The 115,343-nt window shown below is 57.7% G+C and carries 100 protein-coding genes (2 of these 100 only partly in view); 50 read left to right on the top strand and 50 right to left on the bottom strand.

The window, feature by feature from the left end; genetic code table 11:
• Positions 1-96: the final stretch of a hypothetical protein gene (locus tag DSM3645_RS02630; RefSeq protein WP_002650459.1), read on the top strand. 219 nt of this gene lie to the left of the window's left edge; the window shows 96 of its 315 coding nt (coding positions 220-315); the start codon falls outside the window, past its left edge; it ends in the stop codon at positions 94-96.
• A 15-nt stretch (positions 97-111) separates the two neighbouring features.
• Here the strand turns inward: DSM3645_RS02630 and DSM3645_RS02625 are convergent, their stop codons facing one another.
• Positions 112-519, bottom strand: a complete 408-nt coding sequence (locus DSM3645_RS02625) for a hypothetical protein (RefSeq protein ID WP_040351554.1) — start codon at positions 517-519, stop codon at positions 112-114.
• A 90-nt stretch (positions 520-609) separates the two neighbouring features.
• Positions 610-996: a hypothetical protein gene (locus tag DSM3645_RS02620; RefSeq protein WP_002650457.1), complete on the bottom strand. Its 387-nt coding sequence runs from the start codon at positions 994-996 to the stop codon at positions 610-612.
• Between the two features lie 337 nt (positions 997-1,333).
• Here DSM3645_RS02620 and DSM3645_RS29185 point away from each other — a divergent pair, with 337 nt between their 5' ends.
• Entirely contained in the window at positions 1,334-1,792 is a 459-nt protein-coding gene (locus DSM3645_RS29185) for a zinc-ribbon domain containing protein (protein WP_002650456.1), read from the top strand.
• A gap of 101 nt (positions 1,793-1,893) precedes the next feature.
• Here the strand turns inward: DSM3645_RS29185 and DSM3645_RS02610 are convergent, their stop codons facing one another.
• Entirely contained in the window at positions 1,894-2,289 is a 396-nt protein-coding gene (locus DSM3645_RS02610) for a hypothetical protein (protein WP_002650455.1), read from the bottom strand.
• A 43-nt stretch (positions 2,290-2,332) separates the two neighbouring features.
• Positions 2,333-3,418, bottom strand: coding sequence for a DUF1559 family PulG-like putative transporter (locus DSM3645_RS27585; RefSeq protein ID WP_002650454.1), 1,086 nt, complete (start codon positions 3,416-3,418; stop codon positions 2,333-2,335).
• Positions 3,419-4,101: 683 nt separating this feature from the next.
• Between DSM3645_RS27585 and argH the strand changes: the two genes are divergently transcribed.
• From argH to DSM3645_RS27580, 4 genes are all read left to right on the top strand, one after another.
• Positions 4,102-5,490 (top strand): argininosuccinate lyase, encoded by a 1,389-nt coding sequence (gene argH, locus DSM3645_RS02600; protein WP_002650453.1) that lies wholly within the window; start codon positions 4,102-4,104, stop codon positions 5,488-5,490.
• An 80-nt stretch (positions 5,491-5,570) separates the two neighbouring features.
• Positions 5,571-7,790 (top strand): HEAT repeat domain-containing protein, encoded by a 2,220-nt coding sequence (locus tag DSM3645_RS02595; protein WP_002650452.1) that lies wholly within the window; start codon positions 5,571-5,573, stop codon positions 7,788-7,790.
• 93 nt (positions 7,791-7,883) lie between these two features.
• The gene (locus DSM3645_RS02590) at positions 7,884-8,870 is read left to right on the top strand and encodes a sigma-54 interaction domain-containing protein (protein ID WP_040352026.1); all 987 of its coding nucleotides are present in this window, start codon (positions 7,884-7,886) and stop codon (positions 8,868-8,870) included.
• 83 nt (positions 8,871-8,953) lie between these two features.
• Positions 8,954-9,856 carry a GGDEF domain-containing protein gene (locus DSM3645_RS27580; protein ID WP_002650450.1) on the top strand — a complete coding sequence of 301 codons (903 nt, stop codon included), beginning with the start codon at positions 8,954-8,956 and terminating at the stop codon, positions 9,854-9,856.
• Positions 9,857-9,883: 27 nt separating this feature from the next.
• Here DSM3645_RS27580 and DSM3645_RS02580 read toward each other — a convergent pair whose 3' ends face one another.
• The 4 genes from DSM3645_RS02580 to DSM3645_RS02565 form a co-directional block, all read right to left on the bottom strand.
• Positions 9,884-10,300 carry a hypothetical protein gene (locus DSM3645_RS02580; protein ID WP_002650449.1) on the bottom strand — a complete coding sequence of 139 codons (417 nt, stop codon included), beginning with the start codon at positions 10,298-10,300 and terminating at the stop codon, positions 9,884-9,886.
• Between the two features lie 65 nt (positions 10,301-10,365).
• Positions 10,366-11,379 carry a DUF1559 domain-containing protein gene (locus tag DSM3645_RS02575; RefSeq protein ID WP_002650448.1) on the bottom strand — a complete coding sequence of 338 codons (1,014 nt, stop codon included), beginning with the start codon at positions 11,377-11,379 and terminating at the stop codon, positions 10,366-10,368.
• A 150-nt stretch (positions 11,380-11,529) separates the two neighbouring features.
• On the bottom strand, positions 11,530-14,613 hold the full coding sequence (locus DSM3645_RS02570; RefSeq protein WP_002650447.1) for a PVC-type heme-binding CxxCH protein: 3,084 nt from the start codon (positions 14,611-14,613) through the stop codon (positions 11,530-11,532).
• Between the two features lie 139 nt (positions 14,614-14,752).
• Positions 14,753-15,151, bottom strand: a complete 399-nt coding sequence (locus DSM3645_RS02565; RefSeq protein WP_131282149.1) for a hypothetical protein — start codon at positions 15,149-15,151, stop codon at positions 14,753-14,755.
• Positions 15,152-15,508: 357 nt separating this feature from the next.
• On the opposite strand from DSM3645_RS02565, the gene DSM3645_RS02560 reads away from it, so the two are divergent.
• Together DSM3645_RS02560 and DSM3645_RS02555 are read left to right on the top strand one after the other, a co-directional pair.
• Positions 15,509-15,820 carry a hypothetical protein gene (locus DSM3645_RS02560; protein WP_002650445.1) on the top strand — a complete coding sequence of 104 codons (312 nt, stop codon included), beginning with the start codon at positions 15,509-15,511 and terminating at the stop codon, positions 15,818-15,820.
• An 11-nt stretch (positions 15,821-15,831) separates the two neighbouring features.
• Entirely contained in the window at positions 15,832-16,197 is a 366-nt protein-coding gene (locus tag DSM3645_RS02555) for a hypothetical protein (protein ID WP_002650444.1), read from the top strand.
• Positions 16,198-16,207: 10 nt separating this feature from the next.
• On the opposite strand, the gene DSM3645_RS02550 is transcribed toward DSM3645_RS02555, so the two are convergent.
• Together DSM3645_RS02550 and DSM3645_RS02545 are read right to left on the bottom strand one after the other, a co-directional pair.
• Positions 16,208-17,167, bottom strand: a complete 960-nt coding sequence (locus DSM3645_RS02550; RefSeq protein WP_040351553.1) for a cation diffusion facilitator family transporter — start codon at positions 17,165-17,167, stop codon at positions 16,208-16,210.
• A 1-nt stretch (position 17,168) separates the two neighbouring features.
• Positions 17,169-17,654 carry a transporter substrate-binding domain-containing protein gene (locus DSM3645_RS02545; protein ID WP_081444692.1) on the bottom strand — a complete coding sequence of 162 codons (486 nt, stop codon included), beginning with the start codon at positions 17,652-17,654 and terminating at the stop codon, positions 17,169-17,171.
• 173 nt (positions 17,655-17,827) lie between these two features.
• Here DSM3645_RS02545 and DSM3645_RS27575 point away from each other — a divergent pair, with 173 nt between their 5' ends.
• Positions 17,828-20,521: a site-2 protease family protein gene (locus DSM3645_RS27575; protein WP_002650441.1), complete on the top strand. Its 2,694-nt coding sequence runs from the start codon at positions 17,828-17,830 to the stop codon at positions 20,519-20,521.
• An 84-nt stretch (positions 20,522-20,605) separates the two neighbouring features.
• Positions 20,606-21,175: a pyridoxamine 5'-phosphate oxidase family protein gene (locus tag DSM3645_RS02535; protein ID WP_040351552.1), complete on the top strand. Its 570-nt coding sequence runs from the start codon at positions 20,606-20,608 to the stop codon at positions 21,173-21,175.
• A gap of 12 nt (positions 21,176-21,187) precedes the next feature.
• Here DSM3645_RS02535 and DSM3645_RS02530 read toward each other — a convergent pair whose 3' ends face one another.
• From DSM3645_RS02530 to DSM3645_RS02520, 3 genes are read right to left on the bottom strand one after another with little or no spacing between them, the layout of a single operon-like run.
• Entirely contained in the window at positions 21,188-22,576 is a 1,389-nt protein-coding gene (locus DSM3645_RS02530; RefSeq protein ID WP_002650439.1) for a DUF2254 domain-containing protein, read from the bottom strand.
• A 9-nt stretch (positions 22,577-22,585) separates the two neighbouring features.
• Complete coding sequence (locus DSM3645_RS02525) at positions 22,586-23,656, bottom strand: extracellular solute-binding protein (RefSeq protein ID WP_202594916.1); 1,071 nt, start codon at positions 23,654-23,656, stop codon at positions 22,586-22,588.
• Between the two features lie 4 nt (positions 23,657-23,660).
• The gene (locus DSM3645_RS02520) at positions 23,661-24,113 is read right to left on the bottom strand and encodes a hypothetical protein (RefSeq protein WP_002650437.1); all 453 of its coding nucleotides are present in this window, start codon (positions 24,111-24,113) and stop codon (positions 23,661-23,663) included.
• Positions 24,114-24,235: 122 nt separating this feature from the next.
• Here DSM3645_RS02520 and DSM3645_RS02515 point away from each other — a divergent pair, with 122 nt between their 5' ends.
• Together DSM3645_RS02515 and DSM3645_RS02510 are read left to right on the top strand one after the other, a co-directional pair.
• On the top strand, positions 24,236-25,744 hold the full coding sequence (locus DSM3645_RS02515) for a hypothetical protein (RefSeq protein ID WP_040351550.1): 1,509 nt from the start codon (positions 24,236-24,238) through the stop codon (positions 25,742-25,744).
• A 54-nt stretch (positions 25,745-25,798) separates the two neighbouring features.
• Positions 25,799-26,272: a hypothetical protein gene (locus DSM3645_RS02510; RefSeq protein WP_002650435.1), complete on the top strand. Its 474-nt coding sequence runs from the start codon at positions 25,799-25,801 to the stop codon at positions 26,270-26,272.
• A gap of 74 nt (positions 26,273-26,346) precedes the next feature.
• Here DSM3645_RS02510 and DSM3645_RS02505 read toward each other — a convergent pair whose 3' ends face one another.
• The 3 genes from DSM3645_RS02505 to DSM3645_RS02495 form a co-directional block, all read right to left on the bottom strand.
• Entirely contained in the window at positions 26,347-26,781 is a 435-nt protein-coding gene (locus DSM3645_RS02505; protein ID WP_002650434.1) for a carboxypeptidase-like regulatory domain-containing protein, read from the bottom strand.
• A 52-nt stretch (positions 26,782-26,833) separates the two neighbouring features.
• On the bottom strand, positions 26,834-27,772 hold the full coding sequence (locus DSM3645_RS02500) for a DUF1559 domain-containing protein (protein WP_002650433.1): 939 nt from the start codon (positions 27,770-27,772) through the stop codon (positions 26,834-26,836).
• Positions 27,773-28,245: 473 nt separating this feature from the next.
• On the bottom strand, positions 28,246-29,580 hold the full coding sequence (locus DSM3645_RS02495; RefSeq protein ID WP_002650432.1) for a dihydroorotase: 1,335 nt from the start codon (positions 29,578-29,580) through the stop codon (positions 28,246-28,248).
• A 693-nt stretch (positions 29,581-30,273) separates the two neighbouring features.
• Here DSM3645_RS02495 and DSM3645_RS02490 point away from each other — a divergent pair.
• Positions 30,274-31,212: a hypothetical protein gene (locus DSM3645_RS02490; RefSeq protein ID WP_002650431.1), complete on the top strand. Its 939-nt coding sequence runs from the start codon at positions 30,274-30,276 to the stop codon at positions 31,210-31,212.
• Here DSM3645_RS02490 and DSM3645_RS02485 read toward each other — a convergent pair.
• The 3 genes from DSM3645_RS02485 to DSM3645_RS02475 form a co-directional block, all read right to left on the bottom strand.
• Entirely contained in the window at positions 31,186-32,370 is a 1,185-nt protein-coding gene (locus tag DSM3645_RS02485; protein ID WP_002650430.1) for an iron-containing alcohol dehydrogenase, read from the bottom strand. The genes DSM3645_RS02490 and DSM3645_RS02485 overlap by 27 nt on opposite strands.
• Positions 32,371-32,378: 8 nt before the next feature.
• On the bottom strand, positions 32,379-32,645 hold the full coding sequence (locus DSM3645_RS02480; RefSeq protein ID WP_002650429.1) for a hypothetical protein: 267 nt from the start codon (positions 32,643-32,645) through the stop codon (positions 32,379-32,381).
• A gap of 92 nt (positions 32,646-32,737) precedes the next feature.
• A complete protein-coding gene (locus DSM3645_RS02475; RefSeq protein ID WP_131282146.1) occupies positions 32,738-33,598 on the bottom strand; it encodes a hypothetical protein in 861 nt (286 codons plus the stop codon).
• Between the two features lie 125 nt (positions 33,599-33,723).
• Between DSM3645_RS02475 and DSM3645_RS02470 the strand changes: the two genes are divergently transcribed.
• The 3 genes from DSM3645_RS02470 (at position 33,724) to DSM3645_RS30590 (ending at position 35,867) form a co-directional block, all read left to right on the top strand.
• Positions 33,724-34,488, top strand: coding sequence for a hypothetical protein (locus DSM3645_RS02470; RefSeq protein WP_002650427.1), 765 nt, complete (start codon positions 33,724-33,726; stop codon positions 34,486-34,488).
• A gap of 105 nt (positions 34,489-34,593) precedes the next feature.
• Entirely contained in the window at positions 34,594-35,187 is a 594-nt protein-coding gene (locus DSM3645_RS02465) for a hypothetical protein (RefSeq protein ID WP_131282143.1), read from the top strand.
• Between the two features lie 260 nt (positions 35,188-35,447).
• A complete protein-coding gene (locus DSM3645_RS30590) occupies positions 35,448-35,867 on the top strand; it encodes a response regulator (RefSeq protein WP_002650425.1) in 420 nt (139 codons plus the stop codon).
• A gap of 231 nt (positions 35,868-36,098) precedes the next feature.
• Here DSM3645_RS30590 and DSM3645_RS02455 read toward each other — a convergent pair whose 3' ends face one another.
• The 3 genes from DSM3645_RS02455 to tkt form a co-directional block, all read right to left on the bottom strand.
• Positions 36,099-38,459, bottom strand: coding sequence for a hypothetical protein (locus DSM3645_RS02455; protein ID WP_002650424.1), 2,361 nt, complete (start codon positions 38,457-38,459; stop codon positions 36,099-36,101).
• A 252-nt stretch (positions 38,460-38,711) separates the two neighbouring features.
• A complete protein-coding gene (locus DSM3645_RS02450) occupies positions 38,712-39,293 on the bottom strand; it encodes an HdeD family acid-resistance protein (RefSeq protein WP_002650422.1) in 582 nt (193 codons plus the stop codon).
• A 178-nt stretch (positions 39,294-39,471) separates the two neighbouring features.
• The gene (gene tkt / locus DSM3645_RS02445) at positions 39,472-41,514 is read right to left on the bottom strand and encodes a transketolase (protein WP_002650421.1); all 2,043 of its coding nucleotides are present in this window, start codon (positions 41,512-41,514) and stop codon (positions 39,472-39,474) included.
• A 306-nt stretch (positions 41,515-41,820) separates the two neighbouring features.
• On the opposite strand from tkt, the gene DSM3645_RS02440 reads away from it, so the two are divergent.
• Positions 41,821-42,027: a SlyX family protein gene (locus DSM3645_RS02440; protein ID WP_002650420.1), complete on the top strand. Its 207-nt coding sequence runs from the start codon at positions 41,821-41,823 to the stop codon at positions 42,025-42,027.
• Positions 42,028-42,056: 29 nt separating this feature from the next.
• Here DSM3645_RS02440 and DSM3645_RS27570 read toward each other — a convergent pair whose 3' ends face one another.
• From DSM3645_RS27570 to DSM3645_RS02420, 4 genes are all read right to left on the bottom strand, one after another.
• Positions 42,057-43,697, bottom strand: coding sequence for a GAF domain-containing sensor histidine kinase (locus DSM3645_RS27570; RefSeq protein WP_002650419.1), 1,641 nt, complete (start codon positions 43,695-43,697; stop codon positions 42,057-42,059).
• A gap of 176 nt (positions 43,698-43,873) precedes the next feature.
• On the bottom strand, positions 43,874-45,298 hold the full coding sequence (locus DSM3645_RS02430; RefSeq protein WP_002650418.1) for a dockerin type I domain-containing protein: 1,425 nt from the start codon (positions 45,296-45,298) through the stop codon (positions 43,874-43,876).
• A gap of 288 nt (positions 45,299-45,586) precedes the next feature.
• The gene (locus DSM3645_RS02425; protein ID WP_002650417.1) at positions 45,587-46,135 is read right to left on the bottom strand and encodes a cysteine hydrolase family protein; all 549 of its coding nucleotides are present in this window, start codon (positions 46,133-46,135) and stop codon (positions 45,587-45,589) included.
• A gap of 125 nt (positions 46,136-46,260) precedes the next feature.
• Positions 46,261-46,818: a DNA-3-methyladenine glycosylase I gene (locus DSM3645_RS02420; RefSeq protein ID WP_040352017.1), complete on the bottom strand. Its 558-nt coding sequence runs from the start codon at positions 46,816-46,818 to the stop codon at positions 46,261-46,263.
• Between the two features lie 297 nt (positions 46,819-47,115).
• On the opposite strand from DSM3645_RS02420, the gene carB reads away from it, so the two are divergent.
• The 3 genes from carB to DSM3645_RS02405 all read left to right on the top strand — a co-directional run bounded on the left by carB (position 47,116) and on the right by DSM3645_RS02405 (position 54,142).
• The gene (gene carB, locus DSM3645_RS02415; RefSeq protein WP_002650415.1) at positions 47,116-50,382 is read left to right on the top strand and encodes a carbamoyl-phosphate synthase large subunit; all 3,267 of its coding nucleotides are present in this window, start codon (positions 47,116-47,118) and stop codon (positions 50,380-50,382) included.
• 96 nt (positions 50,383-50,478) lie between these two features.
• On the top strand, positions 50,479-52,209 hold the full coding sequence (locus DSM3645_RS02410) for a hypothetical protein (RefSeq protein WP_002650413.1): 1,731 nt from the start codon (positions 50,479-50,481) through the stop codon (positions 52,207-52,209).
• A 154-nt stretch (positions 52,210-52,363) separates the two neighbouring features.
• Positions 52,364-54,142 (top strand): hypothetical protein, encoded by a 1,779-nt coding sequence (locus tag DSM3645_RS02405; protein ID WP_002650412.1) that lies wholly within the window; start codon positions 52,364-52,366, stop codon positions 54,140-54,142.
• A gap of 93 nt (positions 54,143-54,235) precedes the next feature.
• Here the strand turns inward: DSM3645_RS02405 and DSM3645_RS02400 are convergent, their stop codons facing one another.
• The gene (locus DSM3645_RS02400; protein ID WP_131282140.1) at positions 54,236-55,108 is read right to left on the bottom strand and encodes a hypothetical protein; all 873 of its coding nucleotides are present in this window, start codon (positions 55,106-55,108) and stop codon (positions 54,236-54,238) included.
• A 362-nt stretch (positions 55,109-55,470) separates the two neighbouring features.
• Between DSM3645_RS02400 and DSM3645_RS30135 the strand changes: the two genes are divergently transcribed.
• Together DSM3645_RS30135 and DSM3645_RS02390 are read left to right on the top strand one after the other, a co-directional pair.
• Positions 55,471-55,713, top strand: coding sequence for a hypothetical protein (locus tag DSM3645_RS30135; RefSeq protein ID WP_131282137.1), 243 nt, complete (start codon positions 55,471-55,473; stop codon positions 55,711-55,713).
• Positions 55,714-55,938: 225 nt separating this feature from the next.
• Positions 55,939-56,160, top strand: a complete 222-nt coding sequence (locus DSM3645_RS02390) for a hypothetical protein (protein ID WP_040351548.1) — start codon at positions 55,939-55,941, stop codon at positions 56,158-56,160.
• Positions 56,161-56,291: 131 nt separating this feature from the next.
• Here the strand turns inward: DSM3645_RS02390 and DSM3645_RS02385 are convergent, their stop codons facing one another.
• Positions 56,292-57,884 (bottom strand): outer membrane protein assembly factor BamB family protein, encoded by a 1,593-nt coding sequence (locus DSM3645_RS02385; RefSeq protein WP_002650407.1) that lies wholly within the window; start codon positions 57,882-57,884, stop codon positions 56,292-56,294.
• A gap of 378 nt (positions 57,885-58,262) precedes the next feature.
• Between DSM3645_RS02385 and DSM3645_RS02380 the strand changes: the two genes are divergently transcribed.
• Positions 58,263-62,273 (top strand): hypothetical protein, encoded by a 4,011-nt coding sequence (locus DSM3645_RS02380; RefSeq protein ID WP_002650406.1) that lies wholly within the window; start codon positions 58,263-58,265, stop codon positions 62,271-62,273.
• A gap of 93 nt (positions 62,274-62,366) precedes the next feature.
• Here DSM3645_RS02380 and DSM3645_RS02375 read toward each other — a convergent pair whose 3' ends face one another.
• From DSM3645_RS02375 to DSM3645_RS02365, 3 genes are all read right to left on the bottom strand, one after another.
• A complete protein-coding gene (locus tag DSM3645_RS02375) occupies positions 62,367-63,617 on the bottom strand; it encodes a hypothetical protein (protein WP_002650405.1) in 1,251 nt (416 codons plus the stop codon).
• A gap of 309 nt (positions 63,618-63,926) precedes the next feature.
• A complete protein-coding gene (locus DSM3645_RS02370; RefSeq protein ID WP_002650403.1) occupies positions 63,927-65,594 on the bottom strand; it encodes a beta-lactam sensor/signal transducer in 1,668 nt (555 codons plus the stop codon).
• The gene (locus tag DSM3645_RS02365) at positions 65,594-65,998 is read right to left on the bottom strand and encodes a BlaI/MecI/CopY family transcriptional regulator (RefSeq protein ID WP_002650402.1); all 405 of its coding nucleotides are present in this window, start codon (positions 65,996-65,998) and stop codon (positions 65,594-65,596) included. The genes DSM3645_RS02370 and DSM3645_RS02365 overlap by 1 nt, the downstream gene beginning before the upstream one ends.
• Positions 65,999-66,192: 194 nt before the next feature.
• On the opposite strand from DSM3645_RS02365, the gene DSM3645_RS02360 reads away from it, so the two are divergent.
• Positions 66,193-67,485: a lamin tail domain-containing protein gene (locus DSM3645_RS02360; protein ID WP_002650401.1), complete on the top strand. Its 1,293-nt coding sequence runs from the start codon at positions 66,193-66,195 to the stop codon at positions 67,483-67,485.
• An 89-nt stretch (positions 67,486-67,574) separates the two neighbouring features.
• Here the strand turns inward: DSM3645_RS02360 and DSM3645_RS02355 are convergent, their stop codons facing one another.
• On the bottom strand, positions 67,575-69,581 hold the full coding sequence (locus DSM3645_RS02355) for an ATP-dependent DNA helicase (RefSeq protein ID WP_040351547.1): 2,007 nt from the start codon (positions 69,579-69,581) through the stop codon (positions 67,575-67,577).
• Positions 69,582-69,846: 265 nt separating this feature from the next.
• On the opposite strand from DSM3645_RS02355, the gene DSM3645_RS02350 reads away from it, so the two are divergent.
• The 15 genes from DSM3645_RS02350 to DSM3645_RS02280 all read left to right on the top strand — a co-directional run bounded on the left by DSM3645_RS02350 (position 69,847) and on the right by DSM3645_RS02280 (position 87,646).
• Positions 69,847-70,413 (top strand): hypothetical protein, encoded by a 567-nt coding sequence (locus tag DSM3645_RS02350; RefSeq protein ID WP_002650399.1) that lies wholly within the window; start codon positions 69,847-69,849, stop codon positions 70,411-70,413.
• 105 nt (positions 70,414-70,518) lie between these two features.
• Positions 70,519-71,202 carry a hypothetical protein gene (locus tag DSM3645_RS02345; RefSeq protein WP_002650398.1) on the top strand — a complete coding sequence of 228 codons (684 nt, stop codon included), beginning with the start codon at positions 70,519-70,521 and terminating at the stop codon, positions 71,200-71,202.
• A 125-nt stretch (positions 71,203-71,327) separates the two neighbouring features.
• Positions 71,328-71,972 carry a hypothetical protein gene (locus DSM3645_RS02340; protein WP_002650397.1) on the top strand — a complete coding sequence of 215 codons (645 nt, stop codon included), beginning with the start codon at positions 71,328-71,330 and terminating at the stop codon, positions 71,970-71,972.
• 213 nt (positions 71,973-72,185) lie between these two features.
• The gene (locus DSM3645_RS02335) at positions 72,186-72,935 is read left to right on the top strand and encodes a hypothetical protein (protein WP_131282132.1); all 750 of its coding nucleotides are present in this window, start codon (positions 72,186-72,188) and stop codon (positions 72,933-72,935) included.
• Between the two features lie 724 nt (positions 72,936-73,659).
• On the top strand, positions 73,660-74,025 hold the full coding sequence (locus DSM3645_RS02330) for a cupin domain-containing protein (RefSeq protein WP_040351546.1): 366 nt from the start codon (positions 73,660-73,662) through the stop codon (positions 74,023-74,025).
• A gap of 258 nt (positions 74,026-74,283) precedes the next feature.
• Positions 74,284-76,857, top strand: coding sequence for an outer membrane protein assembly factor BamB family protein (locus tag DSM3645_RS02325; protein WP_002650394.1), 2,574 nt, complete (start codon positions 74,284-74,286; stop codon positions 76,855-76,857).
• A 68-nt stretch (positions 76,858-76,925) separates the two neighbouring features.
• Positions 76,926-78,659: an outer membrane protein assembly factor BamB family protein gene (locus DSM3645_RS02320; RefSeq protein ID WP_002650393.1), complete on the top strand. Its 1,734-nt coding sequence runs from the start codon at positions 76,926-76,928 to the stop codon at positions 78,657-78,659.
• A 119-nt stretch (positions 78,660-78,778) separates the two neighbouring features.
• A complete protein-coding gene (locus tag DSM3645_RS02315; protein WP_002650392.1) occupies positions 78,779-79,150 on the top strand; it encodes a response regulator in 372 nt (123 codons plus the stop codon).
• A 190-nt stretch (positions 79,151-79,340) separates the two neighbouring features.
• A complete protein-coding gene (locus tag DSM3645_RS27565; RefSeq protein WP_002650391.1) occupies positions 79,341-80,204 on the top strand; it encodes a YceI family protein in 864 nt (287 codons plus the stop codon).
• Between the two features lie 17 nt (positions 80,205-80,221).
• On the top strand, positions 80,222-81,082 hold the full coding sequence (locus DSM3645_RS02305; protein WP_002650390.1) for a hypothetical protein: 861 nt from the start codon (positions 80,222-80,224) through the stop codon (positions 81,080-81,082).
• 82 nt (positions 81,083-81,164) lie between these two features.
• Positions 81,165-82,172, top strand: coding sequence for a hypothetical protein (locus DSM3645_RS02300; protein WP_040351545.1), 1,008 nt, complete (start codon positions 81,165-81,167; stop codon positions 82,170-82,172).
• A 64-nt stretch (positions 82,173-82,236) separates the two neighbouring features.
• Complete coding sequence (locus tag DSM3645_RS02295) at positions 82,237-83,049, top strand: Nif3-like dinuclear metal center hexameric protein (protein ID WP_002650388.1); 813 nt, start codon at positions 82,237-82,239, stop codon at positions 83,047-83,049.
• 827 nt (positions 83,050-83,876) lie between these two features.
• Positions 83,877-84,614: a glycosyltransferase family 2 protein gene (locus tag DSM3645_RS02290; RefSeq protein ID WP_002650387.1), complete on the top strand. Its 738-nt coding sequence runs from the start codon at positions 83,877-83,879 to the stop codon at positions 84,612-84,614.
• Positions 84,615-84,647: 33 nt separating this feature from the next.
• Entirely contained in the window at positions 84,648-86,234 is a 1,587-nt protein-coding gene (locus DSM3645_RS02285; RefSeq protein WP_002650386.1) for a hypothetical protein, read from the top strand.
• 59 nt (positions 86,235-86,293) lie between these two features.
• On the top strand, positions 86,294-87,646 hold the full coding sequence (locus DSM3645_RS02280) for a GNAT family N-acetyltransferase (RefSeq protein ID WP_002650385.1): 1,353 nt from the start codon (positions 86,294-86,296) through the stop codon (positions 87,644-87,646).
• Between the two features lie 169 nt (positions 87,647-87,815).
• On the opposite strand, the gene DSM3645_RS02275 is transcribed toward DSM3645_RS02280, so the two are convergent.
• The gene (locus DSM3645_RS02275; RefSeq protein ID WP_040352013.1) at positions 87,816-88,373 is read right to left on the bottom strand and encodes an SRPBCC family protein; all 558 of its coding nucleotides are present in this window, start codon (positions 88,371-88,373) and stop codon (positions 87,816-87,818) included.
• Between DSM3645_RS02275 and DSM3645_RS31105 the strand changes: the two genes are divergently transcribed.
• From DSM3645_RS31105 to DSM3645_RS02265, 3 genes are read left to right on the top strand one after another with little or no spacing between them, the layout of a single operon-like run.
• A complete protein-coding gene (locus DSM3645_RS31105; protein ID WP_237564741.1) occupies positions 88,372-88,551 on the top strand; it encodes a hypothetical protein in 180 nt (59 codons plus the stop codon). The genes DSM3645_RS02275 and DSM3645_RS31105 overlap by 2 nt on opposite strands.
• A gap of 14 nt (positions 88,552-88,565) precedes the next feature.
• On the top strand, positions 88,566-89,063 hold the full coding sequence (locus DSM3645_RS02270) for a DinB family protein (RefSeq protein ID WP_002650383.1): 498 nt from the start codon (positions 88,566-88,568) through the stop codon (positions 89,061-89,063).
• A gap of 28 nt (positions 89,064-89,091) precedes the next feature.
• On the top strand, positions 89,092-89,421 hold the full coding sequence (locus DSM3645_RS02265) for a TfoX/Sxy family protein (protein WP_002650382.1): 330 nt from the start codon (positions 89,092-89,094) through the stop codon (positions 89,419-89,421).
• Between the two features lie 490 nt (positions 89,422-89,911).
• Here the strand turns inward: DSM3645_RS02265 and DSM3645_RS30130 are convergent, their stop codons facing one another.
• The gene (locus tag DSM3645_RS30130) at positions 89,912-90,565 is read right to left on the bottom strand and encodes a hypothetical protein (RefSeq protein WP_131282129.1); all 654 of its coding nucleotides are present in this window, start codon (positions 90,563-90,565) and stop codon (positions 89,912-89,914) included.
• A 29-nt stretch (positions 90,566-90,594) separates the two neighbouring features.
• Positions 90,595-90,759, bottom strand: coding sequence for a hypothetical protein (locus tag DSM3645_RS30795; protein ID WP_202594991.1), 165 nt, complete (start codon positions 90,757-90,759; stop codon positions 90,595-90,597).
• On the opposite strand from DSM3645_RS30795, the gene DSM3645_RS02260 reads away from it, so the two are divergent.
• Positions 90,758-91,888 carry an ISAs1-like element ISBlma8 family transposase gene (locus DSM3645_RS02260; protein ID WP_002652115.1) on the top strand — a complete coding sequence of 377 codons (1,131 nt, stop codon included), beginning with the start codon at positions 90,758-90,760 and terminating at the stop codon, positions 91,886-91,888. The two genes, DSM3645_RS30795 and DSM3645_RS02260, sit on opposite strands and share 2 nt — an antisense overlap.
• 69 nt (positions 91,889-91,957) lie before the next feature.
• Here the strand turns inward: DSM3645_RS02260 and DSM3645_RS02255 are convergent, their stop codons facing one another.
• The 3 genes from DSM3645_RS02255 to DSM3645_RS02245 form a co-directional block, all read right to left on the bottom strand.
• The gene (locus DSM3645_RS02255; RefSeq protein WP_002650380.1) at positions 91,958-93,205 is read right to left on the bottom strand and encodes an aminotransferase class V-fold PLP-dependent enzyme; all 1,248 of its coding nucleotides are present in this window, start codon (positions 93,203-93,205) and stop codon (positions 91,958-91,960) included.
• Between the two features lie 255 nt (positions 93,206-93,460).
• A complete protein-coding gene (locus tag DSM3645_RS02250) occupies positions 93,461-93,832 on the bottom strand; it encodes an STAS domain-containing protein (protein ID WP_002650379.1) in 372 nt (123 codons plus the stop codon).
• Between the two features lie 11 nt (positions 93,833-93,843).
• Positions 93,844-95,151, bottom strand: a complete 1,308-nt coding sequence (locus DSM3645_RS02245) for an outer membrane protein assembly factor BamB family protein (protein WP_002650378.1) — start codon at positions 95,149-95,151, stop codon at positions 93,844-93,846.
• A 227-nt stretch (positions 95,152-95,378) separates the two neighbouring features.
• On the opposite strand from DSM3645_RS02245, the gene DSM3645_RS02240 reads away from it, so the two are divergent.
• Entirely contained in the window at positions 95,379-95,576 is a 198-nt protein-coding gene (locus DSM3645_RS02240) for a hypothetical protein (protein ID WP_002650377.1), read from the top strand.
• A gap of 216 nt (positions 95,577-95,792) precedes the next feature.
• Here DSM3645_RS02240 and DSM3645_RS02235 read toward each other — a convergent pair whose 3' ends face one another.
• On the bottom strand, positions 95,793-96,935 hold the full coding sequence (locus DSM3645_RS02235; protein ID WP_002650376.1) for a hypothetical protein: 1,143 nt from the start codon (positions 96,933-96,935) through the stop codon (positions 95,793-95,795).
• A gap of 1 nt (position 96,936) precedes the next feature.
• A complete protein-coding gene (locus DSM3645_RS02230; protein WP_002650375.1) occupies positions 96,937-97,491 on the bottom strand; it encodes a sigma-70 family RNA polymerase sigma factor in 555 nt (184 codons plus the stop codon).
• Between the two features lie 223 nt (positions 97,492-97,714).
• Between DSM3645_RS02230 and DSM3645_RS02225 the strand changes: the two genes are divergently transcribed.
• From DSM3645_RS02225 to DSM3645_RS02215, 3 genes are all read left to right on the top strand, one after another.
• The gene (locus tag DSM3645_RS02225; protein WP_002650374.1) at positions 97,715-98,707 is read left to right on the top strand and encodes a DUF1559 domain-containing protein; all 993 of its coding nucleotides are present in this window, start codon (positions 97,715-97,717) and stop codon (positions 98,705-98,707) included.
• 43 nt (positions 98,708-98,750) lie between these two features.
• On the top strand, positions 98,751-99,179 hold the full coding sequence (locus DSM3645_RS29175; RefSeq protein ID WP_237564739.1) for a hypothetical protein: 429 nt from the start codon (positions 98,751-98,753) through the stop codon (positions 99,177-99,179).
• Positions 99,180-99,365: 186 nt separating this feature from the next.
• The gene (locus DSM3645_RS02215; protein WP_040351542.1) at positions 99,366-101,057 is read left to right on the top strand and encodes an FAD-dependent oxidoreductase; all 1,692 of its coding nucleotides are present in this window, start codon (positions 99,366-99,368) and stop codon (positions 101,055-101,057) included.
• 270 nt (positions 101,058-101,327) lie between these two features.
• On the opposite strand, the gene DSM3645_RS02210 is transcribed toward DSM3645_RS02215, so the two are convergent.
• The 3 genes from DSM3645_RS02210 to DSM3645_RS30370 all read right to left on the bottom strand — a co-directional run bounded on the left by DSM3645_RS02210 (position 101,328) and on the right by DSM3645_RS30370 (position 103,573).
• The gene (locus tag DSM3645_RS02210; protein ID WP_002650370.1) at positions 101,328-103,142 is read right to left on the bottom strand and encodes an AAA family ATPase; all 1,815 of its coding nucleotides are present in this window, start codon (positions 103,140-103,142) and stop codon (positions 101,328-101,330) included.
• A 118-nt stretch (positions 103,143-103,260) separates the two neighbouring features.
• Entirely contained in the window at positions 103,261-103,437 is a 177-nt protein-coding gene (locus DSM3645_RS30375) for a hypothetical protein (protein WP_002650369.1), read from the bottom strand.
• Complete coding sequence (locus DSM3645_RS30370; RefSeq protein ID WP_002650368.1) at positions 103,427-103,573, bottom strand: hypothetical protein; 147 nt, start codon at positions 103,571-103,573, stop codon at positions 103,427-103,429. Before DSM3645_RS30370 ends, DSM3645_RS30375 begins: the two co-directional genes overlap by 11 nt.
• Before the next feature lie 220 nt (positions 103,574-103,793).
• Here DSM3645_RS30370 and DSM3645_RS02205 point away from each other — a divergent pair, with 220 nt between their 5' ends.
• On the top strand, positions 103,794-104,717 hold the full coding sequence (locus DSM3645_RS02205) for a DUF1559 domain-containing protein (RefSeq protein WP_002650367.1): 924 nt from the start codon (positions 103,794-103,796) through the stop codon (positions 104,715-104,717).
• A 79-nt stretch (positions 104,718-104,796) separates the two neighbouring features.
• Positions 104,797-105,207, top strand: coding sequence for a hypothetical protein (locus DSM3645_RS02200; protein WP_002650366.1), 411 nt, complete (start codon positions 104,797-104,799; stop codon positions 105,205-105,207).
• 21 nt (positions 105,208-105,228) lie between these two features.
• Here DSM3645_RS02200 and DSM3645_RS27560 read toward each other — a convergent pair whose 3' ends face one another.
• The 5 genes from DSM3645_RS27560 to DSM3645_RS02175 form a co-directional block, all read right to left on the bottom strand.
• The gene (locus DSM3645_RS27560; protein WP_002650365.1) at positions 105,229-108,498 is read right to left on the bottom strand and encodes a serine/threonine protein kinase; all 3,270 of its coding nucleotides are present in this window, start codon (positions 108,496-108,498) and stop codon (positions 105,229-105,231) included.
• A 241-nt stretch (positions 108,499-108,739) separates the two neighbouring features.
• On the bottom strand, positions 108,740-109,093 hold the full coding sequence (locus DSM3645_RS02190; RefSeq protein ID WP_002650364.1) for a P-II family nitrogen regulator: 354 nt from the start codon (positions 109,091-109,093) through the stop codon (positions 108,740-108,742).
• Between the two features lie 17 nt (positions 109,094-109,110).
• Entirely contained in the window at positions 109,111-109,518 is a 408-nt protein-coding gene (locus DSM3645_RS02185) for a 2Fe-2S iron-sulfur cluster-binding protein (RefSeq protein ID WP_002650363.1), read from the bottom strand.
• 141 nt (positions 109,519-109,659) lie between these two features.
• Entirely contained in the window at positions 109,660-110,442 is a 783-nt protein-coding gene (locus tag DSM3645_RS02180; RefSeq protein ID WP_040351540.1) for a MerR family transcriptional regulator, read from the bottom strand.
• 119 nt (positions 110,443-110,561) lie between these two features.
• The gene (locus DSM3645_RS02175; RefSeq protein WP_131282127.1) at positions 110,562-112,967 is read right to left on the bottom strand and encodes a right-handed parallel beta-helix repeat-containing protein; all 2,406 of its coding nucleotides are present in this window, start codon (positions 112,965-112,967) and stop codon (positions 110,562-110,564) included.
• A 416-nt stretch (positions 112,968-113,383) separates the two neighbouring features.
• On the opposite strand from DSM3645_RS02175, the gene DSM3645_RS02170 reads away from it, so the two are divergent.
• Positions 113,384-114,025 carry a hypothetical protein gene (locus tag DSM3645_RS02170; RefSeq protein WP_002650359.1) on the top strand — a complete coding sequence of 214 codons (642 nt, stop codon included), beginning with the start codon at positions 113,384-113,386 and terminating at the stop codon, positions 114,023-114,025.
• A gap of 22 nt (positions 114,026-114,047) precedes the next feature.
• Here the strand turns inward: DSM3645_RS02170 and DSM3645_RS02165 are convergent, their stop codons facing one another.
• Together DSM3645_RS02165 and DSM3645_RS02160 are read right to left on the bottom strand one after the other, a co-directional pair.
• Positions 114,048-115,136 (bottom strand): PIN/TRAM domain-containing protein, encoded by a 1,089-nt coding sequence (locus DSM3645_RS02165; RefSeq protein ID WP_081444690.1) that lies wholly within the window; start codon positions 115,134-115,136, stop codon positions 114,048-114,050.
• 131 nt (positions 115,137-115,267) lie between these two features.
• Positions 115,268-115,343 carry the 3' end of an HD domain-containing protein gene (locus DSM3645_RS02160; RefSeq protein ID WP_002650357.1) on the bottom strand. The gene runs 1,103 nt beyond the window's last position, so the window shows 76 of its 1,179 coding nt (coding positions 1,104-1,179); the start codon falls outside the window, past its right edge — the gene reads right to left on this strand; the stop codon is at positions 115,268-115,270.

Below are 115,343 nucleotides of genomic sequence, written 5' to 3'. Positions count from 1 at the left end.
GAGCTGCTGGGGCATCTCCCGTCCGAAAAAACCCCGACGGCCGAACAGATCGCGCTCGCTAAACTGCGGCTTGCGGACGAAACCGAAAGCGCCTGATCGGGGCGAACTTGGCTACCAATCGCACAGTGCGAAGTAGTTGCTAGGGAGCGAGACGAGCCAATCACGCGCGGCGTCTTCCTCCAGACACACCTGGCCCCGCAGCCCCCGGTTCTTGGCGACTGCTTCCACAAAATCAAGCCGCTGCCGCAATTGCGGGTTCATCGGGTAGCAGGGAACGTAAGCGATCGCGACTCCGCGAAACGTCTCGGCCGCCGCTTCGCCGGAGACATGCGACTCCAATACCGAGAGGGGACGCCCTGCGGTATTGTCCAACCATAAGACCCGTTCTCGTTGATGACGCCGCGCCACTTCGCTGATCGCATTGCACATCGCGATGCTCTCTTGGTGCGATCGCCAGGGGCCGGTGGTCATCGCCACCAAAAGCTGATCTTCCAGCTCAAAGTTAAAATGAATATCCATCTTCCTGCCTGAAACAATGAGCAAGTTTTTCATCGGAACTACGACCTGCGAAAGAGAGCAGAGCCGCAACTACAATCCGCCAACGCTCCGTTACCCTGCACGTTGTCGCGACAACCAACCGCGAGCCGCGGTCTGGTCGGCGAACTGCCGGCTGAGCAACCCTCGGTTTTGGGCCACTTGCGTGATGAACCGAACGGACTCTTCCAGCTTGGCTTCACGCTCCGCCACCGGAACGTAGCCCAAAACCAATGGTCCCAAAATCGCCGCGGCTCGCTCCCCAAGGAAATGAGCTTCCAGCGTCGAAGGAGCGCTCCCAGTCACTTCGCTGAGATAGAGCACTTGATGCAGATCCTCGGCTTCGGCCTTTTCCAAGATTTGCTGCAGCGTCGCGAGCGAATCGGCCGGCTTCCGCCAAACGCCTGACACTTTCGCGACCAAAATATCATCCTCAATCGTAAAATCGACTTGCGACACCATCGTTCTCACCTCCGCTTTCTAACTGAACAATATCATCCTTTTCTCCAGGGGGTCGAATTTTGCGGAGGGGCCGCACTCCGGTCGAGCGGCTGGCGAAAAGGGGGCGTTTTTCGCTTGAATTCACCACCGCCGGGACGAGGCGGCGAAGCGGCGAATATCAAGCGGAACGGGCCCGGCGAAGGGATCGCAACTGTGGATGCGATCCAACGACCGCGGCTTCCCGTAGCTGTGACCAAGCGCAAGCCGCGAACATTCTCCCGCCTAGCGCTGTCCCCCAACCCCCAGTCGAAATGACGGCGAGAGTTGGACTGACGATGGAGAATTGAGCGTATTGGCGATGAAGAGCAACAAGCAAAAACGAGAACAGTTAAAGGCCAAGCGTGCTCGCAAAGCGCGGCGGGCCCGTTATGCGGCGCTCTTGCAGGATGACGCGACTCCTTCATTCGCCAGCACGGCGATCGCGCGGTTCGATCCCTCGCGCGTTCGTTGCGATCCCGCGCAACTCCGGCCTTTCAGCACATATGGCGCTCCGCCCGCGTTCATCGCCGAGGGCTACCAAGATCATCCCATTTGTTGCATTGAATGCGGCGCCGAAGAGATCTGGACGGCGAGCCAACAGAAGTGGTGGTACGAAGTGATGAAAGGATCGATCTACAGTCGTGCCGTGCGCTGCCGCGCCTGCCGTCGCCGGCGCCGGGCAATCCGGTCCGCAGCGAATGAACGCCGCTTGGCGGGGATGGAGAAGAAACGGCAAGCCAAACGGTTGGCTCCGTCATCGCAGCGACGAAAGCTCTAGCGGTAGTAGCTGAGGATGAATCGAGAAGAAGCAATGAAAAAGCCGGCGGCGATGGGAGAATGCGCGCCGGCTTTTCGTTTCTTAGGTGAAAGCGCGAATCGTCACGGCTTCCAATTCTTGCCGAGATCAACGGCGTACTCAGTCTGTCCTTCCACAATCTCAAAGGTCTGAGGAAGCGAATGCCTTATCGGTTGCCCTCCTCTTTTGTTGCCGTCTTTGCCGATAGGCGCGTACTCCAACACTCCTGAGTATTTTCCGATCGGCATCCAGCCGATGTCAAACTTTCCATCGGGTTGGATCGGCACGCCAAAGGACTCGCCGTTGCCGTGGAACTTCAATTGCAACGTTACTTGTTGTCCCGGTTCAAACGAGACCGGTTTTCCTGCAGCGAGAAGCTGACCATCAAAGTTTTCGACGGTCGGACCTTCAAAATGGTAAGACGATTGACAACCGCAGCTAAGCACGACTGCAGTCAATAGCATACTGGCGCTTCGCATCGTATTCTCGATGAATAGGCGTGAATAAGGCAGGCCGAACGTCCTAGAGCGACGGATTGATTTCTCCACCGTTGGGAGTCAGCAATGGGCAGAGCAACAAGTAATTCGTACCGTTTGAAATGCTACTGACGCTGCCATCCGCCATACAAAACGGCGTCGCCGGATAGGGACTTCCCCACCGATTGGTCGTATCGAGCCCCGGCTTATCTGCGACGACTTCCATCGTGAAATGGAACCAACCGTTAGCGCCGCTATTGAGGAAGTAATTTTGACCCGGGAAATAATAGACGTACTGCGTCGAACCGCTTGAGGAGGTTTGTCCCGCCCACCACAAGACAGCCGGATCGAGAGCTCGCATATTGCCATAGTCGCTTGGTCCGGCGCTAGCGATTGAGAAATCATTTTTGGCGCGGAGCGTACCATTGCTCATTGTGAACTCGCCGCCTCCTCGCGAATCGTAGGTCTCGGTCGCGAGCGCCTTCGTGCCAACTAGGATCGTATTGGATGTACCATCCTTGATATCGGTCAGCTTTCTCCGATAGGTCTTCCAGGACGAGGATGGCCCTGCATTCCAATTGGGACTCACTGTCAAGTTGCCGCTGCCGTCGTCCACGGCGTTCATCCCGCTGCCGATGACCATCGCGTTGGCGGCATAGTCCGACACGGGGCCCATTTTCGCAATGTTTTCCGCCCACTCATCCCCAGCGTCGGAAACGTAGACGTGCTCGGCAATTCCGGTCCCACCACGGCCGGGATCCATGTAGGCGGTTATCGCTACTTCATTGGTCCAATTTTCGTAAAGAGCAGTCTGCTCTAAGAACGGCAGGATTTTGTAGGCCCATGAACAACCGTCGGAAATTTCTGGCCGAGGACTAGCACCGCCATAAGGCGGCCCCCATACCCAGCAGGAGAACGCCCAAGTTCCATTGTCCGGCAACTTACCAAACGTGTCGTGAAAGTTGTGCGTCGCCAGACCGATCTGCTTTAGATTGTTGGTCGATTGCATCCTCCGAGCCGCTTGCCGAGCTTGCTGAACCGCCGGCAGCAACAGGCCGATCAAGACGCCGATAATCGCGATTACGACCAGAAGTTCGACCAGAGTAAAGCCGCGAATGGGTTTCGATCTCATAATGCACCTTGAAATGTTTTTTTATTGAATAAACAAGGTTTTCCTGAGAACAAAAATAACAGTCTCCAATTTGCCTGTAAACCATTTTTAGGAAAATAGAATCACCCTAAAGACCATTGAACCCCTTTCCGGAGATATTTGACGTGGCCATTTGGGGGACCTGCGTTGGCGAGATCAAATAGGCTCAGCATTAGCAGACGTTATGCCGCCGGTGCTCGCGTGTAGCCGCGGGGCTCGAGCGGCGCGAAACGCTCGCCTTGTCAGCTTTGAAGAGAGGGCGGAGGACAAAGGAAGTCGCCGTTCGCATGGCTCTGAGGCCAGAGAAACGTTGTCGCTCTCCCGTGACTCCCCCTCTTTCCTTACGATTTAGCCGGCTCTTTTTTACTCGCTCGACGCAGCCCCTAGGAAGAAGCACACGAACCAGCGGCTGCCTGCGGATTAAGCGTGAATGGAGACTAAGTACGCAGCAATCCCCGATTAGGGCCCAGAAAGAAGGGGCGTTCCGCCGAGAAATGGCGCCGCTTAAACCGACAAATCTCGCAATACCGATGATGGGGGCCGCGTCTGCCCAAAAGATATGCAACCCGGGCGCCCGACTCGTTGACACCTTCTCCTAAGCCGTTTAATATTCGAATGTTGTCGATTTTTCTAGCTATTCTCTGCTGCGCAATTCCGAGGCACATTTGGCACGCGTCAGTCCTTCACAGAGCGGGGTCTTTCAAACCGAATCGGACCTACGCGTCGAGCGTTTCACCGAAAGCGTCAGCTTCGACCGCCGTCTCTATGCGGTGGACATTTCGGGCTCCATCGCGCATGCCCAGATGCTAGCGGATGTCGGCGTCCTAACGCCGGACGAAGCGAGTCAAATCGAGACGACTTTGCTGGCGATTAAAGCCGAAATCGACGCCGGCGAGTTCGAGTTCCAACAGGCGCTCGAAGACGTCCATATGAATATCGAGAAGCAGTTGGTCGACCGACTGGGTGATGTTGGGCGCAAATTGCACACCGGGCGAAGCCGAAATGATCAGATCGCGACCGATACGCGACTTTGGGTGCGTGATGCGATTGACGCGATCGACGCTCGCCTGAAAAACTTGCAGTGCGCCTTTGTCGGCCGCTGCGACGCCGACGCCGAGACGGTGCTGCCGGCTTACACGCATCTGCAGCGCGCCCAGCCGGTGCTCGCGCCCCATTACTGGTTGGCCTATGTCGAGAAGTTGGAGCGAGACCGGGCTCGCCTGGCCGATTGCCGCCGCCGCGTCAATGTATGTAGCTTGGGAACCGCCGCTTTGGCGGGCACTACCCTGCCGATCGATCGGCACAACGTCGCCCTGAAACTGGGCTTTGCCGATGTCGCTCGCAATAGTCTGGACGTTTCGAGCGATCGGGACTATTTGCTGGAGTTTGCGTTTTGCTTGACGCTAATCGCCGAGCATCTGAGCACATGGGCGGACGAATGGGTCTTGTGGTCGACGGTCGAGTTCAACTTTATCAAGCTGCCGCAGCAATTTTGCACCGGCTCTTCCATCATGCCGCAGAAGATCAATCCTGACGTCTGCGAATTGGTTCGCGGTAAGACGGCCCGGGTGATCGGCAATCTGCAGTCGCTTTTGGTGTTGGTAAAGGGCTTGCCGCTGGCCTACAACCGCGATCTGCAAGAAGACAAAGAGCCGCTCTTCGACTCGTTCGATACGGTCTCGGCCTGCTTAGAACTTGCGGCGCCGATTGTCGCCGGCGCCGAGTTGAAGGTCGACTCGATCCGCTCGCGTCTCGATCGCGGCTTCCTCGACGCGACAACGCTGATGGAGCATCTGATCAAACTGGGAACGCCGCAGCGCACCGCTCACCACCAGATCGGCGCGCTGGTCAAACAGGCGATGGAACAAAACTGTCGGCTAGCCGACCTGCCGCTAGAAACGTTTCAAGCGTTAAATCCATCACTAGACGAGAGCGTTTACGAGGTGCTGGGCGTCGATAAGGCGATCGCCGCTTTTCAAAGTTATGGATCAACCGCTCCTGGCGAAGTAAAGAAACAGGTCAGTTATTGGAAAGAGCAATTAAACTTGGACTAGTCTCCCTGCACGGAAGCGCGACGTAGGTAACTCCAAATGCTGGAAAGCGGTTATTCCTTTAGCCCCGCCGCGTGTTCATAATGCGATCACTGTTTACTACTTGTTGGATCTTGCTGGCCGCCGCCGGTACCGTCGCTGCTCAAGCGCCCGGTGAAGCTGCTGCTCCGGTCGACTCTCCGGCCGTCGCGGCGATCCGCGAAGCGAATCCGACAACTCCGCTCGAACTGGCCGAGACCGCCGGTCTGATGGTCGATCTAGGCCGCGTCGATCTGGCGATCGAATATCTGAACAAATTGCTGAGCGACAAGCCAAGCGACGACGACCTGGTGAAGATGCAAGCCAAGCTCGGCAGCGGGCCGCTGATCCGTTTGCAAACGTTGCCCGAGCTGCAACCTGCCGGCACGGAAGTCGCGAAGCTGGTCTTCGCCGCGGTCGAAAAACTGACGCGCAACCCGGCCTTCCTGCAAGCGCAAGTCGACGCGCTCGCGTCGAGCGATGACGTGGCCGTTCGTCGCGCCAGCATTGCCCTGCGCGGCGCCGGAGCCGCCGCGATCGAGCCGCTGTTGTTGGCGTACGCGGGCAGCGACAATCCAGCGACGCGCGACGCCGCTCTCAAAATCATCTTGCAGCTGGGTCAAGACGCCGAAGCGCCGTTGTGGGGCGCGTTGGACAGCACGGATCCGTCCATCAAAGCCGCCGCTCTGTCAGCGCTAGGCGCGCTCCGTTCGACGCGCTCGCTCGACGTGCTTGTCGGCCCTGCGGTCGCCGCTGACGAAGCGCCGGAAGTTCGCCGAGCCGCATCCAAAGCGGTGGTTGATATTGTCGGCGAGCCGGCGTCGACCAGCGATGTTGAGAAGTTTTTGACCAAGCGAATCGAACGGTATCTCGCCGGAGAACCGGTCTTTGCCGGCGGCCCCTTTGCCGAGCTTGACGTTTGGACTTGGAGCGACGCCGCGCCGCATCTGACCAAAAAAACCTTGAGCATGGCCGACGCTTCGACCGTCTGGACGGCTCACTTGGCTCGTGACCTGGCGGCGATCGATCCGCAAAACCCCCAGAACGCTCGCCTACGAATGGTGACGGCGCTGCAAAGCGTGATCGCCCTGGACGGCCCCAATGCCGAAATCAAGGGAACGCCGGCCGACGCCGCAGCGCAACAGCTCGGAGCGGCCAGTGTCGCCGAGGCGCTCGACTATGCGCTGACGCATCCGCGCATGACGATGGCCGCGATCGCCGCATGCCGTTGGTTAGGAGAACAAGGGGATCTGGCGGCGCTCGCTCCGCGTAACGGCCAGCCAAGCGCGTTGGCGGCCGCGCTGTCGCATGGCGCCTATCGCGTGAAAGCCGCCGCCGCGGACGCCGTGCTGGCCCTGAATCCAACATCCCCCTACCCCGGTTCCAGCGCCCTGATCGAAGCGCTGTTGTCCTTCGCCAAAACGTCCGGCGAACGAATCGCCGTGATCGCCGACCCCGATTCGACACGCGCCCAAGAATTGGCGGGCCGCTTGACCGAGTTGGGCTATACCGTTCTCACGCGGCGCGGTCGCCGCGAATTATTTGACGCCGCCTACTCGACTCCGGATGTGGAGTTGATCTTTATCAGCGACGCCGTCGATCGCCCCGGCGCCTTCGAGATGGTGCAAATCCTGCATCACGATAAACGGACGGCCAACACGCCGGTCGGCGTCATTCCATGGATCGAAGATTACAGCCGTTGGCAAGTTCGCCTGACGGACGACCCCTACGCGCTCGCGCTGATTCGGGCGCACGACGCCGAAGGACTAACCGGCCAGATTCAACAGATGTACGCGCAGCAAGGACGACTGCTGGTCGACGCAAACGAACGCGAAGCCCGCGGCGATCGGGCGCTCGATTCGCTCGCCGCGTTGGCTGCGGAACCGAAGTACAAGTTCTACGACTTGCTTTTGTACGAAGCGGAAATTGCCGATTTGATTCGCGACCCCGCTTCGATGGAAGCAGCCGCGGCGCTGCTGAGCAATCTGGCGACGCCGGTCGCCCAGTCGGCTTTGGTCGAAACGGCGAGCGAAGTGGTTCGTCCGCTGGTGGAACGTCAAATGTGCGCGAAAGCGTTTGCCGACGCCGTCCAGCGCAAAGGGTTGCAACTGACTCGGGAGCAGATTCTGCGACAGTACGACCGCTACAACGCGAGCGAAATCTATGATCGCGAGACGCAACAAGTTCTAGCGAGCTTGCTCGATACGATGGAAGCTTCCGCCAAGGGAGTTCGCCTGGATCAACCCGGCCTCGTGCAGCCCGTAATGGAAGAGGTCGAAAAGTAGGTTATGTACAGCGATTGGTCAGACGCACCGCGCTCGCTGGCGACTTTAGGCTACGAGTCCCCGATACCCGGATTGATTGGTTCCAGCCAAGCGATGATGGAGGTCTATAACCTCACGCGTCGCGTCGCGGGCAGCAATGCCTCGGTGCTGTTGCTGGGTGAGACCGGCGTCGGCAAAGAGATGATCGCATCGGCGGTCCATCGACTCAGTCAGCGCGCGGCGGGCCCCTTTGTAAAGGTCAATTGCGGCGCTTTGAGCGAAAGCCTGCTCGAAAGCGAATTGTTCGGACACATGCGCGGAGCGTTTACCGGCGCGGTCAGCAACCGCACGGGACGTTTTGAAGCGGCGCACGGCGGTTCGATCTTCCTGGACGAAATCAACTCGACTTCGCTGCACCTGCAGGTGAAGCTTTTGCGCGTGCTGCAGGAACGAGAGTTTGAGCGGGTCGGCGATACGCAGACGATTCGCGTCGACACGCGTGTTGTCGCGGCGTCCAACCGCGACTTGATGGACGAAGTCGAAGCGGAACGTTTTCGTGAAGACTTGTATTGGCGCTTGAACGTAGTGCCGATCCGCATTCCCCCGCTCCGCGAACGTCGCGAAGACATCCCAGAGCTGGTCGCTCACTTTCTGAACGTCTATAGCGAAGCGAACGAACGGCATGTCGTGCATATCCAACGTGATGCGATGGACGCGATGCAAGACCATGACTGGCCCGGCAACGTCCGCGAACTGCAAAACTATGTCGAACGCGCCGTCGTGCTGGCCGAATCGGATGAGTTGACGGTCGACCTGTTGCCGCCCGAAATGCGGAGCGGGTCGAAACGACCGTCGCTTGGCATGTCTGCCCAAACGCTCGATCTAGAAACATTGACGCAAGAAGTCGTGCAGCAGGGTTTGAGCGAAGCCGATCCCAACGCCGAGGATTTGCATAGTCGCGTCGTCAACCGCGTCGAGAAAGAACTGATCGCGCAGGTAATGCAATCCTGCAGCGGGGTGCAGACCAAAGCGGCGACCCGCTTGGGGATTAATCGGAATACCCTGCATAAAAAGCTGAAAGAATACGATCTCGACTCTTAATCACTGGCTTGAGTCCAATCGTACTTCGCACAAGTGACCTAGGATTCCTTGTCGATCGTACTCCCCTGACTTGGCTTTTGTGAATGATGCCTCCCCTTGATCTTGACAACGGACCGCTGCAATCGCTGCGACCGCTGCAAATGGAACGCTGGCTCGACGCCTGTACGGCGAATCGTCAACTAACGATTCTGGTCGCGAGTTGTTTTTGTATCGTCATCGGCGGCTTGGACCTGTTTCTCGGCAACGAAGTTCCTATTTCTGGGCTTTGTCTGCCGTTTGTCGTGGCCGTCTGTTGGGTCGCTAGTCTGCAAACGGCGATGGTCTTGTCGTTGTTTTGCGCGATGGCTTGGATCATCGATGACACGTTCTTCCTGCATTCGACTTCGCCTGGCGTCACGCTCACCGAAGTTTGGTTGACGACGGTGCATGCCTGTTTCTTTCTGGCGATCGTTTCCGTGATTTGGCGACTTCGCTGCGCTTATGAACGCGAACGGGTTTTTGCCCGCATCGATTCTCTGACAGGCCTGCTGAATATCACCGCGTTCAACGATACGGCGGAGCGCGAAGCGGCTCGCTGTCGTCGCTCTGGTTCGCCGCTGACGGTCGCGTTTATCGACTGCGATAACTTCAAGCAGGTCAACGATACGTTGGGACACCGCACCGGCGACCGCTTGCTCAAACAGATCGCCAGGACGCTCTGCCAAAGCGTTCGCGAAATGGACGCGGTGGCGCGACTAGGCGGGGACGAGTTTGCGTTGCTCTTGCCCAATGCGAACAGAGATCAGGCGGAGATCGTCATCAAGCGTGTGCGGGCGCGTCTTAGCGACGCGATGTCGACCGAGAACTGGCCCGTCACCTTTAGCATCGGCGTCGCCGTCTATCACAATCCAGACGCCGACGCCGACGCGCTGCTGCATGGCGCCGATCAATTGATGTACGACGTCAAACACAACGCCAAAGATGGCGTTGCGTTTCAGGTTAGCTAGAGTCGCGATACCGCTCGTGCTGCTGGTTTAGAGCGCGATGTCGTACTGCGTCTCTCCTCCATGATCGATCGTGACGCTCAATCCGCTGGTGGTCCGCTCGCTGTATTTGGGCGGAATTTTAACCGTCATCGGCGGCGGCGGATTCACGGCCAAAGCGTGCGCATCGGTTTCTTCGACAACGGTCTTTCCGATTGCTACTTGGTACGCGTGACCAAGATCGACGAACGGAAATTCGACGGAGTAATTGCCTTCCGGTCCTATATTCGCGTAGGCGGACTCGCCTGTTTGGGGAGATGTAAAATGAACGCTCCCTTGCCCAAGCGGTTGTCCGCCGAGAGTCACCACTCCTTGGATGACGGCGCTTGGCCGTTCTTTTTCGCCGCCACATCCCCCAAGCAGGCCGGCGGAAATCACAACGATCCAGACGGTTGAAACACGATGCATAGCTATAAGTCCTGATAAGTACCCGGGATGAATCTCCGCATGCCGAACGGCGCAGCAGGAAGAGCCTAAAACTCGTTGAGCACTTGACCATCATCTCGCACGCTCAACTGCTGGATCGCGCTAAGATTGATGGTGTTCGGCACGAACCGGACCGAACCGTCGACCAGCACCACTTGCACGCCGCCGGGATGAAAAGATGTGAGCGGAGTATTGAAATCCCACTCGGCGTTCGCTTCGGCGCCGACCGATGTTGGATTTGGACTGTGGTAGACAGCCGTCAGTCCATTCCCATATTTGTGCAAACCAGCCGTCCCAGCTCGCCAATCGGCGACGCTGCCGGTTTGCGCACAACCGCCCCACCCGGTGTGATAATTGGCCATTTTTCGCGTGCTTGCGTTCGCATTGTTGTTGCCCGATTGCTCCGACACCAGAATCGTGTTTGAGGTTCCGTCGACGACATCCTGCAGGCCGCTGGTTTTGCCGATCAGCAAAGTTCCGTTGTCAGTAGCGTACGCATCGTACTGCGTCTTGTAAGAAGTTGTCGTGCGCCCCGCCGGATCGGGATAGGCGCCCATGATGCCGACATAATGATGCCCTTGCGTTACGGCCCCGATCGATCCCAGCTGAGTATTGTAGGCGTACAGCGGGTCGATGGCGCTCGAGGGACAAACATAGCCGTCAATCACCAGCCCGAACAACTGCCGCGTATCGCTGCTGTAGGCGGTAATATCGGTCTGCGTACCTCCGCCGACATACGTATTCAAGTCGTAGTTAGAAGCTCGATCGAGATCATAAAGGGCCGTTTGCTCCAGAAACGGCAACAGCGCCCAGCGCCAGCTGGTCCCGGCTTTGGTGATGTAGTAGCGTGCGCCGAACGGCAACGAACGATGCGTATCGTGATAGTTATGCGTCGCCAGGCCAAGCTGTTTTAAGTTGTTGCTGCAGCTCATCCGCCGCGCCGCTTCGCGCGCCTGTTGCACCGCCGGCAACAGCAAAGCGATCAGTACGCCGATAATCGCAATGACTACCAGCAGCTCAACCAGGGTAAAACCGCGACGTCGGTCGCAGCGCAGAGACATCGGTACATGCATTGGAATCAACCCTTACGAAAGATGAAAATAACGCCATCGATACTTTCCGGATGAAAATTCCGCCTTTGCCTGTCTCGTTCCCTCGCCGCTAGCCTATTCTCGAATCGAAGTTGCTGCTCCCTGTCTCTCAAGCGTCGGTTACGGCGCCGCGTCGCTTTGCAGATAAGCGAACAAATCGCGAATCTGCGTCGCCGTCATTTCCCCCAACAAGCGGTCCGGCATCAGCGATTTGTCGACCGCCAAGGGGCCGGCGTCGATCTCGTCACGCGGGATCACCAGCTTAGGGTTCTCGGCGTTTTGCAAAGTGATCGTGTTGTCGTCCTGCTCACGTACAAAGCCCGACAGGACGCGGCCATCGACCAGCAGGACGCGAAAGTTGGTGTATTCTTCGCGAATCGCGGCGCTCGGATCGACGATCGAGAGCAACATGTAATCGAGGTTTTTCCGTTCGTAGCCGGTCAGATCGGGGCCGATTGCGGCTCCATCGCCGTGCAGTTTGTGACAGGTCGCGCACTGCTTTTTGAAGAGCGCGGCCCCGTGTGCGGCATCTCCCTGACCGGTTCGCAAGATCGTCGCCGTCTGTTCCATCTGCTGGGCCAATTCATCCGGAGTCGCGCGCGTCGCGCCCCAGAGCTTGGCGATCCGCTCGTTGAGCGACTCGTCGCCGTGCAATTTCAGGTTTTCGACCAGATCGACCGCGACCGCCGAGCGGGGAATCTGCTCCTGCTCGATTGCGTCGATCAAATGGTGGGCTGATGCGGCCCGACCGGCGGCCAAATCGATGATCGCCGCACGCACAAGCTCTTTCTCTTTCGAGTAACGGCCCACGAGCGCCGCGGCGATTTCCGGCGAATCGAACTGTCGCAGTCCCCCGATCGCCGCCATGCGAACCTGGGCCGACGCGGCGGTCATCGACAATCGCAACAATGCGTCACGCGCCTCGTTCGAGCCAACCTGGCCCAACAGCTGGGCTAACTTGATTCGCTGGTCGAGCTTCGCGGTTTCGTCTTCGATCAGCGCGATCGCGGCCGCTTCCGCTTCTTTCTGTCCGGCTCGCACCAACAGCGCCATCTGCTGCGGCGAGTCGCCGCTGGCCGACGCGACGATTGCGTCACGCAGTTGCGGCGGCATCCCTTCGATCTTGCGACCGGCGAAGGCGGTGTCGATCGCGGTCAGCATGCGGCCGCGCAGCTGCGGCACGTCGGTTTCGTTTAACAGTTCGGCCAGTTCCAGCAGATGCGGCTCGGTCGGTTCGGCGGCCAAACGCTGCGCCAAACGAGGCAGCACAATGTCGCCGCCGATCTTGGTCGCCTGCAATTTTTTGACGATTTTCCCCGCGGCTAGCGAGGAGTCATTCGCGTGCGCCTCGATCGCCCACCAGGTGAGCAGCGGAATGTGCGGGTCGTCGGCCAGATCATCGCGCGTCGCAAGTCGCGCCGCCGTTTCGTAGCCGATCACGCCGGGGATTCGTTTCGCCGTCGAGGCCAGTTGGCTGCAAACTTCGACATTCGTTTCCTGCTCGGCCAATCGATAGAGGTCGTCGGCGAAGGTTTCGGCCAACTCGGGAGTCAACAGCCGCACGCCCCAGACGCGCACATAAGGATCCGCATGCCGCAGCGCGATCGCCGCCGCTTGCTGGTCGTACTGCTTCAAGCCATGAATCGCCCAGAGATATTCGAGCGCCAATTGCCCTGTGGTCTGCGGCAGCTTTTCGATCAGGCTCGCCGCCTGGTCGGCGTCTCCATGTTCATAAATCATCCGCTGCGTCAGTTGACGAAGCAGCTTATTGGGACTTTTCAACGTTTCGATCAACTCGGCGGTCGAAAATTTTCGCAAGTCAAAGGGCTGTTGCTGAGGATACGCGTTGGGCTGCAAACGCCAAATCCGACCCCGCGCTCGATTCCAAGTATCGCGGGGATCGACATGGGTGAGCCGCGTGTCGCACCAGTCGGCGATATAGACGCAGCCGTCGGGTCCCACTTTGATATCGACCGGCCGGAACCAGACGTCGTCGGTTTCGATCGCTTTCAGTTCATCTTCGGTTTTCCAGGTCGAACCGTCAGGCGACATTTTGGAAACCGCGACATAGTTGTGCAGCGGCACCGGTGCGATCAAGCGACCGGAGTAGCGCGGCGGCAACGCGTCGCTTTCGTACTTCACCAGCGTATGGCTGAAACGTTCCGCCGCGGCGTGTCCCATTTGGCTGAAGTAGCCGTAAGCGTGCGGATTGGTCAGCGCGCCATGCTTGCCCCAGGACTTCGAGTAGTAGCCGCCCTGGACGTAATGAAAGCCTCGCGTGTTGCCGCCGTTGTGACCCGAGTAAACGCGGCCTTGGGCGTCAAATTCCACGGCGAAGGTGTTGCCGCCCCCTTCAGCGAAAACCTCAAACTGATTCTTCTCGGGATGATAGCGCCAAATCGCTTGTCCCTTGAAATGGACCGGCGGCTGCGGCGCGATCCGCGGCAATGTCACGCTGGCCCAACAAGTGCTCCCTTGGGCGCCATACAGCCAGCCGTCGGGGCCCCAGGTCAAACTGTTGGCGACGGCGTGGGTGTCGGCCATCCCGAACCCGGCTAGGTGAACCTCGGGATCGCCGTCCGGCACGTCATCTTGATCGGCATCCGGATAGAAGAGGAGATATGGCGGGTTCATCACCCAAACGCCGCCGCGGCCCGGCAACGCGCTGGTGACGATATTCAAACCGTCGACAAACGTCTTCTGCTTATCAAACGTGCCGTCGCCGTTGGTGTCTTCATGAATCGTAATCTTATCAGCGCCGCGATCATGATTCGGGGGCGCTGGGGGAACCTTGTCAAAGACGGCGCGCAGATGTTCGTCATACTTGACCACCTTCAAGCCGGCCGGAAAAGGATATTGCAGGTACTGCACGACCCACATGCGGCCGCGCTCGTCAAAGTTGACGCAAACCGGCTGGCGAACTTCCGGCTCAGAAAGGACCACTTTGACCGTCACATCATCCGGCGTGACAAACTTCTTTTCGGCCTCGGCAGGCTCCAGCGCCGGAATCGAGAAATCGCCGGTCGCCCCGCGGCCGGCGAAGTTGCGGATATGTTCGCGGACCGCCTCGTTCTCGGCCGCTTGTAGCGAGCGTTGTTTCTGCTCGATGTCGGCTGGCGGTTCTTCAGCGACGACACTAGAAGTCAAACCGCCCCACAAGGCGACAAACAGCAGAAAGAAGCAGCAGGCGGGAAATTTGGGCATGACGATCACAAGGCAAGATTGAGAACACGTGACAGTTTTCGCTTCTCCGCAGTATACGGGAGCGAAAATTAGATGTCACGAGAAATCTTTCCTGCTGCACCGGCCCGTTGCGGCGCAAGAGCCCGACGAAAACCGATGATTACGGCGCAAGTTCCAGGCGGAATTGCGCGCCCTGCTCGACCGCCGCTTCCAGGCAAGTCTTCATCTCGGTCAGTTCTTCCACCACATGCTCGCAGTCATCCAACTGATCAGCGAAGTCCGGCTCTTCGGCAATCGCATCGAGCAGCGCGACCATCGTCTTCAATCCTTCGACCGGCGAGTACCACTCGTCCCAAGGTCCCAGCGCCGCTTCTAGATCTTCTTCGTCGCCGTCAAAGTCTTCCGGAATCGGGCGATCGTCGCCAAACGAACTAAAGCGAGCGACTTCGATCGTTTCGGCGATCGCGTCCAAGGTTTCAAACTGGTCGAACAACAGCTTCCCTTCGGCCTCAAACTTGACGCCGGTCAATTTTGGATTGAATACGGGAAAAACCGACATGCCCATCGCACGATCCTTATCGCAAACGTGACGACCATCGCATCGGCCCAGCCGCGCCAGGCAACTTTGAAGAGAAACTTGTGGTCGCACGTCCCCTTAATATAGTTGGAAAACGGCGATTTGGTTAGGGAACGTAGGAAACTACGGCTTCACGCCGCCGTACCAATGGTTTCTCGCCTTAACCACCAAGTTGTTCGCAATCTTTCCATGTAATTCCCTGCATCCGATATTCGCCTATTCAAGCAGACTATTTTCAGAAATCGCCAATGAAACGTTTCCCCTGTTTCGAAGCGATGCCATAGAATAGGACTAGCAGTCCAGCCTTTCCGCTACTTCGGCCCCACTTGGATTCTGGCGATGAGCGACAAACCACAAGCGAGGCTCTCGACCGCCGGAGCCGCCGTTAGCTTCCTGATGCTGCTGGCGTTCGTTTACGTCGGTTCGTTCGTCTATCTCTCGTGCTACGGCTATGACGAGCCGTTTGTGTGGTCTCGCCAAGGCTATTATTTCGCCGAACCAATCACCACCGCCGGCGGAGAGCGGCATCTGCTGCTAGGCCGTATTTATTGGCCGCTGGTCGAGTTGGATGCAAATTGGATTACGGGGCGCCGTCCTGGTCTCACGCTGACTCAACTTTGTTCGTGTCCAGAGTCGGACACTTCGCGTTAGGCGATTGTGTGATGACCAACACTCGGCCGATTCGATCCTACCTGCGTGACGGACTGATCATCATCTTGTTGGGTCTGCTCATCGCTTATTTGGGCTCCTTCCTCTATCTCTCCCGCGTCGGCATGCAAAAAGCGGAAGAGTTTGACATGGACAGTTACTATTTCACCGAGCCGGCCTGGACGCAGGAGCGACAGCAGATGGGGGAAACGCTCTGCATGCTTTACTGGCCATTGATCGAGATCGACGCACGGTATGTCTCTGGCATGCGTCCAGGGATTGTCCACCCGGTTCGTTTGATCAATGACACCCAATTCACGCCGCCTGGCAATTACCCTCGACTCGAGAGATCCGCATTTCCGTCGAATAGCCGCGACTAGCGATGATTGCTTACGCTTCTTCCGGCAACTGCGGAACCGGCGCGATCACCAAGTCATGAATTCGCCAATCATAGCGGGTCGCTTCGTCGGTCAGTTCGCTCAGGCTTTGCGGCAAATCACCGACAAAGTTGGGAGCGACGACGATCAACGCTTCGCCAAAATAGACATGTCCTTGCTCCCGCATCCGTACGCTGGCGGCGACGATCCAGTCGCGTGACAGGAGGAGCGATTCTAATTGCTGCGGCAACGGATCCGTGTTGTCCTCACCGACTTTTTTCGGCGCCTCATCCATCAGATTCGTGATCACCTCCCGCAGGTTGCGATATCCGTCATAGAGCACGCTGAAAGAAATCAAGCCGGCCGCGGCGGCGTCCGCCCACCAAAATCCAAATCCAACTCCGACAATTCCGGCGATGGCCGCCAGCGCCGTTTGCCAGTCGGCCCGGTTCATCGCAGCGTCGGCAAATAATACTTTGTCATGCATGGTTTTCGCCAACGGCAACTTGGCGCGTCCCAACCACATCGACGGCAACGAACTGTAAAGCAGCGCCGGGATCATCAACCAGCCCAACCAGATCGTTCGTCCAAATATCTGCACTCCGCCGATCGTCGGGTGCTCGGCGACGATGAGCTTGTAAACCGCATCCACAAGCAGCCAAGCGCCCATCGTGAACAGCGCCAGCGAGGCGCACAAAAATGCGATCGAAATCACGCGATGATAGCCATACGGAAATCGCTTATTGGGGGGCCAGATCGCGATTCGTGTGGCGATAAGAAAGACGAGGGGAGGAATAAACCCGAGCATGTCTTCCATCCAGGCCGTCTTCATCGCTTGGGACGCGCCCATCGAGAAAAACATCACCACAACGACCGAAGCGAGATACGCGATTGTCAACCGCTCAAGCCGGCGCGCCTTGCGGAGCGCTTGGTCTTGTTGCGGCGGGAACTCCAGTGCTGGCGACAAAGGCATGCTAGACCCCCTTCCGATCGTTCCATTGCCGTATTTCTTCGGCATGTGCGGCTAACCAGCGATCCAAAAGCAAAAGCCAACGGTTTTCACCTGGGGGAACGAGGAAAACATGCTCGAGGCCGGCCGCGTCTCCCCAGGAGCGGGTCAGAGCGACGCGCCCTTCCCAAGGAGTCGGTCGCACAAAGCCGCCGATCGCCAGATCCAGCTCTCCCCGCTCTAATCGCTTTACCAGCTCGCTCTCATTTCCGGCTTGCCAAACAATCTTGGCTTGTTGTTCCGCCGCTAGTTTTTGGACAAGCTCTACTTCGAATCCGCTCCGCTCGCCGTTCTGTTCCACGGCCCACGGAGCCTGCTGCGTCATGCCGACGCGCAGCACATGACCGCGAACGCGATCGGCCGTACCGTGGGGATCGCGAGGAAATTCGCAGCCCCAACAGAGGATCAATCCAGCCGAGATACCAAGTGCGAAATAATGGGAAAATCTCATACGATGGACGCTGCCCTCGCTGATGTTAAGAATTGACGCGCCCCGTCGAATCTCTCAATCTTGAATTATCGCATCGATTACGTCTGGGGAAAGTTGACTCGCCCCCCCGGTCATGGAATACTTCGGGCCTGTTCTTTCTCTCTTCTAGCTGGCGGCTTGGCGAGGAATTCGCGATGGCGAACGTCTATCAACTTAACAGTCCCCGTGCTTCGCTGCGGGAATTCGCCTTTGAACTTTCCTGGCCGCTGATGCCGATCGCGTGGATCATTAAGATCTTCGGCATTCGAACCGCCGGTTCGACTGACGATCCGGCGGTGGATCGAATCGACGAATTTGTCACCGAACGCGAGTGGCCCGCTAATATCGAAACCAAGCTCGCGCCGGAACTCGCGATGCTCGCGGGGCTGGGCTTTCGGCAAGCGGTGCGCCATGAAGTGACGCTCCCCTCACACAACACGACCATCTATCGGGTGACGATGCTGCACGAAACGAGCAAGTGCGTCGCCCGCGTGCAGTACCGCATCTGGCGGCAACCAGCGCTGACGACCGACAAATTGACGCGTCAAATCGAGACGCCGCTGCAGGATGGATCGTATCTGATCACGTTTGGCGGGCAGCCCGACTTGCTCGCGCCTGATAACTTTTTGGTCGAGCGCTGCGGCAAGAAGAAGACGTTTGGGCAACTTTGGCAACGACATCAAGAGCGGCTGGCCGAATCGATACGCCCTGCGCGAGAGCTCTATACTCGCGAAGACCTGCTCGATTACATCCACGAGCAGCATGAAGAGCTGATCGCGTTTCATGTAAAGCGCGGCCTCTTCGATCGCCCCGAGCCGCTGGATCCCGCCTATACGTCATCGACCGCTTCGTCGGAACTGGGCGAGAGCGATCCCGGTACAGAACCGATCGTCGCCGCCGTCACCAGCGATGATCCCCAGTATCGCGATGTCTTCGCCGAACTTGACAAGCTTGAGAAAAATCAATCGAGCTGGGGAGCGATGATCACGATGCTGGTGATCTCGTTTTTGCTGTTCGCCGCGGCGATCGGCTGGCAGCAAGATTTTACGGCGCTGTTGCTACTAGCGCCGATCCTGCTGTTTCATGAAGCAGGGCACTTTCTCGCGATGAAGCTGTTCGGCTATCGCGATACGAAAATGTTCTTCATCCCGTTCTTTGGCGCCGCCGTAAGCGGGCGCCATCTGAATGTCGCCGGCTGGAAAAAAGGGCTCGTCTCGATGGCTGGACCGGTCCCGGGAATCTTTGTCGGCGGCGCGATCGGGATTTGGGCCCTCTTTCAACCGGCGGACTGGAAGTTTCAGTTGGCTTTGGCGACGCTGCTGATCAATGGGCTAAACATGCTGCCGATCTTGCCGCTCGACGGAGGCGCCTTTTGGCAGGCGATCTTGTTTTGTCGGCACCGCTTTCTAGATGTCGCGTTTCGCGGCGCCGCGATTGCGGGGCTCGGTTTGATTGCGTTGGCCACCGGATCTTATCTCTTCGGATTTATCGGCATCACGATGGCGCTCGCGCTGCCGACAGCCTATCGCATCGCTTCTGCAGTCGAACGACTGCGAGCGCAAGGTTTTGCGGCGATTTCCAATGACGGCAAATCGATTCCGCGCGACGAAGCGATCACCCTGATCGACGATATACACGCCCACTTTCCTGAGCCGCATCATCCCAAGATCATCGCCCAGCATGTCTACGCTGTCTTTGAATCGCTGAACGCTAAAGCCCCCGGCGTGCTGGCTACGCTGGCGCTAGGGATGCTTTACTGCGGTTCGTTCTTGGCCTGTTTGATCTTGTTGGCGGTGATCTTTGTCGGACGTGACTCCAGTCTGCAGGACCTGTTGGACCTAGGTCTATCGCAGCCGGAGACATTTTACGACGCCGACTCGCAGCGCTCGACCGAAGTCGGTCCGCTCGCCGGCAAGACCATCACCTACACGTCGCAGTTCGCCGACAAAACGGCCGCCGCCGCCGAGTACGATCGACTCGCGAAATCGGAGGGTCCGCTTCGCCTGCTACAGATCGGACCGACGCTGTTTGTCACCGCGCCGGCAGAAGGCGAAGCGACCGATGCGTTGTTTGATCAACTTGAAGCAGTCGGCGGCGAGCCGTTCGCTTCGACGCAGGGAGCGCTGCTGCGAACGATGACGATCGCGCTGACAGCCAGCGACTCGTCCGAGATGTTGAATGATGCTGAAACGTTTCAGACGATTCCATTTTTCGTTCAGGCGATTGCTCCTTGGAGTCCCTCTTGGGACGCCGCCGCAGCCGAGCAACGTGAAAGTTGGCGCAAGTCTCGAAAAGCGTTTGCAGAGTTGCGGCAGGCTGACTACGCCTTGGACGCCCCAGAATTGAAAAATCTCGAAAGCGAAATGGACGCAGCGCTGCGGCGCGGGGATGAAAAACGCTTGTCCGAAATACAGGAGCAACACCAAAAATTGCTTCAGCAGAAGCACCGAGAAGCGAAAGACGCGAAAATAGCGACGCTGGAAGATCCGGCGATGAAAGAGCTGCTGGCGGCCTACTACGCCTATGAAACAGCGTTCGAAGAGCGGCCGAGCGATTTCTTTGCTGCTGAAGAAGGAGTTCAAGTCCCCCGGCAAAAGCAGCCGGAGCATCAAAGACTGATCGAAGCGGCGGCGATCCTCGGGCAATTGCCCGAGCGACAAGAGATCGATTGGAACGACCCCCCGCGCTACTTTGTGTATGGAGAAACAGCCGGCCCGATTCTCATGCTGAAGGCCGATACGACTCATCCAGAACAACTGCTGCCGGAGTGGGGCGCTTGGTATGAGCGTCGCAAATGCGCGGACACGAAATACGACGTTCTCGCAGGTGGAATTTGGGAAGATTTCTAATCCTCTGTTTCGCGAACCTTGTCCCCCGCTTTGGCGTCCAATCGGTTACGTCGCACTTCGCTCTCCACCAATACAGGAATGTCGATGGGTAAGATCTACGAATCGATCGATGATCGTGTCGCACAATTCATTCGCCACCAAAAGCTGTTCTTTGTCGCTACGGCGCCGCTAGCGGCCGACGGGTTGATCAATCTTTCTCCCAAGGGGCTCGATTCGTTTCGAATCTTGGATGAGAAAACGGTCGCCTATCTCGACTTAACCGGCAGCGGCGTCGAGACCATCGCTCACGCCAAAGAGAATGGCCGCATCACCATCATGTTTTGCGCCTTTGACGGGCCGCCGAATATCTTGCGGCTGTATGGTCAGGCCGAAGTGCTGGAACCCGATCACGCCGACTTCGCTTCGTTGCGTGAACTCTTCCCGCATATGCCTGGCACGCGTTCGATCATCCGCGTGCATGTGCAGCGGATCGCCGACACCTGCGGTTATGCGGTGCCGAAGTATGAATTTGTGGAAGATCGTACGCAGCTGATCGACTACAGCGTCGCGAAAGGTCCTGACGGGTTGGTCGAGTATCGCCGCGAAAAGAACGCGACCAGTCTCGAAGGCTTGCCGGGTCTAGACAACTTTAACGGCGAAGCGACGATCACCTAGCGCCGTAGAGCACTAACCGTTGGCGCCGCCGGTTGGCACATCGTCAGCTTGCTCCTCTTCGGTTTCTCGATCGTCCTGGGCATCTTCTCGCCGAGCGATCATTCGCTCGCGCGTCCGTTCGATCAGCTTGAGGATTGTCGCCTGAGCCGTCTCGTCGGCAAAGTTCTCTCGCGACGCTCGATCGATCATTTTCAGCTGATCCTCGATCGCCTCCTTATCCTCTTCACGACGAACGCGCGCGGCGATCGTTGACAGCGCTTCCATCAGACGCAATGTCGCCGCTTCGCTGTCAGCGCCGCTTTGCCGAATCTGATTGAATGCGGCGCCCAACACTTCGGCAAATGAGCAGGGCCGCGCGATCACGCGCAACTTGTCGTCGTCATCATAACGATAGGAGGAAGGAATCTCGCTCAGCGCTAAGCGGCACAGCGCGGCGCCCAGCCGATCAATGCTGTTCATCGCGGTAAAGGAGTCATTGATCCCCGGCGACAAAGCGCGGATGGCGACCTGCACTAGTTCATGCACGGCGCAGTTTACATCTTGCCGCGGCGTTCGATTCGTTCCCACGATCAACGTTTCTCGAATCGCACGCAACAAGTCGTCGTCAACCTTGTCCGGCGGCCCCACATCCGCAATCGCGTCGCCGGTCGTGATAAAATCACCGGGTCGCTTCCGCAATTCTATCGTCACGTCATTCGACTTGGCGGCATGCAGCAGCGCTGAAACGTCGATCCCCTGCAGGTATCCTTCGGCCGTCGTATCGACCGCGACGCAGTCTTGATGAAATTGCTCCATTTCGTCATCGCTCGGCTCTCCCTCCGCCGGGCGAGCTTGGCCGATTCGTTCGGGATAGAGTCGTTCGATCGAAGCGTTCAAGTCATAGCCGAGCGCCTCGACGATTCGCGGCGCCTGGATCTCGCTGGCGACTTCATGCACGAAGTAAATCAAAATCATCAAACAGGCGATCGCCATAATGATCGCGGCGTTGACCGAAAGAACCGGCACATAGTCATCGCGATCCTGCAGCGTCCGCAAGACGAGAAAACAATAGACGCTGGTCGCCAACAACGACCCCATCGCGATTTGGGCGGTATTGTCTTCCATACGACTGCGCAGTACGCGTGAGCCATACTGACCCGACGCGATCGACAGCGTCACCATATTGAGCGAAAAGACGACGCCGGCGACGGTGACCATCGAACCGGCGATCGTCGATAAGACCGAACGTGACCCGGCGGTGGTCGTCTGCAGCCAGATCGATTCGTATTTCGAAAAGTCAACGGTCAGATCCAGCATCGGCAATGTGAAGCCGAACATGATCCCGACCGCCAAAAACAAGCTCGGCACAAACCAAAAGCTGGCCCGCGATTGATCCCATAGCGATGTTAGTCGCGTTTCCATAAAGTGATCTTATTGGCTCAGGAAAAGTGGGGTCAGAAAATCAGCGGCCGCATCCCATTTGTCGGCCGCCGCACGAAAATCGACTTGCATCGCTCGCTTGGTCTGCGGCGTCTCGACTTGCGCCGGCGCGGTGACTTTCGTATTCAGCGGGATTTGGGCGCTTGGCCCGGCCGCCAACGCCGTTTCGATCTCTGGTTGTAACAGATAGTCGACCAACTGCTCCGCTTTTTGGAGATGGGGGCAATCTCTGAGGATCGCCAACGTGTTCGGTATGTAGAGCGTTCCCAACTCCCCTTCCCCTTGATCGGGATAGACGATCGCCACCGGCGAACCGCTCCGCAGCTCTCCCATCGCATCGTCGGTATCGGTTAGACCAAACGCAATTTGTCCATTCCCAACGGCGACGGCGACCTGCTTGTTGCCGGGAAACATCCGCGCGTTTGCTTTTAGCTGGGTGAAAAAGGCTTTCGCGTCGTCGTCGCCCCATGCCGAAAAAAGGACCGCCGCGTGCGTCGCGGTCGTTCCGAACAGCGGCTTGGCGAAACCGCACTTCCCCTCCCATTTTCGATCGACCAGGTCACGAATCGAATCGGGACGCGCTTCCTCGCTGACCAGATCGGTATTCACTAACAGCACCCGCGCTCGACTGGCGAAGCCGTGCCAGGCGCCGTCGGGCGAACGAAACTCGGCCGGAAAATCAGCGGCGTTCGCCGGCACATACGCATGCAGCAAACCTGCTTTCTCCAGCCGTATCGTGTTCAGAACTTCATTGTTCCAGAAAACGTCACAGCGCGGCCGCGCTTGCTCGGCCAGCAGCGCCGCGGTTAGGCCAACCGTCTTGTTCGCTTCGGTATCATACTTGGCGGCGATATGAACGCCGGTCGCTTTCTCGAAAGCGAGAAAATGGGGCTCCGAGAATTCACGGTCCATCGCAACATAAACGACCGCTTCGTTATCCGATCCAAAACGACAACCGATGAGCAGTATTACCAGCGACGCCCAACCGACAACGCCCATCACGCTACCGGCCGACGCCTTCGTCCACTTTCCACGCTCCGCTGTCTGTTTTTCCCAGCTCATCTCGCTACCCATTCGCATCCACCGCCGCAAACGATCTCCGACGCATTCCCCACACCCACAGCGATACGACGCTGCTGGCCGACAGGGCTGATAAAATCTCGGTCTGGTCGGCCATCAGCAAAATCGAATTGCGGCCCAATAAAACCAGCGCGCCGATCATCACGAGCACGATGGCTTGCACCACGATCCACAGACTCGCGTTCCGCCGCTCGTACTGCGGGGGCGCCTGCAAAGCTTGCCAGTCGAGAATCGCAACCCGCAAGTGTCCTGCCGAAACGACCAGCTGAAAAATAACGGCCACCCCCCACGCAAAGACTCCGGCCGCCGATAAATGCTGCAGATTTTGCGGAAAGTCGGGCCAGTCGAGTCCGCAGATGACGGCGCCAACAAGCGATACCCCCCCGGCGACCGCATGCGACCAGGGACGACGAACGACAGAATCGGAGAGAGAGGACATCGTCTCTGGCATTATTCCTGCGGGCAAAAGAGTTTCGGTCTAGAATAGCAAGTATGAATGACAATTTCTGCCGGGCCCATTGCGCCGGGCCCTGGATACTCCGATCGCCCAAGGATTACGCGATGCGATGGTTGCTGTTTGGCATGCTGCTACTGATGATCGGCTGCGGATCAAGCGAGCAACCGGCGCCCACGGCGAAAGTCGCGCCGACGCCGTCGCCCAGCGCCGATCCGCCTGCCGCGGAACAGCCTGTCGAACCGGCGAAGCCAACGGAGCCGGTCAGACGAGCGACGATGGAGCCGGTGAAAAAAGATGACGACGGTTCGGTCGCGGTGTTGAACCAGTTTATGAATAACGACGGCGCGGCCGAGCGCTTTCGCGCGGCGCCGACCGATCCGTATGTCGAGTTCACGATTGATCCGGCAAAGCTGGCCGCCAACGATCTACGACAGTTGCAAGGGAAGCATCTGACGCTGATAACCGATTTGCCCTCGTCGCCGGAAGTGGACGAATTGCCCGAGGTGTTTGACGCGGCGTTTCCTCTCTGGTGCGACTACTTCCAAATCGATCCCGAGAAGTACGCTGATTGGCGCGTGAAGGCTTGCCTGATGTCACGCGAAGCGCCGTTTATCGGGGCCGAACTCTTCCCGGCTGATTTGCCGAATTTTTTGCACGGCTATTCGCGCGGCGACGCGTTCTGGCTCCGCGATCAGCCGAGCGCCCAATATCGACGACATCTGCTGCTCCACGAAGGAACGCACGCGCTGATGGAACGAATGTTCGGCGGCGGCGGACCTCCCTGGTACTCGGAAGGAATTGCGGAATACTTCGGCACCCACTATTGGCGCGACGGCAAGCTGACGGTCGGCGTCATTCCGGTCTCCAAAGAAGAGATGCCGATGTGGGGGCGGATCAAAATCATCCGCGATGACTTTGCAGCGAGCAAGGGGAAAACGTTGGACGACGTGATGAACTATGCGGCCGACGCGCATTTGCAAAACAATCCCTACGGCTGGTGCTGGGGCGCCGTCAACTATCTAGAAAATGATCCGCGTACGCATGATCAATTCCGCAAGCTGCAGGAATATGTCCGGCTCGGCTATGACATGAACCGCCGCTTCAAAGAATCGCTCGGCGACCAATGGCCGCAGATCGACGAAGGTTGGCAGATGTTTGTCGCTAACGCCGACTATGGCTATGACTTTCCCCGCAACCAAATCGTCTACACGCCTGGCAAGCCCTTGTCTGGCGACACAGCGACGGCGTTCATTCAGTCCAATCGAGGCTGGCAATCGACCGGCATTCTGCTGGAAGTTGGCAAAACCTACGAGATCGTCGCCAAAGGGCGTTACCTGTTGAAACAAGACCCCGAGTGGCCCAGCGAACCGAACGGGATCACGCTCCACTATTTCAACGGCCGGCCGCTGGGAGAACTGCTGTGCGGGCTCCGTCCTGACGACTGGAACGGCCCCGCCGCTTCGCCGCTGACGATGTACGAAACCGTCGGCAATCACCGCACGCTGACTCCGCCGCTGACGGCGACGTTGTACATGAAAGTGAACGATAATCCGGGCCAATTAGCGGATAACATCGGAGAGGTTGAAATCCACGTACGCGAGCAACCGCAGTAACGTTGAATTTGCCTTCGCCGCTAGTTTCCCTATGCTTTGAGTAGGGAGAACGTGATGAAACATGGGATCGCACTGATCGGTTTGCTGCTGTTCGCCTGGCCGACGATTGCGCAAGAGTCGCCTCGCGACACGGCGCCTTCGGCTCCGGCGCTGCGGCGGTTTTCATCGCGTGAGCGGTACTTGTACGGCTCGCTCTATAGCGGCGTAACGCGGCGCCCTGCGATCGATCAATACCTGCTCGACCAAGGACTCGACTCGGCCGGCAAGCTGCCGATCTTGCCTTATCGCCGCAGTGCTGACGCAACGTTCCCCAACGGATTTCCGTTGCCTGCCCAGACGCGGCGCGGATACGCGCAGCCCAAGATCGGACTCGAGCGTTACTATCGCTCGACGCGTCCGCTGCCGCGCTTAACGGCGACCGAGCGAGCCGAAGCGCCCCTCTATCGCGGCCCCTCGCGTCCCGGCATGATCGCTCCGAAGGCCGAAGCCAATCGGTCGACGCCGAGTTGGCAGCGCGACGGGAAGTAATCCTGCCGCTGAATCAAGAATAGCAAAACGCCTCGACGAGCGAGGCGTTCTGCTTTTTGAACAACAAGCTTGGCTCAACCACCGCCGCCGCCTGATTTTTTCAGGTCGAAATTAGCGTTCTCGTTGGAGCCTGATTTCACCTCGTAGGTCAATTCCGAATCGCTGTTGTACATGATCGGAATCGTTTCCTTCCTCGGCTTAACACCTTCTCCTGAGACCGTGGCGAGCGTAATGCGAACCACATTTTCGCCGATGAGCGCCCCTTTTCGATCAGCGGTAAACTCTAGCTCGTAGTGTCCGCTTGCGTCGGTCGTACCGTGCGAAGGTCGATCTTCACCGTGATAAAACGACACGAGCGCGTCGGGTAATGGCTGACCGTTTAGCGTCACCGTTCCGGAAACAGTCGCCAAGCGCGGTCCGCTACCGCCGCCGCAACCGAGTACCATACTGACAGATATCACGACGATACCCATCAACTGCTGCGGGAATGAAATCTGAGTCACGTTCATAGGATGCGCCAACTTTTTAAGAATCTGAGAAACAAGATGCGGATCACTGCGGTCAGTAAGGGCCGATCACCTCGTCGCCGTCCATCGTGCCGAGGGCGGCTTGCACCCGCAACGGAATCGTTTCCGGCAGAAAGACGACGCTGGCGTCGCCGCGCAGGAACTGGGCTCCACCCGCATGCAAACTGCTGGGGTTGTAGGTCGTCGAACCGTTAATGACATAGTCGGTGTCATTCGACGAACGTTCCATCCGCAACCGAACCTGAAACTGCGAGATGCCGCCGGAAATGCTGCCGCCAAAGTCGTTGTGATAGCCGATCCAGAGCGATGCTGTCGGTCCCCCTTTGGAACAACGCTCTGCGACGATGATCGTATTGCTGAGCCCATCGGTGATGTCACGGAATCGGGTTTCTGAGTTATCCGTAAACACCGCTGGTCGATCGGACCCGCCGCTACCGTTGGTCGCGGTCGCATCGGTCGAGTTGTAGTAGGCCGAGAAAATGCCGACGTAATTTGACTTGGCGAAGTAGATGCCGTCGGTTCCCCCCAGTTTTTTGTTGAGGTCGCCGCCGGGATCCGACGGACAGAGATAGGCGGTCAGCGGCGTTTGCGCCAACGGCGGACGTCCGCCGACGCCGGTTGTGGTGACCTCGGTGATATCTTCCCAAGGTTCATCGAACGCGCCGGCCGTGGAGAGCGCGTCGAACAAGTTGGATTGCTCGATAAAGGGAAGCAGCATCGTGCCCCAAGCCAACTGATTGCTGGTCACGATTCCCGGGGGGAGTCGTAGATAAGTGTCATGGTAATTATGGAGAGAGAGCCCAATCTGTTTCAGATTGTTGCTGCAACTCATTCGCCGAGCCGCTTCCCGCGCCTGTTGCACCGCAGGGAGCAAAAGCGCGATCAACACGCCGATAATGGCAATCACCACCAACAGCTCGACGAGCGTAAAGCCCCGTCGGTGGCGATAGGCCGGAGAGAAGGATACGTTCATTTGATGTCTCGCCTGAAAAGAGATGAAAGAAGAGTGAGAATCACCGCAATTGCGGATAGTTAAATTTGGTGGGTTTTAAGAATAATTCGCGCCACTAAGACAATACTAACGGGCTTTTACGCGCCAATACACCTCAGATTTCCGTTTTTTTAATTTTCCGCGGCGCCACAATTGCGTTCGGGAGGATCGCTTGAAGTCATCTGAACTATATATTTTGAGTATCTTTGCGATTTCTCGAGTCAGCTACGATCGAGGGGGTTTTCGCGCGCTAGCAGACCTTAGCTTGCCAAGGAAGCCGCCAGGGAGAAACAAACGGCCCCTGTGCAAAGATGATCATGCGTCTGCGGTGCTGGGCGGCGGAATCGCGCAGGACGCGATGGGGCGTTTTTTCGAGACCTTGGATCGCCCGCAAACAAGAAATAAAAAACGCCGGCACAATGGCCGGCGTTCAAAAATCATCGGATCGCGGATGCTTAGCCGTCGATGCCGGCCCAATAACCGCCGCGCGAATGCTCGAACATCACTTCGATGCCGGGGCGCGAGACGTCGAACTCACCTTCGCGATAGACTTCTTTACCGCAAACCCAGGTACGCACCGGCCAGCCGGTTACTTCGCGTCCTTCAAACGGGGTCCAGCGGCACTTGGTCTGCATGTGCGGTCCGCGAATCGCCATCGTCTTGTTCATGTCGACCAGGACCAGGTCGGCGTCATAGCCCACTTCGATGCGGCCTTTTTCCATGATGTCCCAGACCAGCGCCGGGCCTTCGCACATCCAATGAACCACATCCTCCAGCGTGCATTTTTCTTTTGCGACCAGGTCCAGCATCAGCGGCAACGACGTTTCGACGCCGGGCACGCCGGACGGGCTGTCTGGATAGCGTTGGCACTTGTCCTCGTAGCGATGCGGCGCGTGGTCAGTCGCGACAATCTGAATTTGATCGTCCAGCAGCGCTTGCAGCAGAGCCGCGTTATCCGCCGCCGATTTGAGGGCCGGATTCATCTGGGCCAGCGTCCCCAGATTCATATAGTCCGACTCGTTCAGCAACAGGTGATGCGGCGTCACTTCGGCCGTGATTAGGTCGGCGTGATCTTCAAACTCGGCCAACGCCAATGCCGACGACATGTGGCAAAGGTGGAGCCGGTGCTTGTATTCTTTCGCCAGCGCAACCGCTTTGCGAACTGCTGACGCTTCGGCCTCCGGCGTGCGAATCCGCGAGTGATCGACCACGTTGCGGGTCAGCCCGAACTCTTCAAAGTTCTTCGTGATGATGTTTTCGTCTTCGGCATGGACGGCGATCGGCAGCTTCGTCTCAGCGAAGATCGCTTCCAGCATCGCCGGATCTTTCAAAAAGAGATCCCCGGTGGTGCTCCCCATATAGATCTTGATGCCGGGGGTCCGCTTCGCCTTTTTCAACTCGCCGATATTGTCGATCGTCGCGCCCATAAAAAAGCCGTAATTGACGATGCTCTTGACCGAAGCCAGCGTCAACTTTTCTTCGAGCAATTTTTGCGAAACGGTCGCCGGACTGGTGTTGGGCATGTCCAGAATCGTGGTCACGCCCCCCTTGGCCGCCGCCATGCTGCCGGTGCGGAGGTCTTCTTTGTCGGTGCCGCCGGGATCGCGCATGTGAACGTGGGCGTCGATTACGCCTGGCAGCAGATGCATGCCGTAGGCGTAAACGGTTTCATCCGCTTCGACCGTTTCGGCCGGATCGATTTCAACGATGGTCGCCCCATCCAACAAAACCGACGTTTTTGACGGACCGTCGGGAAGCATCACAGTGGCGTTCTTAATCAGCGTTTTCATGCTATTTCCTTAGGCCGCAAAGGACCGCGGGCGTTCCAATCACTTCGGCGACGACAAGACAGTCGCGGCGCCAGAGACGGAGAAAGATTCGAGATAACAGGCCGCACTCAAGCGGCTGACCGAGCCCCAAGGCGGCTCGCGATGACCTGTCGGGCAACCCCGAAGGCCGGGATCGCCGCCAAGATACAGGCGACGTCGGTCTAGCGTAAGTCGTTAATGTACCGCGAATTCGGAATGGTTAAAAGCGGGCGGACGGACAGCGAAATTAGTTGTCGTAGGTGAACGATTCGGATACTATCGGAGCCAGCTGCATCAGGCCACGCCACCACCACCCACAATGACTACTCCGTCCCGCCCAGTCCGCAACTTCGTTTACTGCCGATTTCTGCGGCGCAATCTCGTATCGACCGTCCAATCGCACGCTTGAACGAGCACCTCGTGGCCACTTCTCAGGAAAAATAACTCCCTACGTCGTTTCCGATCCAAGAGCCGCATCGCGCACCTTGCGTCTGAACAACTTGAAGTGCGCGCCATGCTGGCAGGCGATACTTCGTCGCATGCCGAGCTGGGGCGGCGTCACCAATAATTCCTTGGAGTTAAAATGATCTTCCCCAAGCCGAAGCCTATTTCACTATCAGCGACGCCGCAGCAGTTGTTGACGCCCAGGGTGAAATCGTCAGCCTACCGAGCGACTTGGATTTGATCAACGAATGGGAGACGTTCAGGGTCAATGTCTGGGTCCGTCGGTCTGACGAGATCTCTGGCGACTTGACGGACGTTTCGCTGAATCTCGATTACAACAACCAGTGGTTTCAGTTGGCCAGCCTTGCGCCTAGCAGCGGCGTCGGTTCGTTGAACGTCCAGAACACCGGCGAGGTATTGGAAATTACCGCGAGCCAGTTTGCCGCGACCGACGCCGCGATTGATGAATTCCTCTTGCTCGGCAGCTTTCGCTTTCGACCGGTGACCGGTGGAGCTCTGGCGAATGATGTCGAAGACAATTATCCCACGACCGTCGCCGACCTACAGTTTTCGCTCACCAACATCGAACTAACGACAACCGAGTTCGTCAATCATCCTGGCCAACAGGTCGGCGCTCCGGCGACGCAGTTGCAAGCTGTCCCGTACGATGTCGATGATGAGGGCGTGGTTGGGTTGATCGATTTGACCTACTTGATTCGCAACATCGGGAAAAATGCCGATCGCGGCGGCCAGATCCAGTTCCCTCATTACTATCAGCCCCCGGCGCCGCTTGAAACGGAATCGCTCGTCGCCATGTCAACCAGCAACTTGCTCGAAGCCGAAGAGATCCCTCCCAGCGAACCGCTCAGCCCGCCGCTCAGCGACGAAGAGGCGAACCGCGATGCTGCGTTTGGCACGCTTGACTCCCTGGTCGATTGTTGGGAATCGTCCATGGACGACAATGCGGTACAAGAGAACTTCGAGCAAGCGATCTCGTTCGCCCACACCCAATGGCGACCAAACTATGTGCCTGATTGGGTGCTGCAAGAATCGGCGGTCGCCGATTGCCTCGTCGAGCATGTGGTGGAATTGCTCGACGAATTGGAAGAAGAGTTTCCGCGGCTCGAGCGATTTTTCGACCGGTTAAAGAGCCGATTTGAGGATCGCTAACAGGTCTTGCTCGCTCGGGCGACGCGGGTTGGTTCGCATCAAGCGCGTGATCGTGATGCTCTTGGCGGCGAAGCCGGGGAGCATCTCCGGCGTGACGCCATACTCGCGCAGGCGTGCGGGGATGCCGATCGCCTGTTTGAGTTGTTCGACTTGGGTGATCGCCGCCGCGGCGGTTGGTTCGCCGCCAAGTAGTTGCGCCACGCGGGCAAACTTTTCGGTTCGCGTTTCCAAATTGAATTGCATCACGTAGGGCAACAGCAGGCCATTTCCACCGCCGTGACTGCAATGGACTGCGCCGCCGATCGGGTATTCCAACGCATGCACAACGGCGACTCCGGCGTTGGAAAAAGCGAGCCCGGCCAACGTCGCCGCCAAGGCCATGCCTGTGCGGGCCTCGATATCGTCTCCCTGCCGTACGGCTTGCACCAAGTGTTGACCGACCAGCGCGATCGCTTTTTCGGCGAGCGCGTCGACCAACGGATGCGAACCGCTATAAGGCGCCGGCGCGTCGCTGTCGTGTTCCAGCATATCGAACGTCGTGGACGTGTAGGCTTCGACCGCGTGCGTCAATGCGTCGATGCCGCTGTCGGCCGTTACTTGCGGCGGACAGGTCGCCGAGAGGAGCGGATCGACAATCGCCAACGTTGGCCGCAAATATTGGCTGAGCGTGCTGACCTTCATCGCGTTTTCGATATCGGTCAACACCGCCGATTGCGAAACCTCACTGCCGGTCCCGGCGGTCGTGGGCAGTGCGATGATCGGCGTCACCGCGCCGGGGACCTGATCCCAGCTAAAATAGTCGGCCGCTTCGCCGCCGTGAGCATGCAAGATGGCGACAATCTTGGCCAGGTCGATGTTGCTGCCGCCGCCGAGACCGCAGATCGCGTGGGGGCCAAACTTTTGAGCCGCCGCCTGCGCCGCGACGGCGACGCTAAGATCGGGTTCGGCGCAGCTGCCGTCAAAGATTTCGACCGTGATGCCGGCGTCGATCAAAGCCTGTCGAACCTTGTCGACCAGCCCTAGTCGCACCAGCGTCGCGTCGGTAACGATCAGCACGCGCGACCAGCTGCGCCGCGTCGCCAACAAGCCGACGCGCTGACTAGCGCCAGCGCCAAAGGTCAGCTCGCCGGCCGAGTAAAAGCTCCAGTCGTTGGCCATTGCGGCGTCTAATCCTGCTTGGCGAGCAGCGTTTCGAGAAACTTCGCAACCAGCGTCGCGTCATCCTTCGAGACGAAATGATCGATTTGCGCCTGGGGAACTTTCAGCTTTTCGAGATGGCCGATCACGCGTTTCCAGACGGTCGCTCGCTTTTTCCCTTCGGCGAGATAAAGCTCGGTGATGTTCTCTTGCAACTTCTGAATCGCGATCGAATCCCGATTGTCGTAGTAGTTGCGGATGATGTTCTGTTGGTGTTTCGAGAAGTTTTGAGACATGGTCGGTCTCTCCCGGGAAACAATGCGTCTGGAAAACGAACTAAGCAATCGTGGCAAAGCCAATAGCCGCTGTAAAGGGTGACTAGCACGCGTCATGCTAGCGGATCCGGCTCGGCGATGGGGGCTTTGTCGGCAATGGTGGAAAAGTCTCGCACCAAACGGTATCCGTCGCCGCGCAGCGACAGCAAAACTCCGCTCCATAAAATGGCCGGAATACCAACCAACATGATCGGGAATGCACTGTGTTGCGGGTAATAGACCCACAGGATTAAACACCCGAAAGACAAGCAACCGAGCCCGGTAAAGATCATGGCCACCGGAGAGAATCCGCGTCCCCCCGGCGAAAGCCCGCAGCGCATGTATCCGGCTAGCATGATCACCACCACAATCCCCATCGGCAGCGACTCGGCCAGCGGGCCGATCGCCCATTTTTGGAATAGGCCCATGGCGACAAGAATCGCCGTCAAGTAAACGCAGTCGAGCGTGGTGATCGGTAGGGAAATCCGCTTTGGTGATGTAGGTTCTTCGTCGATGATGCGCTGAATCCGCCAACAGCGACGCCGATTCCAATAGGCGATCGCGGCGGACAACAATGCGGTCGCCGACCAGAAGACGAGACCATGGCGCAAAAACAGCATGTTGGCCATTTCCGGATTGTCCCGCCAGAATGACCAGTAGGCGATCGCTACAACAATTGCGTGAGAACCTCCCAAGATGAAAAACGTCAGTGCAAATCGTGACGGCGAGATTGCCAGAAGATAGAAACCAATCGCCAACGAAGCGGCCAAGCAAGGTATGCATGTCTGCCAGACAAGACCTAAATGCGTCAGCGTCAACTGCGCCATCACGGCGATCATCGCTACGCCATAACAGCAGGCGAACGCTGGGGTACGCCAGGGGACGGCGTCGCGCACGGCAGGCGTTGATTCGGCGTCGTAAGTGATTTGACTCATCAGGCGATCCCGGTCCATTGGTCCCATTCAATATACGCAACTCGGCGGCAAATCGCTCGCTTTGGTCGCGCCGCGGCCAGGAATTTGTGATACAAACAAATGGTTCCGATCGATGAGGGGCTAGAATGAACGACGAACCGCAATTCGCCCTGCTGCGTGATCCTGCCGCCCAGTTCTCGGTGAGAGACGCCGCGGTGATTCTCGCACCGTTCAGCGGCGAGATCCCGGCCGAGTTTCTCCAAACGCTCCATCGTCGCCCCGGCGTATTGCTCCGGAATCTTTCTGAAAAAGAGGCGCTCGAAGCGGCCGCAGCCCTGGGCCGCGCCGACATCGCCGTGCGTGTGGTCGCCGAAAAAGAACTGGTCGAAGTCCCGGCGCCGCCGCGCTATCCACTGAAAAGCGCGATCCTCGAACCCGACGCATTTGTGGTCGACGTCCCGCGCTGGACCGGTCGCATCCCCTGGGACAAGTTCTTTCTACTCGATATTGTGCCCGAGTTCGTCCGCAAGAGCGGCACGCTGGAACTCGATCCGCATGACTCGCAACTCTACGCCGAGACAAACTCCAACACCGCGTCCCTCTCTTCGCGCCCGCGAACGTCCATTACCATTTATCTCGAAATCCTGTGTCGCGATCCGTTGATTCGGATGCGGATCGATCGCAACGCGTTCGCCTATCGCAAAGCAGGCATCCCGGTCGTTCCCAGCCGCGAGACGAATTTTCGCACCCTGGCGGAGTTCATTCAGGCGCGCTGCGTCAACGCCGTCATCGGTCCCGGCTTTTCGCAGCTGAACAAAGGGATGAATTCGACCAAAGAGTCGAACTATGACCGGGCCCGCTTCGAGAACCTCTCGACCTGGTTGCTAACGATCCAAGAGGTCGCCGGCTAGAAGGTCGCAACTTTTGCGGGAGGAAACAGTTGAATTTTGCGCGAAGCTGCCGTTATCCTTAAGATCTGGAAGCAAACAATTCTTACTCAGCCGCCAGGAACGACGATGGCCAGCGACGAAACGATCATCGTGCCAGAGATGAATCCCTTTGCGTCTCCGATGGCTGACGTGAGCGTCTCGGTCGCCGAAACAGGCTATCGCGTGCGAGGAAACAAGCTGGAAGCCCGTACGCCGATCCAACTTCCCCACGTCTGCATCCACTGCGGAGACGACGCAGGTGAAGGCCGGCGCTTCGATCGGAAGATCTATTGGACGCCCCCTTGGATCTTCTTACTGCTTTTGGCGGGGCCCATTTTTGTCGTGATCGGATCGATGCTGGTCCGCAAGCCGCTGCAGATCGACTATGCGCTTTGCCCAAACTGTAACGGTCGCCGCAAAACAAAGATCGCGATCGTTTCGTTGATTTGGCTAGCGCTGCTGGGCTGTACGATTTCGGCGATCGCGTGGGAAAGCGCCGTATTGGCTGGCGTCTGCTTACTGCTGTTTCTCGCCGGAATTGTCGGGCTGATCATTTGCGGCGAGCACTTCAAAGCGACGAGCCACACCGCTGGCGTCTTTCAAATCGCTGGCGCAAAGGCTCCTTTTTTGGAGCATCCCATCGTTCAGCGCCAATCGCTGGATAGCAGCGATTCGTTCTAAGTCAATCGTTGGCGTCGCGCTTCCGTTATCAACTACCCAAAAGAGGAAGCGCCGCCGCGCATGCGGCTCAATGGCAAAGTGAGCGGGAGAAAAACGGCCGTTGCGGTATACCCGCAATACCCCCCCTCTTCACGGTTCTCCGCAAATCCCTGATTTTGCAGGCCTGCGCCAAGCAAAACATTCTAGGTTTGCGGTACACAAGCACGATACATCGTGTATCGTTGCGGAGGTTCCAAACTCCCTTCAGCAGGGAAGATCCTTTGGACAGACGCGTTTTACTTATCGAAGATAATCCGCTCGATCAACTCCTCGCTGCGACGATCTTGCGCAAGAACGGCTATGTCGTAAAAATTGTCGACGATGGTCGGGATGCGTTAGAGCGAGTCGCTGGCGGAGAAGTGTTTGACATTATCCTTGTCGATTACGAACTTCCGACGCTTAACGGCATTGAAGTCACGTACGAGTTGCGATTGCTCGGTTTCCGCCGATCCATCGTAGCCGTCAGCGCCGGATCCGAAGCCGAATTGATCAGCGATTGGCGAGACGCCGGATGTTGCGACTTTTTGGCAAAGCCTTATTTACCAAGACAACTTCGTGAGCTTGTCAATCAAACGCTGATTCGACGCTCGGCGAGACGGCCGATGGCCCTCGCCTGGCAACTCACGGACCTGCGTACATAATCGCCACAGGGGCAGACTGGGCGATTATAATGACGTAGGCGGCAGGGGCGCCGCCTGCGTTTTTTTCGTTTCTTGGTCGTTCAACTAGCCGAACACTCGCCCCACAATGTCGCTGGTCTTTGTGCGCTTCAACTGCCGGCCCGCTCGACCGAGTAGAGGGAGAGGACGAATCTCGGAACGCACTTGGAGCGGAAGCAGGCGATATCGCCGATCTCCTTCCACGGCGCTGTCCTAACTGTCGCCGTCTTTTAGACCTAAGCGTGAGAGCCAGTTGCCGCGAGTCGGCTTGTCGTCACCCTTGTTGCCGGTCGAGGGACTCAGCTTGCTGAGTTTGTCCCGCTCATTTTCCAGACGCTGCAATTTGTCTTCTAGCTCGGCTCGTTCGCGCGCGATTTTCGCTCGCTCGACCGAGATGTCGACTTCCGCTTTTCGCAGCTTGTCTTTCCATTGCGCTTGCAGATTTTTCAGGTTCTCGCGTTCCTGCTTCACCAGGTCGTCTTGATCGAGCATCTCGGCGATCGCATTGGCGCCCATCGCGAGACCGTTGGCGGCGGCTGCGTTGCCTTGTTGCGATTCGTCCAATTTATGGCGCAGTTCCGCCAGCTCTTCTTCTTTGACTCTGATCGCTCGATCGGTGCTGGCGATCGCATCTTGGATCTTCATCTTTTCGCGACGCTCTTCTTCGTCCAAGTCCTCGTCGTAGTCGGCTTCCAGCTGCGCCAACATGCGTCGTTTGGTCGCTTCCCAATCCATGCCGTCGTCATTGGCGGCGGTTGGAGGTCCAGCCGATCCCGCTTTCTTCAGTTTCGCTTCCAGCTCGGCATTGGCCGCTTTGGTTTGTTTCAAATCATCGAGCGACATTTGCAGACGCCGCCGCAGCGTTTCGATCTCTTCGGCGTCGGCCTCGGCTTCGCCGGATCCCCCCTCCTGCAATTGTCTCTGCAGGTCGCTGATTTTTTCGAGCAGGTCATTTTTGTCGCGGCGAAGTTCGGCCGAAAGTTCGTCGCTTGATTCTCCGGAACCAGATTCGGCCGCGATTCGCTCGTTTTCTTGCTCCAGCGCCGCCGACTTTTCTTGCTCCGCTTCCAATTGTCGACGCAGGGAGCCGACTTGTTCGCGAATCTGCTCTGAATCGCCGCGTGCTTGGAAGAGGGCCACTTGCGACGCATCGAGCTGGCTTTTCAGTTCGCCTTGGATTTCATCGAGCTGTCGACGCAGATCTTCGTTTTCGATCCGCAGTTTGTCCGACTCGTCGTTCAAACCAGATCGTTCGCTTTCACGGCTTTGCAACTGTTGCCGCAGCTCTTCTCGTTCTGATTCTGCGCACAGCAGCTTCGCCGTCAATTCTTCGCGACTCGAAGCATCGGCCTGGGCGGTCGCTAGTTCGTCACGCAGCGTAACCAGTTCGAGTTCTATTCCGGCAAGCGACTCTTCGCCTTGCAGCAGTGCTTCGGATTGCTGCTGTTGGAGTGCGGTGACTTGCGCCGCCAACTTGCCGGCTTCCGCCTCTTTGTGATCCAGCGATTTCTGGACTTCCGACAGTTTGGCCGAAAGTTCCGAGGCTTGTTGAGATTCGGCAGCCGCTTGCTGATGCAGCGCGTCAAGCTCGGTGCGCAACTTATCGCGATCGGCGGCGATCTGAGCGACTTCGGCACTGCGTTCGTGCTGCGATTTGCGCGACGCTTCCAGCTGATCGCGTAACGACTGGGCGTCGACTTCCGATTGCCCGACACGACTTTGCAGGTCTTCGTATTGTCGACGGAAATCGTCGCGCTGCGACTGAGCGGTCGCGAGTTCGTTCGTCAGCGACTCTTGTGCGGATTGCAGTTGATCGCGGCGACTCGCAAGCTCGATCTGCTTTTTCTCGGCTTGGGCGACTTCACTGCGCGCGACGCTCAGCTCGGTTCGCAACGATTCGCAATCGGCAGTCAGACGCTCACGCTGGGCGACGTGGGCTTCGCGATCGCCACGTAGATTGTCCGCCTCTTTATTGATGCGTGCGACTTCTTGCTCGGTTTGCTGCAGCTTCGCTTGCAGACTTTCGGTGCGACTCTCGGCGTCCATACGGACGCGGGCGATTTCGTGCTCGGCCTGATGCAGCTTCGCCTGGAGATCGTCGGCGCGACTGTCCGCTTCGGCCAGCGATTTCTGCAGTTCGCCTGATTCGCCGCACTGCTCTGAGAATTGTTGCTGGCGTTGCAGGAGCGCTTGCTCCCGTTCGGCCAATTGAGCGGCAAGCTCGTTCAGCTCGTCCTGGCGGGATTGTTGCTCTTGCTCACGCTGTCGCCGTTCGGCTTGCCATTGCGCTTGTTGCTGTTGGAACGCTGCGACGGAAGCGGTCAGTTCAGCAGAGTCGCTTTGCAGCTTTTCGGTGGTCGCAGAGAGTTCGCCTGCTTGCCCATCCAGCGTTTGTTCTTTGCTCTGCAATCCGTCGGTGACCGTCTTCAACTGCTGCAGGATTCGAAGTTCGATCTGCTCGAGCGACTGGCGTCGCTCGGTCAATACGGTCCGCGCACGATCGCGCTGACGGCCGATGGCAGTCGCCAGGTCATCGAGGGGAGATTTTCTCACTTGGGGATTTACGTCTTCCATGATTCCACGACAGGATTCGGGTGACTCGGCGCTTCGGCCCAGGAAGCGACCGCCTCGAGTCTCGTTGCGTAAATTCGTCTACGCTTCTATAGATTAGGTCGTCATTCGCAGAAGCGCCGATTCTCGACTGATGATTTCCCGCATCAACGGAGATCCACATGCGCAGCAAAACGGCGTCGCAATTAGCCGACGCCGTTAAAATCGCTACAGCCGGCCCTTCGGATCAGCCGCTGCAAGTGGATTCGCTCGCGGTTAAGCGGCCGGCGAGTCGGGCAAGGTACGAATGCCGATCGACAGCATCACCCAGTACCAACCGCTGAAAATCAATTCGATGCCCAGAAACATGCCGACGATAAAGAACGAGTTGTCGGGCCATCCTTTGTTGATCATCAAGCCCAGCAAAACGCTGATCACTCCGGAGAGCATCTGCCAACCCCAGGCCGGGAAGCGAATCGTCAGCGCTGCGACGATGCGGAAGAGTCCGCCCACGATCAAAAAGGCGGCGATCAGCAGGGTGACCGCTTTCAGAGAATCGATCGGAGCGTCAATCATCAACATGCCGACGACTGCGTAGAAAATACCGAGCAGAAGGTGCAATGCCATGCCGCTCCAGCGACCTGCCCAAAAGGCGCTGGCGATTTGCGCCGCTCCGCCCAATACCATCAGCAAACCGAAAAAGACGATGACCGCCAACGAAGTAATGAACGCAGAGCCCAAAGCGACGAGGCCCAGTACGATCAGACCGATGCCGAGAAACAGGAACCAGCACCATTCCTTACGCAAGTCGTGTAATTCGTGACGGATTTCCGGAGGAAAATTGGTTTCGTTGGACATAGCTCGAGAGCTCCCGGTAACAAAATGAGGGGGACGTTGTTTGCTTGTTTGGTAAAACCGCTACTAGGACTCTAGCCGCCGTTTCGGCGCCAGGCGGCGACTACGAGTCGAAGTGCGCAAAAAAAATCCCCGGCCAGGGCCGAGGATTTTAGCGATGTTAGCGGTTACTCTGGCGACTCTAGCCGGCGATCGAAGCCTTCGCTTCTTTCACGACGTTTTCGGCCGTAATGCCAAAGTAGGGGAAGAGCTCATCCGCCGGAGCGCTGGCCCCAAACCCTTTCATGCCGACAAACCGGCCGCGGAAACCGAGATATTTATCCCAAGACTGGCGAACGCCGGCTTCGACCGCGACGCGAGCCACGACGCTGCTCGGCAGAACGCTTTCTTGGTAGGCGGCGTCTTGGTTCTCGAACAACTCGGCGCACGGCATGCTGACCACGCGAGCTTTTATCCCGTCGGCCTTCAACGTTTCGTACGCTTCCACCGCCATCGACAGTTCGCTGCCGGTCGCCATCAAAATCACTTCCGGCGTGCCGCCGCAATCGGCCAACACGTATCCGCCGCGAGTGGTTCCGCTGGCGCAAGCATATTTATCGCGGTCCAGCGTCGGCAGGTTTTGGCGAGTCAGGACGATGATCGACGGGCGATCGGTTAGTTCCATCACCGCTTTGTAGGCTTGCGACACTTCGTTGGCGTCCCCCGGACGGAAGACCGCGACGTTCGGAATCGCGCGAATCGCGGTCAGGTGCTCTACCGGTTGGTGGGTCGGTCCATCTTCGCCGACACCGATCGAATCGTGCGTGAAGATGTAGAGCACCGGCAATCCCATGATCGCCGACAATCGCATCGACGGACGCAAATAGTCGCTAAAGACGAAGAACGTGGAGATGAAGGGCCGATATCCCGACAAGCACAAGCCGTTGGCGATCGCAGCCATCGCATGTTCGCGAATGCCGAAGTGCATGTTGCGGCCGCTGTGGTCGTCCGCCAAAAAGCTGCCGGCGCCGGGGAACTTCAAACCGGTTTTGGTCGAAGGCTCCAAGTCGGCCGAACCGCCCAACAAGCTGGGTACGCTTTTGGCGATCGCATTAAGCACCTGACCGCCGGAAGCGCGAGACGCGACTCCCTTCGGATTGGCGTCAAACTTCGGCAGTTCGGCGTCCCACTCGGTCGGCAAATCGCCCGACATGATCTGCTTCCATTCATTCGCTTCGGCCGGGAACGCTTTTTCATAGACGGCGAATTTCGCTTCCCAATCGGTGCGAGCCGACGCTCCACGAGCGCCCATCGTTTCGGCGAAGTGCTCGGTCGTCTCGGTCGGAACCGCAAATTTGTCGTAGCTCCAGCCGTAGGCTTCTTTGGTCGCGGCAATTTCGGCTTCGCCCAGGGGAGCGCCGTGAGCGCCATGCGTGTTGGCCATTGTCGGCGCGCCCCATGCGATGATGCTGCGCACGATGATCAAGGTCGGTTTGTCTTCGGTCGCTTTGAATGAATCGTAAGCAGCGTTCAACAAGCCCAAGTTATTCGCGTCGGCAACCTTCACCACGTGCCAACCAAGACCTTCAAAGCGAGTTGCGACATCTTCGCTAAATGCGAGTTCGGTGTCCCCTTCGATCGTGATATGATTGTCGTCGTAGATCCAGCAAAGGTTCGACAGCTTCAGGTGACCGGCGATCGACGCCGCTTCGCAAGCGACCCCTTCCATCAAGTCGCCGTCGCTGCAAATCGCGTAAACGTCATAACCAAACACTTCATGGCCGGGACGGTTATAGCGGGTACGTTCATACTCGGCGGCCATCGCCATGCCGACGCTGTTTGCGACGCCTTGGCCTAGCGGACCGGTCGTCGTTTCGATTCCGGTGACTTCGTAGCTTTCCGGATGGCCGGCGCATGGGCTGTGCAACTGACGAAATCGTTTGATGTCGTCGATTTTGACCGATAGCTCGTCGCCGCCATTTTTGTTCTTCACGCCGGCCAGATGCAGCAGCGAGTAAATTAGCATCGACGCGTGACCGCACGACAAGACGAAGCGATCGCGTCCCGCCCAACGGGGATAGTTGGGATCATAGTTCAGATGATTGGACCACAACGTGTAGGCGACCGGAGCAAGCGCCATCGGCGTGCCGGGGTGACCGCTATTAGCCGCCTGAACGGCGTCCATCGACAAGGTACGGATGGCGTTGATCGTTAGCTGTTCGATGCTGGTTGTGGAAACGGACATTCGGCTTCAATTCTCGCGTGACAGTAAAATAAGAAGGGGATCGCAGCGGAAGCTTGCAACGATCGGCCGGTCGGAGCGCACAACGGCGCACTCGTTCCGCAAACCGGCTATTGTACCGGTCTCGAAAGCGAAGCGTCAACGATGCCGAACCCGCCAAAAGAAGGCTTTCTTTGGACCTTAATGGCGGTCAAAGCGGAGCATTAACTTCCCACCCCTTTGAATTCGCCGCTTCGGACCACTATTTTTGGGGCCTTCCCCTTTTTTCCAATTGTTGATTCTGACCTAAAAACCCAACGAGTCCCGCACATGGAACAACGTATTGAACGCTTGGAAGAGCTGGTGACCTATCTCGAAGAGACGCTCCGCGTCCTCAACGAAGTGGTCATTCAACAGGCGAACCAACTCGACAAAGTAACCAAACATTGCCAACAGTTCTCCAACGAACTACGCGATGTTCGTGAACAGATGACCGAGAAACGCAGCCCTGACGAAGAACGCCCGCCGCACTATTAATCGTTGCAGCGGAATCCGAGCAGGACAAACTAGACGGTTTCGATGGGTTGCGGTTCGACCGCGGGCAGCTCGATGTAGAAGGTGCATCCCTGCCCTGGCCCCGGCGAATCGAGCCAGATGCGTCCTCCCTGCAATTGAATAATCCGCTGCACCAGCGCCAGTCCGACGCCGGTCCCTTCGGTGCGCGGATCGAGCTTTTCAAACAATCCGAAAACGCGCTGATGAAACTTCGGATCGATGCCGATGCCGTTGTCTTTAACAAAAATCGTCGGCGGGCGGTCTCTGCCGGTGATCACGCCGATTTCAATCGAAGGATTTTGCGAGCACCGATATTTGACCGCATTCTCCAGCAGGTTCTGAAACACTTGCTGCCAGCGGACGCGATCGCCGCTAATCGTCGGCAGCGCGTCTTTGATGTTGATCTGAATGCCGGCGTTCTTGATACGCGCGTCCAGCAGAGACATCGACTCTTGCACCAATTCGTGCAGCGGAACAATTTCATGGGGATCCAAAACGCGACCGACGCGCGACAATTCCAACAGGTTGTCGAGCAGCGTTCCCATTTTACGAACCGCCTGCATGATCTCATGGCAATCTTGCTTGACCGCTTCGGCCTCTTTGCGCTCGATATCTTCTTTCAGTATTCCGACAAAACCGCTGAGCGTCACGAGCGGACTGCGAAGCTCATGCGAAACGGTGTAGGTAAACCGCTCTAGCTCTGAGTTTTTGAATTCCAGTTCCGAAATGAGTCGCTCCCGTTCCACCTCCGCTTCTTTCGATTCAGAGACATCGGTAAACGCGCCCAGCATTCGCTTCGGCTCCCCTTTTTCATCGCGTATCAGCGTGCCGGAAGAGTGAATCCATCGATAGCGTCCGTCGCGGGCTTGCAGCCGCAGATCGAAGGAGAATTCCCCTCCCTCCGACCCCTTGAGATAGCCGTCGAGCCAAGCAAGGTGTTCCGGCAGATCCTCGGGATGCATTAACGAATAAATCGTCATCCGCTGCGATCCCATTTCTTCGACGGTGTATCCCAGCGTCTCATAAATGCGGTCAGAGTAGCTGATCGTGTCGTTTACAATATCCCAATCCCAGACCACGTCGCTGGTCAGATCAACAATCAATTGCAAACGATGCTCGTTCTCCTGCAAATTGGATTCCGCCGTCTTACGCTCGAGTTCTTTGCCGGCGCCGGAGGCGAATAACTTTAACATCGACGTGATCAACTCGATGTCGTCAAACGGCTTATCGTTCAGCAACGACAGTAATCCAATCACTTCGCCGCGCGAATTGGTGAGCGGCGCCCCTGCATAGCTGACGTAGCCAAATTCGCGCAGCATTTCATCCTTGGGAAACATCTCCTGGACGTCGTCCCGGTAAATCGCCAGGCAATTACAGGCAATCTGTTCGCAAGGCGTATCGGTCAGATCATAGATCAGATCCTGGGGCAGAAGGTGTTCGTCTCGCTCCCAATGGGCCAAGACCAGCACCTTTGTTGGATCCTCGGGCGACAATTGGCCGACAAAGGCCAACTTGCTATCGAACGCCGCTCCCAATGAGTTGACGAGCGACTGCAAATAGGGAAGCCCCGACTGCTCGCCGATTTGCAGAATGGTTGTTCGCAAAATCTCGTCGGATCGGCGCAGTCGCTCAATTTCGTCGGTCTTTTCCATCGTGCAAAATCATCGCGCATGGGAGATTTGTTTGCCGAAGTCTAGTCTGTACGACGAGATTCACGAAGCGAAGATTTTAGAAATGGGGGATACCCGCAGTTTCCAAGCCGCACCAAAGAGCAATCTGCACCCGACGGCTGCGAATTACCTGAAGAAAGCACGACGAGCCTGTCCGGCTACTCTTCGTCGTCAAGGAAGAGATCCTTCAGACCGGCGACAACGTCCCCAAAATAACTGCTGATCGTGCCTGACCAGGCGCTCCACAGTTCATCACTGTCGATCAACTCGGTCATGATCTCGATTTCGATTTCCGTCTCAAACAGTTGATCGTCGGCTTCAATCTGCAGAAACGTCTCTTTATCGCCGTCGTTGTCTCCATCCGAATAGGAGACGTTCCCTTGCAGCAGAGTAAAATCGAATCCGACCGGAAAGACGAACTCGACCCGCAACAGCGCCTGCAGGGCCAACAACATCGCTGGATCCGGCGCCAACCGGTTGCCGCCGACGTCAATGGGAACAAAACGCAACGGCGGGTCGTTCTGACCGCCGTCGCCGGGGTCTCCTTCATCACCGGGACCCGTTCCGCCGCCGGGATATTCCCCGCCGCCGACCGTAGTTTCGGCGATCCAGGCCTCGGGATAGTTCGCCGGAAACTCGATTTCTGACGAGCCCCAGTTCTTGCCCAAATTCCGAATCATATAAGACATGTCGATGAGCGACACGACGTAATCTTTGTTGACGTCCGCGTACCAGGCCGCATTACCGTTGGGTGCACTGGTCGAATTGCCGAGTGCGCGAATCATCATCGACAAATCAATCATATTGATCGATTGATCGTCATTCAGATCGTAGATCACCGGAACAAGCCCAAACTCGGGGGCTTCGGCCGATTGGACGTCCAGCGCGTTCCCGTCCGATGTCATCGCTGCGCTGCGCACCATCTCAAGTTCTAGCGAATGCGGACCAACCGTGCCTGTTTCGAGGTCGAGCTTGACGTTGTCTCGGATCGAGTCCGCGCCAAATTCAATTCGAGCAAACAACACCAGGCCCTCCGCTGCCCCATCGCCTGCAATCGGCGGCTGCGCGTGTGCGGTAACATTGCGTAGTTCGCCAACCTGGTCGTCGATCGAAAACTGGCCGCTGGCGAACGCCGGCCCAAAGGTCACATTCCGTGGAGTCGCAAACTCGGTCTGATAATTCAGGTCGACCGACATATCGTCGACCGATTCGCCCGATTCCACCCAAACTTCCACAAAATAACGATCCCACTCGTGGGTGCGGAGCATGCTCTCTGGCAATTGCTCAACGCTGCCGTGGTCAGAATCGGAAAACTCGGTGGGGTCCGTAACGATGCTAAAGTGCAGAAGAACAGGAGACGCGTCGACCTGCTCTCCTTCTAACTCGAACTGACGTGGTCCGAAGTTGGGCGCCGGCGGCGGCGTTGCCTCGAAATCTGCAGGAGCATCACCCAATACAAAGTCGGCGTCTAGAAACGCGTCGGCGGCGAGCATCGCTCGAACTTCGAGCGACTCGATCGATGCGCCTCGACGTACATGGATACGCCGGACGCGCAGGGGATGTCCGCTTTGAGGTCGCCACATGGCGATGTTGCTTGCCCAGAATATGAGGAGGTTGCCTGAGACGCCGGTGTTCCGTCCGTACGCCAAGGTGTGAGGTTTCAGGGAGGTCCGAGGCCCGCGCTTGCCCTCATCCTGTGACCGTGTACTCCGTTATAAGGACAATCTGGGGGGATTGGAACGGTCCGGCGGAATTTTCTTGAAAATCTTACATATCCGCCCTTCGGGTACCCGCAACGGCAACTCACCACCCAAATAGGCGTTCTACGAAATATACGGCGTTTGCTCGCCCAAATCCGCCCAGCGCACTGCTTAGCTAGCCAAAAATTCTGCGGTAGATACCGACGTCGCATAGCCAAATTGCAATGCCGCCATAAATGCGGCGTGCGCCTGGGCAGCCGGGACGTGCACTCCGTTGAAATCGAGATCGCGTGCAGCGCACGCGTCATGCACCACGGTGCATTGGTAGCCCAAATCGCTGGAAGCCCGCGTCGCCGCATCGACGCACATATGGCTCATCGCGCCGCAAATCACCACCTTCTCAATCCCGGACGCGTCCAAAATTGATTTCAGCTCAGTTTCGCAATATGCGTTGATGTGGTGCTTTAGCACAACCGGCTCACTAGCCAAGTTCTGCACCTTGGGGTGGATCTGCGCTCCGCTAGAACCTGGGGCAAAGAACGGCGCATCGGCGGTCGGAAACTCGTGCCGGATATGCACGACTAAGTCTCCCGACGCGCGGGCAGCGCTCAAGAGTTGCGCCGCATTGTCGGCGGCCTGCTCCATCCCACTTAAAGCCCAGCGACCGCCTGGAAAATAGTCATTTTGAATATCGATCACGATCAACGCGTATTTCGCCATTCACTTTACCCTTTCGCGATGTTTCCGCCGAGTAATGCTTTGCTTAGCACAAGCCGCGGCGGATCGTGACGTCACGATATCGCGGCGCATTCCGACGGTCAAAGAGTTTTCCTTTGGCGACGCCGCTACTTCTTCACGGCCTTCCGTCGAAAACAATCGGCCGCGTGGTCGTTGACGATTCCGGTCGCCTGCATCCAGGCGTAAACGATCACCGGACCGACAAATTTAAAGCCGCGGTGTTTGAGCTCTTTCGAGATCGCTTCGGATAGAGGAGTCTTCGTCGGCACAACTCCGGTGTTGTTCTGGATCGGCTTTCCTCCGGCCAGTTTCCAGACGAATGTCGAGAAGTCTTCGCCCGATTCATGCATCGCCAGGTAAATTCGAGCCCCCTGAATCGTCGATTCGATCTTAGCGCGAGAGCGGACGATTTTGGCATTTTCTAGGAGCCGATGGACGTCCCGTTGGCCAAACCGCGCGACCTGCTCAGGATCAAACTGAGCGAACGCTTCGCGAAAGGCGGCTCGCTTGCGCAAAATGGTCAGCCACGATAAGCCGGCCTGGAACCCATCCAGCATCAATTTTTCCCACAGCGCTCGACTGTCGTACTCGGGAACTCCCCACTCTTCGTCGTGATAGGCGCCTAGCAAATCATTGCTGTCAGCCCATTTGCATCGTTTTGGCATCAGATCAATCTGGGTTGAGTTTCGACTCGAACAAAACGCGGAAGGCTGGTCGCCCAGCCTTCCGCCGCTGTGGTTCGGATGATCGCCGCCGCCAAGCGTTACAGCTTCGGACAGGCAAAGCAAAAAAGGGGGCCCCACTTCGGTTCGCGGGAATTCTCGACCAATTCCATTGCTCCTCCCGCTTGTACGCGACTCTTTCCTGGGGTTAAATTGGAGGGATTTTACGCCGAAGCCTCTGCCCCTAGAGGGTGGAACGATCTTTCCCACTTTGTCTTTTTCAACAGAACTGGGACCACGGTGCCGCGACGCGACGACATCAAGAAAATCCTGCTCATTGGTTCTGGTCCGATCATCATCGGCCAGGCCTGCGAATTCGATTACTCCGGCACTCAGGCCTGCAAGGCGCTGCGCGAGGAAGGATATGAGGTGGTGTTGGTAAATTCCAACCCGGCCACCATCATGACCGACCCCGACATGGCCGATCGCACCTATATCGAGCCGCTCTCGTGGGAGATCATCGAAAAAATCATCGCCAAAGAGCGCCCCGATGCGCTGCTGCCGACCCTCGGCGGACAGACCGCGTTGAACCTGGCGATGGAACTAGAGAAACACGGCGTGCTCGAAAAGTACGGCGTTGAGATGATCGGCGCCAACGCCGCCGTCATCGCCAAAGCGGAAGAACGCGAGCAGTTCAAAGCGGCGATGGAAAAGATCGGGCTCGAAGTCTGTCGCGGCGGAACGGTCCATACGATTCAAGAAGCGCGAGCCGTGCTCGACGAAATCGGCCTGCCGGCCGTCGTTCGTCCCAGCTTCACGATGGGCGGATCGGGCTCGGCGATCGCTTACAACCGCGAAGAGTTCGACTCGCTAGTCCGTAACGGCCTGGATCAATCGCCGGTCAACGAAGTGCTGATTGAAGAGTCAGTGATCGGTTGGAAAGAGTACGAGATGGAGGTGATGCGCGACGTCGCCGACAACGTCGTGATCATCTGTACGATCGAAAACTTTGACCCGGTCGGCGTCCACACCGGCGACTCGATCACGGTCGCTCCGGCTCAGACGCTTAGCGACAAAGAATACCAGCGGATGCGTGACGCTTCGCTCGCGGTGATTCGCGAGATCGGCGTCGAGACCGGCGGCTCGAACATTCAGTTCGCCAACGATCCGCATTCGGACCGAATGATCGTCATCGAGATGAATCCCCGCGTCAGTCGCAGTTCGGCGCTCGCGTCAAAGGCGACCGGTTTTCCGATCGCCAAGATCGCGGCCAAACTAGCGGTCGGCTATTTGCTGCACGAACTGCCGAACGACATCACGCGCGAGACGCTCGCCTGCTTCGAGCCGACGATCGACTACGTCGTCACCAAGATTCCGCGATTTGCGTTTGAGAAATTCCCCGAAGCGGACGCGACGCTGACGACGCAAATGAAGAGCGTCGGCGAAACGATGGCGATCGGCCGCACCTTCAAAGAATCATTCCAAAAAGCGCTGCGCGGGCTCGAAGTCGGACGTTTCGGTTTCGGCAGCGACGGCAAGGATCTGTGGGGAACCGAAGAGCAGCCGTCGGATGACGAGATTCGGGCCAAGCTCAGCACGCCCAACGCCGACCGTCCCTGGTATCTGCGGTATGCGATCAAGTCGGGCATGACGCTGGAAAAGATCTACCAGCTGACCTTCATCGATCCCTGGTTCATCGATCAGCTGCAACAGTTGGTCGAAAAAGAAGAAGAACTAGCCGCGATCGGCTCGCTAAGCGCGATCACCGCCGCTCAGATGAAAGAAGCGAAGCAGTTCGGATATTCCGATCGCCAACTCGCGACGCTGCTAGGCAGCAGCGAGCTGGAAGTTCGCAAACAGCGGAAGAAGCTCGGCGTGATCACCACCTTCAAATCGGTCGACACTTGCGCCGCCGAGTTTGAAGCGTACACGCCTTATTTCTATTCGACCTATGAGGACGAAGATGAAACGCCGGCGAAGAATCCGGACAAGAAACGCGTGATGATTCTCGGCGGCGGTCCCAACCGGATCGGCCAAGGAATCGAGTTCGACTATTGCTGCTGCCATGCTAGTTTCGCACTGCGCGAACTGGGGATCGAATCGATCATGGTCAACAGCAACCCCGAGACGGTCAGCACCGACTACGACACCAGCGACATTCTGTTCTTCGAGCCGCTGACGACCGAAGACGTGCTGAACATCTGCGACAAGGTGCAGCCCGACGGAGTGATCGTGCAGTTTGGCGGACAAACCCCGTTGAACTTGGCGCGAGCTTTGGCGACTGCCGGCGTCCCGATCATCGGCACGAGCGTCGACACGATCGAAGCGGCCGAAGATCGCGAAAAGTTCCAGAAGTTGCTCAATCAGCTGGGCCTGAAGCAACCGGCCAATGCGATCGCGCGAACCATGACCCAGGCTCGCACCGAGTCGGCCAAGGTCGGCTATCCGTCGCTGGTTCGTCCGAGCTTTGTGCTCGGCGGCCGCGCCATGGAGATCTGCTACGACGATAAGCAGTTCGAGCGTTACGTCGCCGAAGCGTTCCTGGTCGCGCAAGGTCAGCCGGTCCTGATCGACCGCTTCCTGGAAGACGCGACCGAAGTCGACGTCGACTGCATCAGCGACGGCGAGAACGTCGTTGTCGCCGGCATCATGGAGCATATCGAAGAAGCCGGCGTCCACTCCGGCGACTCGGCGTGTTCGATTCCTCCCTACAGCTTGCCGGGCCCAGTCGTGAATGAAATTCGCGAAGCGACCGTTGCGATGGCGCGCAAGCTGAAGGTGATCGGCTTGATGAACGTGCAGTTCGCCGTCAAGCAAGAAGATGGCAAGATGAACGTCTATGTGCTGGAAGTGAATCCTCGCGCCAGCCGCACGGTGCCGTTTGTCGCCAAAGCGACCGGCATGCAAGTCGCCAAGATCGCCGCCAAGGTGATGACCGGCATGACCCTGCCGGAATTGGGCGTCACCAAAGAACCGATCCCCGCGCACGTCTCGATCAAAGAGTCGGTCTTCCCGTTCCGCAAGTTCAGCGGCGTCGATATCGTCCTGGGTCCCGAGATGCGTTCGACCGGCGAAGTGATGGGGATCAGCGAACGCTTTTCGATCGCTTTCGCCAAAAGCCAACTCGCCGCCGGCATCCTTTTGCCCCAACCGGAAGATGGCAAAATCTTCCTCAGCGTGTCGCCGCGCCACAAAGAGCATATTGTCGAGATCGCCAAACGACTCGACTCGCTGGGCTTCCAACTGGTCTGCACCGAAGGAACCGCCAAACGCTTGCGTGAAGAGGGTCTGAAGGTCGAGCAAATCAAAAAGCTGGCCGAGGGTCATCCGAACCTGCTAGACCTGTTGATCGACGGCGCCGTCTCGCTGGTGATGAACACGCCCAGCGGCAAAGGAGCCCGCACCGACGAAGGCCGCATCCGCGCCGCCGCCGTGCAACATGGCGTCCCCTGCATCACGACGATCCAAGCCGCCGAAGCCGCCGCCAAAGCGATGGAAGCGCTTCGCAACGGCGAGATGAATGTGCTGTCGTTACAGGACCGTTTTCAAAAGATGGGCGAGCAGTAGAGCCGCAACATGCGGTGAATGTTCGCCTTGGGGCGATCGTGCTGTTAAAATCGCGTCGGCTTTCCCATTCGCGTTTCGTCAGCACGCTCGCGTTCCATGAAAAAGACGACCCTCTATCTGCTCATCATTGGCGGCGTTTTGTTGCTGACGATCTTTTCGCTCGTTTGGATCATCGCCGGTCCATCGGGGCCGATTATCCTCTCGAAACAGACGACCTATCTGACAGGGCCGTTGAACGCGAATGGATTGATTGACTACGAGCGAGCGATTCTCGAGATGCAAGCAGCGAACGTCGAGCCTCAGGAAAACGCTGCGATCCCCTATCTGCAAGCGATGTGGCCGTGCGAGTTGACTCCGGAAGAACAAGCCTGGGTTTGCAATGCGTTGCAAATGTCGCAGCCTAGTCAACACGGCATGGTTCACTCGGGCAGCGACGCTACGCTCGATGCGGTCACGGATTGGCTGAATCAACAACAAGCAGTGAACGCCGACGCCCAAGACTTGACGCCGCTCACCAAGACGGATGCGCTAGTCGCAGTCGGACTCGCGTACTGGACCCCTTGGACGCGCGAACAACTGCCGCCGCTAGCCGATTGGCTGGATCAACAAGCGCCGCACTTCGCTAAGCTGCATGAAATCAACGAACGGCCGAAGTACTTTCTCCCCTCCCCCAGCTTCTTGAATAACCAGTCTGATGCGATCCTCAATTGCTTGATGCAGACCATCCAGGCACAACGCGAAGCGGCGCGATGCCTCAGCGTTCGAGCGATGTTGCATGTTGGTGAAAATCGCCCCCGCAAGGCCTGGGAGGATATGAAGACCCTCTTTGTGCTCAGCCGCTGTCACTCTCGCCCCGGCTTTCTCGTCGAGCTGCTGGTGAGCGCGGCGGTCCGAGGTATGGCCTGCGGCGAGTTGCAAGTGCTGCTAAGCAGCGGCCAGTGCGATGCTCAGCTGCTTGGCGAAATCGAGCAGTTTTTGGCGCAGCTCCAACCGTTCGACGAAATGGCGCTCGCAATCGGCACGACGGAACGCATGATGGGACTCGATGCGGCAGTCGCTCTTTGCACGCAGGAAGGAGCGGCCAATGACCTGCTGGGCGATGCAGACCAACTGTCGGCGCTTGCCCACGTCCCCTTCGATCGCAACGCGATGCTAGTCAAACTGAATGAATGGTACGACCGCATGGTCGTAATCTTAGAAATCAAAGACCTCAATGAACGTCAAGCGGCGGCGGATCAGCTGGAAATCGAGATTGAAACGATGGCCGCTGGAATCAAAGATCCCAGCAATTTGGCCGGCGCCATTTTTAACCAATCGAGCCGCGGAGAATGGATTGCTCAGTTTTTCGGAATGCTCTTGCTTCCCGCCGTGACGCAAGCCGGTCAAGCCGAAGAACGACTGAACCTCCAAGTCCAACTACTCAGGGTCGCCGTAGCGCTCGAGCTCATGAAAGCGGAGTCCGGCGACTATCCCGCCTCGCTCGACGCGCTGGCCAATCGCATCGATCCCCTGCTCTTGCAGGACCCCTATTCCGGCGATCGTCTCCACTACGAGCAGCGAGCGCCCGGCTACTTGCTTTACAGCATATTCATGGATCGCAAGGATGACGGCGGCACTTCCACCAACGGTGATATTGAAGCCGGCGAATGGCTTCCCGAGCCTACGGCTCAGACCTTTGAAGACGGCGATATGGTGATCCGCTTTCCCCAGCCCCAGAAGAAGTTCCTTGATCCGCCGCCGTGGGAAGTTGCACAAGACGAAATTGCAATCGAGTTAGAGGTGGAGGAACAGCCTTCGCTGGAAACCGCAAGTCCTTCGGAAGAATGATCGAATTCTAGTTCGGTCACGCCCGTTTTTACCCAAGCTCTCCTCTCGCCCGCCGAATCTCTCTCCGGCGGCGCCGATCATTGGCCCGTTTGCCGCTGCGCTGCTAGAATCGCGCTGGCCTTCTGTTGCGACTCCTCTCCTCCCCTGGCCTCTCATGAAAAAATCGACCCTCTATCTGCTCATCTTTGGCGGCGTTGCTCTTCTGGTGATCGTTTTGCTCGCTTGGATCATCGTCGGACCATCGGGGCCGATTCTGATCTCGAAGCAGACGACCTATCTAACCGAGCCGCTAGGCCGTAACGGCCTTGTCGACTACGAGAAGGCGCTCGTCGAGATCCAAGCGGCCAACATTTCGCCCGCCGAAAATGCCGCGATCCCTTACCTGCAAGCGACCTGGCCCTGCGACCTAGAACCCGAATATCAATCGCTGGTTTGCGACGCATTGCAAATGCCGATGCCAGCCGCTGATGGGATGAAGCCGTTTAGTAATGCCGATGTGCGAAAAGCGACGGCCGATTGGATCAATCAGCAAGCGGCGACGAAACAGGCCAACAATGCGGCTGAACCGTTTGGGCCAAGCGATGCCGATCTGATCCTTACCGAGGCGCTGGACATCCCCTGGACGCGCGATCAATTGTCGCCGTTGGCGGACTGGATCGACCAACAGGTTCCTCACTTTGACAAGCTGCACGAGATGAACGCTCGGCCCAAGTTCTTTCTGCCGTCGCCCAACATTCTCGACGGCAAGTATGAGATGCTCCTCGCTGCGCTCTTACCGACCGTCCAACATCAGCGCGATGCGGCCCGCTCTCTTTCGGCCCGCGCCATGTTGGCCATCGGCGAAAACCGCCCGGCCGACGCTTGGGAAGATATCAAAACGATCTTCACGCTCAGCCGTTGTCATTCGCAGCCCGGCTTTTTAGTCGAAATGCTTGTCAGCGGCGCGATCCGCGGCATGGCGATGGGCGATTTGCTGACGCTGCTTAACAGCGGTCAATGTGATGCGGCGCTGCTGGACAAAATCGAACAATTTCTCGCCCAGATCAAACCGGCGGATGGGATGGCCCCTGGGATCAGCACGATGGAACGTATCGCCGGGCTCGACGCGGCGATTTCTCTCAGCACGCATGAAATCAACGCCGACGCTGCGATTGGTTCCGGCGATGGATCGTTAAACTCGCTGACCTACGCGCCTTACGATCGCAATGCGATGCTCCGTAAGTTAAACCAATGGTACGATCGCTTGGCTGCGGCCGCCGAAATCGATAATCTTGACGATCGCAAAGCGGCGATGGACCAACTGGAAATCGACATCCAAGCCGAAACGCAAGGCGCGGTGAACGCCGGCAGCGTCACCGGCGCGATCTTTAATCAATCGGCCCGCGGCGAGTTGATCGCCAAAGTCTTGGCAGGGCTGTTGCTGCCGACCATCACCCAAGCGATGTTGGCCGAAGAGCGAACCAACTCGCAACTGCAACTCATGCGAGTCGCCGTCGCGCTGGAAACGTACAAAGTCGAAACCGGCGACTATCCCGATACGCTGACTCCGTTGGCCCAGCGCGTTGATCCAGCGCTGCTCCAAGATCCGTACTCCGCCGGTCAATTGAAATACCAGAAGCGACCGCCGGGCTACTTGCTCTACGGCGTCTTTCAAGACCGCACGGACGATGGTGGTAATTCGCAAGATGGTGAGATCATCTCCGGCGAATGGATCACCACCGAGCCGATCAGCATCTATCCCAACGGAGACCAGGTGATTCGCCTTCCGATGCCCAAAAAATCATTGTCGGACGTCATGCCTTGGAATTTACCAGCAGACGATTTTGAATCCGATTTTTCTTTCGATGAGACGCCTGCCGCCGAAGAACGGCCGTTGACTGAACCGCAAGCGACCGAGCCGGCCGCTCTGAACCCAGAAGCTACGCCGGAGTAGCCAAGAAACAAAACGACCGCCGATCTCGTTGCCAAGATCGGCGGCCAGACGCGAAGTAGGTTCGCTATTTAGATGGCGATTGCGCCAACAACATTACTTTTGCTGGGCGACCTGACGATCACTGTCACTCTGCAAACGTTGCAGTTGCGACAGCGATTCTTCAATCTCCTGACGCAATTGCTCGTCCGGCTCGGCGCTGGTCGGATCCAATTGGTCAATCTTCGCTTGGACCTCTTTGGTTAGCGAAGTGATTTTCTCGAGTCGCTGCTCCTTCTGCTGCAGTTCCGCTTGCAGTCGCGAGATCTCATCTTTCAACGGCTTGCGACTGGTCTGATTTTCATCCAATTGCTTTTGCGAGCTGTTGCGGAAGTCCTTCTTCTCTTGCTGATTCGAGTATTTCTGCAGAGTCGTTTTCGCCGTGTTCAACTTCTCTTCGACTTCCTGCAGCGAAACTTCTAGTTCCGATTGCGGCGGATCAACGTGCTCTGAAGGTTGCGGTTCCGAGGTTTTCTCTTTGGTGGCCACTTCCTCTTTAGAGGCCGCTGCTTCTTGAGTGGCCGCGTTCTCGTTCGTTACTTCTTCCTCTTTGGGCGCCGCTTCATCATTGGCCGACTCCGCTGGTTGCGACTCTTCGGTCTTCGCTTCTGGCGCGTCGGTCGAAACCGGCGACGTTTCCATTCCTTTTTCGTCCGCAGCACTCTCTTCGCCCGGCTTATCAGCCGTTTCGTTCTTCACTGTCATCTCGTCGGCGGCCGCCTTATCGTCTAACGATTCGCGGTGGACTTCGTGTTGTTCCAATTTTGGCGCGTTTTCGGCGGCGCTCTTGTTGGTTTCTTCATTGCCGGTCGATTCAGAATAGTTGGCGTATTCGTTCGACTGGTCGCTCACCTGCCCAGCGGGTTGACCGCAACCCAGCGGCGCGAAAGCAAACGGAAGCATAGCGAGGGATAATAGGGAAAGTCTCATCGTTCGAACTCCTTAGGGTCTATGTGCGAAAGATCGTTTTCTGGTTTGCAGCGGCACGTCTCTAATGGATTACAAGTCGCAACAGGCGTGCCGAAAACGATCGCTTTTGACCAAGTTCGAAAGGAAATGCAGCAGACGAAGTTGCTAGCGGAACGGATCCTAGTCTTCGCTTCGTCGATTTGTCACCGCCCAAAAGGATCGGCGAACAGCGCCTGACCAACCATGCCTGACGCTCGTTCGCTGAATGCTTGGAATTCTCTCGCGGGTAACCGAAATCGCCCGTTTCGGGGATAGAGCACCGGCGATTTGTGGCTTAAATGGAATGTTTCTCCATTGCCGATCTCGCCTTAGGATCTCTCCACTTGTCGCGCCAAGTCATCGAATTTCGCGAGATGCAACCCGCGTCAACGCGTGTCGCCCGATTGATCGTCAGCCTGCACGTTTTGGATCGCCCAAGCAATCGACGCTTTGCGTTGCTCCGCAAACTGCTTCGTTGGCGACAGACGCTGCGAGCAAAACCGAAGCCGACCATCTCTCAACTCGATATCGTCTTCTATCGTCATAACCGCCAAGCGTCGGCGGCGGAGCAAGCCAGCTGCGAGTAGTCTCCCGGGATGCTCCAGGTCGCATCCGACGATCTGGCAGGGAGGATTTCGAGCTGATCATGCAGCTTCAGGGGAAACTTCCGCTGAGCGATTCGATAACGTTCGAACGAAATCGCCACTTTCAGCAGCTCTCGCTTCGCTTTGATCGCCAGCTGCATGGGACCAGGCTTGCCGACTCGCCCGGTCGATCGACGAGGAGCGACCAGTATGGTGGAGACTAGCTGATTGGCCGAGCAGCACAGCGGAGTGAGCCTGCGGGATTTGATCGGCCTGGCGGCTGCAATCCCCTGCTTTGCCGCGGAGGTCCCGACAGCACTGGCCAGCATCACAAGACTGGCGAGAAAGATCGTCGGCTTCCGCATCTTCGGCTCCTTTACGATCGGGCGCAAAACGGCGGCATTGCTGCGTCCCGTCGTTAAAGAGCTATTCGCAGAACCGCTGCGATGATTTGAGAAAATCGGCGCAGCGTGCAAGCGGCAAGAAACAAAAAAACGCCGGCTGGTGATTCCGGCGTTTTTGTCCGATCGGGGCAGCTCGTCACAGCGCGATGGCCGTGGGAGCCGCCCCTAAATTGTGATTTAGTTTCCGAAGGGGTTATCCATCGCCCCACCGTCTCCACCGCCGAACGGGTTGCTCCCGCCGCCAAACGGATTGGAGCCGCCGCCAAAGGGATCGCTGCCTCCCGAGTTGTCGGCGTCGTCTTTTGCGTCTCCACCGCCAAAGGGATCGCTGCCGCCGAACGGGTTATCACCGCCGCCAAACGGATCGTTGCTGGCCGGCTTGGTCTCTTCCATCGGCGTCTCCGGCTTCTTGTCGTCGGTTTCTTCTGGTTGGGCGGCTTCTTCTTCGTCGGTTTTGAGCGGGATATGAACCATCGGGAAATCCTTGCCTTGCTCTTGCAAGACATACAGGACGCCCGACTTGGTGCCGAGAATAATCCGGTCCGATTCATAGTTCGAGTAGAAATAGTCGAAGTCGCGAACGCTCAACTGCGCCTCGACTGCGCCAGAGATTTGCTCCAACTTCAACAGCCGATGCCGATCGTCCAAGACGTAAACGTGTTCAGCGCTGGCGGCCAAAAATTGACGAACGCCTGGGACGTACCACCTTTCTTCGCCGGTGTAGGCGTCGACCGCATGCATGCCGCCGCGCTGCAAAATTATATAGGCGGTGTCGCCGATGGCGGGGACCGAATCGACGATCGGTTCGCCGAACGAGCGGCGCCATTCGATGCGGCCGTCCCGTTGATAAATGCCGTAAGCATATCCGCTGGTCGTCGCGAAGAAGTTCAGGCTCGGCGCCAGATGAGTTGTGGGAGCAATCACTTCGCCGGTCGCTTCGATGCGGTAGCGAAACTTGTCATCAAACGAATTTCCAGCGTAGACAAATCCCCGATTGGTCGGCCAGGTGACGGTCGCTTCGGTAATCGTCGGATTGGCGAAAATTTGGCCAAACGACTGGAATCGACCCACCGGCTTGGTGCTATCGGTCAGGTCATAGATCTCGATTACGCCGTTCATCAGCGGTGCGTAGATATGTCCCTCGCCGATCACGGCGCCGGCGGAAGGCGCGCTGCTGAGATTCCGTTTCCAAACGAGTTCGCCGTTCTCACGATGCAAGACGTACAGCGTGAGCCCATTGATGGTCGCGACATATTTGCCGTCGGCCGACGCTTTTTGCGACGGATGAAACGGCTGGCCAGGCAATTGCGTCCAGAGCTTTCGTCCGGTTTGACCATCCAGCGCATTCAGCGTTCCAGAGGTGCTTTGTGCAAGCAGTAAGACCTTGGGAACCTGATGCTCGGTGACCTTCGGCTCTTCCTTCGTTTGATCCAACCGCGCGACAAACTGTTCGGCCTTCGCTTTGGCGCCCTCGGCGCCTAGCGGTTTGCCAAAGGGGTTCAAATCGCGCGACGAGAACATCGTCGAGCGGCCGAGGTAGCTGACCTCGTAAACGGTCTGCATGTCGTCCGCTGTGATCGTATGCGACAACGAGCTGAGCTTGGCGCCGGTGACGCCGATCGGAAGCTGAGTCGACCACTTCTTTTCAAGCCCTAATCGCTGCAAGCTGACATCGTCCAGAATCGTGCGTCCATATTGGGCCAGCACCGCGGACGATATCGACAGCGAAAGAAGGAGTACGGCAAAACAGCGCGAAAAACGGAGCGTCATCGAAATCCTCAGAACGAGTCGAAAACGTCGGCCAATGAGTGGGGAAAAGCAATCTCTATCATAGTCAACGTTCCCGAGCCGAGCGCGGATAAAGTAAGAAATCTAGGAGAGTTAAGACACATGCATGCAGGCAAGTTTTCGCCTCGTTCCTTTGGGCGGGGAGAGTGCGGAACGTCGCTAAGTAGTTAAACAGAGGTTACTTACGACTTCTTTTCCCTCGCCCGGGTGCGTCTGTCGCCTAGACCATCCGCCTGGGTCTTCCTAGGATGAAGGGTTTGCGGCCGTTTAGGCCGTAACTGGCGCCAAGTCGGGTGCGCCGCAAAGCTTGTCCATGCATCACTTTGAATTGCACGCCGGTCCAGGCCAGAACGGAACCTCATGCCCTCGTTGAGCCAATTCTCGACTCAAATCGAAAGAACGCTGGGCTATCTAAACTTTTCCGCCGGCGCCTATGACCCGAAATTCGCCTCGGCGGTGAATGAACTCTATGCCGCCGTTGCACCGGGAGAGCCGCGGTCTCGCCCGACCTGGGCTCGCTTGGGAGATGCGCTCCGGGAAGAGCTAACGCGCCTGTCAGGTAGTTCGGCGGCGTTCGCCGATACCGATCAAGCGGCTGGGGTATTGAACTGCCTGTTTGACCATGTACTTCCTGGCTATCTCGAATTTCATCGCGATCTCCTCTTTCACCAAGTCGACGAAGCGATCTTTCTCCCTTACTTTGTCGTTCGCGCCGCCGAGGCGACCCTCCAGCAAGGGGGTCCCTGGGATGAAGTAGAGCGAGTTCGCGCCGGCGCGATCGGCCTGCTTAATGATTATATCGGTCACCGACCGATCGCCGCGCTGCAGTCGCGGCGGATGCGACCTTACGACCACGAGTACTGCCGTCCGGTCCCGATCTTTCTGGCCGGCTCAGGCGTCTCGATTGGTCGTTACTACCGCGTCACGACAAAAGCGCTCGAACTGATCCAAGCGACCAGCCCCGATATCCTGCATGACGCTTGCTTTGAACCAGACATGCTGGAAGAGTTGGCGTTTGATCCCCGCGCGTACGATTTTGATCACCCGGTCAACAAACGTCCCAACTATCAATTTGGTCAGTGGGACCCCGATCATATCGATACTTCCGGTCGCTATCGCCGGTTCGTGGTTCAGCAAGTGACGCTCGATGCGCTGATGCGTCGCGTCGAAGAGGGGCAGGAAGCGACGCTCGAAGAATTGGAAGTCGAAGCGGCCGCCGTCTTGGCCGGCGTCATCTTGATGGGCGCCGGCATCTCGGGCCGCGGACCAGACACCTACACTTCGGACATCTCGCTAGCAACGCTGTTGCCGCAGATCGCGAGTTACCGCGATCGCTTTTACGCGGAACTGGTCCATAAGATCGAAGGAGAACATGGCAAGCGGTTGCAACAAGAAGCGATCATCCGCCGACAGCCGTTTGGCGCCGCTCGCCAACATTTGAACGGCGTCCTCAGTCAGCGCCGCGCTCGCCAATTGGCGCACGTCCATCTGGCTCAGCTGTTTGCGCGAATGGGCTATCCGGAAGAAGCCGGCCACCAGGTCGATGTCGTGCCGACCGCGTCGGCTCGCATGAGTTGCCGGATCGTCTGCTTTGTGACGTTGTCAAATCAGGCGGTCGATCATCGCGAGCTCGGCTCGGCCGTCGAGTATGTCGACAAGATCATCGACCGACTGCAGCGGGGGATCGCCTGCGGCGCTTTGGTCGATCCTTGGAATATCCTGGGATTCGAGGCGCAGTTCAGTCTTTTTCCGTCGATGGAAAATAGCGTCCGCGATCATCGCGTCGACGATCTGTTGCAGATGACGGAGATCATCATGAATCTGATGTCTCGCATCTGGAGCGAAGCGGCCGCGATCAATGACGCCGACGCCGCGACACAAATTGAGAAGCGCTTCTCCTCCTTCTCGGAGTGGTGGGGCAAGTTCGCCGCGCACGAAGTTTCCAGCGTCGAAGCGATCAACGCCGCAGAAGCGTTCGACGCCGCTCAGCATGTTGCGTCGGCGCTGCGACTTTGGCATCAAGGAGGCGCAGCGACCGGCGATGTCGGCTTTTGGGCGCCGCACGCTGCGATGTTCGACTCGCCGAAAGCGTACGCGCTGGTGATCGAAGCGCTGCTGGAACGCAACGACTTTGTCGCGGCGTTGTCGCTGCTGATTCATTGGCTTGAACGAGCCGATCACGTTCCGTTGCAACTGGGGGAAGCGTCGTTCTTTCCGATGGCCCGCGAATGGATGCGGCGGATGCGGCGAACCGAGACGTCGCCCGAGAAACGCTGGATGCTCGCGTGCCGCATGTTCGACTTTATGGAAGCGAACGCCGGCGAATACTGGAATCCGCCCACTTGGCTCTCTGGCGGCAAGTCCAACGGCGGCGGCGACGATCTCGCGGCGCTGTTCGCCGAACCTCCCGGCGACGAAGACGATCTGTACGGCGCGGCCTACGAAGAGGTCACCTACATTGATAGCACCGACGACGGCGTCGAAGGGGACGTGCAAGGGTCCGATTCTTCGGCCGAAGAAAGCAAGGAAGAACTGCACGCCGAATCGCGGCGCGTCAATCTACGGCTCTTGTTCTTGGAGTGCATTGCGCGACTGTGGCGCATGACGGCGATGGAAGCGGCGATGCAGCCGCCCGATTCGCAAGCCGCCGAGCGTCTGATCGAAATGCGCGAGCGAGCGGTCTCTAACCTGGGCGGATTGCTGCAGTTGTTGGCGTCGGTGCATCGTTATCAACTGCCGCGTCCGGGCGGCGATCATCAGTCGATGATCGATTTTGACCGCCAGCGAGCGATCAAAGAATTTGTGCTGGAGCGCACGATCATCACCGCCGCCGCGGCCGCATCATCGGCGCGCTTGCTCGAAGCGGCCGCCGTCCGCTCTAACAACGAGACGTCGCAAACCGCGCTGACGTTCCAGCAGCAACTTCCGCCAGAATTAGCCGACGAACATCGCCAAGGGGTGCTCGTGCTGACCTCGCTGCTGGCCGATCGCGGCGGCGAAGCAAGCGATCTTTGGCAAGAGTTTATCGAAGCCGTCACGTCGAAACCGCTGCTGTACATCCCGATCGGCAAAGGGGGCGCGCCGGGTCAAATCGTTGCGGCCCGCGTTCGCCAAGGCGCGATTCGCGAGTTGCTCGCCTGGCTGCCGCGGCTCGGCATGTTCGAGCGCACGCGGCAACTGCTGGAAACGGCCCGCGCGATGGAGCGCGACAACCCCGTCGGTCCCAGCGCCGTCACCGAGTTCGATTCGCTCTTTGAAACCGCCTACACGTCGCTGGTCAGCGCACTTTCCGATTCGTCGAAACAATGGAAAGCAGGCTCCAAAAGCAAAAAGAAAACTCGCACCGTCGAGACCGAGCTCGTCGAATGTCTCGAACAGATCACGCAGCACATGCTGATCGTCTGGCTGCACCACAGTCGCACATTGCGGCTGTCGGCGGTCGAAAAGTTCCAGGACGAGCCGCGGTGGACGCAGATCAAGACGTTCATCGAAAGCTACGGCGGCGACTTGTTTACGCAATACTTCTTCAACCGCGGCAACATCCGCTCGATCTTGCATCAGGGGGTTCACGTCTGGATCGATCGCATTCGAAGCGAAATGGTCGAGGAAGATTGGCCCGCGTTTGTGACGGCGATCCAGGACGAACGCGACCAGCGCCGCGCGGTCGAGTGCATCACGATGACGCTCGAAGCGGTCCTCGAAAACTATCCGGAGTACCGCGACTACAACAGCACGACCACGCAAAGCGATCGGGGCGAACTCCTGTACATGTTCCTCGATTTCCTCCGTCTGCAAACGATGTACGAGCGGATCGAGTGGAATCTGAAGCCGGTCGTGCTGGCGCATGAAATCCTGGTGCGCCGCGGCCATGCCGAAGCGGCCCAGCTATGGCGTCGCGCGCTGGCCGAACGGATCGGCGACGAAGCGAACAAGTTTGTCGCTCAGCTCGGCGAATTGCAGCAAAAATACTCGATGCGGATGCCGACCATCGCCGACCGCATTCACCAACGCTTCTTACAGCCGCTGGCGGTCGATCGCGTTTGCTCGCTGGTCGAACAAGCGATGGAAGAAGCCGGCGGCCAAACGCATACCGCGTTCGAGCTGCTCCGCAAAGAAGCGGATGTTCTGGTCGAAGAGCCGAGCGGCGTCGGTCTCGACGTGCCGGGTTGGTTGGTGGCGCTGGAAGCGGAAGTGATGAAGATCGAGCGACGGCGGCACTTTGGCGGCGACGACGAAGAGCAAGAAGCGTTGTTCGTACCGCAAAAGGTGCTCGGTATCGAGCAACTGCATGACGAGATCGATCCTTGGCAAACGTCGCTTACCCCATCGGAAGCGGATGACGAAGAGTACGAAGACGACGACGAAGCGTGACAAGAAAAGAGCGAAGCCGAACGACATGACGTTCGGCTTCGTCTGATTTATTTCGTAGGTCGGCCCGGCTTCCCTGCCTAGCCGTCAATCCAATTACTCGGCGTCGACAACGGCAACTTCGACGACGACTTCCGCAACTTCGGCCGGCGAATCGTTGAATCCGTCGCCGTTGGTGTCGAGCACAAAACCTTCGCGCGACTCCGTACGATTCTCGCTACGACGATCGCTCTCTTTCCGATCCTCGTCACGTTTTCCTCGTTCACGATCACGACGCTCGCCGTCTCGCGGACCAGCCTGCGGTCGTTCTCGTTCTCCGTCACGCGGGCCGCGAGCGATCGGACCACGGGGGCCAGCCGGACCACGCATTCCCTCGAAACCGCGACCAGAAAAGCCTCCCAATCCGCCGCGCATCATCGGTCCACGCGGGCCGGCGGCATCAGGACGACGAGCCGATTCTTCTTTCTTGGCTTCGTCTTTCTTCCCTTCCGGTTTGTCCGCTTTCATCGCGTTTTCTAGGCGAGCCACCTTTTGTTTCAGTTGGGCGTTCTCGGCCATCAAACGATGAATCGCGACGCTGGGATTGGCGACGCCTGGCATGCCTGGCTTCGCGGCGCCGTGATGTCCCGGAGCATGTTCCGGTTTCTTCACTTCCGGATGGCCGCCGCGGATCGCGTTCGCCAAACGTTCGACCTTTTGTTCCAGCGCTTGGATCTGCATCTGCTGACGCATCATCGCGGCTCGCGGGTCAGCCATTCCAGGCGAACGATCGGCATGCGCTGATTTGCCATGTCCGGGACCAAAACCTGCATGACCGTGTCCACCATGCATCGGACCGAAGCCATGCTGCATCGCCATGCCGCGCATCGCGTGACCGCCAAAGCCGGGGTGACCGGAACGAGTGCCGCCAAACGCCGATCCATGGAATCCATGTCCGCCGAAGTTGGAACGATGTCCGCCCCATGCGTGATGCATGCCCGGTTTGCCGTGCCGATCATGCATGCCGTGCTGGCCATGACCGCGATGTTCGCCCTTTGCTTCGCCCTCTTTTCCTTTTTCTCCCTTGTCCTTGTCACCATGCTCGCCCGGTTTGTTTGAAGCACGACGTTCGGCTTTCTCCTTGTCTCCCTTTTCCTTCTGGTCTTTGTCCCCCTTTTCTTTGTCGCCGCGGGCAGGCGGTTTGAAGTCGACTTGATACGACTCGGCCGCGAGTTCTTGTTCGGTCAGCGGGGCGATAGGGGCCTCCTCGGCGAGGGCGAAAGTCGACATGCCAAGAGCGCCGACCAGACATGCGCCAGCTGTCAAAGCATGACGCGACAGGGGGGCAATACGCAGGAACCAATCCATAATTCACTCTTCTCCAGTGATGAGTCTCGAACCGCGCAACCAGGTTCAAAAACGATAGTCGCGGCTGCGGCTGAATCGCGGCGACAAGCGATAGTCGCTGTGCTGCGTTGTTGACCGTAGAAATCCGCCTTGTGTTAGATCTAACCAATCGGTGGGACGAAAGTTTCGCCCGAGGAGTTTCGTATTGGTCGAAATTTCCCTGTTGAACCGCTAGCTAACGAGCATTCCCCACCTTTGATTGGCGCATGAAAAAGCCGAATGCGATACGCATTCGGCTTCGATGATTCCAACAAGCTCTCTTTGAGAAAACTATTCCGCATCCAATCGCGGCGCCGGAGCAGCGTCGCCCTCACGTGGTCCTTCGGGACGCGGACGACCACCATCTCGCGGCGGACCTTCCGGACGTGGACGATCACCGTCGCGCATTCCTTCGGGACGCGGACGACCACCATCTCGCGGCGGACCTTCCGGACGTGGGCGATCACCGTCGCGCATTCCTTCGGGACGCGGACGACCACCATCTCGCGGCGGACCTTCCGGACGTGGACGATCACCGTCGCGCATTCCTTCGGGACGCGGACGACCACCATCTCGCGGCGGTCCTTCGGGACGTGGGCGATCACCGTCACGCATGCCGTCGGGACGCGGACGGTTTCCATCACGGCGAGGAGGTCTTTGCAATTCGTCCAAACGACGTTGAATGCGATCCATATGGGCGCGAAGCATCTGCATTTCTTCTCGCAGCAGATCAATCATTTCATCCCGCGGAGGACCAACCTCCCCTTCACGGCGCGGCGGCGGTCCGAAGTCCCCCTCGCGACGCGGCGGTCCTTCACGACGCGGCGGTGGTCCGAACATACCTTCGCGGGGATGTTCCAAGTTACCTTCGCGACCATTTGCGGCCTCGTCTTCGGCCAGCAAACGGGGAGAAACCAGCATCGCTGACGCAACCCACAAGCCGACAGGCACGACTACCAACGCCAGGCCAACCGGCAACAATCGACCCGATTCGCGCCCGAGCGGTATGCCCAGAGCGTGTCGAACTCGCTTCAGCAAAGTCATCGTGCGATCTCCTAAGAACGGGGCAGCAAACGCAACGGCCGACTGATTCATCTGCCGTCGTGCGACAAGTTCCAATGATTGGGCGTATTGCACCCGGCGGCCGGTGGCGAGAATCGCTAGTTCGTCACAGCAGAACTCGCGTTCGACGCGAATCTGATGCGAAATAAACCAGACGGCCGGATGATAAAAAAACAACGTTTCTACGACGCGCTGCGCGGCGTTGATCCATAAATCTCCGCGGCGAACATGCGCCAACTCATGCGCGATGACCGCTTCAAGCACTTCCGGAGATAGTTCGGTCAGCCAAGCGACCGGGAGCAAGACCATCGGCTGCAGCACTCCCAAGGTCAGCGCTTCGCCGATCTGCGAACTAACGCCGATCGGCGGCGTGGCGAGAAATCCAAGACGACGACTGATCTGATCGGCGATCCTTTGAATCGAACGCTCAAGCCGCGTTCCTTTGCTCCGCAACCAAACTGTCGCCGCATAAGCGATCAGCAACCGTCCGCCAAGCAACACGACGCCAAGCAACCAGATCAGCAGCAGCGCCGGCTGAAAGCGTTGAATCAAAGCGACGCCCACCGATGCGTCCGAGAAGACGACTGTTGAGTCGTCGGCTGCGGCCAAGGTCAGCAGGCCTGTTTCATCGATGACTCTAGCGCTCTCTAGGTCGGCGGCGACTTGACTCTCGGCCACCTGCGGCGATCGCTGTGGAGTCAAACAAGCCGTCACGATCGGACAAGCGAGCATTACGCCCAGCGCGATGACGCCTGCGTTGTAGCGAGTTTCTGGTCGGGTCGAATAGCGCATCACCGCGCCCCAAAACAACCAGATCAGAGCGCCCTGCCAAACGAAATGGACGAGCGTCATCGTCAACTGAAAAAGGATTGGATTGGAGAGCGGCTCCCAAATCATCAATCATCTCCCGGCGGCTGGTCGGTTTCTTCATACTGCTCAAGCGTGCGTCGAATCGCGTCCAATTCGGCGCCGGAAGGCTTGGACTCTTCCAGCAAATGGGCGACCAGACTACTGGCCGAACCGCCGAAGGCTCGTCCGAGCACGTCGTGCAAAATCCCTCCCAACGTTTTATCACGAGGACGCTTCGCCTCGTAGATAAATGCGCGTCCTTCCGGCTTACGCTGCAGCAACCCTTTGTCGGCCATGACGTTCATCAAGCTCATCACTGACGTATAGGCGCGCGGCCGAACTTGATTCAGTTCATTCATCACGTCCCGGACAGTCGACGGACCACGATCCCAAAGCACCTTCAGGACCTCCAATTCTCCAGCAGTCGGCGTCGCTTGTTTTGGTCTCGGCATGTTGAGATTGCCCTCGTTTCAATTGGCTCGCATTATTCTACTGGCAAACCCGTAGGTGGCAACGGAGAAAACCGTAGAAAATTCAATACTGGGATCTAACCCGCCCTTTAGGGTTGAGTTTCGTACAAACTAGTAGCGCTTGCGATCCCTATTACACTAAGTTGCAGCTTTTCGGCACAACCCAAGGAAGTAGAATGCGGACGATTTCCCTGTTTATCGCTTTAAGTCTTTTGTGGATAACTGCTTGCACGCCAGCTTCCGCGGATATCATCCACGTCGGTTCCTGGAATATCGAATGGCTCGGCAAGCCGGAAATGCGCAAAAGCCCCCCGCAAAAACCAGCAGACTTGGCCGCTGAAATCGACGCTTCCGGCGTTGATGTACTAGCGCTGCAAGAGATTTGCGACGATCTTCCCGAGCATGATCGCCTAGGTAACAAGACGCTGGACGAGGTTTGCCGCCTTTTGAATCAACGAGCCGGCAACCAATGGAAATACGAACTCTTTCCGAAGCGGGACATCTATGCCGAGGACCAGTTGACGGGCGTCGCCTGGAACGAAGCCCGCGTTCAGCGCGTGGGCGGCGCGATGCGCATCACCCCGGTCGACTTGCTGGGTGACAACTACATCACGTGGGATCGGCAACCTTATGCGGCGAAGTTCTCAGCCGGTGAAGGAAAAACGGACTTCGTAGTCATTCCGGTTCATATGAAATCGAACTATGGCGACTCGTCCGGCGAAATGCGCAAACATCGCGCCGCCGAAGCCAGCGCGTTGATCGCCGAGCTTCCGGCCGTGAAGAAAATGTTTGGCGATGAAGACATCATCATCCTGGGCGACACCAACGCGTTGTCGGCCGATGAAGAAGGCATCCAAAAATTTGTCAAAGCCGGTTTTCGCGATCTGAACTCGGCCGATCGCTCGACGCATACGAAAGACGCGCCCTTTGATCGAGCGTTGGTTCCGCAAAACCAGCCGGAGTTCGCCAACGCGCGCGAAGTGATTCACTCGGGCCGAGATAGTCGCGACTATCGCAACAAGCTCTCGGATCACTATCTGATTTCGTTTCAGATTCTCATCGGCAAAGATGATGATCAAGGAGGCGCACCGCCGGCCGCTTCCACCGCGCCGCAAACGCCAAGACCAAGTCCGCAACAACCGACCGATGTGCAGATCTTGGCGGTGCTGCCTGACCCGTTCGCCCAGGACGACGGCAAAGAAGCGGTGGTGATCGCCAATTCTTCGACGCGCCCCTTGAAACTCGACGGCTGGAAACTAACCGATGACGACGGCGGCGAGATCAAGCTTTCCGGCGAGATCCCTCCCTGCTCGGTCATCACGATCCACCATCCCCAAGAAGCCTGGCTGAGCAACAGCGGCGACGAGCTGCGATTGATCGACGCCCAGGGAACGGTAATCGACGAAGTCACCTACGGTCGCGAGGATGTGAAGCCCGGCAAGTTTGTCACCAACTTGAAACGCCGATAGGGTCCGCTGCGTGTACGCTGGGCGAACCAGCGAAAACGTTTGGATGTGGCGAGAATTTTTAGCAGGGCCGATAGTCCGCATAGCGGAACCTACGCGAAGCTTCCGTCGCGATAGCTTTCGGTGACGACGGGGCAATCGGGGAGCGATTTCAAAAAGACTTTGCCGTAGTGTTTTGTTTTGACGCGGGGATCGAGGATCACCACGATGCCGGTATCGTCTTGCGTGCGGATCAAACGGCCGAAACCTTGGCGTAATTTGATTACCGCTTCGGGCAATTGGTACTCGCTAAACGGCTGGCCCCCTTGCTCCTTGATGCGTTCCAGCCGCGCTTGCAGCAGCGGTTGATCGGGGACGCTGAACGGCAATTTGGTGATGATTACGTTTTGCAGCGCATCGCCAGGCACGTCGACTCCTTGCCAAAAGCTGTCGGTTCCAAACAGAACCGCTTTGTCGGCCTGCTTGAATTTCTCCAGCATCACGTTGCGCGGCATGCCGTCAGACTGGCTAAAGAGCTCGATCTGTTGCTGGGTAAACCAGCGCGTCAAAGCCGACGCCGCCGAGCGCATCATCTCGTAGCTGGTGAACAGCACGAACGCGCGCCCTTGGGTCCGCCCGACGTAACGACGGATCATGTCGACCACCGCGCGATCGTAGTTCCTGCGATCGCTCGGATCGGGCATCTCGCTCACCAGGATCAACTTTGCCTGCTCGGCATAGTCAAACGGGCTGCCGAGCGCCAGCGTTTCGCAGCGGGTCAAACCAACGCGTGATTTGAAAAAATCAAACGAAGCCGTCCCGCCAACCGCCAGCGTGGCGCTGGTCAAGATGACGCTGTCGACCGACTGGAACAACTCGCTGCGCAATACTGGTCCCACGTCGACCGGCGCCGCCGACAGCTTGACGCGCCGATACGGTCCGCGCTGTTGCGAACTCTCGACCCAGTAGACGGCGTCTTCGATCGTTTGCGTGCGCCAGCTTTCGATACCGTCGGCCAACAGATAGATCCGATCGCTCATCGAGGTCAGATCTTGCCGCTGACTATCGTCGTTCATATCTTCGCCGGCGTTTTTGACCTGCGCGGCCAACTTGGCCAACGCCGGCGTCAAGACGTTCGGCACGAGCTCGGCCTGGCGAACGCGGCCGCTCGACTGCGGATTTTCAGCGAGCCAAGCGTCGATCTCGGTAAAGAATTGCTGCGCCCGGTATTGGCAATGAACCACCTGCTGCATCGCTTCGGTCAAACCGTGATGGATGAGGAGTCCTTTGTTGGTCCGCTCGTTGAACAGCTTGTTCAACGTGTAGTCGATCTGCGTCGACGTGACGGATAGCCCCAAGTGATCGCCGGCGACCGCTTCGATCGTATGGGCCTCGTCAAAGATGACCGCGTCATACTTGGGCAACAGATTCACGCCGCTGCGGCGCAGCGCCAGGTCGCTAAAAAAGAGCGCATGATTGACGACAATGATTTGTGCGTTCTGCACGCGACGACGCGCCCGATAGTAAAAGCAACTATCGTAGGTCGGACAATTGCGCCCCAGACAATTGCCGCTATCGCTATGAACTTCGTCCCAGACCGAACCGAGCGGGCGAAAGTCGAGATCGCTGAGAGAACCGTCGCCTGAATCTTTGGCCCAACCTTTGATGTGATCGAGCTGGCTTTCTTCTTCGTCTTTGGCGAACAACGTCTTGGCGCGAGACAGCGCCGCGCCGAGTCTCCGTTTGCTGAGGTAGTTGCCGCGTCCCTTGGCCAAGACGGCGGTAAACTCCAGCGGGATCACGCTATTGAGCAGCGGCAAGTCTTTTTGAATCAGTTGCTCTTGCAGGCTGATCGTATGGGTCGAGACGACGATCCGCCGCGGACGATCTTCGTCGTCGTCGGCTCGTTCTTCAGCGACCGCCAAGATTGCGGGGACCAAATAGGCGAAGCTTTTGCCAACTCCGGTGCCGGCCTCGACCATCAAGTGCCGCTTGTTCTCGATCGCAGCAGCGACGGCCGAAGCCATATCCAACTGTTGCTGGCGATGTTCGTAGCGGGGTAAACGCCGAGCGATACGGCCGTCTGGCCCTAAGATGTCGTCTACCGAGAAGCTGCCCATCCGTGCCTGCTATTCATGTTTCAGTTGCGCCGCGTTTGACGTTCTATCTTAACAGTGGTTCACGTTTGGCGAAATTAGCGGAAAACGAATAGACGATCGCCTGCGCGTTAAATAGACTAAAAGCCAAGCTCAAGCCCCCCCTCTGCAGGCCGAGAACGGCGAACGAGGCATTCGACAGTTCTTTCTCGATGTAGTCCGGGTCAGCTGAATGCCAGTTTCATTCTCTTGCGCCAGTTGTTCCGCCAACTTTCGAGTCCCTGAGACGATGGCGGGCAAAAAAGTCCGTTGCCCCAAGTGCCAGTCCATCCAGCAAGTTCCCGCCGCAGAGCCCGAACCTGAAAGCGAATACGGCGTCAAAGCCGAGGACGACGATTTTTGGAGCCAGACGGCGGGTGCTGCGTCCAACCCGTTTGAGTCGCCAGCGGCGACTCCTTCGCATACGCGGCAAGGCTATTCGGAACGTGAGGCGCGCAGTTTCGTCGCCATCCCCGGAACGGTGCTATACATCCTGGCGTTGGTTGCGTTTACGCTGTCGGTCGTGATGCTGGGAATCGAACTCTTGAAGTGGCTCGCCGCACCAAACGACATCTCGGCTGCGCGGCGAGCCGGGAGAATCGCGGGCCCGCTTGTTCTCATGAGTCTGACGTATGCAACGAGCCAGGGCGCAAATCACCTCCGAAACTTGCGTGAGCCTGGCTACGTCTGGTTCGCGTTGATTATGTCGATGTCGCCTTGCGGGACGTTCCTATTTTGTCCGGTCGCGATTCCTTTCGCGATTTGGGGAATCGTCCTGATGTGCGACCGAAGAATCGCGGCGTATTTTCGCGGTTAACTTTCTCGCGCGACGATTTCTGGCGGATTATGGTAGAAGTCGGGCCGATCGCGTTTTAGACTTGGCTAACCCTCCTCTGATAATCATCTAGGGCGTATTAACACGATGCCGATTGAATTCCTTTGCACCGCCTGCCCCAAGAAGCTGCGTGTGCCTGATAACTCGGCCGGCAAGCAAGTGAAGTGCCCTAGTTGCGGTCAGCTGCAAGTGATTCCGGCCGCTACTGCTTCGAGTCAAGCGCCGCCGAGCGACGACATTGTCAGCAGCATGCGGTCCGACGGCCCCAATCCATTCGCCGACGATCTCGACAATCCGTTTCAATCGCCGGGTCCAGACGCTTCGGCGCCCTCTCCCTATGCGGCGAAACCGCGTGGCTCGAGCGGCATGACCCAAGAAACGGCCAAGGTATTGCTGACCATTCCGGCGGCGATCTTGTTGGTGATTCAGGCGATCAATTTTTGCTTCTCGGCGCTGATGATCTGCGGCATGCTCTACATCATGTTGAATCCGCCGCAGGGCGCGAAAGACGACCAGCAGATGTTGTTTTTGGGGATGGCCGTCGGCGGCGGCGTCGCCACGATCATGAGCATCGGCGCGATCGTGGGTCTGGGCAACGCGATCTTCCGCAAGTCGTACGCGTTCAGCTGGGTCGGCATGATTCTGGGGATGATGCCCTGCACTTTGATGTTTAGTTGCTTGACCATGTTAGTCGCGCTCATTGCGTTTCCGGTCGGCATTTGGGGAATCGTGATGCTTTGCCTGCCTGAGGGAAAAGCGCAATTTCGCTAACTAGCAGCGACGCTCTCCTGGCGCGCATTACACGCTAGCATCTTCTTCGGCGGCGGCTTACATTGGTCGAACAGCGGTTTTCTCACGCCGCGCTGTTCCCTTCACCAATTGCTGAAGATACATCGATGCCGACTGAATTCACTTGTCAGGTTTGCAAGCAGCAAATCCGCGTACCGGATGGGAACGAAGGCAAACGGACGAAGTGCCCTCACTGCTCGGCGATTCAGCCGATCCCGGGAGGACCGACCTCGGGCGGCAGCTCCTTCTCCGATTCGTCCAATCCTTACGGTGGTGAGCCGCCGCCCAACCCGTTCGCCGAAGGCGCCGCGCCCTCTCCAACCGGCGAAGCGAATCCGTACGCTTCTCCCTACTCCGCATCGTCGGCCGCTCCCCGACCGATCGCCAAAGAAGAGGCGAAAGGAAAAATCGCCGTCCCCGCGATTGTCTGCATGATCTCGTTCGGACTAAGCATCGCCCTGTTGGGTCTGGCGATCATCGGCACGTTTATCAATCTGGCCAACGGGATGCAGCCGCCAGAAGAAGCGGTGGTGAGCCTGATCACGTGCGGTTTCTATTTTCTGACCTGCGTGGTCGGCCTGTTCATGTTGTATAGCACGATGAACCTGCGCAGCTCGCTGCAAGCTTGGATCGGCTTTATTCTGGCGCTGACTCCGTGCACCAACTGCTGTTTTATCATCGGCATTCCGTTCGCGATCTGGGGGATGATCGTCTTGTCCGACGCCGAAGTTCAGCGACAATTTCAGAACTAAGCCGCGGCTGGTCGGCCAGCGCGCACGAAAAAACCCGGCTGGATTTCTCCAACCGGGTTTTTCGATCTTTCAGAAGCGAACGCTAAAGCTTAGCGAACGTTGCTGGCCAGACGACGACGAGCCGGGACAAACGTCATGTTGTCAGCCGGAACCGGAGCCGGAGGCATCGGAGCGGCCGAATCGTCAGCCGGGATCGGCGACATCGGAGCACTCATGCTACCGCCACAGCTGCTGCATCCGCCGCAGCTGGTGTCACAACCACAACCGGTGTCGCAACCGCAGCTGCTCTTGCACTTCGGCAAGCAGAACAGACGCTTGATCGCATCACGGATCGGGGTGCACGAGCAGCACTTCGGGGCGCAACCGCCGCACGAGGTGTCGCAACCGCAACCCGAATCGCAACCGGTGTCACAACCGCAAGCTTCCGGAGCACAGCAGGTCGCTTCGGGAGCACAGCAGGTCGCTTCGGGAGCACAGCAGGTCGCTTCAACTTCGCAACCGCAACCCGAATCGCAACCACCGCAGCAGCTCTTTTTCTTGTGGCAGAACAGACCGTCCAGAAGACCGCCCTTCTTGCAGCAAGAGGTCGAGCAACCGCCACAGCTGCTTTCGCAACCGCAAGACGGTTCCGGAGCACAGCAGGTCGCTTCCGGAGCACAGCAGGTCGCTTCAACTTCACAACCGCAGCTCGAACCACAGCTCGAACCACAGTGGCTCTTCTTGCAGCAGAACAGGTTGCTCAGAGCGTCACGCAACGGGGTGCAGCACTTTTTGGTGCAGCACGACGAAGGTGCACAGCAAGACGGTTCCGGAGCACAGCAAGTCGGCTCAGGGGCACAGCACGTGGCCGGCGCCGGAGCACAGCAGGTTGGTTTCGGAGCACAGCAGCGCGGGGCCGGAGTGCAACATTTGGGCGTTTGGCAGCACGAGGTCGAGCAGCCGCAGCCACCGCCAAGCATCTGATTCAACAGGCCGGCGGCATACGACTGGCTACACATCAGTGCGACCAGCATCGTTCCCACAACAAGATTCAGTTTCATCGAGCAACGTCTCCTAATGCGCTAGTACTGTCGGGCCCGCTTGCAATCCGTCACTTGGCCGGCGCTCGCGTGAACAGTCACGGTGTGCGACTCCCACGCCGCGAATGTTCGCTTACTTCATGCATTACGACAGGCGGGACCGTCGTAAAATGAAATAAGTGTGGGAGCGTCAGTCGGACCTTGTTCAGGAAGCTTGCAAAGCTCTTCAGTCCACACAAAAAATTGACCGCTAACTTCGGTCGAGTCTTCCCGTGACTCGAACTCTCCATGCCGAAAGCTAACGTGCCCTCACTTCTCCGCGAGAGGGACTTCTTCAGCGAACGAATTCCGATCGCCAGATCACGGTATCGGCCTCTCAATCGATGACGCTTTACCGATCGAAGGCAAATTCCGCAACTTGGTTTACCTATCCTGTAGCGCAAGATGTAACGCTCCCAGGGACCAGGCAAACCTTGCCGATTATCCGGCCAGCCCCGCGACGGCAAACCAAACGCAGGCCGCAAACTCTTCGCAGCCTCGCAGAAAGACTCCCACGGTTGGGGAAACCTTACGAACTAGAAGTGGAGGCGCCGGTTAGCTAAGATAAACCACAGAAATCTTCCTCAATTTGCTCATGTTCGTCTCGTGCCGGTCATTGGGAGTAGTACATGTCCGCTAGTTCGCTTTCTGGTTACGAGATCGTTCACCTCGCAGCCCTTCCCGGTGTTCCCTGCCCATGCGGAACCGCGCGACGCGGATTGGCGGAGGTCGCTGACTATCCCGGCACGATTCACCTGACCGAGATCTCCAGCGATGCGAAGCTCCACTACCACAAGCAGTTGACCGAGACCTACTACATCCTGGAATGTGACGCCGACGCTCAAATGCAGCTGGATGACGCCCGCATTGATCTAAAACCAGGGATGTTGGTGATGATTCGCCCCGGTACTCGGCATCGCGCGATTGGGAAGATGAAGATTCTGAACATCGTCTACCCGAAGTTTGACCCCAGCGACGAGTGGTTTGACGAGTAATTGCCAGGATCTCGATATTTTTTTCGATCGTCCCCAGATTTCCCCCTCCCCAGCGTTGTGTGAGAAAGCTCACGCAGGCGCCGCTTTCCCCCTCCGCTGATCCCGCTCCGTCAGCGCAAGTCGGTTGAATTCTCGGTCTTGCCGTTGGGCGCGTTCATGCGTCATCAGTTGCCTGACGTCTGCTGAGGGCGTATCCTAAACAGAGCGACCGCTACCGCTTGCCCAGCCCTCAAAGCAGTAATACGCAGGTATTCACTCATGACGAAGACTTTCAGTCTCTCCCTCCTACTGTTGTTCGCGTCCTTTGCAGCTTTCGGCTGCACCCCACCTCCTGGCCCCACGCCTTCGCCGAGCAACACGTCTGCAGACCATGCGGATCATGATCACGCCGATCACGATCATGAACATGAAGATCATGACCACGAAGCCGCGCCTGCCGCCGAAGAAATGAAGCCGGCTGCCGACGACGCCGCTGCTAGCGAGAAGCCGGCCGAAGTTGCCGCAACGCCGGCGAAGGAAACGGAAACCGCCGCCGAGGCCAAACCAGAGATGCCGGAAGCGGCGCCTGCGGCCAAAGCAGAAGTCGCCGCGCAACCGGCCGCCGAGGCCAAAACGCAAGTCGCTACCGACGCGAAACCGCCCGGCAAGGTCGACCCGCAAGATTGGACCTATGTTCGCGGACCCGAATACAACGGTTACTCCCGCGCGACCGGACTGCCGGACGACTTTGATCCCGCCGGCGGCGAAGGGAGCAACGTCAAATGGATCGCCGAAGAATTTGGCTCGCGCAGCACGCCGATCGTGATGAACGGCAAGCTCTACACATTGTGCGCCGCCGAACAGGGCACCAAACGTGAAGGGGAGCGCGTCGTTTGCTTGGACGCTCAAACCGGCGAATTTCTCTGGGAAAATCGATTCAACGTTTATCTCTCGGACGTGCCGGTCGAACGCGTCGGCTGGTCGGCGGTCGTCGGCGACCCCACCAACGGCAAAGTCTACGCGTTGGGCGTTTGCGGACACTTCCAATGCATCGACGCCGAAACCGGCGAGACCGACTGGGTTCATAAGCTGCACGAAGAGTATGGCCTGCTGTCGACCTACGGCGGACGCACCAACTTTCCGATCGTGTTTGAAGATCTGGTGATCGTCAGCGCGGTGGTGATCGGTTGGGGCGACATGGCCAAACCGTGTCACCGCTTCATGGCGTTTAACAAGAACACCGGCGAAATGGTCTGGTTCAACGGCACGCGTTTGCTGCCGGACGATACGACCTACAGCGCCCCGGTCATAGCGACCCTTAACGGACAAAAGGCGATGGTCTTTGGTTCCGGCGATGGTCAGTTCTGGGCGTTTCAGCCGCGCACCGGCAAACCGATCTGGAACTACGCGATGTCGATGCGAGGAATCAACGCTTCGCCGATCGTCGACGGCGACACGGTCTATGTCGGCCATAGCGAAGAAAACCTCGGCGATATCTCCTCGATGATGGGGAACGTCGCTGCGATCAACGGCGCGTTAACCGGCGACATCACCGGCAAAGGCCTGCTCTGGCAGCAGCCCGAAATCATGATGGGCAAAAGCACGTTGCTGAAAGTGAACGATTACGTTTACGCTTTCAACGACGCGGGCAAAATCTTTGGTTTTAACGCCAAGACCGGCGAATCGGTCGGCAAGCGCGTTGCGGTCGGTCGCGCCATGCGAGGCAATCCGCTCTACGCCGACGGCAAGATCTACGCGTTTGAAGCGAACGGCTACTGGGCGATTCTCGAGCCGCAGGAAGATGGCTCGCTGGATGTTCTCAACAAGGGCCGTTTTGACGACGTCGAAGTCAACGGCTCGCCGATCTGCGCCCAAGGGCTAATCTATGTGCCGACCTCCGGCGGCATCTATTGCCTGGAAGATCCGACGCTGGAAAAAGGGTTTACGGGGCTCCCTCCCGTCGCTCCGGAAACCCCGGTTAGCGACAACCCGGAAATCGATCAGCTGCAAGTGACCCCGTTCGAGGTCTTGCTGAAGCCGGGTCAGTCGCAACAGTACGAAGTCGCCGCGTTCAACAAGTTGGGTGAAAAGCTGGACGCCGATCTGAGCGGCGTAACGTTTGAGCTGACCGGCCCCGGCAAGATCGACGCCAAGGGACTTTACACCTCGGAAACGAGCGACGCTCACACCGCAACGACGATCACCGCCAAATTGGGCGAAACGACCAGCACGGCCCGCTTACGCACGATTCCGGATCTTCCTTGGAGCTTTAACTTCGACGACATCGCGCTCGACTCCACCACCGGCGTCGGTCAACCGCCGGTCACTTGGGTTGGCGCTCGCTATCGTCACGTCGTTCGCGATGTCGACGGCAGCAAAGCGATGGTCAAGATTTCGACGATTCCGAAAGGAACGCGGAGTCAATCGTGGATGTCGAGCCCCGAACTGCATGACTACACGATTCAAGCCGACGTCAAAGCGCAGAAGATGGACGATGGTCTGCTACCCGATATCGGTCTGATCGCGCAAGGCTATCAGTTTGTTCTGAACGGCAACGACAAAACGACGCAAGTTCGTACTTGGGTGACCCAGCAGCGGATGGCGAAGTCGAAACCGTTCACGCTGGAAGCGGACGTTTGGTATCGCTTGAAGATGCAAGTGACTAACGAAAGGGACACCGCGATCGTGCGCGGCAAAGTCTGGAAGAAAGACGAAGCCGAGCCGGCCGATTGGACCATCGTCGGGGAAGACACCTACCCCAACCGCGACGGCAGCCCTGGTTTCTTTGGCAACGCGACCAACGCCGAAATCTACATCGACAACGTTTCGGTCACGCCCAACGACAAGTCGTAAGACGCGCGGCGCCTGACTTTCTTTCCCCCCCAAAAACAATCTCCTACCCTGAAGTTTTCGGAGCTGTTATGCAAAACAAGCCATTCTTGTCGACTGTCGCCATGTTCTGCGCGGCGCTCGCCGGCGCGATCATCGCGACGGTGTTGCCGTCAGGCCAAGCGGACGCCGAGCCGGTCGCTGTCAACGCGCAACCCAAGTCGTCGGAAAAAATGGAACCCACCAAAGATTGGCCGATGTGGGGCGGCAACTCACTGCGAAATAACGTCCCGGTCGCGACCAACATTCCGCAGGAGTGGGACATCGGTCGCTTTGATCGCAAAACGGGCGAATGGGATTCGTCCAAAGCCGAAAACATCAAATGGGTCGCCAAACTCGGCAGCCAGTCGTACGGCAACCCGGTCGTCGCATCGGGCAAAGTGTTTGTCGGCACCAACAACAGCAGCGGCCTGCTTCCGCGCTATCCTTCCGACGTCGATCTCGGCGTGTTGGTTTGCTACGACGAACAGACCGGCGACTTCCTCTGGCAACATTCGAGCGAAAAGCTGTCGACCGGCCGCGTCCATGACTGGCCCCTGCAAGGCATCTGCTGCGCTCCGTATGTCGAAGGGAACCGTCTCTGGTTTGTAACCAGTCGCGGCGAAGTTCGCTGCTTGGATGTCGAAGGCTTTTATGACGGCGAGAACGACGGCCCTTATAAGGACGAGAAGTTCACCGAAAAGAACGAAGCGGACGTCATCTGGGTCTTTAACATGATGACCGAGCTCGGCGTCTCGCAGCACAACATGTGCTCTTGCTCGATCGCGGCGATGGGAGACATCCTGTTCGTCAACACGTCGAACGGCGTCGATGAGTCGCACATCGTGCTTCCCTCGCCGCAAGCACCCAGCTTTATCGCGATGGACAAGAACACCGGCGAAGTCCTCTGGACGGATCGTTCGCCTGGCGAGAACATTCTGCACGGCCAATGGTCGAGCCCGACGATCGCCGAACTGGGCGGAGTGCCGCAAGTGCTGTTCGCCGGCGGCAACGGTTGGGTCTACTCGTTCAAGGCCGACAAAGGCCAAGACGGCAAGCCCGAACTGCTGTGGAAGTTTGACGGCAACCCGAAAGAATCGAAGTGGGTGATCGGCGGACGCGGAACTCGCAACAACATCATCGCGACCCCGGTCGTCTATGACGGCAAAGTGTATGTCGCCGTGGGACAAGACCCGGAACATGGCGAAGGGGAAGGTCACCTCTGGTGCATCGATCCGACCAAACGAGGCGACGTCAGCCCACAGTTGGCGATGAAGGTCGAAGGGAGCTCCCGCGTGCCGTTGCCGCATCGCCGCATTCAAGCGGTGATCCCGGAAGATGGCGAAGTCGCCGTCGACAATCCCAACAGCGCCGTGATCTGGCACTATGCCGGCGGCGACGAAGATGGCGACGGTCGCATCAGTTTTGAAGAAACGATGCATCGCAGCATCGGCACCGTCGCGATCAAAGACGACATCCTCTACATCTCGGACTTCAGCGGACTGCTGCATTGCCTGGACGCTCAGACCGGCAAACGGCACTGGACGTACGACATGTTGGCCGCCGCGTGGGGATCGCCGTTGATCGTCGATGGTCACGTCTACATCGGCGACGAAGATGGCGACGTCTGCGTCTTCAAGCTGTCGGCCGATCCGGACGATGCCGAGCCGATCGATGAGATCAACATGGGCAACTCGGTCTATTCGACCCCGATTGTCGCCAACGGCGTGTTGTACATCGCCAACAAAACGCATCTCTTCGCGATCGCCTCCGAAGAAGAAGAATAAATCGCCGTCGCGGTTACCAATCACCGCGCGGCGCCATCCAAGAAAGCGAGAAGGACCCGTACCTTCTCGCTTTTTTTGTTTTCACGTTCCTTTGCTATCGCGAATAGCGGTTTCGATCCATGACCAAAAAAGTACTTGATGTCGGCAACTGCGGCCCTGATTTTCACGCGCTCAAATCGTTTGTCGAAAGACAGTTTGGCGCCAAAGTGCTACAGGCCGACGGTCCCGAAGATGCGCTCGAAATCCTCCACCGCGAAACGATCGATCTGGTGCTGGTCAACCGGAAACTCGATCGCGACTACACCGACGGGCTCGAAGTAATCAAGCAAATCAAAGCCGATCCGGCGGTGTCAGAGACTCCCACCATGCTGATCACCAATTACGAAGAGCATCAGCAAACCGCGATTTCGGCCGGCGCCGTCCATGGTTTCGGCAAGCTGTCGATCGGCAAGAATGAGACGATCGCTCTGCTAAAACCCTATTTGGGTTAGTCGATAAAGCCAGAGTTTCATGGCATCTTCCGAGAAACTGGCTTAAGATGAACGCTCGGTCGGCCCATTGAGGCGCACTGCGCGGTCGTCGCGTTGGGTCGGCCGTTCCCTCTTCTGCCTAAGAACGCGGTCGACGAGCGTTCGTCCGACTCGCCCCCATATCGCTACTTTTTGCCACAGGAACAACACGATGCCACGCTTGCACTGGATTCTCATGCTCTCCGCCGCCGGTCTGATCGGCTGCGAAGCTCCTGCCCCGGTCGCGGAAAAGCCGGCCGAAGAAACCGAAGTTGTCGAGACCGTCGTTGTCGAAACGCCGGTCGAAACGCCGGATGCCGAAGAAACTCCGATGGTCAAAGCCGCCAAACCGAAAATGCCGGCCGAAACTCCGGCGGAAGTTCCGGCCGCAGAAGAAGCTGCTCCGGTCGAAGCGCCGAAAGCCGAGATGCCGGCTGAAAAGCCTGCCGCCGAAGCGCCAGCCGCGGACGCAGCTCCCAAAGTAGAAACTCCCAAGGCGGAAATGCCGGCCGAAGCTCCGGCGGAAACGCCTGCGGCGAGCGAAGCCAAAGTTGGCGCGGCGCTGGATGGGGACGTGAAGTTGGACGCCAAGAACACGCTGATTCAATTCGTCGGTACGCACAGCGGCGACAAGCCCGATCCGCGGACCGGGAAGTTCGGCGAGCTGACCGGCACGGCGACCTTCGCGGAAGGCGCGCCGCGCGAGATCAAGGTTGAAATCAAGACCGAATCGCTGACGACCGAGATCGAAAAGCTGACCGGCCATTTGAAGAGCCCTGACTTTTTCAATGTGCGTGAGTTCCCCGTCGCCAGCTTCAAGACGACCGGAATCGAATCGACCGAACCCGGCAAGTTCGCCATCACCGGCGATCTGACCCTGCTGGGCGAAACCAAGTCAATCACCTTTCCGGCGACCGTGAAAGATGGCAAGTTAAAGGCCGATTTCAAGATCGATCGGACCGAATACGGCATGAACTACGATGTCAGCAAGGTCGAAAAAGAAGTCGCGATGACGATTGAAGTCACCGCCAAGTAAATCCGAGCAAAAAATTCGTGCCGATTACTCTGAACGAAGCTCTCTATGGATTCGCGGCTCCGGCGCTGGTCGCAGCCGCGATCTTTTGGATCGCCCAACGTTTTCTCTCCGCAGAAGCTCGCGAGCGCTGGCCCGCCGCGCTGGCGATCGTCGCTGGCTTTGCAACCAGCTATGCGCTGCTGCAGCTTGGCCCCTGGCAACCAACGTCGCACTGGCACTGGACTCCGTACGCGCTGTTTCTAACGGCGCTGATCGGACCGGTCGCAGCGGCCAACGGGATCACGCTGGTCGAACGTATCTTGCTTTATTTCGCCGCGGTTTGGATCGCCGCTTGGTTCATTGTGCCGACCTATGCCGATCTAGAACCGTCGCGCACCATGCATTTGATCATCTGGCCCCTCTGGATGCTGGTGATCGCGGCTCCGCTCGACGCGCTGTCGCGCCGGATGAACGGTCCGTTGTTGCCGACGATCGTCACCATCTCGCTGGCGGCCGGCATGCTCGTGGTGCTATTGTCGGGCAACGCTAAGCTGATGCAGATCTTGGGGATGGGATTCGCCGCGATGGTGGGCGTCACCCTCGGTTCGTTGCTCTCCCAAGAGAAACCGGCGCTGCTGGGCGCCGCGCTGCCGGTCACGCTCCTCTCAGGCGGCTATTTGTTGGATGCCCGCGTGCAGTCGTTCAGTGGCGTACCTCTGATCTGCTATCTGCTGCCGACTTTGGCGCCGGCGCTGCTGTGGATCGCCCTCTGGAAACCGCTGGCCGAACGCCCAGGTTTTAGCGGCCTTCTGTTGCGTGCGCTGCTGCCGATCATCGTCTGCAGCGTCGCGGTCGCACTGGCGATTTGGGTCGAATGGGATTCGTTCAGCGAGCACTAACAGCCGCACAAAATCGTCGGACCCGACGATGCAGCGTGCTACAATTCGGCAGATAGCTTCGCACTTTCTGCTGGATATGCCGATGATTCGTATTTTTCTGACATTCTTTGTTTTGCTCGGCGCTACGTCGCTAGCCAACGCCGGCCGCGTGACGCTGGAAGTTGCGACCGAAAAAGGGGTCGCCGTTACTGCGACCCACAAATGGGTGAAGGCGCTGCAGTCAGCCGGCTTCGACGATGTCCGTCTCCGCTCGGGTCACGGCGGCGATGCGACCGACCTTGTCGACAAAGGGTCTGGCAACTACCACATCATCGCCCTGCTCACCCCCGGCGATGTTTTGATCACGCCGGGCGGTCGCTTTAAAATGAACGACGTCGCCGGGATGCGGAGTTGGCTGGAGAAAGTTCGGGCCGGCGGTAAAAAAGAACTCGAGCGGCAAGAGAGCGTGTTCGGGCTCACCTCCCAAGAATTTGTCGCGCTCTACGAAAAGCTCTCCCCCACGGTCGGCGCCAAGACCAAAGATACGACCCCGTTTGATACGCTGCAAACGATCAACCAGCGGTTGGATGTCGAGTTTCGCGCCACTCCTTCGGTGGTCGCGCGCATGAAGCAAGGTAAGGTCCTCGACGAGTTGGAAAATGTGAGCTGCGGCACGGCGGTCGCCGCGCTGCTTCGCCCATTGGGCCTGGCGATGGTTCCCCGTCGCGAAACCGGCGGCGATGTCGAGCTGCATTTGGTCGACTCGGCCGCCGCCAAGAAACCTTGGCCCGTCGGTTGGACTCCTGACGGCAACCCAGGCCAGGTCGCCCCCGGCATGTTTCAATATCTGGAAGTTGAGATCGCCGACATCCCCGTCCAGCAAGCGGCCGAAGCGATCGCCGCGCGCGTCAAGCTGCCGCTGCTCTGGGATCACAACGGCGCGGCCGCCAAACGCATCGACATCGCGACCGCCAAAGTGAAACACCCGGCCCGTCGCACGTTCTACAAAAAGCTGCTCGATACGATCTTATTTCAAGCCAAACTCAACTTAGAAATCAAAGTCGACGAAGCAGGCCACGCGTTTCTGTGGGTATCGCCGCTCGGCAAGTAGCGCGGCCCGATTCGTGTTACCATACGGCGAAACGATTCTTTCGCCCTATCCGCTTGATAGCCGTATGAACCAATCCACTGCGACCACCGTTGACCAACTTTGCCGCTACCTCGACCAATTCGCGCCCGTGGCGCTGGCCGAATCGTGGGACAATGTCGGTCTGTTGGTCGGTGATCGCGCCGCAGCCGTCAACAAGTTGATGACCTGTCTGACGATCACGCCGGAAGTAGTCGAAGAAGCGCTCGCCGGCGGCGCCAACATGATTGTCGCTCATCACCCGCTGCCGTTTCGCGCGTTGAAGCGAATCACGGCGGACGACACCGTCGGGCGAATGTTGCTGCAACTGATCGCAGCCGGAGTTGCGATCTATAGCCCGCACACCGGTTTCGACTCAGCCGCCGCCGGCATCAACCAGCAGCTTGCCGCAGGTCTAGGCTTGACCGATGTCTCGCCGCTCAAGCCGTTCGATAATCCCGCTCTAGCGCCGCTAGGAAGCGGGCGATACGGCAAGCTGACGGCTCCGCAGACGCTCGCCCAATTCGCCGCCGTCGTGCGCGAATTTCTCCAGATCGAATACGTTCAAGTGGTCGGCGGCGCGGATCAAAAAGTCACGCAGCCCGCGGTCGCCTGCGGCGCGGCAGGCGAATTTCTGGGTACGGCGATCACCCTCGGTTGTGATTGCCTATTGTTGGGCGAGACCAACTTTCATACGTCGCTCGAAGCGAAGGCCCAAGGCGTCGCGCTCGTCCTAGTCGGGCACTACGCCAGCGAGCGGTTCGCCATCGAAACCTTGGCCGATCAGCTGACGGCCGAATTTTCTGATTTGAAGTGTTGGGCGAGCGAGCAAGAAAGTGACCCGATCACTTGGCTGAGGTGACCATTTCGCACTCGGGGGGCCGGTGTGCAAAAATCGAGCAGGTGAACGAAGGCGTGTTCGAATATGACCACGCTTGAACAACTCGAGAGTTTCTACGCCTTCGCAGCTCAAAATCTGGCATGCAAAGCCCGACTCAACCTCACTCGATGAGCGGCTGTTGCGTTGGTATGCCACGCAACGCCAGGATGAAATTCATACGGCGATTCGACAAAGAATCGCATTCCGGAAGCCCCGGAATGCGTCTACAAATGATTGTTCAGCCCAGCGCCAAAAAGACATTCAATCGCTGTTCGACTATATCTCTCAACGCTCCAGGGCTGGCGCCAAAAACTGGGCGATCGCTTTAGAAAAAACGCTGGCATCTCTTGAATATCGTGCTGCCTCTTGCGGGATTGCAGCGGAATCGACTCTCTACTCCGAAACAATTCGCGAGATCCTCTCGAGAACGAGAATGGGTCAAGCGCACCGTGCACTTTTCATAATTCGTGGAAATGTCGTGCACATCCTGCACGCTCGCGGCCCAGGCCAGGATTTTATAAGTCCCTCAGAAGTCCAGTTCCCTGATTCAGCGCCTCCCCAATAACTTTTTGAAATCCTGGATACAAATCACCCCAACTTCTTCGGGGTTTTCCACATTCTTGGCCCGCATTTGCAACCCTCGTAATTCTGCGGCATCGAACCGTAGGGAAGCCGCTCGCTGCGGTGGTATCTCTCGGATAGGTAAGATGTTACGGATAGCCGCCGCTCGGTGAAGCGTTGCTTCGCGCTAGGCGGCAGCGTAGCATGGTTTGTTTGATTCTCGGTCCCTGCTGCTGATGGAACCAACTATGAAGTCGCCTCGTGCTTTGACCGCGCTGCCGGTGTTCAACGAACGTGGAACCGTCCACTCGGTTCTGGACGAAGTGAAGCGCTATAGCCGCGACGTTTTGGTCGTTGACGACGGTTCCTCGGACGGCACCGCCGAGCTGCTTGCCGAGCGTAACGATATCCAGGTCGTGACCCACGCCAAAAATCGGGGTTACGGCGCCGCGCTGAAGACGGCCTTTGAATACGCCGCCGCCGAAGACTACGACATCGTCGTGACGATCGACTGCGACGGCCAGCACGAACCGCAGCGTATTCCCCGCTTTGTCGCCGCTTGCCAAAACGTCGACATCGTCTCGGGCAGTCGCTACCTCAAACAGTACCCCGGCGACAGCGAGCCGCCGGCCCAGCGCCGCTGGATCAATCAATTGATCACCGCCGAGATCAATCAACGACTCGGCTTTCAATTGACCGACGCGTTTTGCGGTTTTAAAGCGTACCGCGTCGAGACCGTCAGCCAGCTGCCGGTGACCGAGTTCGGGTACGCCATGCCGCTAGAGCTGTGGGTCGAAGCCGCCCGAGCCGGGCTCAACGTGATCGAACTTCCGGTCCCACTGGTTTACCTAGACGAAAAGCGTTCGTTTGGGGGCGCGCTGGACGACGGCACCACTCGGCTCAACTACTATCATCTGGTGCTCGATCGGACGATGGCCCGCGGAGAAGTCGAAGTCGACGGCGCGGCAGTTTCGCTCGGCGGCTAACCCCCCTTGGCACTAACCAAGAGGGCAAGCAGTATGACGCCAGCCGAACTTGAATATCGCTCGCTTCGCGCTCCGCGCAGTCACGGTTCGGCCTTGATCGAGCCAACCGCCGCCGAAGCGGTCCAGTTACTCCAACAGCGCCTTGATGCGCTGGCGATCGAGATCGGCGGCGTCTCGCTGGCTCAGCTGTCGCAAACGGCCCGTCGACAGCTAGTCTCGCTCGCGAGCAACTACACGTTCGCCTATCGTCCGGCGTTCGACTTGCCAGGCGACGATGCGCCGATCGTCATGGCCGGCCATCAGCCGGGGTTATTCCATCCCGGCGTCTGGTTCAAAAACTTTCTGCTCGATTCGGTCAGCCGAACCGCCGGTGCAACGCCGATCAACCTGATCGCGGACAACGATATTGTCGCTAGCCCGGCGATCGCTGTTCCCCAGGTCGACAGCGGCGGTACTTGGAACCACCGCCGCGTTTCGTTTGACGATTCCTCACCGCCGATCGCGTGGGAAGAACGGCCGATTCTCAACGCGGCGACGTTCCGGCAATTTGGCGATTCCACGGCGGAAGCGATTCGGCCGCTGGTCGACCGTCCGCTGATCGAGTCGGTTTGGCCGCGCGTGCTGCAAGCGGCCGAGTCAACCAACAACATCGGCCGCAGTTTCGCCCAGGCCCGGCATCAGTTAGAGGCCGATTGGGGACTGCAAACGCTGGAAGTCCCGCTGAGCCAGGTCTACAGCACCGAGTCGTTTGCGCGGTTCGCCCTCCATCTGTGGAGTAACGCGCCCTCCTTCCGCACAGTCTACAACGGTGCGATTGACGAGTACCGCCGGTTGCACAAGATTCGCAGCGCCAATCACCCTGCGCCCCATCTTGCTCAAGCAGGCGACCTGATCGAAACGCCTCTCTGGATATGGACCAAAGCCGACCCGCGCCGCCGAGGGCTGTTTGTCTCCCCCTCGGCAACTGGAATCCGCCTGACCGATCAGGGCGCTATCGATATTACCATTCCCGTCGAAATAGACGGGGCCATTTCGGCGCTGCTCGAACTTCAGCCCGACGTTGTTTTGCGGCCGCGCGCTTTGTTGACCACGATGTACGCCCGATTGGTGTTGGCCGATCTGTTTATCCATGGAATCGGAGGCGCGAAATACGATCAGGTGACCGATCTGATCATCGCTCGACTGTTTGGCGTGACGCCGCCGCCGATCGTCGCCGCGACGGCGACCATTCATCTGCCGATCGGGCGCAGCCGAACCGATGAAGCCGAGTCGGCGCAGATCGCGCGCTTAATGCGCGATTTGCGGTTCAATCCTGACCGTCATCTTTCTGGCAACCCGTTGCCGCCCGAGATCGAGAAGCTTGTCGAGGAGAAACGTCGCTGGCTGGCCAACGATCAACCAAGTCACTTGGCCGAGCGTCACCGCGCCCTAGAGCGCATCAATCTGGCGCTGCAAGGCGCGGTCGCCGCGCAGCGCGAACAACTTCAGCAACAACTGACGCAAAGCAAGCACGCAATGCGCAATGACGCGATCGCTTTGTCGCGCGAGTACGCGTTTTGTCTCTTCCCCGAAAAAAGTTTGCGGACTTTGCTACTGGACCTGAGCGCCGTCGCCCCTTAAGTTAAGGAAAGCTCAGCTGAACAAAGGGAATTGTCCGTTGCTTGAAGGGAGTCCAGCCCATGTGCGCGGTCCAAGCCTCGCCTCTAAGTAAGTCGATTCAATCGTCTAGCAATCGCTCCTCGAAAGCGACCCAGCTTGTCGTCGGCCGAGCGACCCAGGGAGACTCGTTTCCTATCTTCGAGATGATGCAGCGAGCGCTGCTTCGCCCGAGCGAAAACGAGTTCCATATCGAACAAGAGCGCCCCGGCTATGATCCGAGCCAACGGATTGTTTGCCGCGCCGCCGATCAAGTGGGCGCGCAGATCGTCGGGCACGTGCGGGTCATCCGCCGGAAGACGCGCCTGGCCGATCGTATCGCGACCACGTTGCATGTGGACGAACTAGCGACGGCGCCGGAACTTCGCTCGCGCGGGATCGCCGCCCAGTTGCTGGCCGAAGTCGACGCCGAACTCCAGCGCTGCGGCGCCGAGTGCGCGGTTTACCGCACCGATTCGCCCGACTACCTGGCGCGGCGCGGCTGGACAGCGCTGTCGTCGCAAACGCGCAGCCATGGCGATCCGGCGCAAATTTTGGCCAATTTGCAGCTTCCCGTCCCTTCGCGAAACTGGGAAAAAGCAGCGAGCAAGACCTCGCAGCTGTCGATTCGACTCTATCGTCAGGTGGAGTTCGCCGGGCTCACGTCGCTGTACGAACGTCGCTTTGACGACTTGCTAGGCGCCGCGGTTCGGACCCAAGAACAATGGCGCTGGTTGCTAGATCGCCGCGGTTTTCAGCAGTTGTATGTCGCCATCGACGGCGGTAACAAGCTGGCCTTGGACGACGACTCGAAGATCGTCGGCTATGCGATGACCGGCGGCGGCCAGGTGCTTGAGACCGTCACGGCGCCCGGTCGCGAGGATGTCGCGACCGAACTGCTGCGACGGATTTGCGGCGATGCGATGGAGCGTGATCAACGCGTCATCTACTATCACGCCCCGGCGGCCGATCCGCTGCATCGAGCGGTTCGCAGCGCGGCGCCGCCGCAGCGCCCTCTCTCGAACTCGACGGTGATGGTTCGCTGGCGACATCCGCTGCAATCGCTGGCCGAACATGCCGAGCGTTTTCGCGCCAATCTCGTCAAAGCCGGCTACCCGCTGCCGTGCGATCTGGGGCTGCATGTCGACGGCGAAAAGCATTCGCTCCACTTCACCGAGCGGAGCGGTTCGCTGAGCGACGGCAAGCTGGGACGCAGCTTTATTCGTCTGACGCAAAACGATCTGGTTCGTCTGTTGTGCGGCGATCTGAACGTTCCTCAGGCGCTCGACCGCGGAGACATCTTCGCTTCCACCAAAATGGCGACCGACGCCGCCGCAGCCGCGCTGAAGATGCCGTCGCTCTGGTTCCCACCGCTGGAAGACGCTTCGGCGATCTAAGCTCATTGCAGGCGGCGCAGTCGCAAGCGTTCATTTCACGCACAATCATCGCCACGCAAGGCCGTGGCAATAGCGCCCGCAAATCGGAAAAACGGCGTGTAAGCGGACTCTTAACCTGGCGCAAATCTCGGGCCGAACGGTATTGGGCCAAGGTCTGACCTACGCGTCGTTAGATCGCGGGGGGTTCGTTCGGGCGATTTTCTAGCACTTGCTTCAGGTTGTCTAAGCTGATCTGCATTTGATCGCCGATCAGCTCTTGGACAAAGATGCAAAACAGGTTGCTGGGGTAGTTCAGCGTGCCGATGTAGACCGACGTCACCAGCGTCTCGTCCTTGCTCACGAAATCGGTTTGCATGTAAGCGGGATCGGTCGACGCGAACGGCTCGGTGAAGCGAATCAGGTAATCGATCCGCTCGCCTGGCTTGATGCCGGTGATTTCCTGCTCGCCGACGCCGATATTTGGATCGTCGCTTTTCCAGGCGATCACCGCGCCCGGCGTCCCGTCATCGCCGCGGATGGTCACCTCGCGCTCGCCTGGCAGCTGGGCCCACACGCTGAATTGCTCCTGATTCTTCAGCAGCTTGATGAAATCAAACACTTCCTGCTTGGGGCGCTGGATCGTGACCTCACGCGTGATCGTAAACTGACGCGGCATGAACAGGGCCACGAAAAACGGAATCGCAATCAATACCGCCAATGCGATCAGGCTGCGGAGGACAAGTTTCATGAACGCTTCGCTTTGTTTTACGAATATCGGCCGAGAAGGAACGAGCGACGCTGCGGCGATTGTCGCTCGCTTCTTCCTGAAATCCAAGCGGCGAACCAACTTTTTTTGCGCCGCCAAATATGGGAAGATAGAAACCGCCCAGGGCTGCTCCTGGAATCCATCTCCACTGTTCCTTTGAATAACCACAATTTCATGCGCGCCATCGACTTGCTTCGCCACAATTTTGCAATGACCGAATCGTGGACGATGCCGATCTTGGAAGATCTGCAAAAGACGCCGCTCGCCGCCGCAACGCCCGGCGGAAATCACGCACTTTGGATCTTTGGGCATCTCACCTTTTGCGAAGGGCTGATCGTGCGGCAGTTTGTGTTGGGCGAACCGAACGAATTCGCCAACTGGATGCCGATCCTTGGCCCCGAAAGTCGCCCCGAAGAAGACGCCGACGCTTATCCCTCTTGGGAAGAAGTCGCAACCAGTTTTCGTCAGGCCCGCGATCGCACGCTCGCCTGGCTCGAGACGCAAAACGATGACGATCTGGATCTCCCCTGCAAAGCGCCGCCCAAGGGGATGGAAGCGGCCTTCGCCAACCGCGGCGCCGGCATCTCGCTCGTGATCACGCATTGGTGTAATCATCGCGGGCAACTTTGCGACATCCGCAAAGCGCTCGGTCGCCGGCCCATCTTTCGCTAACGCTGACGATACGCAGGATATCGATCTCATGCCGTATGACGAACAACTCGCTTCGCGCGTTCGCGGGCTGCTGCAGCGCAAGCGCGGCGTGACCGAAAAGAAGATGTTCGGCGGGCTCGCCTTTTTGCTGAACGGCAACATGTGCGTCGGCGTGTCGCGCGATGCACTGATCGTGCGCATCGGTCCTGACGCCTACGAAGAGGCGCTCACGGAAGAGCACGTCCGCGAGTTCGACTTTACCGGCCGCCCGATGCGGGGCTGGATTGTGGTCGAAGAAGCGGGGCTGGTTCAGTTCGCCGCGGTCAAAGATTGGACCGACCGAGCGGTTGCCTTTGTAAAGACGCTGCCCAAAAAGTAAGGAATGCGAGGATTCGCACTTACTTTATCCATCTCAGGATCATAAAAATCATTAATATCTGGGATCGGACGCGTATCGTAAATTTTGAATTCTCGATTAACACATGAATAAACTAGAAACGTCCCGCATAGCACAAGGACAACTCCAGGACCTGCAGCAGCCAACTTACCTTTAAGAGTTGTGTGATTGAGCTCTAACTCAACGCTTTCTGTCACACCGAACCAAGCAACTATTACGCCTGAAAACGTGACAGTCAGTCCGATCACCATACCTAGTGTCATCTGCATTAGTCTGACGGCAAATGTTTGACCACGAAGATCATCCATATCGACTCGTGAATAAATAGTCCAAACCGTAATAAACACGCAAACATTGCAAACAATGAAAAGAAACAACATGATCCAAATCAAGGGGTCTTTTACCAAGAGAGATGGGGATCGAGGCATCATTATTGTTCCTTAAGAACCAGTTTATTCCCGAATGGAATTGGCTACGGGATTTCGTGCTCGTCGTTTGTTCCGAGAAGTCGGAATTCGCACATATCCAATCCACCTGGCCCTTTGCAAATTGAGATTAGTTCACGTATTTCCGAGGCTGCACCTACTGTCGAAAGGCGATTTTCATCCGTAAAAAAATCATCTTCAAGGTGGCCGTTTACCCAGACTCTAATTCGATACCTAAATCGATACTCTCCCTGCGCGAGACCGATTACAGCGAATGGGACGAATAGTTGAATATTTTTCTGAACTACATCATTCGTTGAATTTGTAAACCGAACCCAATTCCCCACGCCTCCGAGGCTTTCCGACTTGTATCCCCATGAAGCTCCAAGCCTCGTCACAGGCGTCGGTGACCATTCCGTAACGTCCTCCCAAATTCCATCCGCATTCCTGACCTTACGATAGAAAAGATATGCGCCAACCGTAATGCGTTCCCTAGGTCTGGAATTGACATACAACAAAATTACGTCACCGCGCTCACCGTTATTATCTTTATTTGGGCCCGCTCCCCACTTCGGTAATCCATATGTCGCTTTGCAAACTACTCCACCTAAGCCGATTCGCTGGCGTGGTTTACCATCTGCAAAAGCACCGGAAACGGTAAGCATTACTAGGGCTACTACTAGAAAAGCGATTCGAACCATAGCTTAATAGCTCCCACATCTAGGCTTGCTTATAGAGGAGTTCCAAGTGATTTGATATCTGCGACAATCACTCCACCAGACACGGCGATTGCGCCATGATGGGCAACCTGCGACAATCCGGCAAGTGCGTCTTGGCGGTTTCGTGATTGCTTGATCGCGGCCAAGCGTTTGTCTTGCCGAGAGTTGTTCAGCATGTCGTCTTCATCGCGCGCTTCGATTCAAGAACACTTCGCCGATCTGACGGATCCGCGGACTCGCAAGGTAACTTATCCGCTAGTCAACATCGTCACGATGTCGCTCTGTGCGGTGCTAGGTGGAGCAGATGATTTCGTTGCGATCACTGACTGGGCCGAAGACAAGAAAGAGTGGCTTTCGCAGTTCCTCGACATGAGCACCGGCGTTCCTTCGCATGATCGCTTCAACGCGATTCTCGGCGCTTTGAAGCCGGCTGAATTTGAGAAGTGTTTGCTTAGCTGGATCACTTCGTTGCAAGAGATTACCGATGGGCAGATTATCGCGATCGACGGCAAAACTTTGCGGCGCAGCTTTGACGCCGCCAGCAGCAAGGCCGCGATTCATATGGTCAGCGCCTGGGCGACCGCCAATCATGTGAGTCTCGGGCAAGTCGCGACTGACGCGAAGAGTAATGAGATCACGGCGATTCCGAAATTGCTCGAAATCATCGAGGTTTCCGGCTGTTTGGTGACGATCGACGCGATGGGTTGTCAGAAAGAGATCGCCGCCAAGATCGTTAACGCAGGCGGTGATTACTGTCTGGCGATTAAAGGGAATCAGCGTTATCTGCATCAAGCGATTCGCGATCACTTCGCCGCTGCGATGGAAATCGACTTTGCGAAAATGAAAGTTCACCGCCACGAGACGCACGAGAAAGGGCATGGCCGCGAAGAGTCGCGTTACTACTATCTCTGTCCAATCGACGCCGATGATTTTCCGTACGCCTCGCGTTGGACGAAGCTGAAGGCGATCGGAATGACGATCAATATCGTCAAGCAAAACGGCAAAGAGACGAGTGAAGTACGCTACTACATCGTGAGCAAATATCTCACCGGCAAACGCTTCGCCGAAGCGGTCCGAGGGCACTGGAGCATTGAGAATTCGCTCCACTGGCAACTCGACGTAACGTTCGGCGAAGACCAAAGTCGAATCCGCAAAGGCCACGCCGACGTCAACTTCAGTCTGCTAAGAAGAACAAGCCTGAGCTTGTTGAAGAACAACAAAACGGCGAAGGTGGGCGTGAAGAACAAGCGGCTAAAAGCTGGAAGGAACGACGCCTACTTGTTGGAAGTGTTGCTGGGGACGTGATTTATGGTGCGATCGCCGTGCTCCACCAGAAGACTACACTATACCCCCAGATCGTGCAATCATTTTATGCTACGACAAGATCGTCAGCGCTTTGCGGACTGCGGCGACAAAGATCTCGACTTCTTCTCGCGTGTTATACAGGTAAAAGCTGGCTCGGGCGCTCGATGCGATGCCGTAGCGGGCATGCAGCGGCATGGCGCAGTGATGTCCGGCGCGGATCGCGACGCCGGCGGTGTCGATCATCATGCCGATGTCGTTAGGGCTGATGCCGTCGACCGTAAAGCTGACGATGCCTGCTTTTTGGTGCGGCGCCGGGCCTAAGATTCGCAAGCCCGGCACGTCGGCCAGCAGTTGATGCGCGTACTCGGCCAGCATTTGCTCGTGCGCGAGAATATTGTCGAGACCGATGTTCTCTAGGTATTCAATCGCCGCTTTGAAGGCGATCGCCGCAGTGATCGGCGGCGTGCCGGCTTCAAACTTGGCAGGCAGCAGCGCCGGCGTAAAGCTGTCGATCGTCACCGTATTGATCATGCTGCCGCCGCCCAAGAAGGGAGGCATCGCTTCTAGCAGCGCTTGCTTGCCGTACAAGATCCCCAGTCCCGAAGGCCCCACCATTTTGTGAGCGCTGAGCGCCACAAAGTCGGCGTCCCACGCGACCACGTCGATCGGTTTGTGCGGAGCGGCTTGGGCGGCGTCGACCGACACGACTGCGCCAACTTCGTGCGCTTGGCGCACGATCTCGGTGACCGGATTGATCGTTCCCAACACGTTGGAAGCAGCCGAGACGGCGACCATTTTGGTCCGTTCGCTCAGCAGGCCCGGCAGTTCGTCCATCGCCAACAGGCCGTCGCCGGTGATCGGCAACGCTTTGATCTTGGCGCCGGTCAGTTGGGCGATTTGCTGCCATGGGACGAGATTCGAGTGATGCTCCATCTCGGTTACTAGGATCTCATCGCCGGGCGCCAAATTGGCGCTCCCCCAAGCATGAGCGACCGTGTTGATCGCCGAGGTGGTCCCATAGGTGAAGATCACCTCGTTTTTCGATTTGGCGCCCAGAAATCGCTGCGCCGCTTCGCGCGACTCTTCGTACATCGACGTCGACTCGTTGCTCAGCTGATGACCGCCGCGGTGGACGTTGGCGTAGAACCGCTCGTCGACTTCGCGCAGCGCATCGATCACCTGCTGCGGCTTCTGCGATGACGCGGCGTTGTCCAGGTAAACCAGCGGCTTGCCGTGCACTTCTTGGTGCAGGATCGGGAAATCGGCGCGGATCGCGTCGAGATCGAGCTTGTCGGCATGCTGGGAGGCAACCGTCATGATGTTTCTAACCTTTGGATATTCGCCCACTTTGGACGAGAGGCCGCTCTGAAATGAGAGCGGCGGAATTTTCGCATTGCTTTATGATTTTAATCGTCTGAGGGCGAAAGGACAACTCGCCCGCCGGGTCTAAGGCGCAGAAAAATCGTAGGCTGGGTGGAGCAAAACCGCGTGCGATTTCGCCATCACCAAACAACAGGAACGGTTTGCGCAACCCACCAGAACCGCGGACCGTTTCGATAGCGGCGGTCAGCGCTAAGAGGCTTGGGCGACGGCGGCCGCTTCGTCTTTGGCCGTCTCAAACGGCGCTTTTGAATGCGGAGAATCCGAGATCAGCCGACACAACGTCAGCATTGCGTCCAAGTTGTCGGACAGGTTGAAAAAGATAATCCGGACGTCTCGTTCGGCCACGGCGCGGCGCAGGCCCAAAAATGACAACAGGCCGACGCTGCTCATAAACGTTACGTTCGCAAAATCGATCAGCACCGCACGACATCCGGTCGACGCGGCGATCATTTCGTTTCGTAGATCGTAACAATCTTCCGGAGTTCGCAACTCCTCCGGCAGCAGCGTTACCTTCACCAGGTCCCCTTCGCGGGAGGACAACATCAAAGTGCTTTCGTTCACGCGGATGTCCCTTATGACGCTTTGCCGATGCAATACAAATGTTTGCGGCCACGGATATAGATGCAGCCGTCCGAAATCGCCGGCGATGCGATCGTCTCGTCGTCGAGCTTGTTTTCCGCCAATTTTTGGAACTGGCGCTCCGCAGCGACCACGCTGCAAAGTCCATCGGTATTCAGAAAGTAGACTCGATTCTCCGCTGCCACGGGAGAGGCTTTAAACTTACCGCCCAATCGCTCTTTCCATACTAGTTCGCCGGTCGCCGCATCGCGACAAACGGCGATTCCGTCATCGGTCACCGTAAACAGCAGTCCATTCAAGACGACCGGGCTCGGCGAATCGGGAGTCGACTGCGCTTCTTCCCACACGATCGCCGAATCAGGAACGCGGCCCGTTTTGATTTCGTCCAACGCGACCGCCAACGTCGGCCCCCGCATGCCGCGCGTGCAGTAGATCCGCTGGTCGTCGCTGGTCGGGCCGGTCACGGTCCTTCCCCCTTCTAAGCCCGGCAGAAACCAGATTTGCTGACCCGTCTTCGCGTCGTAGGCGTCCAGTTGATTTCCGCCCATGACGATCAACTCGGTCCGGCCGTTCCGCTGGCGGACCAGCGGGGTCGTGTAGGCGTCGGCCTGCTCGGCCGGCGCGCCGGTCATCCGCTTGGTTTTCCAGACCAGCTTGCCGGTCTGCAGATCATGCGCGACCAGATAACTTTCGACCGGCTGTTGGTCGAGATCGGCCAACGAATCTTGCATGCAGACCGAAATCACTTTCCCGTCAACAATGACCGGGCTATTCGCGTGCCCCCACCAGATTGTGTAGGCGCCGTATTCCTCTTGCAGATCGCGGCGCCACTTTTCGTTCCCCTCAAAGTCGTAGACTGCCAAGATTCCATTGCCAAAGTGGACGGCGATCCATTTGTGATGAACGGCCGGCGAGGGCGAAGCAAGATTGTGCAGGTTGTGAAACTTTTGTCGCAAACGTTTCGGCGCTTCGCGCGGCACGTCGCCGGAGCCAACTTCTATCTTTCGCAGCGGGCTGCCGTAGTTTTTGTCAAACAGCTGTAAAAAAAGGCGACCTTCATCGTCTTGTGAAGTAATAATTAATCCAGCGTCCTGAATGACCGGCGTCGAACCGCCCCAGCCGGGAAGCTCCGCCTTCCAGCGGATATTCTCGGCATCACTCCAAGTGACCGGCACATCGGTCTCCAGGCTCACACCATCCCCACGGTCGCCGCGCCAATTGGACCAGTCGTCGCCAACGGCAAAATCGGTCGTCGCTGCAAAAATCAGCAGTAGGGCTAACCCGAATGGTCGATAGTTCATCTTGGGGCGTCTCCAGCAATCGGTAGGTAACGTTATGGCAGGGCTCACGTTATTAACTTATCACCTACAAGCGGCGAAATCGAGTAAAACCGATCCGACCGAAGTAGAATCAGGCAGCTCCGATTGTTCGACCGGCAATGCATGTCCTATGCTTGTACGAGGACCGACCGACCGAAAAACGGCGGGGTCAGAGACCGTCACCACCCCGCAAGCCGGCGACACGCACGATGAGCGAACTGGACCGATTTCCGGAACTGACTGAATATCTTCGCGGCCGCGGCCATAGCGACGAAGAAATCGAACTAATTTTGGCCGAGCTCCACCGCAAAGACGAAGGAGTCATGATCGACTCGGTCATGGACTCGATCGACCTGGGCGATTTCGACATCGAAGAAATCATCAAAGCGGCGCTGGGTGAGAAGTAGACCGCTGAGAAGATTTTATATCCCAAATGTGACGCTTGGGGACGGATGCGTAAAACTGCTTCGCGATCAAAATCTTCGCTACATTGAACGCACCCATCACTGGTCCTCTGAGCGCGCCTCTCTTCTTTGTCCTTCAGACGCGGCCGGCCCTCTCGCTGACGGCAAGGTGCTGCCGGCGTCAATCTAGCGAATCGCAATCGCTACGCAGCGGGGCGTCTAAGGCGCAATCGGCGCGACGTCTCGGAAAGTATCGCCGAATCGAAGTTCGTCAAAATCGGTCGAATAGATCGCTTTGAGATAGATTGTATCAAAGCGAAAATCGGGGAGTTGGAGCTGAAGCGTTTTGGTTTCGTCCGCCGGAGTTTGACGGAGCGGCGGATCCATCCAAATGGTCGCAAGTTCGACTCCGGGACGAAAATCGATTTTCATCACGACGAAGACGACTTCGCCGGTCGTACGTTGACTCGTTTTGACGTTCACCTCATGACCATTAAGCAGCGCGGCCGCCGCCCATTTGCCGTGAGGGGCGCCATGCAGCCGACCGATTCGTATGCCTGCCTTTTGTGAGCCGAGCTGTACGAGGGCAAACCGGCTGTCTCTTTCTTCATCATACGATTGCGCGAGGAAGCTGACCCAGACGGTGCTTCCGTCGGCCCCAAGTTGTTCCCCATCTCGTAACGATTCTGGCGCCGCCGATACATCCAGTTTTCGTTCGGACACGGATTTGCCGGCGCCGCTTGACCGGAGTTGGCGTCCAGTCACTTGAAGCGTGCGGGAGTTCAGGTCGGTATAACCGAGCGGCGCAAACTGCCGCATGTCGTGCATGCCGCTGGCGTGTTGTAGTGGATCCGTCTCAACGACGGCTTCGACTTCGCCCGATTCGATCCAGGGAGTTGCGAATCCAAATCCGCCGTTGGCGCCTTGCAATCCTCCAATCGTCGGCGATTCGACATCTTCGGACTCCAGCCCCTCGTAGTCGAAGCCCTCATACGCGAACGGCCGCGAAGTTTGAGGTACGGGGCCGAAGAAGGCCTGATAGGTCAGGCCGCCGACCAGCAGGAACGCCAAAACCAAGATGCTCCAAGTCATCCAGCGGCGCGATCGACGATCGCCATTCGCATCGCCGAGGAGCGCGGACGGCGAATCTCTTATCTCGCGAGCCGAATCGATATCGGTCAGCAACATGGTCGATTGAATCCGGCGACGCAGAAACGTATGGAGAAAGATGCGACGAAAGATCGCATCGGCTTGTTGTTCATTTTCTCGGATCCAATCACTAAGCGCCTGGGCTTGCACGTCGGTCAACGTTTCGCCGTCGAGGTGAGCGTCGATCAGCTCCAGAGCTTCCTTTTCGTCCATGTCAGGAATTCGCCCTCGCGATCCGACGACGAACGCAATCGGAAAGTGCGGAACGAGTCCGCGAAAGCGTGACGCGGACCGACAAAGCGGTCATTCCGAGACGAGCGGCGATCTCTTGCGGCTTGAGGTCCTCGCCATAACGGAGCGTCAGCAATTGCCGTCCGCGGCCGACCGTTCGCTTGAGACACTCGTCCAAGGCTTGCTGTTCTTCGGAAATCAAGTCTTGCACGCGCGTGCAAGCCGCAGCCAAAGCGTCGATCGCTTCGCCAGCGAAGATCAGCTTGTCTCGTTTTTGCGAGCGGTAGAAATCGGCGATTTTGATTTTCGAGACCCAGAGCGCCCAATGGAGGAACGGCTTCGTCGGATCGTACTCGTCAAAACGAATCGCCACCTCGGCCGCCACTTCCTGGAGCAAGTCCTCGGCGTCGGAAAATTGCGGCGTCATCGAAATCAAGAACGCCAATACCGAAGGCTGAGCTTCGACCCAGCGGCGGGCAAGCTGCTCTCTCGTTTTGCGCGTTTCCAGCTGATATTTGCTTTCGCTTTGTTTGCTCATCGACTTGTTGAACCAAACGACTGTCAGGCGTTGATTGAACCAGGGGGCCCTTGGTTCATGATAGTGGCGAATTGTTTTCCGTTGATGTTTTTTTCTCGTTTTTCAGATTCTGGGCGCTAACGATGGGGGCTGATTCGCGATATTCAACTGGCCTTAGAAATCATGTTCAAACGCCCCTATCCATCATAGTCATCAAGTTTCGTCTGAACGAGGAAAAATGTTTATGCGCTCTCCTGATCGTCAACAAGGATTTACCCTTGTCGAACTGTTGGTCGTCATCGCGATTATTGGCGTTCTCATCGCTCTTCTGTTACCGGCGGTCCAACAAGCGCGTGAAGCTGCTCGGCGGATGACATGCACCAACAAGTTGAAACAAATCGGCCTAGCGCTGCACAACTATCACGATACGCATGGGAAGTTTCCAGCGGGAACCTTTTTCGACACGACAGGCGTCGGTCCCATCGATTTCAGCAGTTCGAGCTGGTGTAAATCGTTGTCGAGTGATCCGACTGGATCCCGCGGTCGGGCTCCCTGGACGGTGACGATCCTCCCCTTCCTTGAGCAGAAAAACCTGTACGACCAATTTTCACTCGGCTCGACGTTTCCGATGCACAGCGGCGACCTAAGCAACTTGGACAGTACGAATCCCAATAAGGCGCTTTTCAGCTCAAACAACCCGGCCTATCAATGCCCCTCGAGCCCCGGATCTCTTAGTGACTGGAACTCGATCAGTTACTTCGGCGTCCAAGGGGGCGGACCGACCGCCAGTTGCTCGACGACATCCGGCCAACGCGTCTACTATGTCAATGGAGCGCTCTACTTCAATTCCAGTAACGGCTTTCGCGACTTTTCGGACGGCTCTTCGAACATTCTCATGGTCGGCGAGAACAAGTACGCTTTGACCCCCACGGGGCGCGCCGATGGGATTCATAGCGGATGGAATTCGTCGATCAGAATTAACAATGATCAAGCGCTCCCCTTTGTGTTGTCCGCGGCTCGCGGTCAGATCAACTCCTATCCCGGCGATGGAACGAAGAACGACACTCTGAATATTATGACGCAGCTCTTCGGCAGCTTTCACCCCGGCGGCGCGATGTTTTTGGTAGGAGATGGTTCGGTTCATTTCCTCCCAGAGACAATCGACTTAACGACCTATCAAACGCTGGGCCAAATCAGCGACAGTGCCCCCGTTGGCGGACTCGGAGCTGGGAGTTAATCGTTCTAGTCTTTCCACATCTCTGATTTTGGAGCTACTTTTCATGCCTGCTCGTATTGAAGTTGTCCAACGGATGGCGACCCGGTGGAAGTGGAGTGTTGCAATCACCGCATTTGTTTTGCCCGTCATACTGGCTGGATGTCGCAAAGACGATTCGACCGTTCACCTGACAGGATCGGTCACATACGATGGTCGACCAGTTCCTTGCGGAAATATTTGGTTCATCCCCGATCATAAACAAGGCAACAGCGGCCATGGGAGTATGGCGTTGATTCGTGACGGCAAGTATGACACCCAAAGCGGCTTGGGCGTCGTCGGCGGCGCCCATCTCGTTCGGATCGAAGCGTTCGACGGCGTCGTTCATGGCGACAACGCCGATGGCAAGCTGATTACCAAGCCGTACGAACAGAGTTTCGAGCTGCCGATGACCTCAGGAACATTGGATTTCGAGATTCCCGCCGGGCCCCAATAGATCAATTAGGTGATGTCCGCGAACACTCTCCGCAACGAACCCACCCCGCCTCATTCCTTCCCCCTGCCGCTCAAAGCACTGCTAACTTCGCGACAGTAGAAATGCAGCTTGTCTAGGCGTCTTACCGCTGACTTCGGCTGTTTGAAAATCGGCCTCTCCTATAATTCACCTCGAAGGTATCGCCAAATGCTTATTCGCCAGCTTCACTGCGCACTCTGCTTACTTCTGGTCTTGGGGATCTATGGACAGCTTCCGGCTCAGACCAACAAGACCGACGCGCAGTTCGACGTTGTCATCTATGGAGGAACGTCTGCAGGAATTATGGCGGCCGTACAAGCGAAACGCCTGGGAAAGAGCGTTGTCGTGCTTGAGCCTAGTACGCGAATCGGCGGCTTGACCACCGGCGGATTAGGAGCGACCGACATCGGCAACAAAGCCGCGATCGGCGGTCTAGCCCGTGAGTTCTATGTTGCGGTGCGCGATTACTACAGCGACGCGGATCACTGGAAGTTCCAAACCGCTCCCAGTTTCGCTAACAAGCGATTCGACGATCTCAAGGTCAGCCGCCAAGAGGCGATGTGGGGCTTTGAACCCTCGGCCGCGCTCCAGATCATGCAGGCCTTCGTGGACCGGCAACAGATTCCTGTCGTCTATCAGGCAAAACTAGATCGAACGCCAATCACTGCCGGAAAGCCCGAAGTTCAAGGGGTTATGACCTCAGGTCACAAAATTGTGGCGATCAAATTGCTCCATGGTGACATCTACCGCGGAAAGGTTTTCATCGATGCTACCTATGAAGGCGATCTGATGGCGGGGGCTGGCGTTTCCTACGCCACCGGACGAGAAGCGAATGCTGCTTACGGCGAAACGTTAAACGGCGTGCAAACTCGCCAGGCCCACTTTCACATTTTCCAACCCAAAGTCGATCCCTACATCGTGCCAGGCAGACCAGACAGTGGGCTACTGCCTGGGATTGATCCCCATGGCCCAGGCGATGAAGGTTCGGCCGATCGCCGCATCCAGGCATACTGCTTTCGCATGTGCCTGACCGATCATCCCAACAATCGCATTCCGTTCGCTAAGCCGGATGATTACAACCCTGCACTATATGAACTGCTGCTACGAAATTATGAAGCAGGCGAGCGAGGATTGCCTTGGATCAATTCAGGCATGCCCAATCGAAAAACGGACACCAATAATCGACTAGGATTTTCAACGGACTTCATTGGCCAGAATTATGACTATCCTGAAGCCAGTGACTCCGAACGGGAATTGATCATCGACCGTCATCGATCTTACCAACAAGGTCTGATGTGGACGCTGGCCTATCATCCGCGCATGCCGGAGGAAATTCGAGCAGAGGTTTCGCGTTGGGGAATGTGCCGCGACGAATTTCAGGCGGGCAATGGCTGGCAAGAGCAGCTTTACGTCCGCGAAGCGCGCCGGATGATCGGCGATTATGTCATGACGCAACACCATTGCGTGGGTGAAACGGTCGCCGACAAATCCATCGGACTGGCTGCCTATGGAATGGATTCACATCATGTTCAAAGATACGTGACTGCGGAAGGATATGTCCAAAATGAGGGAGATGTGGAAGTCGGCGTAAAGTCTCCCTACTCGATTGACTATGGTGCGATTACTCCCCGAGCAGCGGAATGCGAGAATCTGCTTGTGCCTGTCTGCGTGAGTTCGTCGCACATTGCCTACGGTTCGATCCGGATGGAGCCTGTGTTCATGGTGCTGGGACAATCGGCGGCCGTCGCGGCGGCGATGTCGATCGACATGAATATTCCCGTGCAGCAAGTTCCCTACGAGGAGCTTTCCGCCCAGCTGAAACAGGGACAGCAGGTCCTCCAATGGGACGCCGTAAAATAAGAGAGCGCGTCTCGTTGCAGCTTACGTACTTTCCACGTTTCCATCCGCTCTGATCATTTCGTCGGCTGAGTAAAACGGCATCACTTGGTCGCGAGCAAAGGCCAACGGCGGCGAATTGATGAACATCATCCGGGCCAGCATCCGCAAACTGGCCTGGACCCGCTCGACGCATTGGCGTTGCCAACGTTCAGAGAACCGATCGATTGCCTGTGCGCAGTTTCTAACCCTTGCTCTTGCGGTGAAGATGCCGTAAGAGCAAGTACGCCGGTGTTACCGAATCGGGACGCGACGTTTCTTTTTGCTGCGGGCTAGGCGCCGATTCCGCTCGCGGCGGCTCCTTACCTTGGGAGGCTTGGACGAGACTGGATCGTTGGACGGGACTGGATCGTGGGACAGGACTGGATCGTGGGACAGGACTGGATCGTGGGACGGGACTGGATCGTGGGACGGGACTGGATCGTGGGACGAGACTGGATCGTGGGACAGGACTGGATCGTGGGACAGGACTGGATCGTGGGACAGGACTGGATCGTGGGACAGGACTGGATCGTGGGACGGGACTGGATCGTGGGACGGGACTGGATCGTGGGACGGGACTGGATCGTGGGACGGGACTGGATCGTGGGACGGGACTGGATCGTGGGACGGGACTGGATCGTGGGACGGGACTGGATCGTGGGACGAGACCGGACTCTTTGTTTCTGGCGGCGCTGGTTGGTTGGTGAGGCGGTACCTGGGATAGCTCCGGCTTTGTTGTTCTGGATCGTGCGTCGTCATGGCGATTTCGCCGGCGGCGATCATTCGATCCCAGGCCGGGCCGAACTTGGTTCCGCTGATTCCGCTTTGCTCGCGAATTTTGGATTTGCTCGCCTGATCGGGATCTAAGCGGTGGATCGCGACGCGGATTTTGGCGCGCAGCCGTTGCTCAAGCGAGCGGGCCTCGAGCTCCGGCGCTTCTTCTTGCAGCGACTCGACGGCGTGAAGCGAGACGTTCCACTTGCGGCCGCCGGCGTCTTCCAGGCGACCTTCGTCGATATCAACGCCCCACTCTCCGCCGTGGCCGGCGTTGCCGCCGACCGTCAGCCAAAGCTGATGCCGACCGCTGCCGGGTTCATACTGTAGGCGGCGGTTCACCAATAACCATTGCCGCGCGAAATCCGTGCCGGCATTGGGGATGTCGTTCACAGTCATCGCGCGCAAGGGAAGCGACTTCCGCGCCGGACAACAGACAATCGGCGTTGCGCCCGCCTCCAAACAGCAGCGGACCAACTCGCAAAGCTGCTGCGCTTGAGCGACTCCACGGGTCGCCGTCAATTGCAGCGGATCGATCAACACCGTTTCCAGTTGATGGCGCAAAATCCAGTCGCGCAACTCCCCCAGGCTCGCCGGATCGGCGGCGCCTTTCATCGTCAGCGCCCAAACGAAATTCGGCAGCTTGTCGGTATCGACGCCAGACGCATCGCTCCAGCGCCGCGCAAGATCGATCAGCGTCTGTCGCCCTGCTTCGCCGCTGATGAACCCGACGCGAAACGGACGTTCGGCGGCGAACTGCCCCAGAAACTTGCCGCCGCTCGCCAGCGCACCGCACAAGTCGACCGCGAGCGATGTTTTCATCCCTTTGCTGGGGCCAACGATCACCGCCGGTTCGTTTCGCATCAGAATGTTGGGGATTAGCCACTGAAGCGGCTGTTGCTCGCGGAGAAGTTGTGCGGTGGTCAACTCTCGAAACGAGCAGTCGCTTGGCGTCTCATCGCCGGCAGTCTCGGCGAACGCGTCCTCGGTCGGATGCGGCTGCGCGAAGATCGCCGGATCGCGGTTGGCGTCGGTCTCAGCAGCGTCGTCGTCCATGATTTTTTGGACCATGGAGATCGTCTGCTCAGCGGGATATCCGGCGTCAGACATCCGCGCAATCAACAGCGGGACGTCGCCGAACGGCTTTCCTTCGGACTGCAATTGCGAAATGACGGCTTGAAGATCGCGATAGGGTTTGCTTTGCAAACAAGCGACCAGCGGCGAACTGCCGCGTATCGCCGTGCGCCTGCTTCGCAATCGCTTCCGCCGCTGCTGAAGTCGCTTGGCTCCCATGTGAGTTCCCCCATTTCGAGCGTAGAGAAGTAGATACAGCCCACACGCGCATCCAGCGACCGCTCCGCAGAACGGAAAATAATGGCTCCGCATTTGCCGACACGCTACAGAAGAAATCCTAACGAAGTTCTAAGACTTTGTCAAGTCTTGTCTGCGACATCATCCATTCGCGGGCAAAGGCCCGCGTCGGCGAGTTGGCCTGGCCTCGTTCGACGCGCTGACGTTGGCGACGTTCGTAACGCGACAACGCATAATCGAAACGGGTCGCTTCGGCGCGCGACAGTTCAGCGGCCAATGCGGCGGTCGACCAGCGACAAACCGAGCATGTAACCGCGGCCTGGGCATTTTGGATGACGTTCGATCACGACCGGCTGTTCGCCGGGACGCCGCCGCAGCGCTGCGGGTGGCGCAGCGATCCAGAGGAGAGGCATCCCACTTCCTCGGCGGAAATGGTCCTCTTTTTACCTTTGTCCCCCTTTAAAAATGGAGATTCGGCCTAAAGTCCACATATTTCATCAACTTTCGAGGGTGCGTCTCTAGGAGGTTGCCAGAAGTTGGGCTAATTTAGTATTAATTCTCCCAAATTCCTGTGGTGTACGTATGCAATTCCATCCATCTCCGGTCTCTTCCTCACGCCGAGGGTTCACCTTGGTGGAACTCTTGGTCGTCATCGCCATTATCGGCGTGCTTATTGCGCTGCTGTTGCCGGCGGTGCAACAAGCGCGCGAAGCGGCGCGGCGGATGTCCTGCACGAACAAGCTGAAACAGATCGGCTTGGCGCTGCACAATCACCATGACACCTATGGGCAATTCCCCGCAGGCGTGCGAAACACCAATACGCCCAATTTTTCGAGCTCGACCTGGTGCGGTTCGACCGGCGAAAATGGCGACGCTCGCGAACCGTGGACGGTCGCGATTTTGCCATTTTTGGAACAGGGGAATCGCTTTGATCTGTTCGACCTGAATGGAGCATTTGTTCCCACTTCGGACACTGGCGCCGCTGCCGCGAATGAAGCGCAGTTCAAACTGGCCAATGCGGCCTATCAATGCCCGTCCGATCCCGGTAGTCGCAGCGACTGGCCGACTCTGAGCTATTTTGGCGTGCAAGGAGGAGGCCCGACGGCCGAGCAAAGTTGCGCCAATAACTCTGGCGGGCGCCTGTTCTATGACAACGGCATCTTGTTTTTCAATTCCAAGACCAAGTTCCGCGACATGACCGACGGCACGTCCAACACTTTTGCCGTGGGCGAATCGAAATACTGCCTGACTCCGGAGAGTCGCGCCGATGGGATTTACAGCAGTTGGGCGTCAGGAACGCGAATCAACGCCGCGTTTGGCTTGCCATTCGGAGTCGCGGCCGCATTTCAGCAGATCAATTCCGACCCGCGCGTCGGGTTGAAGAACGACACGCTGCACATCATGACCAAGCTGTTCGGCAGCTATCATCCAGGCGGCTGTCACTTCTTGTTCGGCGACGGTTCGGTCCACTTCTTGCCAGAGACGATCGATCTGGCTATTTACCAACAAATGAGCAAACGGCAAGATGGGCTGCCGGTCGGCGGATACGCGCCGTAACGAGCGACAATTGCCCTCCGTCGTGTGCGGCTACCGATGCGGTGGAAGCTCTCTTTCTTTTTGCCGGCTGAATCGTCTTATGAATACTCAACTATTGCAAATTTGTCGCGCGTCGACGCTATGGACCGCGGCGATAATGTTGGCCGGCTGCGGCGGGTCGACTTCGATGCCTCATCTCTCGGGGAAGGTTACCTACGACGGACAGCCGGTTCCGGCGGGAACCATTATGTTCGCGCCAGATACCCAGGCAGGCAATTCAGGCCCCGGCAGCCTGGCGGTGATTCGCAACGGCGAATATGACACGCGTGAGTCGCTAGGCGTCGCCAGCGGTCCGCATGTCGTGCGAATCGAAGGCTTTGACGCGGTCGCCACAAGAGATAATCCGGACGGAATGCCTCTCTTCCCCGCTTATCAATTTCATCACGACCTGCCGCAGTCGAGCGACACCATCGACTTTGACGTGCCGAAGAGCAACGCCAAGCAGAAATAAGTCGCAGGCCGCTCTCACGGGCTACGGTTTGACCGGCTCCATGGTTCCGCCGTCCCACACAATCTTGCACTGCGGGAGCGCCTGGTGAAGCTGGTTGACGCCGGCTGCGGTGATCTTCGTCTTCTCGAGTTCGATCCCTTTCAAGTTTTTGAAATTCTTAAGAACATCGATACTCGCGTCTGAAATGACCGTTTCGGCGATGATCACGTGATTCATCTCGCGGCACTCGCGAAAGTAGGCGAGTCCTGCGTCGGTGACGCGCGTTCTGCCGATAGAGAGATATTTTATCTTTTTGCAATCCTGAAAATGGGCGAGCCCTTTGTCGCTGACATTGGTGTAGCGCACATTGAAAAAATCCAGGTCAGCGACGTTGGTGAATCGCAGCAGCCAATCATCGGTGACGGCGGTTCCCCCGAGATTGATGTCTTTCAACTTACGATCGGCCAAGGGAAGCAAGTCGGGAAGCGTGAGCGTTACATGCCATAATTGAAGTCCCGATAATTGCTTACAATCGGCAAACTGAGCGAGGCCGGATCCGGCTCGGGGAGACTCGTTGCAGTTGATATAACGCAGACTGCGGCAGTTGCGGAAGTACGCCAGGCCGCGGCCTGTCAGGTTCGCAATCCCATGCATCGTCAGCCTTTCGACCGCTGTGCAGTTTTCAAATATCGCGAGCCCGTCGTCGGTCACTTGCTTATTGTTGATGAAGCTAACCGAGGTCAGCGCAAACGGCGGCGATTGAAGTTGTTGTAGGTTCGATACATAGGGGCCGCTGTTGGCCTGAACCGTCCCTCCGACCGACAGCGCATACTTGGCGGCCAGGTAGTCCGGATCTTGCAGATAGGGAGACGCCGGTTTGACAACGTCGTCGTCGAGCACCATCAGTTGGATGTCTTTGTATTGTCCTGCGCTATTTCTCGCCGTTCCCAAGCCGACGCTTAGCTGGTCTGTCGGGTCATCCTCTCGATCGACTTCAAACAGTTCTTTTCCATCGACATACAAAATAAATTTGCGACCGATACCGGCGATTGCGATCTCTGAGAAGGGACGAGGGTTGTCACGAGTATGCGCGGTCAAAAGATCCTTCCACCGCGCGCCGACCGGAGAATATCCGATCCCAAAGTGTCGGCCGCCGAAATTCCACCACGCGGAGTAGGTCGGATTGGACTGACGAACTTTCAAACAAATGTTGAGTCCACTCTCATATTTCAGTCGCGCTCGAAAGAGAAAATTTTTGGCGCGGACCGGAGGAAACAAAAGATCCGTCGCATTGCGAAGCGTCACGACGCCGTTGTCGAACGCAACGAGTTCTCCGGCAGACGGCGGCTTATCGCGCGCCGCAACCCAACGATCAAATTCTGCTTGATTGGTCAACAACGAAACCCATTTGCCGGTCGCAAACGCATCGTAGTCATGCGGCGGGGATGATGTCGGTTTGTCGCTGGCGACCGGACCAGCCGACATGCTTGCAGCAGCGGCTTTGGCGACGACAGGCGCCGCCGCAACCGCGTCTGTCGGAGTGGACGAAACGGTGACGGCTTCGGCTGATTTCTCCCAATAGACGTGAACCTTTGATTCAATCCCGCTGGAGATGGTGAGTTCGCGGACGTTGGTTTTCAGGCCGCTGCTCGTTTCTAACGCGAACATGTATTGGCCCGGCGGCAGCGGTTTTGTTTGCTCGGTTCGACGTAACTGGATCGTCGTCGTCTCTTGCGTTTTTTGATTGACCAGTTGCAGATCGTGGTCACGGAGATGCGCGACGAAATCGTCTCCGTCCACTTCGACGACGAGCGCCCCGTCGGGAGTAGAGATCTTGAACAGCAGCCCTGCGCCATAGTAGAGCAGTCCGCATAGCAGCAGACCGACGCCGATCGCGCCGCCGAAAAAAGGGACTCCTCGTTTTGGGCGAGTTCGCTTGCCGCGCGAGGAACCGGCCTCCACAACCACTGCCGGCAGCTGCCGGTTGATCAACTGCGCTTGCGTTGCAAAGTGAGTGGTCGGCGACGTGTCGATTTCCTGCTGCGGTTCGCCCAGCGCGATCGGCCCTGGCGACGCGTTTTGTGACAAAGGGACCTTTTCTAAATCCGCGAGCAGATCGCCGGCGCTCGGATATCGATCGGCCGGCAGCTTCGCCAGACATTTCTGATAGATCGCTTCCAACTCCGGCGGCACGTCGCTGCGCGCCGCGATGAGGCTCAAAGGCGCCTGCTCGCGATGACCGAGCAACTTGACCATCAACGACTCGCCGCCAAACGGCGGACGCCCTGTCAGCAGGTAACAAAGCGAACAACCAAGACTGTAAAGATCGGCTTGCGGCGTCACCGTCTTGGCGTCGATCGCTTGTTCGGGCGCCATGAAATCGATCGTCCCCATGATCGCGCCGTTTTGAGTCAGCCCCGACTGATTGGCGTCGGTCTGCATCCGCGCGATTCCCATGTCGAGAATCTTCACCACGCCTACTGGATTGAGCAGCAGATTGGCCGGCTTGATGTCGCGATGGATCAGCCCCATGCGGTGGGCGTACGCTAATCCGCGCGCCGCTTGCATCATATAGTCGACTGCTTGGGCCACCGGCAGCGGTCCTTGGCGACGGACGACGGAACTCAGATCGTGGCCGTCCACAAACTCCATCACGAAAAAATGGAGCCCTTCCGCTTCGTCGGCGTCGAACGCTTCGACGATGTTGACGTGCCGCAATTGCGCGGCGAGTTGCACCTCTTGATTGAATCGCTCGATCCCGTTCGTCCTGCCCAGCATCTCGGGGGGCAACACCTTCAACGCCACGTTGCGATCCATCTTGTTGTGCCGAGCCTTGTAGACCTGGCCCATTCCCCCTGAGCCGATCTTGTCGAGAATCACGTAGCGGCCCAGCTTTAAACCGCGCGTGCGACCATTCGCGACCGAGCGCAATTGAAATCGCGTCAGCAGTTCGGACTCTAGGAGAAATTCCGACAGTTGATAGGCGTTTTTTACGCGCGGCAACTGCGCCAACTGGTCGGGAGTAAGAATCTCGGCTTTGGTTAGATTCGCTTGCAGCGTTTCTAAGGGAAGATCGTCTGGAAGCAATAACGCGATTCTCAGCGCAGTGGATGACGGCAGGTGCAATTCCTCGCTCTCCGGCTCCGCCTGATCGAGCCAGACGAGCTTTTGGAGCGCGACGACATGCCGTTGCAAATCGGCCGCCAAGAGGGTGTCGCCGCCGGCCAGCATGGTGAGGTCGATCTGGTCGCCGCCGTGGACGGTATCTTCCCACTTCGCCAGTAAGTCCAAGACGCGGTCGTCGAGCGTCATAATTCGATCCTCGGGCGCGTAACCGGCGTCAGCACGGCCCGCCGCCAGGCGTTCCGCATGACTTTACGCAAAAGGGAGCCAACTTCTGGGACAAGGCCGATTATAACCCGCCCGCTTGTGGTAATCACGCATTACCCAAAGGAAGAATGCGAGATTGGGTGGGTCGACTGGACAAGAATTCCTGACTTTTCCCGCAGCAATCGGGCGCGCCGCCCCCCAAGCGAAGCGACGCTTCTTCGCCCTACTTTTTCTTCTTGCCGGTCGAAACCGGCGCGGCGGCGATGTCGATCGCTTCACCGGCGCTCATGGCCGGGAGGACGAAGATCTTGCCGTCTCCCATGCGTCCGCTGCGAGCGACCTGCACGATGCGGCGGATCGTTTCTTCGGCGCGGTAATCGTCTAACCAGATCGTGATCTCGACCTTGGGCAAGAAGGTTTGGCCATATTCGCTGTCGCTGTATTCGTCGAGATAGCTCTTCTGTCGGCCGAAGCCTTTCACTTCGCGAACGTTGAGCGCTTCGATCGGCGCGCGGCTCAACTCTTCCAGGACCTTTTCGGCCAGATAGGGCTTTACGATAGCGATGACTTGTTTCACGCTCAGACTCGGCGAAGTTAGCTGAAGAAATTTTCGCCGAAGAGATTCAACTCGGGACCCGTTTGGACTTCCATGTCTCCCAGCACTTTGGTTTGACACGAAAGCCGCATCGTCTCTTCGTTGCCGATATAGGCGAGACAAGCGATCGGATCGGGAATCGGCAGATACGGCCCGACGGGAACCGTAAATTTCACTTTCTCCATCATGCGCATGGGGCTGGCGTTTTCAATCCCCTGCGTGATCAAAACGCGACAAGTGCCGCATTGCCCCAAACCATGGCAATTGAGAACCTTGTTGACGCCGGCGCCGATGCCGTTCACCCCTTGGTGGACGTTAACCCCAGCTTGGATCGCCACTTGGCGGAGATTGGAGCCCTCGGGGACTTCGACCTCTTTCTTCTCTTTGACGAACTTAACAATAGGCATGGCGATTGCGACGGTTTGGAGGTGAGAAGAATGCCGCTTCCGAATCCTCTCAAGATAACATCGACCGAGACGCGCGTTAAGTAGAAGTTTTTGGCGATTTTTCCCTCGCTGTCGCCACAGGTCCTTGGACTGGGGCGTTTTCTACGCCACCAAAATCTGGAGCTCGGTCAAATACTTTTCGGGGTCGCCCTTAAAGAGCCAGCCGGGTCCCTTGACGTAGGTCTCACGCGTCGGCAACAGATAGCCCGGATGCCGCGCCCGGACGTATCGGAGCAGTCGGGCGTACGACCCGGCCAGCGTCTCGTAAGGGCCGCTGTGCAGCAGCGAGACAAGGCGCCCTCCCTGCAGCTCGTGAACCTCGATCCCCTTTTTCGATTCCCCCTTGCGAATCGGAAAGCAGGCCTCGAAATCGGCGTCGGTTTCTTTGTACTCTTTGTCGTAGTGCAGCATCATCGCCGGGCCGCTCAGCAAGCGTCCATATTGCCAGCCGATCTTGCCGTACGCTTTGCCGCAGTCGACGTACTTCCCCTGCATCCGGATGCCGGCGATCAGCAGTCGGTCGACTTTGCTTTCGTGGATGTCACTATCGTTTTGCGACACCATCGCTTCAATCGCCGCCTCTTGAGCGACGATCGTTTTGATTTTCTTCGCTGGCAGCGGTTTGCGTTCTTGCTGAGTCAGGAGCGTCGCGATGTCGATCTTGCCAGAGTTCTGGGCCAGCAGCGACTTCATTCTTTCGAGCGGCACCTGGATCTTGCCCAGATGATAAATCGCCCTGGCGACCGGCAGCTGCGTTTCGTCGTAAGCGGCCAGCTCTTCGTCATCATCTTGGTTTGCCGGAATCAGCACTTCCTGCGTCCCGAGCAGTCGTAACATCTCGACCGAGAGTCCGCTGACGCGGGAGAATTCAGTGGTTGTAAACATGACGATAGGCCCTCGCAAGTTGTAGGGCAGGCCGTGCCTGCCGACGAATCGCTCAAGCGACATCGCGAAACCGGTGTCGCTCGAGCAGCGCGGCAGGCCAAGGCCTGCCCTACAGTAGTTTACTCCGGAATCGGCAAGCTGTTGGGGGCGACACGCGTAGCGGCGCCGCCGCTCGCCGTATTGATGAAGGCGGAGCCGCCGCCGAGGAACGTATTTTGCCCTTCGACATCGGCGCCGGTCAGAACAGCCGGGACCATCTGGCCACCGAAGACTTCGAAGTTCACGTTCGACAACGTGTTGCTAGCAATTATGACATCGTCTAACAGCGTGTTGTTCTGCATCCGCATATTGATCGTCGAGGCGCCCGAAGCGTTGAATGTCATCCCATCGGACAAGAAGGAGGTGTTGGCGACGTTGTTTTGCACATTCGCATTGATCGTCGCGCCCGTTCCGGCACTGACGATAAATCCGTCCGAAGCGACATTGAAGCCAGAGTGATAGACGGTATTGCCGGTCAACACCAGATTGTGATTTCCGCCGAATTGCGCTACATATTCAACTCCCGAATTGTAAGCGCCTGCAGTGAGGAAGTCACTGACGGTATTGTTCCGCAGGTAGGTCGTCGTTCCGCCTGTCGTGTCAATTTCGACAATAATGCCGGCATCCAACACTTGCGCACCGGCGAAGGTTCCGATTCGATTGTTATCGATGGTCAATGTCGCTGTTCCAGCGTCAATATCGGCGTATATGCCGTAATCAAGTACAAGTGCGCTCAGCCCTTGGAAGACCCGGTTGTTGGAAATGCTGGCTGTGACGTTGCCGGATGAGCCAAGGTAGATTCCGTAGCCAGAAGACGCCATCAGTTGAGATAGTTCGTTGTCGTTGATATTGACCGTCGCGTTGACCCCAGGCAACACATCGACGGCGATACCAGAATTGCCGCCGGCGCTCAACGTGCGGGTCAGCGAGTTGCCAGAGATCGTCAAGTCGGCGGTATTCGCCAGTTCGACGTATATTCCTGAATCCCCCGCCGAAGCGAGATTGCTGATCGTATTGTCGCGAATCACGCCGGTTCCGCTGGCGTTCTCAATGTAAATGCTCGCCTCGCCGAAGGCGCCAAAGTGCTCGAACTGGTTGTTATTGATATTGAAACCTTGAATGCCGTTGCCGGCGATCGAGTCGCCGCCGGTATTGCTAAAACGAAAGCCCGAAACTTCGTTGTTGTTGGCCAGCGTGACGCCGACGCCTGGCGAATCAAGCGTCGGGCGATTGCCGGCTTCGTAACCCGGCAGATCAAACGTTCCCTGCGTCGCCGTAAACATGTGCTGCGTGGTCGACGCGAGCAAACGCTGATTCTCTTGCAAGGTGAGCGATTGCGTCAGGTTGGTCGCGGTGTTGTCGGCCCGCGGATGGACGAAGATGATGTCGTTGGGTTGCGAACCGGCCTGAGCCAGCTGCAGTGCGTTATAAGGATTTTCTACCGTTCCATCACCCGCGGCAACTGCGTTGGGATCGACATGAATCACCTGCTGATCGGCGCCGCTGACGGGATTCGTCGCGTTGACGATGGACGATTGATTTGTCTTGTTGACGACGATCGCTTCGTTACGAATGATCGGCTCGTCCATCTTGTTGACGTAGTTGTCGTACTGCGGCACGCGGCGGGCCGAACTTCCGGGAAAAAAGAACGCGGCGCCAAAGACGACGTTGGTGTCAAACACCTGATCATCGCTGACCGTCAGATAGAGACGCATCCGATCGGTCACGTGACTCTCAAAGCGCGTCTTCCAACCCCAGGCCTGCGGCGAGCCGGAGCCTTGAAAGTTGTAAGCGCCGAGATAGGCGCGCAGATAGTCGCCGACGTGCGGCAGCGCTCCGCCGATTTCGGCGTCAAACCCTTTCATCGCAACTTCATACTGCGTCAATTGCGACAGCTGAATGTTGTAGCCGACATAAGTCGGATCGAAGAAGCCGGTCTGGCCCGTCATGGTGGGATCGCTGGTCGTCGGAAAATAACCGTTCACCCGAAAGTCGATCCGGCCGAGCGACTCGAAACCGGTCACCACCTGACCGACGGTCTGATTGCCGGTGTCGCGATTATCGTAGCCGACATAGCCGCCGAAAGTGCGGCCGTAATTGTCAGAGTAGAACCGCTGACCGACCACCGCGTTCATGCCGACGTTTTGATCATTCGCCAGCAAAAAGGCGCCGTCAAAGAATGTCAGCGATTTGGAGTCGTACGATTCGTACAGCGGAACCCAAGCCCGAAAGTCGGTGAACGAATAATCGTAACCAGCCCCTTCGGTCCGATGCTGAACTGATATTCGGGGAAAGTACTCGCCGCCCTGCCCGTTGGCGTAAGGACTGGCGAAGGTCGACGTACCAGAGATCAAGCCGGGCTGAATGTCGTCACCCGCTTGCTGCGCGCTAGCAGGCGCGGTCAGTGATAGCATGACGACGCATGCGCTTCCCAGCACGCCTAACAAGCGATACGTCAAAGAGGAAAGGTCGAGGGAGAGTCTCAAGATGCAGTCGATCCTAAAGGTATGCGAAAGCGATGGTCTAAACTTCGCAGACTAATCACTTATCGCGGTTCCTTCAGGCCAAGATCGATGGAAACTATTCGATGCTTCTTTGTTCGCGTAGTCGCCGCAACTTACCAGTATCGGCTGCTAGCGAATGCTGGCTAAAATAAGTCGATGACTCCAAGGGACGCCACACTCGAAGCGCATCCAATTCAATGGACGACGTTGCGTCGTCCGAGCGGCTGCGCTGGGAGTCGCTGGGGGATGAGCCAGGATTCCGTCAGCGTCTGGAAGACGTGCTGATCGCCGCCGCGCGTTGAGCGATTTAATCGCTCGCATCAGCGAGCGCAATCGGCGACAATCAAAAATGTCACGCGCCGAAGCGTTGTCTGACTTCGAATGCAGAGGGAAACGTCATGCCGCAATTCTCGCTCCGTGCGCTCGCCCTCTTCACCGCACTCGTCTGCGGCAGCTTGACGGCGCTGCGCTACCCAGCGCCGATGTTGGTCGAATCTTTGCAGCTGCTTTGGCCAGCGCTGTTGATCGTCGCCGCCTGCCTGGCGATCGGCTGCCGCGGATCGCTGCGTTCGCTGTTCATCGGCTTTTTGATCGCTTCGCTCGGCGCCTACTACTGGGACGATTCGCACCGGACATCGGTGCGGACGATTCCGACTTTCTCTGCGGCGCTCGCCGACAACTTTCAGCGTCATTTGCTGAATGGATATTTGCCCGAGTATGACGGGCTGACCACCTTTTCCCTCGATCCGCATAAGGCGGATCGCGTCCACTATGTCAAAAAAGACAAAGACGGAAACGTGCTGGATCGGGGGACAATGCCGCTGAGGCGCGTCCAAAACTTTGGCATTAATAAAGCGGTGCTGCCGGTACAGCCTGATCGCGTGAGCTATATCGCGACCATGAAAATTTTGTCGATCCTGTGGATCGGCGGCATCGGCGCCGCGATCGCCTATTACGCCGATCAAGCGAGCAAACGACGCCGCGACGATCAACCGCCGCGCAAGAAAAAAGACCCGCCGGAAGCAGCGGGTCTTGCGTGAGTCAGGTTCGAGTCGAAGCGAATTACGCTTTCGATTCGGCAGGTCGCGGACGATTGGGAGTCTCCGGCGCGTTGCCGCCGCCGACCACCGTTTCGTAACGACCAAAGATCATGCGGCCGGCGCTGGTTTGCAAAACGCTGGTCACCAAGATCTGCACGCTTTGACCGATGTGGTCGCGACCACCTTCGATCACGATCATCGTGCCGTCGTCGAGATAACCAACCCCTTGGGTCTCTTCTTCGCCCCGTTTGACGACGCGAACGACCAATTGTTCGCCCGGCAAGAAGACCGGCTTCAGCGCGTTGGCGACATCGTTCAGATTGATCACTTCTACGTTATGCAGCCGCGCGACTTTGTTCAGGTTGTAATCGCCGGTGACGATCTTGCCTTCCATGCTTTTGGCCAGCAGCACCAGTTTCATATCGACCGGCTGTCCGTCCATCTCCGGCGTCTCGCGATCATGAATCTTCAGGTCGACCGCTTCGTGATTGCGGAGACGATTCAAGATGTCGAGCCCGCGTCGTCCGCGGCTGCGCTTCAGCTTGTCGCCGCTGTCCGCGATCGCTTGCAGCTCGGCCAGCACAAAGCGCGGCATGATCAGCTGGTTGTCAAAGAGCTGCGTCTCGACGACATCGGCGATGCGGCCGTCGATCACGACGCTGGTATCCAGAATATAGGGCTTCAAACCTTTGACGTCTTTCGAGAACTCGACGTACGGCACAATGAAGCGGAAGTCGTCTTTGGTTTGCAGCACCAGGCTAATGCACGCATAGCAAAGCACCATGCCGATCACCAACTGCACCGCACGCTGCGGACCGCCGGTCGCGCCCATTTCGTCCGCCGGGAAAAACGGCTGAATGGCCAAGCCCAGGATGTAGGTCAAAAACAGACCGACCAACAGACCAAAGTAAACGCCGCTGATCGTGTCGTACCGTTTGCGTTTGAACGCGACGTCCATCCCGATGATGAAAATCGCGATCAACATCACGCCGGTAAAGGTGAAAAACGGCTGGTTGCGCGCAGTACTTGCGAAGTCATTGACCGTAATGATCGAGACGCCAACGCCTGCCGCAACTAAGAGAAAAATACAACGCAGTATGAGGAGAGCCATAGTGCCCGTCGCCTATCGCCGCGCAGCAGAGTGCATGAACCGTGCGGCATCAAAGTGTAAGAGGTGTCTCTGTTCCGTTCCAACCCAACATTCTAGCGGATGACTTGCCTCTAAGTCACCCCCCAAGGGCGTCAGGCGCCGAATCGCTTTTTAAATTCGTTTGTACAATAAGTATCGGTCATGGTCGCCAAATAGTACCCCGCCGCT

The sequence above is a fragment of the Blastopirellula marina DSM 3645 genome (assembly GCF_000153105.1).
Classification (GTDB): domain Bacteria; phylum Planctomycetota; class Planctomycetia; order Pirellulales; family Pirellulaceae; genus Blastopirellula; species Blastopirellula marina.
The sequence above is the reverse complement of the archived record's forward strand: the minus strand, read 5'-3'. Positions and strand labels throughout refer to the sequence as shown.

What these genes read in the sequence shown, in the direction of transcription:
- DSM3645_RS02625 (WP_040351554.1), bottom strand. Translation starts at nt 519, where the DNA reads ATGGATATTCATTTTAACTTTGAGCTGGAAGATCAGCTTTTGGTGGCG.
- DSM3645_RS02620 (WP_002650457.1), bottom strand. Translation starts at nt 996, where the DNA reads ATGGTGTCGCAAGTCGATTTTACGATTGAGGATGATATTTTGGTCGCG.
- DSM3645_RS29185 (WP_002650456.1), top strand. Translation starts at nt 1,334, where the DNA reads ATGAAGAGCAACAAGCAAAAACGAGAACAGTTAAAGGCCAAGCGTGCT.
- DSM3645_RS02610 (WP_002650455.1), bottom strand. Translation starts at nt 2,289, where the DNA reads ATGCGAAGCGCCAGTATGCTATTGACTGCAGTCGTGCTTAGCTGCGGT.
- DSM3645_RS27585 (WP_002650454.1), bottom strand. Translation starts at nt 3,418, where the DNA reads ATGAGATCGAAACCCATTCGCGGCTTTACTCTGGTCGAACTTCTGGTC.
- DSM3645_RS02595 (WP_002650452.1), top strand. Translation starts at nt 5,571, where the DNA reads ATGCGATCACTGTTTACTACTTGTTGGATCTTGCTGGCCGCCGCCGGT.
- DSM3645_RS02590 (WP_040352026.1), top strand. Translation starts at nt 7,884, where the DNA reads ATGATGGAGGTCTATAACCTCACGCGTCGCGTCGCGGGCAGCAATGCC.
- DSM3645_RS27580 (WP_002650450.1), top strand. Translation starts at nt 8,954, where the DNA reads ATGATGCCTCCCCTTGATCTTGACAACGGACCGCTGCAATCGCTGCGA.
- DSM3645_RS02580 (WP_002650449.1), bottom strand. Translation starts at nt 10,300, where the DNA reads ATGCATCGTGTTTCAACCGTCTGGATCGTTGTGATTTCCGCCGGCCTG.
- DSM3645_RS02575 (WP_002650448.1), bottom strand. Translation starts at nt 11,379, where the DNA reads ATGTCTCTGCGCTGCGACCGACGTCGCGGTTTTACCCTGGTTGAGCTG.
- DSM3645_RS02570 (WP_002650447.1), bottom strand. Translation starts at nt 14,613, where the DNA reads ATGCCCAAATTTCCCGCCTGCTGCTTCTTTCTGCTGTTTGTCGCCTTG.
- DSM3645_RS02565 (WP_131282149.1), bottom strand. Translation starts at nt 15,151, where the DNA reads ATGTCGGTTTTTCCCGTATTCAATCCAAAATTGACCGGCGTCAAGTTT.
- DSM3645_RS02560 (WP_002650445.1), top strand. Translation starts at nt 15,509, where the DNA reads ATGAGCGACAAACCACAAGCGAGGCTCTCGACCGCCGGAGCCGCCGTT.
- DSM3645_RS02555 (WP_002650444.1), top strand. Translation starts at nt 15,832, where the DNA reads ATGACCAACACTCGGCCGATTCGATCCTACCTGCGTGACGGACTGATC.
- DSM3645_RS02550 (WP_040351553.1), bottom strand. Translation starts at nt 17,167, where the DNA reads ATGCCTTTGTCGCCAGCACTGGAGTTCCCGCCGCAACAAGACCAAGCG.
- DSM3645_RS02545 (WP_081444692.1), bottom strand. Translation starts at nt 17,654, where the DNA reads ATGAGATTTTCCCATTATTTCGCACTTGGTATCTCGGCTGGATTGATC.
- DSM3645_RS27575 (WP_002650441.1), top strand. Translation starts at nt 17,828, where the DNA reads ATGGCGAACGTCTATCAACTTAACAGTCCCCGTGCTTCGCTGCGGGAA.
- DSM3645_RS02535 (WP_040351552.1), top strand. Translation starts at nt 20,606, where the DNA reads ATGGGTAAGATCTACGAATCGATCGATGATCGTGTCGCACAATTCATT.
- DSM3645_RS02530 (WP_002650439.1), bottom strand. Translation starts at nt 22,576, where the DNA reads ATGGAAACGCGACTAACATCGCTATGGGATCAATCGCGGGCCAGCTTT.
- DSM3645_RS02525 (WP_202594916.1), bottom strand. Translation starts at nt 23,656, where the DNA reads ATGAGCTGGGAAAAACAGACAGCGGAGCGTGGAAAGTGGACGAAGGCG.
- DSM3645_RS02520 (WP_002650437.1), bottom strand. Translation starts at nt 24,113, where the DNA reads ATGTCCTCTCTCTCCGATTCTGTCGTTCGTCGTCCCTGGTCGCATGCG.
- DSM3645_RS02515 (WP_040351550.1), top strand. Translation starts at nt 24,236, where the DNA reads ATGCGATGGTTGCTGTTTGGCATGCTGCTACTGATGATCGGCTGCGGA.
- DSM3645_RS02510 (WP_002650435.1), top strand. Translation starts at nt 25,799, where the DNA reads ATGAAACATGGGATCGCACTGATCGGTTTGCTGCTGTTCGCCTGGCCG.
- DSM3645_RS02505 (WP_002650434.1), bottom strand. Translation starts at nt 26,781, where the DNA reads ATGAACGTGACTCAGATTTCATTCCCGCAGCAGTTGATGGGTATCGTC.
- DSM3645_RS02500 (WP_002650433.1), bottom strand. Translation starts at nt 27,772, where the DNA reads ATGAACGTATCCTTCTCTCCGGCCTATCGCCACCGACGGGGCTTTACG.
- DSM3645_RS02495 (WP_002650432.1), bottom strand. Translation starts at nt 29,580, where the DNA reads ATGAAAACGCTGATTAAGAACGCCACTGTGATGCTTCCCGACGGTCCG.
- DSM3645_RS02485 (WP_002650430.1), bottom strand. Translation starts at nt 32,370, where the DNA reads ATGGCCAACGACTGGAGCTTTTACTCGGCCGGCGAGCTGACCTTTGGC.
- DSM3645_RS02480 (WP_002650429.1), bottom strand. Translation starts at nt 32,645, where the DNA reads ATGTCTCAAAACTTCTCGAAACACCAACAGAACATCATCCGCAACTAC.
- DSM3645_RS02475 (WP_131282146.1), bottom strand. Translation starts at nt 33,598, where the DNA reads ATGAGTCAAATCACTTACGACGCCGAATCAACGCCTGCCGTGCGCGAC.
- DSM3645_RS02470 (WP_002650427.1), top strand. Translation starts at nt 33,724, where the DNA reads ATGAACGACGAACCGCAATTCGCCCTGCTGCGTGATCCTGCCGCCCAG.
- DSM3645_RS02465 (WP_131282143.1), top strand. Translation starts at nt 34,594, where the DNA reads ATGGCCAGCGACGAAACGATCATCGTGCCAGAGATGAATCCCTTTGCG.
- DSM3645_RS02455 (WP_002650424.1), bottom strand. Translation starts at nt 38,459, where the DNA reads ATGGAAGACGTAAATCCCCAAGTGAGAAAATCTCCCCTCGATGACCTG.
- DSM3645_RS02450 (WP_002650422.1), bottom strand. Translation starts at nt 39,293, where the DNA reads ATGTCCAACGAAACCAATTTTCCTCCGGAAATCCGTCACGAATTACAC.
- tkt (WP_002650421.1), bottom strand. Translation starts at nt 41,514, where the DNA reads ATGTCCGTTTCCACAACCAGCATCGAACAGCTAACGATCAACGCCATC.
- DSM3645_RS02440 (WP_002650420.1), top strand. Translation starts at nt 41,821, where the DNA reads ATGGAACAACGTATTGAACGCTTGGAAGAGCTGGTGACCTATCTCGAA.
- DSM3645_RS27570 (WP_002650419.1), bottom strand. Translation starts at nt 43,697, where the DNA reads ATGGAAAAGACCGACGAAATTGAGCGACTGCGCCGATCCGACGAGATT.
- DSM3645_RS02430 (WP_002650418.1), bottom strand. Translation starts at nt 45,298, where the DNA reads ATGTGGCGACCTCAAAGCGGACATCCCCTGCGCGTCCGGCGTATCCAT.
- DSM3645_RS02425 (WP_002650417.1), bottom strand. Translation starts at nt 46,135, where the DNA reads ATGGCGAAATACGCGTTGATCGTGATCGATATTCAAAATGACTATTTT.
- DSM3645_RS02420 (WP_040352017.1), bottom strand. Translation starts at nt 46,818, where the DNA reads ATGCCAAAACGATGCAAATGGGCTGACAGCAATGATTTGCTAGGCGCC.
- DSM3645_RS02410 (WP_002650413.1), top strand. Translation starts at nt 50,479, where the DNA reads ATGAAAAAGACGACCCTCTATCTGCTCATCATTGGCGGCGTTTTGTTG.
- DSM3645_RS02405 (WP_002650412.1), top strand. Translation starts at nt 52,364, where the DNA reads ATGAAAAAATCGACCCTCTATCTGCTCATCTTTGGCGGCGTTGCTCTT.
- DSM3645_RS02400 (WP_131282140.1), bottom strand. Translation starts at nt 55,108, where the DNA reads ATGAGACTTTCCCTATTATCCCTCGCTATGCTTCCGTTTGCTTTCGCG.
- DSM3645_RS02385 (WP_002650407.1), bottom strand. Translation starts at nt 57,884, where the DNA reads ATGACGCTCCGTTTTTCGCGCTGTTTTGCCGTACTCCTTCTTTCGCTG.
- DSM3645_RS02380 (WP_002650406.1), top strand. Translation starts at nt 58,263, where the DNA reads ATGCCCTCGTTGAGCCAATTCTCGACTCAAATCGAAAGAACGCTGGGC.
- DSM3645_RS02375 (WP_002650405.1), bottom strand. Translation starts at nt 63,617, where the DNA reads ATGGATTGGTTCCTGCGTATTGCCCCCCTGTCGCGTCATGCTTTGACA.
- DSM3645_RS02370 (WP_002650403.1), bottom strand. Translation starts at nt 65,594, where the DNA reads ATGATTTGGGAGCCGCTCTCCAATCCAATCCTTTTTCAGTTGACGATG.
- DSM3645_RS02365 (WP_002650402.1), bottom strand. Translation starts at nt 65,998, where the DNA reads ATGCCGAGACCAAAACAAGCGACGCCGACTGCTGGAGAATTGGAGGTC.
- DSM3645_RS02360 (WP_002650401.1), top strand. Translation starts at nt 66,193, where the DNA reads ATGCGGACGATTTCCCTGTTTATCGCTTTAAGTCTTTTGTGGATAACT.
- DSM3645_RS02355 (WP_040351547.1), bottom strand. Translation starts at nt 69,581, where the DNA reads ATGGGCAGCTTCTCGGTAGACGACATCTTAGGGCCAGACGGCCGTATC.
- DSM3645_RS02350 (WP_002650399.1), top strand. Translation starts at nt 69,847, where the DNA reads ATGGCGGGCAAAAAAGTCCGTTGCCCCAAGTGCCAGTCCATCCAGCAA.
- DSM3645_RS02345 (WP_002650398.1), top strand. Translation starts at nt 70,519, where the DNA reads ATGCCGATTGAATTCCTTTGCACCGCCTGCCCCAAGAAGCTGCGTGTG.
- DSM3645_RS02340 (WP_002650397.1), top strand. Translation starts at nt 71,328, where the DNA reads ATGCCGACTGAATTCACTTGTCAGGTTTGCAAGCAGCAAATCCGCGTA.
- DSM3645_RS02335 (WP_131282132.1), top strand. Translation starts at nt 72,186, where the DNA reads ATGCTACCGCCACAGCTGCTGCATCCGCCGCAGCTGGTGTCACAACCA.
- DSM3645_RS02330 (WP_040351546.1), top strand. Translation starts at nt 73,660, where the DNA reads ATGTCCGCTAGTTCGCTTTCTGGTTACGAGATCGTTCACCTCGCAGCC.
- DSM3645_RS02325 (WP_002650394.1), top strand. Translation starts at nt 74,284, where the DNA reads ATGACGAAGACTTTCAGTCTCTCCCTCCTACTGTTGTTCGCGTCCTTT.
- DSM3645_RS02320 (WP_002650393.1), top strand. Translation starts at nt 76,926, where the DNA reads ATGCAAAACAAGCCATTCTTGTCGACTGTCGCCATGTTCTGCGCGGCG.
- DSM3645_RS02315 (WP_002650392.1), top strand. Translation starts at nt 78,779, where the DNA reads ATGACCAAAAAAGTACTTGATGTCGGCAACTGCGGCCCTGATTTTCAC.
- DSM3645_RS27565 (WP_002650391.1), top strand. Translation starts at nt 79,341, where the DNA reads ATGCCACGCTTGCACTGGATTCTCATGCTCTCCGCCGCCGGTCTGATC.
- DSM3645_RS02300 (WP_040351545.1), top strand. Translation starts at nt 81,165, where the DNA reads ATGATTCGTATTTTTCTGACATTCTTTGTTTTGCTCGGCGCTACGTCG.
- DSM3645_RS02295 (WP_002650388.1), top strand. Translation starts at nt 82,237, where the DNA reads ATGAACCAATCCACTGCGACCACCGTTGACCAACTTTGCCGCTACCTC.
- DSM3645_RS02290 (WP_002650387.1), top strand. Translation starts at nt 83,877, where the DNA reads ATGAAGTCGCCTCGTGCTTTGACCGCGCTGCCGGTGTTCAACGAACGT.
- DSM3645_RS02285 (WP_002650386.1), top strand. Translation starts at nt 84,648, where the DNA reads ATGACGCCAGCCGAACTTGAATATCGCTCGCTTCGCGCTCCGCGCAGT.
- DSM3645_RS02280 (WP_002650385.1), top strand. Translation starts at nt 86,294, where the DNA reads ATGTGCGCGGTCCAAGCCTCGCCTCTAAGTAAGTCGATTCAATCGTCT.
- DSM3645_RS31105 (WP_237564741.1), top strand. Translation starts at nt 88,372, where the DNA reads ATGAACGCTTCGCTTTGTTTTACGAATATCGGCCGAGAAGGAACGAGC.
- DSM3645_RS02275 (WP_040352013.1), bottom strand. Translation starts at nt 88,373, where the DNA reads ATGAAACTTGTCCTCCGCAGCCTGATCGCATTGGCGGTATTGATTGCG.
- DSM3645_RS02270 (WP_002650383.1), top strand. Translation starts at nt 88,566, where the DNA reads ATGCGCGCCATCGACTTGCTTCGCCACAATTTTGCAATGACCGAATCG.
- DSM3645_RS02265 (WP_002650382.1), top strand. Translation starts at nt 89,092, where the DNA reads ATGCCGTATGACGAACAACTCGCTTCGCGCGTTCGCGGGCTGCTGCAG.
- DSM3645_RS30130 (WP_131282129.1), bottom strand. Translation starts at nt 90,565, where the DNA reads ATGGTTCGAATCGCTTTTCTAGTAGTAGCCCTAGTAATGCTTACCGTT.
- DSM3645_RS02260 (WP_002652115.1), top strand. Translation starts at nt 90,758, where the DNA reads ATGTCGTCTTCATCGCGCGCTTCGATTCAAGAACACTTCGCCGATCTG.
- DSM3645_RS30795 (WP_202594991.1), bottom strand. Translation starts at nt 90,759, where the DNA reads ATGCTGAACAACTCTCGGCAAGACAAACGCTTGGCCGCGATCAAGCAA.
- DSM3645_RS02255 (WP_002650380.1), bottom strand. Translation starts at nt 93,205, where the DNA reads ATGACGGTTGCCTCCCAGCATGCCGACAAGCTCGATCTCGACGCGATC.
- DSM3645_RS02245 (WP_002650378.1), bottom strand. Translation starts at nt 95,151, where the DNA reads ATGAACTATCGACCATTCGGGTTAGCCCTACTGCTGATTTTTGCAGCG.
- DSM3645_RS02240 (WP_002650377.1), top strand. Translation starts at nt 95,379, where the DNA reads ATGAGCGAACTGGACCGATTTCCGGAACTGACTGAATATCTTCGCGGC.
- DSM3645_RS02235 (WP_002650376.1), bottom strand. Translation starts at nt 96,935, where the DNA reads ATGGACGAAAAGGAAGCTCTGGAGCTGATCGACGCTCACCTCGACGGC.
- DSM3645_RS02230 (WP_002650375.1), bottom strand. Translation starts at nt 97,491, where the DNA reads ATGAGCAAACAAAGCGAAAGCAAATATCAGCTGGAAACGCGCAAAACG.
- DSM3645_RS02225 (WP_002650374.1), top strand. Translation starts at nt 97,715, where the DNA reads ATGCGCTCTCCTGATCGTCAACAAGGATTTACCCTTGTCGAACTGTTG.
- DSM3645_RS29175 (WP_237564739.1), top strand. Translation starts at nt 98,751, where the DNA reads ATGCCTGCTCGTATTGAAGTTGTCCAACGGATGGCGACCCGGTGGAAG.
- DSM3645_RS02215 (WP_040351542.1), top strand. Translation starts at nt 99,366, where the DNA reads ATGCTTATTCGCCAGCTTCACTGCGCACTCTGCTTACTTCTGGTCTTG.
- DSM3645_RS02210 (WP_002650370.1), bottom strand. Translation starts at nt 103,142, where the DNA reads ATGGGAGCCAAGCGACTTCAGCAGCGGCGGAAGCGATTGCGAAGCAGG.
- DSM3645_RS30370 (WP_002650368.1), bottom strand. Translation starts at nt 103,573, where the DNA reads ATGCCTCTCCTCTGGATCGCTGCGCCACCCGCAGCGCTGCGGCGGCGT.
- DSM3645_RS02200 (WP_002650366.1), top strand. Translation starts at nt 104,797, where the DNA reads ATGAATACTCAACTATTGCAAATTTGTCGCGCGTCGACGCTATGGACC.
- DSM3645_RS27560 (WP_002650365.1), bottom strand. Translation starts at nt 108,498, where the DNA reads ATGACGCTCGACGACCGCGTCTTGGACTTACTGGCGAAGTGGGAAGAT.
- DSM3645_RS02185 (WP_002650363.1), bottom strand. Translation starts at nt 109,518, where the DNA reads ATGCCTATTGTTAAGTTCGTCAAAGAGAAGAAAGAGGTCGAAGTCCCC.
- DSM3645_RS02180 (WP_040351540.1), bottom strand. Translation starts at nt 110,442, where the DNA reads ATGTTTACAACCACTGAATTCTCCCGCGTCAGCGGACTCTCGGTCGAG.
- DSM3645_RS02170 (WP_002650359.1), top strand. Translation starts at nt 113,384, where the DNA reads ATGCCGCAATTCTCGCTCCGTGCGCTCGCCCTCTTCACCGCACTCGTC.
- DSM3645_RS02165 (WP_081444690.1), bottom strand. Translation starts at nt 115,136, where the DNA reads ATGGCTCTCCTCATACTGCGTTGTATTTTTCTCTTAGTTGCGGCAGGC.